Origin of the sequence: Pantoea sp. ME81 (genome assembly GCF_903970985.1) — a bacterium.
GTDB classification, from domain to species: Bacteria; Pseudomonadota; Gammaproteobacteria; order Enterobacterales; family Enterobacteriaceae; genus Pantoea; species Pantoea communis.
On sequence record NZ_CAJCKS010000001.1, the window covers coordinates 1 to 93176 of the forward strand.

Annotated in this window: 84 protein-coding genes, 8 tRNA genes and 1 other annotated feature; of the genes, 24 read left to right on the forward strand and 68 right to left on the reverse strand. The window is 54.1% G+C overall.

What is annotated here, in order from left to right:
• Positions 1-151: 151 nt before the first annotated feature.
• The 3 genes from clpB to rluD form a co-directional block, all read right to left on the reverse strand.
• Complete coding sequence (clpB, locus tag H7A81_RS00005; protein WP_034822252.1) at positions 152-2725, reverse strand: ATP-dependent chaperone ClpB; 2574 nt, start codon at positions 2723-2725, stop codon at positions 152-154.
• A 124-nt stretch (positions 2726-2849) separates the two neighbouring features.
• Entirely contained in the window at positions 2850-3575 is a 726-nt protein-coding gene (gene yfiH, locus H7A81_RS00010) for a purine nucleoside phosphorylase YfiH (protein WP_182056315.1), read from the reverse strand.
• Positions 3572-4552: a 23S rRNA pseudouridine(1911/1915/1917) synthase RluD gene (gene rluD, locus H7A81_RS00015; protein WP_034822248.1), complete on the reverse strand. Its 981-nt coding sequence runs from the start codon at positions 4550-4552 to the stop codon at positions 3572-3574. Before rluD ends, yfiH begins: the two co-directional genes overlap by 4 nt.
• Before the next feature lie 130 nt (positions 4553-4682).
• Here rluD and bamD point away from each other — a divergent pair, with 130 nt between their 5' ends.
• The 4 genes from bamD to pheA all read left to right on the forward strand — a co-directional run bounded on the left by bamD (position 4683) and on the right by pheA (position 7425).
• Positions 4683-5423, forward strand: coding sequence for an outer membrane protein assembly factor BamD (gene bamD / locus H7A81_RS00020; protein ID WP_034822246.1), 741 nt, complete (start codon positions 4683-4685; stop codon positions 5421-5423).
• A 267-nt stretch (positions 5424-5690) separates the two neighbouring features.
• Positions 5691-6017, forward strand: a complete 327-nt coding sequence (gene raiA / locus H7A81_RS00025) for a ribosome-associated translation inhibitor RaiA (RefSeq protein ID WP_034822244.1) — start codon at positions 5691-5693, stop codon at positions 6015-6017.
• A gap of 97 nt (positions 6018-6114) precedes the next feature.
• Positions 6115-6239: a sequence feature (Phe leader region), on the forward strand.
• Complete coding sequence (pheL, locus tag H7A81_RS00030; protein WP_100703679.1) at positions 6116-6163, forward strand: pheA operon leader peptide PheL; 48 nt, start codon at positions 6116-6118, stop codon at positions 6161-6163. Its footprint overlaps the feature before it by 48 nt.
• Before the next feature lie 22 nt (positions 6240-6261).
• On the forward strand, positions 6262-7425 hold the full coding sequence (gene pheA, locus H7A81_RS00035) for a bifunctional chorismate mutase/prephenate dehydratase (protein ID WP_166932972.1): 1164 nt from the start codon (positions 6262-6264) through the stop codon (positions 7423-7425).
• A gap of 33 nt (positions 7426-7458) precedes the next feature.
• On the opposite strand, the gene tyrA is transcribed toward pheA, so the two are convergent.
• Both tyrA and H7A81_RS00045 read right to left on the reverse strand, forming a co-directional pair.
• Complete coding sequence (gene tyrA, locus H7A81_RS00040) at positions 7459-8580, reverse strand: bifunctional chorismate mutase/prephenate dehydrogenase (RefSeq protein WP_058962335.1); 1122 nt, start codon at positions 8578-8580, stop codon at positions 7459-7461.
• A 6-nt stretch (positions 8581-8586) separates the two neighbouring features.
• Positions 8587-9666, reverse strand: a complete 1080-nt coding sequence (locus H7A81_RS00045) for a 3-deoxy-7-phosphoheptulonate synthase (RefSeq protein WP_034822238.1) — start codon at positions 9664-9666, stop codon at positions 8587-8589.
• Between the two features lie 298 nt (positions 9667-9964).
• Between H7A81_RS00045 and H7A81_RS00050 the strand changes: the two genes are divergently transcribed.
• On the forward strand, positions 9965-10486 hold the full coding sequence (locus tag H7A81_RS00050; RefSeq protein WP_182056317.1) for a GNAT family N-acetyltransferase: 522 nt from the start codon (positions 9965-9967) through the stop codon (positions 10484-10486).
• A 57-nt stretch (positions 10487-10543) separates the two neighbouring features.
• Here H7A81_RS00050 and rplS read toward each other — a convergent pair whose 3' ends face one another.
• The 5 genes from rplS to ffh form a co-directional block, all read right to left on the reverse strand.
• Complete coding sequence (gene rplS, locus H7A81_RS00055) at positions 10544-10894, reverse strand: 50S ribosomal protein L19 (RefSeq protein WP_034822234.1); 351 nt, start codon at positions 10892-10894, stop codon at positions 10544-10546.
• Between the two features lie 43 nt (positions 10895-10937).
• Positions 10938-11702, reverse strand: coding sequence for a tRNA (guanosine(37)-N1)-methyltransferase TrmD (gene trmD / locus H7A81_RS00060; RefSeq protein ID WP_045816445.1), 765 nt, complete (start codon positions 11700-11702; stop codon positions 10938-10940).
• Between the two features lie 35 nt (positions 11703-11737).
• Entirely contained in the window at positions 11738-12286 is a 549-nt protein-coding gene (gene rimM / locus H7A81_RS00065) for a ribosome maturation factor RimM (protein ID WP_182056319.1), read from the reverse strand.
• Positions 12287-12304: 18 nt separating this feature from the next.
• Positions 12305-12553, reverse strand: coding sequence for a 30S ribosomal protein S16 (gene rpsP, locus H7A81_RS00070; RefSeq protein WP_007893313.1), 249 nt, complete (start codon positions 12551-12553; stop codon positions 12305-12307).
• Positions 12554-12695: 142 nt separating this feature from the next.
• Positions 12696-14057 (reverse strand): signal recognition particle protein, encoded by a 1362-nt coding sequence (ffh, locus tag H7A81_RS00075; protein ID WP_034822223.1) that lies wholly within the window; start codon positions 14055-14057, stop codon positions 12696-12698.
• Between the two features lie 166 nt (positions 14058-14223).
• Here ffh and H7A81_RS00080 point away from each other — a divergent pair, with 166 nt between their 5' ends.
• Both H7A81_RS00080 and H7A81_RS00085 read left to right on the forward strand, forming a co-directional pair.
• Positions 14224-15018 (forward strand): inner membrane protein YpjD, encoded by a 795-nt coding sequence (locus H7A81_RS00080; RefSeq protein WP_182056321.1) that lies wholly within the window; start codon positions 14224-14226, stop codon positions 15016-15018.
• A 13-nt stretch (positions 15019-15031) separates the two neighbouring features.
• On the forward strand, positions 15032-16318 hold the full coding sequence (locus tag H7A81_RS00085; RefSeq protein WP_045816444.1) for an HlyC/CorC family transporter: 1287 nt from the start codon (positions 15032-15034) through the stop codon (positions 16316-16318).
• Positions 16319-16373: 55 nt separating this feature from the next.
• Here the strand turns inward: H7A81_RS00085 and luxS are convergent, their stop codons facing one another.
• The 15 genes from luxS to tam form a co-directional block, all read right to left on the reverse strand.
• Entirely contained in the window at positions 16374-16889 is a 516-nt protein-coding gene (gene luxS / locus H7A81_RS00090) for an S-ribosylhomocysteine lyase (RefSeq protein ID WP_182056323.1), read from the reverse strand.
• 150 nt (positions 16890-17039) lie between these two features.
• Entirely contained in the window at positions 17040-18644 is a 1605-nt protein-coding gene (gene gshA / locus H7A81_RS00095) for a glutamate--cysteine ligase (RefSeq protein ID WP_034822215.1), read from the reverse strand.
• 31 nt (positions 18645-18675) lie between these two features.
• Complete coding sequence (locus tag H7A81_RS00100; RefSeq protein ID WP_034822213.1) at positions 18676-19104, reverse strand: YqaA family protein; 429 nt, start codon at positions 19102-19104, stop codon at positions 18676-18678.
• A complete protein-coding gene (gene yqaB, locus H7A81_RS00105; protein WP_182056325.1) occupies positions 19101-19667 on the reverse strand; it encodes a fructose-1-phosphate/6-phosphogluconate phosphatase in 567 nt (188 codons plus the stop codon). The genes H7A81_RS00100 and yqaB overlap by 4 nt, the downstream gene beginning before the upstream one ends.
• Before the next feature lie 233 nt (positions 19668-19900).
• A tRNA-Arg gene (locus H7A81_RS00110) sits at positions 19901-19977 on the reverse strand.
• Positions 19978-20037: 60 nt separating this feature from the next.
• Positions 20038-20114 (reverse strand) — tRNA-Arg (locus H7A81_RS00115).
• 58 nt (positions 20115-20172) lie between these two features.
• A tRNA-Arg gene (locus H7A81_RS00120) sits at positions 20173-20249 on the reverse strand.
• A gap of 85 nt (positions 20250-20334) precedes the next feature.
• Positions 20335-20411, reverse strand: a tRNA-Arg gene (locus H7A81_RS00125).
• 8 nt (positions 20412-20419) lie between these two features.
• A tRNA-Ser gene (locus H7A81_RS00130) sits at positions 20420-20512 on the reverse strand.
• Positions 20513-20815: 303 nt separating this feature from the next.
• A complete protein-coding gene (gene csrA, locus H7A81_RS00135) occupies positions 20816-21001 on the reverse strand; it encodes a carbon storage regulator CsrA (RefSeq protein ID WP_004155916.1) in 186 nt (61 codons plus the stop codon).
• Between the two features lie 249 nt (positions 21002-21250).
• The gene (alaS, locus tag H7A81_RS00140) at positions 21251-23878 is read right to left on the reverse strand and encodes an alanine--tRNA ligase (protein WP_182056327.1); all 2628 of its coding nucleotides are present in this window, start codon (positions 23876-23878) and stop codon (positions 21251-21253) included.
• Between the two features lie 134 nt (positions 23879-24012).
• On the reverse strand, positions 24013-24528 hold the full coding sequence (locus H7A81_RS00145) for a regulatory protein RecX (protein ID WP_255478854.1): 516 nt from the start codon (positions 24526-24528) through the stop codon (positions 24013-24015).
• A gap of 109 nt (positions 24529-24637) precedes the next feature.
• The gene (recA, locus tag H7A81_RS00150) at positions 24638-25708 is read right to left on the reverse strand and encodes a recombinase RecA (RefSeq protein WP_034822205.1); all 1071 of its coding nucleotides are present in this window, start codon (positions 25706-25708) and stop codon (positions 24638-24640) included.
• 94 nt (positions 25709-25802) lie between these two features.
• Complete coding sequence (pncC, locus tag H7A81_RS00155; RefSeq protein WP_058961482.1) at positions 25803-26297, reverse strand: nicotinamide-nucleotide amidase; 495 nt, start codon at positions 26295-26297, stop codon at positions 25803-25805.
• A gap of 102 nt (positions 26298-26399) precedes the next feature.
• Complete coding sequence (gene tam, locus H7A81_RS00160) at positions 26400-27176, reverse strand: trans-aconitate 2-methyltransferase (RefSeq protein ID WP_166932960.1); 777 nt, start codon at positions 27174-27176, stop codon at positions 26400-26402.
• A gap of 167 nt (positions 27177-27343) precedes the next feature.
• Here tam and H7A81_RS00165 point away from each other — a divergent pair, with 167 nt between their 5' ends.
• Positions 27344-28231, forward strand: coding sequence for a dihydrodipicolinate synthase family protein (locus tag H7A81_RS00165; RefSeq protein ID WP_182056328.1), 888 nt, complete (start codon positions 27344-27346; stop codon positions 28229-28231).
• A gap of 35 nt (positions 28232-28266) precedes the next feature.
• Here the strand turns inward: H7A81_RS00165 and H7A81_RS00170 are convergent, their stop codons facing one another.
• Both H7A81_RS00170 and mltB read right to left on the reverse strand, forming a co-directional pair.
• Positions 28267-28602 (reverse strand): zinc ribbon domain-containing protein YjdM, encoded by a 336-nt coding sequence (locus H7A81_RS00170; protein ID WP_034822198.1) that lies wholly within the window; start codon positions 28600-28602, stop codon positions 28267-28269.
• An 86-nt stretch (positions 28603-28688) separates the two neighbouring features.
• Positions 28689-29771 (reverse strand): lytic murein transglycosylase B, encoded by a 1083-nt coding sequence (mltB, locus tag H7A81_RS00175; RefSeq protein WP_034822196.1) that lies wholly within the window; start codon positions 29769-29771, stop codon positions 28689-28691.
• Between the two features lie 348 nt (positions 29772-30119).
• On the opposite strand from mltB, the gene mutS reads away from it, so the two are divergent.
• A complete protein-coding gene (gene mutS, locus H7A81_RS00180; protein ID WP_370529928.1) occupies positions 30120-32681 on the forward strand; it encodes a DNA mismatch repair protein MutS in 2562 nt (853 codons plus the stop codon).
• 112 nt (positions 32682-32793) lie between these two features.
• Here the strand turns inward: mutS and rpoS are convergent, their stop codons facing one another.
• From rpoS to cysG, 13 genes are all read right to left on the reverse strand, one after another.
• Positions 32794-33786: an RNA polymerase sigma factor RpoS gene (gene rpoS / locus H7A81_RS00185; protein ID WP_034822992.1), complete on the reverse strand. Its 993-nt coding sequence runs from the start codon at positions 33784-33786 to the stop codon at positions 32794-32796.
• Between the two features lie 51 nt (positions 33787-33837).
• On the reverse strand, positions 33838-34977 hold the full coding sequence (gene nlpD / locus H7A81_RS00190) for a murein hydrolase activator NlpD (protein WP_034822994.1): 1140 nt from the start codon (positions 34975-34977) through the stop codon (positions 33838-33840).
• 166 nt (positions 34978-35143) lie between these two features.
• Positions 35144-35770 carry a protein-L-isoaspartate(D-aspartate) O-methyltransferase gene (locus H7A81_RS00195; RefSeq protein ID WP_058961492.1) on the reverse strand — a complete coding sequence of 209 codons (627 nt, stop codon included), beginning with the start codon at positions 35768-35770 and terminating at the stop codon, positions 35144-35146.
• Complete coding sequence (gene surE / locus H7A81_RS00200; protein ID WP_097118184.1) at positions 35764-36525, reverse strand: 5'/3'-nucleotidase SurE; 762 nt, start codon at positions 36523-36525, stop codon at positions 35764-35766. The genes H7A81_RS00195 and surE overlap by 7 nt, the downstream gene beginning before the upstream one ends.
• Positions 36526-36742: 217 nt before the next feature.
• Positions 36743-37786, reverse strand: a complete 1044-nt coding sequence (gene truD / locus H7A81_RS00205) for a tRNA pseudouridine(13) synthase TruD (protein WP_182056332.1) — start codon at positions 37784-37786, stop codon at positions 36743-36745.
• Between the two features lie 2 nt (positions 37787-37788).
• A complete protein-coding gene (gene ispF, locus H7A81_RS00210) occupies positions 37789-38265 on the reverse strand; it encodes a 2-C-methyl-D-erythritol 2,4-cyclodiphosphate synthase (protein ID WP_166932984.1) in 477 nt (158 codons plus the stop codon).
• The gene (gene ispD, locus H7A81_RS00215; RefSeq protein WP_058961494.1) at positions 38265-38981 is read right to left on the reverse strand and encodes a 2-C-methyl-D-erythritol 4-phosphate cytidylyltransferase; all 717 of its coding nucleotides are present in this window, start codon (positions 38979-38981) and stop codon (positions 38265-38267) included. The genes ispF and ispD overlap by 1 nt, the downstream gene beginning before the upstream one ends.
• 3 nt (positions 38982-38984) lie before the next feature.
• Entirely contained in the window at positions 38985-39302 is a 318-nt protein-coding gene (gene ftsB, locus H7A81_RS00220) for a cell division protein FtsB (RefSeq protein ID WP_007893240.1), read from the reverse strand.
• Positions 39303-39473: 171 nt separating this feature from the next.
• Positions 39474-39794, reverse strand: a complete 321-nt coding sequence (locus tag H7A81_RS00225; RefSeq protein WP_058961495.1) for a DUF3561 family protein — start codon at positions 39792-39794, stop codon at positions 39474-39476.
• 56 nt (positions 39795-39850) lie between these two features.
• Entirely contained in the window at positions 39851-40456 is a 606-nt protein-coding gene (gene cysC, locus H7A81_RS00230; RefSeq protein ID WP_182056335.1) for an adenylyl-sulfate kinase, read from the reverse strand.
• On the reverse strand, positions 40456-41883 hold the full coding sequence (gene cysN / locus H7A81_RS00235) for a sulfate adenylyltransferase subunit CysN (protein WP_166932946.1): 1428 nt from the start codon (positions 41881-41883) through the stop codon (positions 40456-40458). Before cysN ends, cysC begins: the two co-directional genes overlap by 1 nt.
• Positions 41884-41893: 10 nt before the next feature.
• Positions 41894-42802 carry a sulfate adenylyltransferase subunit CysD gene (gene cysD / locus H7A81_RS00240; protein WP_034823008.1) on the reverse strand — a complete coding sequence of 303 codons (909 nt, stop codon included), beginning with the start codon at positions 42800-42802 and terminating at the stop codon, positions 41894-41896.
• 9 nt (positions 42803-42811) lie between these two features.
• Entirely contained in the window at positions 42812-44227 is a 1416-nt protein-coding gene (gene cysG / locus H7A81_RS00245) for a siroheme synthase CysG (RefSeq protein ID WP_182056337.1), read from the reverse strand.
• Between the two features lie 248 nt (positions 44228-44475).
• On the opposite strand from cysG, the gene H7A81_RS00250 reads away from it, so the two are divergent.
• On the forward strand, positions 44476-45495 hold the full coding sequence (locus H7A81_RS00250; protein ID WP_182056339.1) for an aminopeptidase: 1020 nt from the start codon (positions 44476-44478) through the stop codon (positions 45493-45495).
• A 9-nt stretch (positions 45496-45504) separates the two neighbouring features.
• Complete coding sequence (locus H7A81_RS00255; RefSeq protein WP_182056341.1) at positions 45505-45789, forward strand: YciI family protein; 285 nt, start codon at positions 45505-45507, stop codon at positions 45787-45789.
• Between the two features lie 100 nt (positions 45790-45889).
• Here H7A81_RS00255 and H7A81_RS00260 read toward each other — a convergent pair whose 3' ends face one another.
• Genes H7A81_RS00260 through cysJ form a run of 3 tightly spaced genes read right to left on the reverse strand, consistent with a single transcriptional unit; the run spans position 45890 to position 50150 of the window.
• Entirely contained in the window at positions 45890-46624 is a 735-nt protein-coding gene (locus H7A81_RS00260) for a phosphoadenylyl-sulfate reductase (protein ID WP_182056342.1), read from the reverse strand.
• The gene (cysI, locus tag H7A81_RS00265) at positions 46621-48345 is read right to left on the reverse strand and encodes an assimilatory sulfite reductase (NADPH) hemoprotein subunit (RefSeq protein WP_182056344.1); all 1725 of its coding nucleotides are present in this window, start codon (positions 48343-48345) and stop codon (positions 46621-46623) included. The genes H7A81_RS00260 and cysI overlap by 4 nt, the downstream gene beginning before the upstream one ends.
• A complete protein-coding gene (gene cysJ / locus H7A81_RS00270) occupies positions 48345-50150 on the reverse strand; it encodes an NADPH-dependent assimilatory sulfite reductase flavoprotein subunit (RefSeq protein WP_182056346.1) in 1806 nt (601 codons plus the stop codon). The genes cysI and cysJ overlap by 1 nt, the downstream gene beginning before the upstream one ends.
• 294 nt (positions 50151-50444) lie before the next feature.
• On the opposite strand from cysJ, the gene queD reads away from it, so the two are divergent.
• Positions 50445-50807, forward strand: a complete 363-nt coding sequence (gene queD / locus H7A81_RS00275; protein WP_176505758.1) for a 6-carboxytetrahydropterin synthase QueD — start codon at positions 50445-50447, stop codon at positions 50805-50807.
• A 129-nt stretch (positions 50808-50936) separates the two neighbouring features.
• Positions 50937-51536 carry an inorganic diphosphatase gene (locus H7A81_RS00280; RefSeq protein ID WP_182056348.1) on the forward strand — a complete coding sequence of 200 codons (600 nt, stop codon included), beginning with the start codon at positions 50937-50939 and terminating at the stop codon, positions 51534-51536.
• 142 nt (positions 51537-51678) lie between these two features.
• On the opposite strand, the gene queE is transcribed toward H7A81_RS00280, so the two are convergent.
• The 6 genes from queE to rlmD form a co-directional block, all read right to left on the reverse strand.
• Positions 51679-52350: a 7-carboxy-7-deazaguanine synthase QueE gene (gene queE, locus H7A81_RS00285; RefSeq protein WP_182056350.1), complete on the reverse strand. Its 672-nt coding sequence runs from the start codon at positions 52348-52350 to the stop codon at positions 51679-51681.
• A gap of 149 nt (positions 52351-52499) precedes the next feature.
• On the reverse strand, positions 52500-53795 hold the full coding sequence (gene eno / locus H7A81_RS00290) for a phosphopyruvate hydratase (RefSeq protein WP_034823037.1): 1296 nt from the start codon (positions 53793-53795) through the stop codon (positions 52500-52502).
• 77 nt (positions 53796-53872) lie between these two features.
• The gene (pyrG, locus tag H7A81_RS00295) at positions 53873-55510 is read right to left on the reverse strand and encodes a glutamine hydrolyzing CTP synthase (RefSeq protein WP_034823046.1); all 1638 of its coding nucleotides are present in this window, start codon (positions 55508-55510) and stop codon (positions 53873-53875) included.
• Positions 55511-55759: 249 nt separating this feature from the next.
• Positions 55760-56551 (reverse strand): nucleoside triphosphate pyrophosphohydrolase, encoded by a 792-nt coding sequence (gene mazG, locus H7A81_RS00300; protein WP_182056351.1) that lies wholly within the window; start codon positions 56549-56551, stop codon positions 55760-55762.
• 151 nt (positions 56552-56702) lie between these two features.
• Positions 56703-58937 carry a GTP diphosphokinase gene (relA, locus tag H7A81_RS00305; RefSeq protein WP_034823050.1) on the reverse strand — a complete coding sequence of 745 codons (2235 nt, stop codon included), beginning with the start codon at positions 58935-58937 and terminating at the stop codon, positions 56703-56705.
• A 32-nt stretch (positions 58938-58969) separates the two neighbouring features.
• Positions 58970-60286, reverse strand: coding sequence for a 23S rRNA (uracil(1939)-C(5))-methyltransferase RlmD (gene rlmD / locus H7A81_RS00310; RefSeq protein WP_182056353.1), 1317 nt, complete (start codon positions 60284-60286; stop codon positions 58970-58972).
• A 91-nt stretch (positions 60287-60377) separates the two neighbouring features.
• Between rlmD and barA the strand changes: the two genes are divergently transcribed.
• Positions 60378-63107: a two-component sensor histidine kinase BarA gene (gene barA / locus H7A81_RS00315; protein WP_182056355.1), complete on the forward strand. Its 2730-nt coding sequence runs from the start codon at positions 60378-60380 to the stop codon at positions 63105-63107.
• A 195-nt stretch (positions 63108-63302) separates the two neighbouring features.
• Here the strand turns inward: barA and H7A81_RS00320 are convergent, their stop codons facing one another.
• The 6 genes from H7A81_RS00320 to H7A81_RS00345 form a co-directional block, all read right to left on the reverse strand.
• A complete protein-coding gene (locus H7A81_RS00320; RefSeq protein WP_034823056.1) occupies positions 63303-64442 on the reverse strand; it encodes a glycerate kinase in 1140 nt (379 codons plus the stop codon).
• Positions 64443-64527: 85 nt separating this feature from the next.
• Positions 64528-65412, reverse strand: coding sequence for a 2-hydroxy-3-oxopropionate reductase (garR, locus tag H7A81_RS00325; RefSeq protein WP_034823058.1), 885 nt, complete (start codon positions 65410-65412; stop codon positions 64528-64530).
• A 19-nt stretch (positions 65413-65431) separates the two neighbouring features.
• On the reverse strand, positions 65432-66199 hold the full coding sequence (gene garL, locus H7A81_RS00330) for a 2-dehydro-3-deoxyglucarate aldolase (RefSeq protein WP_097117971.1): 768 nt from the start codon (positions 66197-66199) through the stop codon (positions 65432-65434).
• A gap of 52 nt (positions 66200-66251) precedes the next feature.
• On the reverse strand, positions 66252-67583 hold the full coding sequence (gudD, locus tag H7A81_RS00335; protein ID WP_034823062.1) for a glucarate dehydratase: 1332 nt from the start codon (positions 67581-67583) through the stop codon (positions 66252-66254).
• A gap of 10 nt (positions 67584-67593) precedes the next feature.
• The gene (locus H7A81_RS00340; RefSeq protein ID WP_182056357.1) at positions 67594-68940 is read right to left on the reverse strand and encodes an enolase C-terminal domain-like protein; all 1347 of its coding nucleotides are present in this window, start codon (positions 68938-68940) and stop codon (positions 67594-67596) included.
• A gap of 9 nt (positions 68941-68949) precedes the next feature.
• Positions 68950-70296, reverse strand: a complete 1347-nt coding sequence (locus tag H7A81_RS00345; protein ID WP_058961512.1) for an MFS transporter — start codon at positions 70294-70296, stop codon at positions 68950-68952.
• Positions 70297-70802: 506 nt separating this feature from the next.
• On the opposite strand from H7A81_RS00345, the gene garD reads away from it, so the two are divergent.
• Positions 70803-72362 carry a galactarate dehydratase gene (gene garD / locus H7A81_RS00350; protein WP_182056358.1) on the forward strand — a complete coding sequence of 520 codons (1560 nt, stop codon included), beginning with the start codon at positions 70803-70805 and terminating at the stop codon, positions 72360-72362.
• 118 nt (positions 72363-72480) lie between these two features.
• On the opposite strand, the gene H7A81_RS00355 is transcribed toward garD, so the two are convergent.
• The 4 genes from H7A81_RS00355 to syd all read right to left on the reverse strand — a co-directional run bounded on the left by H7A81_RS00355 (position 72481) and on the right by syd (position 75183).
• Positions 72481-72927 carry a flavodoxin gene (locus H7A81_RS00355; RefSeq protein WP_034823070.1) on the reverse strand — a complete coding sequence of 149 codons (447 nt, stop codon included), beginning with the start codon at positions 72925-72927 and terminating at the stop codon, positions 72481-72483.
• A gap of 12 nt (positions 72928-72939) precedes the next feature.
• Entirely contained in the window at positions 72940-73719 is a 780-nt protein-coding gene (truC, locus tag H7A81_RS00360; protein WP_166932924.1) for a tRNA pseudouridine(65) synthase TruC, read from the reverse strand.
• The gene (locus tag H7A81_RS00365; protein WP_182056360.1) at positions 73719-74045 is read right to left on the reverse strand and encodes a YqcC family protein; all 327 of its coding nucleotides are present in this window, start codon (positions 74043-74045) and stop codon (positions 73719-73721) included. The genes truC and H7A81_RS00365 overlap by 1 nt, the downstream gene beginning before the upstream one ends.
• A gap of 589 nt (positions 74046-74634) precedes the next feature.
• Entirely contained in the window at positions 74635-75183 is a 549-nt protein-coding gene (gene syd / locus H7A81_RS00370) for a SecY-interacting protein (protein WP_058961517.1), read from the reverse strand.
• 62 nt (positions 75184-75245) lie between these two features.
• Here syd and queF point away from each other — a divergent pair, with 62 nt between their 5' ends.
• The 3 genes from queF to xni all read left to right on the forward strand — a co-directional run bounded on the left by queF (position 75246) and on the right by xni (position 78427).
• Complete coding sequence (gene queF, locus H7A81_RS00375) at positions 75246-76091, forward strand: NADPH-dependent 7-cyano-7-deazaguanine reductase QueF (protein WP_097117979.1); 846 nt, start codon at positions 75246-75248, stop codon at positions 76089-76091.
• A 186-nt stretch (positions 76092-76277) separates the two neighbouring features.
• The gene (gene ppnN / locus H7A81_RS00380) at positions 76278-77633 is read left to right on the forward strand and encodes a nucleotide 5'-monophosphate nucleosidase PpnN (RefSeq protein WP_166932922.1); all 1356 of its coding nucleotides are present in this window, start codon (positions 76278-76280) and stop codon (positions 77631-77633) included.
• Positions 77634-77671: 38 nt separating this feature from the next.
• Entirely contained in the window at positions 77672-78427 is a 756-nt protein-coding gene (xni, locus tag H7A81_RS00385; protein WP_182056362.1) for a flap endonuclease Xni, read from the forward strand.
• Between the two features lie 242 nt (positions 78428-78669).
• Here the strand turns inward: xni and rlmM are convergent, their stop codons facing one another.
• From rlmM to H7A81_RS00405, 4 genes are all read right to left on the reverse strand, one after another.
• Positions 78670-79770: a 23S rRNA (cytidine(2498)-2'-O)-methyltransferase RlmM gene (gene rlmM, locus H7A81_RS00390; RefSeq protein ID WP_045816413.1), complete on the reverse strand. Its 1101-nt coding sequence runs from the start codon at positions 79768-79770 to the stop codon at positions 78670-78672.
• Entirely contained in the window at positions 79763-80158 is a 396-nt protein-coding gene (locus H7A81_RS00395) for a DUF423 domain-containing protein (protein ID WP_034823080.1), read from the reverse strand. The genes rlmM and H7A81_RS00395 overlap by 8 nt, the downstream gene beginning before the upstream one ends.
• A gap of 50 nt (positions 80159-80208) precedes the next feature.
• Positions 80209-81126, reverse strand: coding sequence for a transcriptional regulator GcvA (locus H7A81_RS00400; RefSeq protein ID WP_182056363.1), 918 nt, complete (start codon positions 81124-81126; stop codon positions 80209-80211).
• 409 nt (positions 81127-81535) lie between these two features.
• Positions 81536-81760, reverse strand: coding sequence for a YgdI/YgdR family lipoprotein (locus H7A81_RS00405; protein WP_034823084.1), 225 nt, complete (start codon positions 81758-81760; stop codon positions 81536-81538).
• Positions 81761-81968: 208 nt separating this feature from the next.
• On the opposite strand from H7A81_RS00405, the gene csdA reads away from it, so the two are divergent.
• Complete coding sequence (gene csdA, locus H7A81_RS00410) at positions 81969-83174, forward strand: cysteine desulfurase CsdA (RefSeq protein WP_182056365.1); 1206 nt, start codon at positions 81969-81971, stop codon at positions 83172-83174.
• A 4-nt stretch (positions 83175-83178) separates the two neighbouring features.
• The gene (csdE, locus tag H7A81_RS00415) at positions 83179-83628 is read left to right on the forward strand and encodes a cysteine desulfurase sulfur acceptor subunit CsdE (protein ID WP_097117983.1); all 450 of its coding nucleotides are present in this window, start codon (positions 83179-83181) and stop codon (positions 83626-83628) included.
• Here csdE and tcdA read toward each other — a convergent pair.
• Positions 83616-84422 carry a tRNA cyclic N6-threonylcarbamoyladenosine(37) synthase TcdA gene (gene tcdA, locus H7A81_RS00420; RefSeq protein ID WP_160868328.1) on the reverse strand — a complete coding sequence of 269 codons (807 nt, stop codon included), beginning with the start codon at positions 84420-84422 and terminating at the stop codon, positions 83616-83618. The genes csdE and tcdA overlap by 13 nt on opposite strands.
• Before the next feature lie 132 nt (positions 84423-84554).
• Positions 84555-85703 carry a murein transglycosylase A gene (gene mltA / locus H7A81_RS00425; protein ID WP_034823090.1) on the reverse strand — a complete coding sequence of 383 codons (1149 nt, stop codon included), beginning with the start codon at positions 85701-85703 and terminating at the stop codon, positions 84555-84557.
• 204 nt (positions 85704-85907) lie between these two features.
• Here mltA and H7A81_RS00430 point away from each other — a divergent pair.
• The 3 genes from H7A81_RS00430 to H7A81_RS00440 all read left to right on the forward strand — a co-directional run bounded on the left by H7A81_RS00430 (position 85908) and on the right by H7A81_RS00440 (position 86241).
• A tRNA-Met gene (locus H7A81_RS00430) sits at positions 85908-85984 on the forward strand.
• A gap of 52 nt (positions 85985-86036) precedes the next feature.
• Positions 86037-86113 (forward strand) — tRNA-Met (locus H7A81_RS00435).
• Positions 86114-86164: 51 nt separating this feature from the next.
• Positions 86165-86241 (forward strand) — tRNA-Met (locus H7A81_RS00440).
• Positions 86242-86320: 79 nt separating this feature from the next.
• On the opposite strand, the gene amiC is transcribed toward H7A81_RS00440, so the two are convergent.
• Positions 86321-87556, reverse strand: coding sequence for an N-acetylmuramoyl-L-alanine amidase AmiC (gene amiC, locus H7A81_RS00445; protein WP_160868327.1), 1236 nt, complete (start codon positions 87554-87556; stop codon positions 86321-86323).
• A 232-nt stretch (positions 87557-87788) separates the two neighbouring features.
• On the opposite strand from amiC, the gene argA reads away from it, so the two are divergent.
• Positions 87789-89117: an amino-acid N-acetyltransferase gene (gene argA, locus H7A81_RS00450; protein ID WP_034823094.1), complete on the forward strand. Its 1329-nt coding sequence runs from the start codon at positions 87789-87791 to the stop codon at positions 89115-89117.
• Positions 89118-89292: 175 nt separating this feature from the next.
• On the opposite strand, the gene recD is transcribed toward argA, so the two are convergent.
• Together recD and recB are read right to left on the reverse strand one after the other, a co-directional pair.
• A complete protein-coding gene (recD, locus tag H7A81_RS00455) occupies positions 89293-91212 on the reverse strand; it encodes an exodeoxyribonuclease V subunit alpha (protein WP_182056366.1) in 1920 nt (639 codons plus the stop codon).
• On the reverse strand, positions 91209-93176 hold a 1968-nt coding region (gene recB, locus H7A81_RS00460), incomplete at its 5' end, for an exodeoxyribonuclease V subunit beta (protein ID WP_182056368.1). The genes recD and recB, both read right to left, overlap by 4 nt.

Genomic DNA, 93176 nt, shown 5'->3' on the forward strand with positions numbered 1-93176 from the left:
CGTAACGAGAGACGATATCAAGGGCCTGACTGAGCTGCATAAAAAAATCCGGAAACGAAGCGTTTCCGGATTCTTACACAGCCACTGGATCGTTCAACTGATCCTTAACTGATCGGCATTAGGCCCAAAGGCCCGTTTACGTCAAATCTCATCACTGATGTGCGACGATGACATCGTCTTTAACATCCATTTCAATGGTTTTACCCGGAACAAAAGCACCAGAAAGAATCTTCTGCGCCAGTGGGTTTTCAATTTGCTGCTGAATAGCACGTTTCAATGGACGTGCACCGTATACCGGATCATATCCATTTTCACCCAACAGCTTCAGCGCTGCATCCGTGATATGCAATTGGTAGCCACGTTCATCCAGACGTTTGTACAACCGCTGCAGCTGAATCTGCGCGATAGAAGCAATATGCTGCTCGCCAAGCGGATGGAACACCACCACCTCATCAATACGGTTAATGAACTCTGGGCGGAAATGCGAACCTACCACCGTCATCACCATATCTTTCATTTCCGGATAGTCCAACGCACCGAAACGTTCCTGGATCAGGTCAGACCCAAGGTTAGAGGTCATAATGACCACGGTATTACGGAAATCGACCGTACGTCCCTGGCCATCGGTCAAGCGCCCATCATCCAGTACCTGCAACAAGATGTTGAAGACATCCGGGTGAGCCTTTTCGACTTCATCCAGCAGAATCACGGAATAAGGGCGACGACGAACAGCTTCTGTCAGGTAACCGCCCTCTTCATAACCGACATAGCCCGGAGGTGCACCCACTAAACGCGATACCGAGTGTTTTTCCATAAACTCGGACATATCAATACGCACCATGGCATCGTCGCTGTCGAACAAGAAGTTAGCCAGCGCTTTACTCAGCTCGGTTTTACCCACACCGGTTGGTCCAAGGAACAGGAACGAGCCAATTGGGCGATTAGGATCGGACAGACCTGCACGACTACGGCGAATCGCATTCGATACCGCATCAACCGCCTCGTTCTGGCCAATCACGCGCGCATGCAGCTCTTGCTCCATCCGCAACAGTTTCTCGCGCTCACCTTCCATCATTCGTGCTACTGGAATGCCGGTCCAGCGAGCCAGCACATCAGCAATTTCCACATCTGTTACGCGGTTACGTAACAGCTTCATGGTTTTACCTTCAGACTGCGTCGCAATAGTGAGCTGTTTTTCCAGCTCCGGAATTTTACCGTACTGCAGTTCGGACATTTGGCCCAAATCACCAACACGTCGCGCCTGTTCCATCGCCAGACGAGCCTGCTCCAGTTCCGCCTTGATGTTCTGCGTACCTGTTAAAGAGGCCTTTTCGGCTTTCCACTCTTCTTCCAGCTCAGCGTATTCACGCTCTTTCTGATCGAGTTCCGTTTCCAGCATCTCCAGACGTTTAATACTGGCATCGTCCGACTCTTTCTTCAGTGCCTGTTGTTCCAGCTTTAACTGGATGATGCGGCGTTCCAGACGATCAAGCGACTCCGGTTTCGAGTCCATCTGCAAACGAATGCTCGATGCAGCCTCGTCAATCAAGTCAATTGCCTTATCTGGCAGCTGGCGATCGGAGATATAGCGGTGCGACAACGTGGCCGCTGCCACAATCGCCGGGTCAGTAATCTGCACATGGTGGTGTAACTCATAGCGCTCTTTCAGGCCACGCAGAATAGCAATGGTGTCTTCCACGCTCGGTTCAGCCACAAAGACTTTCTGGAAACGACGCTCCAGCGCCGCATCTTTCTCAATGAACTGGCGATACTCATTCAGCGTGGTAGCACCCACGCAGTGCAACTCACCACGCGCTAATGCAGGTTTCAGCATGTTACCGGCATCCATGGCGCCATCGGCTTTACCCGCGCCAACCATGGTATGCAACTCGTCGATAAACAGAATGACGTTGCCTTCCTGTTTTGCCAGATCGCTCAGCACACCTTTCAGGCGCTCTTCGAACTCACCACGATATTTAGCACCCGCCACCAGCGAACCCATGTCCAGGGCCAACACGCGGCGACCTTTCAATCCTTCTGGCACTTCACCATTGATAATGCGCTGCGCTAACCCTTCGGCAATCGCAGTTTTACCTACGCCGGGTTCCCCAATTAATACCGGGTTGTTTTTGGTACGGCGCTGCAATACCTGAATGGTACGACGAATCTCTTCATCACGACCAATCACCGGATCTAACTTGCCAAGCTCGGCGCGCTCGGTCAGATCGATGGTGTATTTTTTTAAAGCCTGGCGCTGATCTTCAGCCCCTTGATCGTTCACGTTCTCTCCTCCCCGCAATTGCTCGATGGCCTTAGTGAGTTTTTCGGTGGTTGCACCAGCGGACTTCAATAGGTCCGCCAGCGAACCACGAGAGTCGAGGGCCGCCAGAACAAATAATTCAGATGATATAAAGTTGTCGCCGCGCTTTTGCGCGAGTTTGTCGCACAGGTTCAGGACCCGAATGAGATCGGCTGAAGGCTGTACATCGCCATCCGTACCTTCTACCTGCGGCAGTCGGTTGATAGCTTGTTCGATGCTGGTACGCAGACCAGCCACATCGGCACCTGCTGCGCTAAGCAACGGACGCACCGATCCGCCTTCCTGATTGAGCAAAGCGCTCATCAAGTGCAGGGGTTCGATAAATTGATTGTCGTGTCCCAGAGCAAGGGACTGAGCATCGGCAAGGGCCAACTGGAATTTATTAGTAAGACGATCCAGACGCATGATTCCTCCAATACAGGTCAAAATGCTACTGGAGATTAAATGAGGTCATCCCTCAAATATTTCAAGGTTAATGACCTGTGTTGCGAACAAAAAATACGCTACTGGATCGTCTTGCGGCGTAAGATTATCTCAGCCAAATCAAAGTTGCCATACGCCCGGTGATTCCATCTCGTCGGTAGGAGAAAAAATCATTGGCTTCGGTGAAAGTGCAACGCTGTGAACCACTGATAGAATGCACTCCAGCGGCCTGAAGTCGCTGACGCGCTAGCTGCCAGATATTCGCAAAAAATTTGTCACCAACCGGGCGAAAAGCCGCATCGGCTTGTACATCGTGCGCCAAAAAGGCTTCACGCACCTCAGCACCGACTTCAAATGCCTGCGGGCCAATAGCGGGTCCAAGCCAGGCGTGGATCTCACGGGCTGGTGAGCGAAACTGTTGCAGCGTCTGTTCCAGCACGCCGTTACACAGACCACGCCAGCCAGCGTGAGCAGCGGCCACTTCACTGCCATCATCACTGCAGAATAATACCGGCAAGCAATCCGCTGTCATGACAGCGCAAACCACGCCGGATTCACGGGTGATGGCCGCATCTGCATTTGGTATCACATTGTCCGCAGGCAAACGCACAACATCTTGCCCATGCACCTGATTAAGCCACTGCGGCATGGCGGGCAGCAGTTTATCTTTCAAATGCTGACGATTTTGCAAGACATGCGTTTCAGCATCGCCAACGTGCGCCCCAAGATTCAGCGAATCCCAGGGCGCAGTGCTAACACCGCCATGTCGCAAGGTGGAACATGCCTGAACGCGCTGCGGTGCAGGCCAGTCAGGAATGATCCACTCACTCATAGCCAATCCATTTGATCGCGGAACTCATGGGTATCGGCTTTCAGCGCGTCAATCAGATCGACCATGTCTTGCGGCAACGGCGCATGCCATTCCATCTCAATGCCGGTGATGGGATGGTAGAGACGCAGCATGGTGGCATGCAGCGCCTGACGGTCAAAACCGCGCAGCGCGGCAATGAACGCATCTGATGCACCTTTAGGCGGACGCGGACGACCGCCGTACAGCGGATCACCCACTAATGGATGGTTGATATGCGCCATGTGCACACGAATCTGGTGAGTACGACCCGTTTCCAGACGCAGACGCAGACGCGTATGAGCACGGAAATGCTCCATGATGCGATAATGCGTGGTCGCGGGTTTACCCATAGGGTGTACCGCCATGTGGGTGCGTTTGGTGGAGTGGCGCGCCATCGGCTCATTAACCGTGCCGCCTGCCGTCATGGTGCCAATCGCAACCGCTTCATATTCACGGGTAATCTCGCGCAGTTGCAGCGTTTCTACCAGATGCGTCTGAGCGGGAACGGTCTTCGCCACCACCATCAAACCGGTTGTGTCTTTATCAAGACGATGGACGATCCCAGCACGCGGGACGTCGGCAATTGGTGGGTAATGATAAAGCAGCGCATTCAGGACCGTACCATCCGGATTACCTGCCCCAGGATGCACCACCAGGCCACGCGGTTTGTTGATGACCAGAATATCATCGTCTTCATAAACGATGTTCAGGGGAATGTTTTGCGCTTCCCAGCGCTGCGCTTCTTCGATTTCAGCATCGATAGACACCTGCTCACCGCCGAAAACTTTCTCTTTCGGTTTATCGATGATGGTGCCGTTGACGCTGACGCGACGCTCAAGGATCCATTCTTTTATGCGGGAACGTGAATAATCAGGGAACAATTCCGCCAAAGTCTGATCTAAGCGTTGTCCAAGCTGTGCTTCGGACACCGTTGCGGTGAGTTGAACTTGTTGTGCCATATACAGCTTCTTCGTTAACGTTGGGTTTTCACGGCGATGCCGTTTAATATAATGTGCTATCGTACCAGGTCATAACCGGGAGCTATACGGACAGCTTCCGCTACAACACTTTGAGGATAATCATTTCGTCATGACGCGTATGAAACATCTGGTGGCTGCTGCCACATTGAGCCTGAGCCTGGCTCTGGTGGGTTGTTCCGGCTCATCGGATCCCGTTCCGGACAGCCCGCCATCTGAAATTTACGCTACAGCCCAGCAAAAGCTGCAGGACGGTAACTTTAAAGCGGCGATTAAGCAACTGGAAGCACTGGATAACCGCTACCCGTTTGGCCCTTATTCGCAGCAAGTACAGCTGGATTTAATCTACGCGTATTACAAAAATGCCGATCTGCCACTGGCGCAAGCCGCTATCGCTCGCTTTATGCGCCTGAATCCGACTCATCCAAACATCGATTACGTCATCTACATGAAAGGCCTGACGGATATGGCGTTGGATGACTCTGCACTGCAGGGCTTCTTCGGTATCGATCGTTCAGATCGTGATCCGACGCACGCTCGTGATGCTTTCCGTGACTTCTCACAGTTGCTGCGCAGCTATCCGAACAGCCAGTATGCTGAGGATGCGCAGAAACGTTTAGCCTACCTGAAAGAGCGTCTGGCGAAGTATGAACTCTCGGTGGCGCAATTCTATACCAAGCGTGGGGCCTATGTCGCCGTTGTTAACCGTGTTGAAGGGATGATGAAAGATTTCCCGGATACCGAAGCAACGCACAAAGCGCTGCCGCTGATGGAAAATGCCTACCGCCAGCTGCAGTTAACCGCAGAAGCGGACAAGGTAGCGAAGATCATCGCGACAAATAATCAGTCCTGATTTTACTACCAATAAAAAAGCAGCCTTGATGGCTGCTTTTTTTTGCCGAAAATTCAGCCAGATTGCTGATTATTCGCTGCGGTTAACTCATCAATCTTGCTCTTTTCATCCCTGCCCTTCAAGCATTTTCCGCGATTTTATGAGCCTTTCTCACAATTCACTGGCATTGACAAAAAGTGACATTTCAATGTGATCTATATCACACTTTTTCCTGATTTACGCGGTATGCTGGTCCTACCCAGACGGAAATGACAGAGAGGTTTAACTATGATTCTGAACATTACCAGCAAACAAATGGAAATCACTGCGGCTATCCGCAACCATGTCGAAGACCGTCTCGCCAAGCTGGAAAAGTGGCAAACTCACCTGATAAATCCGCACATCGTGTTATCGAAAGAGCCGAAAGAATTCGTGGCTGATGCCACCATTAACACACCGAACGGCACGCTGGTTGCCAGCGCGAAACACGAAGATATGTACACGGCTATCAACGATCTGATTGCCAAGCTGGAGCGACAACTGAATAAGGCGCAGCACAAACCTGAAGCGCGCCGCGCAACCAGCAGTATGAAAGATTTCACCCCTGCGGGATAAATAGACCTTTTCCAGTAACGCGCCTGCGGGCGCGTTTTTTATTGACAGCTTTAAATCACTGCGGTTACTCTCAATCCACTTTATTGCTGGAATCACACATGAAACATCTACCGTTCTTCTTCGCATTCTTTTTTACCTTCCCCTGATTGGGAGGCGATTCGTCATGTGAAAATGAATGCGAAGACGAACAACAAAGCCTCCCAAACGGGAGGCTTTTTTATTGGACATTTTACAGGTGAGCCCTATGAATCCCGAAAATCCACTGCTGGCATTACGCGATAAGATCAGCGCCGTTGATGAAAAGCTGTTAACGCTGTTATCTGAACGCCGTTCGCTGGCGGTTGAGGTGGCGCAAGCAAAGCTCGCGACCCATCGCCCGATTCGCGATGTTGAGCGTGAACGCGCACTGCTGGAAAACCTGATCTCACTCGGCAAAAAGCACCAGCTTGATGCGCACTACATTACTCGTCTGTTCCAACTGGTGATTGAAGATTCGGTACTGACTCAGCAAGCGCTGCTGCAGAAAAACTTAAACCACCCGCACGCACACGCGCCGCGCATCGCATTTCTGGGTCCTAAGGGTTCGTACTCTCACCTCGCGGCGCGTAAATACGCCACACGTCATTTTGATTCCATGGTTGAGATGGGCTGCCTAAAATTCCATGACATCATTCATCAGGTGGAGAGTGGCCAGGCCGATTACGCCGTGATGCCAATCGAAAATACCAGCTCAGGCTCGATTAACGACGTCTATGACCTGCTGCAGCAAACCACGCTCTCCATCGTTGGCGAGCTGACCATCCCAATAGAACACTGTGTGCTGGTCAACGGCAATACCGACTTACAGCAAATTGAAACGGTTTATAGCCATCCTCAGCCATTCCAGCAGTGCAGCCAGTTCATCAATCGTTTCCCACAATGGAAAATCGAATATACCGAGAGCACCGCAGCGGCAATGGAAAAGGTCGCGGCGATGAGTTCACCAAAAGTGGCGGCTCTGGGCAGTGAAGCGGGCGGTGAGCTGTATGGTCTGCAGGTGTTAGAACGGAATTTAGCTAACCAGCAACAAAACCATACCCGCTTCATTGTGCTGGCACGTAAGCCGATTGAAGTTTCTGGCCAGGTACCAGCCAAAACCACATTGATTATGGCTACCGGTCAGCAAGCTGGTGCACTGGTTGAGGCTCTGCTGGTGCTGCGTAATCACAATCTGATCATGAGCAAACTAGAAAACCGCCCAATTAACGGCAACCCATGGGAAGAGATGTTTTACATTGATGTGCAGGGCAATCTGCAATCGGAGAACATGCAGCTGGCGTTGAAAGAGCTGCGTGATTTGACGCGATCTCTGAAAGTACTCGGCTGCTATCCGGGTGAAAATGTTGTTCCGGTGGAACCGCGACTGTAAATGAAAAAGGCATCCTTGCGGATGCCTTCTCTTTTATTGCCGGCTATCGTTAGCCGAACGCAACATGCTTCGGCTCTCTACCAGGAAGCGTTGAGCGTAATCGCCAAACCAGTGCGCGACACCTTCAAAACTCTTGATAAACGCCTGTTTATCGCCCTGCTCCAGCAATTTAATCGCATCACCAAAACGCTGGTAATAACGCTTAATCAGCGCCAGATTACTCTCCGAAGACATGATGATGTCTGCGTAAAGCTGCGGGTCCTGAGCAAACAGTCGACCAACCATCGCCAGTTCCAGGCGATAAATCGGTGAGGACAGCGCCAACAGTTGATCAAGGTTGACGTTCTCTTCCGCTAAATGCAAACCATAGGCAAAAGTGGCAAAGTGACGCAGCGCCTGGATAAAGGCCATGTTCTGGTCATGCTCGACCGCGCTGATGCGATGTAAGCGCGCGCCCCAAACCTGAATCTGCTCCAGGAACCACTGATAGGCTTCTGGCTGACGGCCATCACACCACACCACCACCTGCTTCGCCAGGCTACCGCTATCCGGGCCAAACATGGGATGCAAACCGAGAACAGGGCCGGTATGCGCCGCCAGCATCGCCTGCAATGGACGATTCTTCACCGATGCAAGATCAACCAGAATGCAGTCTTCCGGCAGTGTTGGTAATTCGGCGATGATCTGCTCGGTCAGATGAATGGGCACACTGATGATGACCATGCCCGCATCTTTGAGCAGCTCTTCAGAACGATCCCAATCGCCCTTGTCCAGAATACGGACCTGGTAACCTGACAGATTGAGCATCTTTTCAAACAAACGCCCCATCTGGCCACGCCCACCAACAATCACCACCGGGCGCAGCGTTGGGCAGAGCGTTTTGAAGCCTTTGTCGTTTTCATGCGCATAAGATTCACGCATCAGGCGACGTAAGACATCCTCAATCAGATCTGGCGAAACGCCGAGCGCTTCAGCTTCCTGACGACGTGAAGCCAACATGCTGGCTTCACGTTCTGGCACATAAATCGGCAAACCATAACGGCTTTTGACCTCACCTACTTCAGCTACCAGCTCAAGGCGTTTGGCTAATAGCCCAAGCAGGGCTTTATCGACTTCATCAATTTGATCGCGTAGCGCGGTCAGTTCAGCCACCATGACTCTTTATTCCTCGTGTGACAGACGTGCCGACAGCACTCCCTGCAGATCCTGATGGATTTCACGCAGCAAGGTTTCCGTGGTTTCCCAGTTGATGCAGGCATCCGTGACGGAAACACCGTATTTCATTTCGCTACGTGGCTGCTCAGAAGACTGATTGCCTTCGTGAATATTGCTTTCCAGCATCAGGCCAATAATGGAACGATTTCCATCTTTAATCTGCGCAATAGCCGATTCGGCTACACCAGGCTGGCGGCGGTAGTCTTTATTAGAATTACCATGGCTGCAATCTATCATTAAGGCTGGACGCAGTCCCGCTTTCAGCATCTCTTTTTCACACTGCGCAACATCTTCAGGGCCATAGTTAGGCGCTTTCCCACCACGCAGGATCACGTGGCCATCCGGGTTGCCTTGAGTTTGTAACAGGCAAACCTGTCCCGCCTGATTGATGCCGACAAAACGGTGCGGCATCGCGGCGGCGCGCATGGCGTTGATCGCCGTGCCCAGGCTGCCATCAGTGCCATTTTTGAAGCCGACAGGCATTGATAAACCAGAAGCCATCTCGCGGTGTGTTTGTGACTCGGTAGTACGAGCACCGATCGCAGACCAGCTAAACAGATCGCCCAAGTATTGTGGGCTGTTAGGATCCAGTGCTTCAGTTGCCAGCGGCAGTCCCATCTCCACCAGGTTCACCAGCAGCTGACGCGCAATGTGCAGCCCGGCTTCCATATCAAATGAGTTGTTCATGTAAGGATCGTTGATCAGCCCCTTCCAGCCAACGGTGGTACGGGGTTTTTCAAAATAAACGCGCATAACGATATACAGCTGATCCTTCAACTGTGCAGAGAGAGTTTGCAGCTGACGAGCATATTCCAGTGCGGCTTCGGTATCGTGAATTGAACAAGGACCACAGACCACCAGCAGGCGCGGATCGCGGCCAGCAATAATATCGGCAATGGTCTGGCGAGAAGCAGCAATCTGCGCTTCCTGCGCCGCAGTGAGCGGGAACTTCGCTTTCAGCTCTTGCGGGGTGATTAAAATTTGTTCGTCGGCGATATGCACATTGTTCAGCGCGTCTTTCTGCATGATGGCGATCCTTTTTAACTCGTGTATGCGGTTTGGGATCCTCACTGAGGATGGCGCTTACTGTACCACAACATGTACATCTTGCAATCCGTGAATGTACAGTTTTATTACCACCACTGATAACCATAACAAAAGTAAAACTAAAAACACATTAAATACATAAAGTTAACGTAATTTAGGCCACCCAACACAAAGTGATTTATGTAAATTTTATTTTACACTCTACTTTTATTTAAAAGTGCCAACACCCTCTTTTCCCATTAACATTTTGTTATTCATCGTTTTCCAGGATCTTAGGATGTCAACCTCTGTCATCACCTTACGCTCTTTCGTTCTACAGGATGCTGGCGCTTTTACTGCGGCGGTCAATCAGTCTCTCAACAGCCTGCTGCCATGGATGGTATGGGCGCATCACGATTATCGGGCAGAGGAAGCCACTAACTGGATTAATTTCACCCATATGCAGCGGAGTAACGGTGAAGCGGAAGAGTTCGCTATTGTCGATAGCAATGATCGGTTACTCGGCGGCGCAGGCATCAGATTCGCACAGCGGCTTGGGGAATTTAGTGCATTAGGCTATTGGGTTCGCAGCGATGCACAAAGGCAAGGTGTCGCAACACGTGCAGTGGCTCAATTGGTGGACTTTGGCTTCAAGCACGCGCAGATCCCCTTACTGGAGATTATCGCTGCTGAGGAGAATCATGCCAGCCGTGCCGTGGCATTGCGCAGTGGTTTTGAGTTTATCGATTGCCGCTATGGTTTAATCATTCTTGATAGCGGCCCAGTGAATAGCGCGATTTACCATCTCAAGCGACCATAAAAAAAGGGGCTGGCCCTTAGGCCAACCCCTTGTTTGCTATTAACTTTGGGATGTCGCTTACGCGCCCAGACGCTCTTTGATACGAGCTGACTTACCGGTACGCTCACGCAGGTAGTACAGTTTGGCTTTACGTACAGCACCACGACGTTTGACAGAAATGCTGTCAATTACCGGAGAGTGAGTCTGGAAGACACGCTCAACGCCTTCGCCGTTTGAAATCTTACGAACAGTGAATGCAGAGTGCAGACCGCGGTTACGAATAGCGATAACCACGCCCTCGAATGCCTGCAGACGTTTCTTAGAACCTTCAACGACCCATACTTTCACTTCCACGGAATCACCCGGACGGAATGAAGGTACGTCCTGCTTCATCTGCTCTTGTTCAAGTTGCTTGATAATGTTGCTCATAATTAAATCTCTATATCCTGGGTAAACTGATAGTCAGGGAAGATTACTCTTCCACCTGATGGTTTTGTTGCTGCTGATGTTCCCGTTGGAACTCATTTAGCAACCGTGCTTGCTCTTCAGTCAGAGCCAGGTTTTCCAGAAGTTCAGGTCTTCTTAGCCAGGTACGGCCTAGCGACTGTTTCAGGCGCCAGCGGCGAATATCGGCATGGTTGCCCGACAGTAAGACTGGCGGAACCTCCATCCCTTCTAACACTTCAGGTCGGGTGTAGTGCGGGCAATCCAGTAAACCATCCGAGAACGAATCCTCATCGGCTGACGCCTGCTTGCCCAATACGCCGGGGATAAACCGGGCGACTGAATCAATCAACGTCATGGCTGGTAGCTCACCACCACTGAGCACGTAATCACCGATTGACCATTCTTCATCAATCTCAGTATGAATCACGCGCTCATCAATCCCTTCATAACGACCACACACCAGAATCAACTTCTGGTTGGTCGCCAGTTCGCAAACGCCCTGTTGGTCCAGTTTGCGACCCTGAGGTGAAAGATAAATCACCCTGGCACCTTCTCCCGCCGCCGCTTTCGCTGCGTGGATAGCATCCCGTAAGGGTTGCACCATCATCAACATTCCCGGTCCGCCGCCGTAAGGACGTTCATCCACGGTACGGTGCCGGTCGTGCGCGAAGTCACGAGGACTCCAGCTTTGAATGTTGAGCAGGCCATTTTTTACTGCCCGGCCAGTTACCCCGTACTCGGTAATAGCGCGAAACATCTCTGGAAACAGGCTAATAACACCAATCCACATCGCGTTCGCCGTTACGTTACCGGATTGTCCGGAGATCAAAAACCAGGATCCCAATCTACTTCAATCGTGCCAGTAGAGAGATCGACTTTCTTGATAACCTGTTCATCAAGAAACGGGATTAACCGCTCTTGCGCACCGAATGCATCTTTCAGGTTTGCCTTAACAACGAGAACGTCGTTCGAACCGGTTTCCATCAAATCAATGACTTTGCCCATTTCGTAACCGTCGAGGTTTACCACTTTGCAACCCATAAGGTCTTTCCAGTAGTAATCACCCTCTTCCAGCGCTGGCAGCTGAGCAGAATCAACCGTAATTTCGCAATTGGTTAACTGTGCCGCAGCGTCCCGATCGTCAATGCCTTTGACTTTGATGATCAGGTCCTGATTGTGGTGCTTCCAACCTTCCAGTTCGACCTGCTGCCATTTACCGGCACGCTGGATGAACCAGGGTTGGTAGTCGAAGATGCTTTCAGCGTCTTCAGTGGAGGAAAACACTTTGAGCCAACCTCGAATGCCGTAAGCGGCCCCCATTTTCCCCAATACAATTGGGTTAACGAGAGACTGTGCGGCAGGTTTAATGCTCATGCTAACCACCGTGACAGATTAAGCTGCTTTTTTTGCTTCTTTGATCAGCGCGTTAACGCGATCAGAAAGCGTTGCGCCCTGGCCAACCCAGTGCTCAATACGGTCCAGATCCAGACGCAGACCTTCAGCCTGACCAGAAGCGATCGGGTTGAAGAAACCTACGCGCTCGATGAAACGACCATTACGCGCATTGCGGCTGTCAGTAACGACGACCTGATAGAACGGACGCTTTTTCGCGCCGTGACGTGCCAAACGAATTGTAACCATAACATCCTCATTAGTTAATAAAGCGCTCGGGCTCCATCGAGGGATGGAACCCGAGCGCAATATAAAAAGCCCGAAAATTTTACTCATTTTGGCGAAAAAAGCAACCTGAGCGTGTTAATTTTCTGGCTGTGTGCCGCTCGCCTTAGCGACCGGGGAATCCGGGCGGCATCATACCTTTCATGCCACGCATCATTTTGGCCATGCCACCCTTCTTCATTTTCTTCATCATGCGCTGCATGTCGTCGAACTGTTTCAATAAACGGTTAACGTCCTGCACCTGCATACCTGAACCGGTGGCAATACGGCGCTTGCGTGAGCCCTTGATGATTTCCGGTTTCTGACGCTCTTTGGTGGTCATCGAATTGATGATCGCCTCCATACGCACCAGCACTTTGTCATCCATCTGCGATTTCACGTTGTCTGGCAACTGCCCCATGCCCGGCAGCTTACCCATCAGGCTGGCCATGCCGCCCATGTTGCGCATCTGCTTCAGCTGATCGAGGAAGTCGTTGAGATCGAAGCCATCACCGGTTTTGAGCTTCTTCGCCAGCTTCTCCGCCTGTTCGCGGTCAACTTTGCTCTCGATATCTTCGATCAGCGACAGTACGTCGCCCATGCCGAGGATGCGTGAGGCGATACGGTCTGGATAGAACGCTTCCAGTGCTTCCGTCTTCTCACCCATACCCATGAATTTAATCGGCTTGCCGGTAATATGACGAATAGACAGCGCTGCACCACCGCGCGCATCACCATCCACTTTCGTCAGAATCACGCCCGTCAGTGGCAGCGCTTCATTGAAGGCTTTTGCCGTGTTTGCCGCATCCTGACCGGTCATGGCATCGACCACAAACAAGGTTTCCACCGGATTGATCGCGGCGTGTACCTGTTTGATCTCGTCCATCATCGCTTCATCAACGTGCAGACGACCGGCGGTATCCACCAGCAGCACGTCGTAGAATTGCAGCTTCGCTTCTTTCAGGGCGTTCTTAACGATGTCGACAGGCTTTTGGCTCAGATCGGAAGGACAGAAGTCCACGCCAACCTGCTGCGCCAGTGTTTCCAGCTGTTTAATCGCCGCCGGGCGATAAACGTCGGCAGAAACCACCAGCACTTTCTTCTTATGCTTCTCGCGCAGGAACTTACCCAGCTTCGCCACGCTCGTGGTTTTACCCGCACCCTGCAGGCCCGCCATCAACACCACAGCCGGCGGCTGTGCGTTCAGATTGAGCGCATTATTTTCTGCACCCATTGCCGCAACCAGCTCGTTGCGAACAATTTTGATAAATTCCTGGCCAGGCGTCAGGCTTTTGTTTACATCCTGCCCTACCGCCGCTTCTTTCACGCGGTTGATGAACTCACGCACGACCGGCAGCGCAACGTCCGCTTCCAGCAATGCCATGCGCACTTCACGCAAGGTGTCTTTAATGTTGTCTTCGGTCAGCCTTCCGCGGCCGCTGATGTTGCGCAGGGATTGCGACAAACGATCGGTTAAATTATCAAACATGCTCTCTCACTTAGGACCGTAGCGAGGCCGCCTGGGCGGCACAATGCGGCGGATTATAACACGAAGCCACAGCGATCTCTGCAATTGACCTTCAGATCGTTTGGAGCCTGATGCAGCTGGCGCTATACTGGTTTTTTCCTTATCTGACCGACACCTGAAAGGATCTATGTTCGTTTTCGCGATCGTGGCGCTGTTCGCCTACTCCCTCAGTCTTGCATTGATCATCCCCAGCCTGCTGAAACGCAACGGTGGCTGGCGTCGTTTTGCCGTACTTTCTGCTTGCGTCGCGTTGATCGCCCATGCGGTTGCACTGCAACAACGCATTTTTGCCGTCGATAACGGACAAAACCTCAGCCTGCTAAATATCGGTTCGCTGGTGAGTTTGCTGATCTGCGCGATCATGACCATCGTTGCATCGCGCAATCGCGGTTGGTTACTGTTGCCGATTGTCTACAGCTTTGCCTTGATTAACCTCGCCTTCGCCACCTTTGTGCCGAATGCCTTTATTACCCATCTCGAAACCACGCCGGGCATGATGATCCATATCGGCCTGTCGCTGTTTGCCTACGCCACGCTGATTATCGCGGCACTGTATGCGCTGCAGCTGGCATGGATTGATTACCAGTTAAAAAATAAGAAACTGGCTTTCACCCAGGATATGCCGCCGCTGCTGAGTATTGAGCGTAAGATGTTTCATATCACGCAAATTGGTGTAGTGCTGTTGACGCTGGTGCTGTGTACCGGTCTGTTCTTCATGCACAACCTGTTTAGCGCGGAGAATGTCGATAAAGCGGTGCTGTCCATTCTTGCCTGGTTTGTTTATATCGTTCTGCTCTGGGGACACTATCATGAGGGCTGGCGCGGACGTCGCGTCGTCTGGTTTAACTGCGGTGGTGCACTGCTGCTGACCATGGCCTACTTCGGCAGTCGCGTGCTTCAGCACCTGCTCACTTCTCACTAAAGGAATTTTTGCGTTGGAACATGTTTCAACCACCACGCTGATCGTTACGCTGGTCATCATGGTGCTGGTCTCTGCGTACTTCTCCGGTTCAGAGACCGGCATGATGACGCTCAATCGTTATAAATTGCGCCACAAAGCCAAAAGCGGTAATCGCGCGGCTCGTCGTGTCGAAAAACTTTTACGCCGTCCTGATCGCTTAATCAGCCTGGTGCTGATAGGCAACAACCTCGTGAATATCCTGGCTTCCGCATTGGGTACCATTGTCGGTATGCGTCTTTACGGCGATGCGGGTGTGGCAATTGCCACCGGGATCCTGACTTTTGTGGTGCTGGTGTTTGCTGAAGTGCTGCCGAAAACCATTGCAGCGCTTTACCCCGAAAAAGTCGCCTATCCCAGCAGCGTGCTGCTGGCGCCGCTGCAGTATGTGATGCTGCCCTTGGTCTGGCTGCTCAACACCATTACCCGCATTCTGATGCGCATGGTTGGTATCAAAACGGAAGGCTCCATCAGTTCAGCCCTAAGTAAGGAAGAGTTGCGTACCATTGTCTATGAGTCCCGCTCACTGATGTCACGTCGTAATCAGGACATGCTGCTGTCAGTGCTGGACCTGGAAAAGGTCAGCGTTGATGACATCATGGTGCCACGCAATGAAATTGTCGGCATTAACGTCAACGACGACTGGAAATCGATTGTTCGCCAACTGAGTAACTCCCCGCATGGCCGGATCGTGCTGTTCCGCGATTCGCTGGATGATTCGGTTGGCATGCTGCGCGTGCGTGAAGCCTGGCGCATGATGACCGAGAAGAAAGAGTTCAACAAAGATCGCCTGCTGCGCGCCGCTGATGAAATTTACTATGTGCCGGAAGGTACACCGCTGAATGTCCAGCTGGTGAAATTCCAGCGTAATAAGAAGAAAGTCGGCTTAGTGGTTGATGAATATGGTGACATCAAAGGGCTGGTGACCATTGAAGACATTCTGGAAGAGATTGTTGGCGATTTTACGACGTCCATGTCTCCTTCGCTGGCGGAAGAAGTGATGCCGCAGAATGATGGCTCAGTGCTGATTGAAGGCAGCGCCAACGTGCGTGAAATCAATAAAGCCTTTAACTGGACGTTACCCGAAGACGAAGCACGCACCATCAATGGCATGCTGCTGGAAGCGCTGGAAGAGATTCCGCTGGTCGATACACGCGTGAAAATCGGGAAGTACGATGTGGATATCCTCGACGTGCAAGACAACATGGTGAAGCAGGTGCGCATTACCCCGCACCATCCGCTGAAATCCTCCATCGGTTCCTGAAGCCAAAAAAAACGCCGCGAACATCGCGGCGTTTTCATTTCTGCTCAGACAGGCACTAGATGTGCAGCTCTTTCAGCTTCTCAGCCGGCAGTTTCAGATCTTCGTTACGGTTCACGCCAATCTCATGCGCCAACACGCTACGCGCAATCTGCTGCGCTTCGTCGAGTGAGTGTAGCTTGTAGCTACCACACTGGTATTCATTCAGTTCCGGGATCTGGCTCTGTTCTTTCACTTTCAGAACATCTTCCATCGCCCCTTTCCACGCTTTCGCTACGCGCTGCTCGTCTGGTTCACCAATCAAGCTCATGTAGAAGCCGGTGCGGCAGCCCATTGGCGAGATATCAACGATTTCCACGCCATCACCATTGAGGTGATTACGCATAAAGCCAGCGAACAGGTGCTCCAGCGTATGGATGCCGCGCTCAGTCAGAATATCGATATTCGGACGGCAGAAACGCAGGTCAAAAACGGTGATGGTATCGCCATGCGGAGTATTCATGGTTTTTGCAACGCGCACAGCGGGTGCGCCCATGATGGTGTGATCAACAGTAAAACTATCCAGTAGTGGCATACGTCACCTCCTGTTTTGAGATTTTTTTTAAAACGATGAAACTTTTCCGTTCGCCCAACGTCTGAATATATGAAAGACGCGCATTTGTTATCATCATCCCTGACAACAGAGATGTTAATTTTGGCCACAATGATGTGGCCATTTTCTTTTTTAGCCTTCGCGACCTGCCAGATAACTTTCGAAATCCAGCGTATCACTCTGTTCCAGCTTTTCCTGCGCCTGTACCGATTCCAACGCCTGACGACTGAAGTCATCTTCGGTCAAAATCTCTAACGGCTCTTCACACAGCAGATGGCGATACTGTTCAGCCAGTGCCACACCTGCGCCGGTTAAGCCATTTTCTTTGATGGCATGCAGAATACGCGCTGAATAGGTTAGCTCAGGATCATCAAACGATGCCACCAGTTGATCGCAAACCTGTTGATATTGCGTGCTCCCATAATTGCTGTCGAGCACCTCGGCAACACGACGCAGATCGGCAAACAGGGCTTTACCTACATCAACCAGCGGATGTTCTGTATCGCTACAACCTACACCAATCACCTGGCCCGGCTTACGTCCTTCCATGACCACGCGGTTCCAGTTTTTACGGCTGCATAACAGCTCGTCAGAACTCATCTCAGGCGCATCCGCCAGGGTACACCAGATCAGGAACAGGTCGAGGAAACGCGCCTGGTTAGCATCCACGCCAATGGCAGAGAACGGGTTGATATCCAGAGAACGCACTTCAATGTACTCGATACCGCCGCGTAACAACGCATCCGAAGGCGCTTCACCCGAACGTGTCACACGTTTTGGACGAATAGGTGCGTACAGTTCGTTCTCAATCTGTAACACGTTGGTGTTCAGCTGCAGCCAGTTGCCGTCGGCATCTTTGGTGCCCATGGCCGCATACTCTTCTGACGGCGTTTTAATCGCTGCTTTCAGCGCAGCAACGTAACCGTCGAGCGAGTTGAAGGTGATGCCCAAACCGCTCTGCGACTTGTTGGTGTAGCCCAAATCACTGAGGCGCAGCGAGGTGGCATACGGCAGCCACAACGTCCCCTTGCCGTCCGTTTCAAAGGGTAATTTGCTTTCACGTCCCTGCAGGAACGATGAACAGATCGCTGGAGATGCACCGAACAGATAAGGGATCACCCAACCAAAACGATAATAGTTGCGGATCAGACGCAGATATCCAGCAGAAATGGTCTCTTTTCCGCTTTCCGCATCTTTTACATCCGCCCACTCCTGCCAGAACGACAGTGGCAGCGAGAAGTTATAATGCACACCTGAGATAATCTGCATCAGTGCGCTGTAGCGATTTTTCAGTCCCTGCCGATAGAGGGTTTTCATCTTGCCGATATTAGAGCTGCCATATTGCGCCAGCTCAATGCTATCAACATCTTCAACATAACCCGGCATACTGAACGGCCACATGCGTTCCTGACCTAACTCTCGCGCAGTGTGGCGATGTATATCACGCAGGAAGGCCAGTGACCGATCAATGCTTTGATCGACAGGTGTAATGAACTCCAGCAGCGTTTCGGCAAAATCGGTGGTAATCCAACTGTGCTTGAGCGCCGAACCCAGGGATTCAGGATGTCCGGTCGTAGCCAGGTGACCATTCGGATTGACGCGCAACGTCTCGCGTTCAATGCCACGGCCGATACCCTTTAACGCGTCGGGATGCGCTTCCAACCAGGAAAGCGCTTTTGATACGTCCGGGATCACATTAACCTCCCGCTGTGCGAATAATTTATTTTTGTTCAGCATAATGTTAACCGTAGCCTCGAATCTGTGCGAATCAATGCCACCATTGCATTGTTTGTAATGTGGCGGTCGCGATAACGATATAACGCAGCGTTTTACCGATGGCGAGGAACAGCACCGAGGGCAGCCAGGCAAAGCGCAACCAGCCTGCAAGCACGCAAAGCAGGTCGCCCACTACCGGCAGCCAGCTTAAAAGCAGCGCTGCAGGACCCAATCGATGTAACCACGTCATTGCTGTGTCATGCCATCGCCCCTGCCCTTTTGGCGGCATGAGGCGACCGAGAATAATGTTGGTCAGGCCACCCAGTGTGTTTCCCACTGATGCGGCCAATAACAATCCATAGATCGAACCCTTTTGGGCGATCAGCAAAGCAATCAGCACAGCCTCTGAACTTCCTGGAAGCAAGGTGGCACTCAGAAAACTACTGCCGAATAACGATCCATAGGTCAGAATTTCATTCACAGTAAACGGACATCAACCACATCCATGCCCGCGGCTCGCGCCGCCTGAACACCAAAGTCAGCATCTTCAAATACCACACAGCGTTCAGGTGCCACGCCCATTAACTCGGCGCAGCGTAAAAAGGTATCGGGTTGGGGTTTATGGCGCTGCACATCATCCGCGCCGACAACGGCATCAAACAGATGATAGACACCCAAGGCTTCAAGCAGGGCCTTTGCCAGGCTGTGTTCACTGCCAGTACCCACCGCCATGGGACGACGACCGTGATACGCTTTTACCACGTCCATTAACGGTAAAGGGCGTACATCATCCAGCAACATCGCCTTGAGCGCTTCGGTTTTCTCTGCGGCCAGCAAATGAGAGTCATGCTCAGCGTTGTTCTGCTCAAGAATGTACTGCGCCAGCTGCCAGGTGGGCGCGCCATTAAAACTCACCATTTTTTTCTCATCCATGGTGAAACCGTAACGGCTCAGCACCTGCTGCCAGGCTTTTCGATGTGTCGGCTCAGTATCCAGGATTGTGCCGTCCATATCGAAAATCAGGGCGTCATATTGGTCGTACATTGTCACTCCATCGAGCACCACAAAATGAGCCATTACTTTAGCGTAATGCGCTTAGGTTGTCGCCAGGTGTGCTTAACAGCAAATGCTTTGAAAGCATTAGCTATTTTTGTTTTCGGAAAAAGGTCAGGTAGCGATACCGGGGATAAATGGCGGTTATATAAGTGATTTTTGCGTGATGAAGAAAAATGGGAAGTAAATTCAGAAAGCGGGCGTTGATTGTTTCGAACAGGAGATGGTGCATCCAGGAGGATTCGAACCTCCGACCGCTCGGTTCGTAGCCGAGTACTCTATCCAGCTGAGCTATGGATGCATTGGGGTCTAACTGATGTTACGGATGAAACAGTTTGAGAATAGCATGAAGAAAACAGAATGGTGCATCCAGGAGGATTCGAACCTCCGACCGCTCGGTTCGTAGCCGAGTACTCTATCCAGCTGAGCTATGGATGCATTGAGAGATTTTCTTACGATGGACTTACTGCAATCAACCTGGGAATGATACGAAGAATGGTGCATCCAGGAGGATTCGAACCTCCGACCGCTCGGTTCGTAGCCGAGTACTCTATCCAGCTGAGCTATGGATGCATCGAGTTAATTCTTGTACAACGCAGGGTGCTGACAACTCACCATGAAAGGAACTGCTCGTTCACTCTTACTTCAGTTTTCCGAATGGTGCATCCAGGAGGATTCGAACCTCCGACCGCTCGGTTCGTAGCCGAGTACTCTATCCAGCTGAGCTATGGATGCATCGGAAATGGCGGTGAGGCGGGGATTCGAACCCCGGATGCAGCTTTTGACCGCATACTCCCTTAGCAGGGGAGCGCCTTCAGCCTCTCGGCCACCTCACCTTACGCGTTCTTCCGAACCGTGCTTCTGAACTTGTTTCTGCTCATCGGCACTGCGTGGCGCACATATTACTTTCCCGCACTTATAAGTCAAACAATTTTTCCCGACTTTTTCTGGATATCGTTCCGTTTGCACAAATGACGCGCAATTAGGATGTTTTGCCGACAAAAAGAGTGATTAATCAACAGCGAAAGCACGTTGCAGTTAACAAAATGGGAAGAAAGAAAATGAGGTTAAGGGCGGAAAAAATGAAGATGGGAGGATAAAAGCGGTAGCGCCTCGCAGGATGCGAGGCGCTGAATCCGTTAGTAACTCGTTTGCTGAGTTTTTTCGGCCTGGATACGCTGATAGATTTCTTCGCGATGCACCGAAACTTCTTTAGGCGCATTGACGCCAATACGGACCTGGTTACCTTTAACACCCAGCACCGTTACAGTCACCTCATCGCCAATCATGAGGGTTTCACCAACTCGACGAGTTAGAATAAGCATTCTTTGCTCCTTGAAAGATTAAAAGAGTCGGGCCTGTTCGGTCTCCCGGCCATATCCATCATATAACGCTGAACAATGTCTATGACAAATACACCATTGTGCATCGCCACGCCAATACATTCTGCTGATAGTTAGTTTAGCCGAAATACACTACATCAACCGGACTTTGTCATTATCGGGTGCACACCGCGTTAAAAAGCGCCAGAACACGGGGTTCTGGCGCTATTCACGATGCTGAATTTTAATTCGTTACAGTCGGTTACTCACCCACTCCGACACGCCAGCCAGTGCGCCAGCCAGTGCCTCAGGGTTTGTACCACCCGCCTGAGCCATATCAGGACGACCGCCACCTTTTCCGCCAACCTGAGCGGCCAGTTCGCCGACCAGCTCACCCGCTTTGACGCGGTCAGTCAGGTCTTTAGTCACCCCAGCAATCAGTGAAACCTTACCTTCAGCAACCGTTGCCAGCACAATGATGGCCGAGCCGAGCTGATTCTTCAGGTCATCCATCATGGTGCGAAGCATCTTCGGCTCAACGTTGTTAAGCTCGCTGACCAGCAGTTTGGTCCCCTTCACGTCCATCGCTTTACTGCTCAGCGAGGCACTCTCTTGCGCCGCTTGCTGATCGCGTAGCTGCTGCAGTTCTTTTTCCAGCGCGCGGACATGATCAACCAGGCCGCGCACTTTCTCATTCAGATTACTGCTGTTGGCTTTAACCACCTGAGCAATCTCAGATATCTGATCGCTCTGCGCATGCAGCTGAGCAATCGCGCCTTCACCCGTCAGCGCTTCAATACGACGCACACCTGCCGCCGTGCCGGATTCAGACTGAATGCGAAACAGGCCAATGTCGCCAGTGCGCGCTGCGTGCGTACCGCCGCACAGCTCAACGGAATATTCACCCATGCTCACCACGCGCACACGCTGTTCATACTTCTCACCGAACAACGCCGTTGCGCCGCGCGCTTTCGCTTCATCCAGATCCATTACTTCAGTCTGGATGAGTAAATTGCGACGAATCTGGGTATTAACGATATCTTCAACGGTGCGAATCTGCTCTGGCTTCATCGCTTCGGTATGAGAGAAGTCGAAGCGCAGGTATTTATCGTTGTTGAGTGAGCCTTTCTGACCGACATGATCGCCCAATACTTCACGTAACGCTTCATGCATCAGATGCGTTGCGGAGTGGTTGAGAATAATACGAGCACGGCGCTCTTCATCCACTTGTGCATTGAGGCGGTCACCCACACGTAGCTCACCGCTGTTGAGCTTACCGATATGACCAAAGGCTTTGCCATACTTCTGTGTATCCTGAACACTGAATTCAGCATTCTGCCCAGTCAGCACACCGGTATCGCCCACCTGGCCACCTGACTCGCCATAGAATGGTGTTTGATCCAGAATCACTACCGCTTCCTGGCCAGCCGCGATCTGCTCAACCTGCTGACCGCCAACGAACAGCGCCTGCACGGTGCCTTCAGCCTGCAGTTGGTCATAGCCTTTGAAGTCAGTGGCGGCATCAAAGCGAATCACACTGTTGTAGTCCGCGCCAAAACCACTGGCCTCACGCGCACGCTGGCGCTGCTGTTCCATGGCTGTTTCGAAGCCCGCTTCATCAATCTTCAGATTGCGCTCGCGGCAGACGTCAGCGGTCAAATCCGCCGGGAAACCGAAGGTGTCATACAGGCGGAAGACCGTTTCGCCATGCAGCGTATCACCTTGCAGATTGGCTAACTCTTCATCCAGTAAAGCCAGGCCGCGTTCCAGCGTTTTAGCGAACTGCTCTTCTTCATTTTTCAGGGCATTTTCAACATGCTTCTGCTGACGTTTCAGGTCTTCACCGGCATCACCCATGACATCGATCAATGGCGCAACCAGTTTGTAGAAGAAGGCTTCTTTAGCTCCCAACATATTGCCATGACGCACTGCACGACGAATGATACGGCGCAGCACGTAGCCACGGTTTTCATTCGACGGGATGACGCCATCAGCGATCAAGAATGCACAGGAACGGATGTGGTCAGCGATGACGCGCAACGATTTATTGTTGAGGTCAGTCGCACCGGTTACCTGAGCAACAGCCTTGATCAGCTTGGCAAACAGATCGATTTCATAGTTGGAGTTAACGTGCTGCAGCACCGCGGCGATGCGCTCCAGGCCCATACCGGTATCAACAGAAGGCTTCGGCAGAGGTTCCATGGTGCCGTCGGCCTGACGGTTGAACTGCATGAAGACGATGTTCCAGATCTCAATATAGCGATCGCCATCTTCTTCCGGGCTGCCCGGTGGGCCACCCCAGATATGGTCGCCATGATCGTAGAAAATTTCGGTGCACGGACCACAAGGGCCGGTATCACCCATCTGCCAGAAGTTATCAGACGCGTAGGCGCTGCCCTTGTTATCGCCGATGCGAATAATACGTTCGCGCGGCACACCGACATCGTTAGCCCAGATTTCGAAGGCTTCATCATCGGTTTCATAAACGGTGACCCACAGACGTTCTTTCGGCAGCTTGAACCACTGTTCACCCGTCAGCAGTTCCCAGGCATAAGCAATCGCTTCTTTCTTGAAGTAGTCGCCAAAGCTGAAGTTACCCAGCATTTCAAAGAAGGTGTGGTGACGAGCGGTGTAACCAACGTTCTCAAGATCGTTGTGCTTACCACCGGCGCGTACACAACGTTGAGACGTGGTTGCGCGTGCATAATCGCGTTTATCCTGACCGAGGAAAACGTCTTTAAACTGCACCATTCCCGCATTGGTAAACAGCAACGTTGGGTCGTTGTTCGGTACGAGGGAGCTGCTGGCTACAACCTGATGTCCCTTGCTATGAAAAAAGTCGAGAAACGCTTGACGGATCTCAGCAGTGCTCTTGCTCATATAATTCCTGGAATCACGCTAACGAACGTTCCCTTTCGCGGGCAAACCACATCTGCAGGTTTACCGCTGATTGAGGAACAAAAAGTGGGAATAAGATAAATTTTCTTCAGTGGGAAGTAAAATCCCATCGCCTTTCAGTCGTCAATATTTCTGAAAACTGCCTGAATATCTTCCATCATAAAGCCTTTAGACATTAAAAAGCGCTGTACTTTGCTTTTCTCAGCCCAGGTTTGCGGCAGAGGATCACCAAACTTACGCTTAGCCAAATCGGCCGCGCATTGGCTCCAGTCCACTTCAGTCTCCATCATCGCCTGATTGATCTCATCGCGGCTGATGCCCTTCTGCTGCAATTCCATACGCACGCACTGTGAGCCGTAACCTTTCCGTGCGCGACTTTGGATAAAGCGTTCGGTGAAGCGCTGATCGTTGAGCCAGCCACTCTCCTGGCACCAGTCGAGCACCTTTTCCAGCAGCTCATCCGGTATCGGCACATTTTCTTCTTGCTTCAGATAAGCCGCACGCTGAGAAGAGAGTTGCAGCTTACGCTTCAATTCGTCACGGCTGTGGTCACGCTGCGATAGCACACGCATGGCACGATCCAGCAAACGGGAAAATGTCGGCACCGAAGCCGTTGAAGGTGATGATGACATGAATTTGACCTTGTTCTGACTGTTGCGCAGGGTAAAGCAAGAAGACGATCTGGGGAAGTGTTGACGGGGAAAAGCAAACGGGAGCATCGCTGCTCCCGTGGTGGGTATCTTAGAAATCTTCGTTGGTTTCGCTAGCTTCTTCGTAGTCATCAGCAGAGATTTCTGCTGCACCCGCTCCAGCCGTTGCACCCGTCAGCAGCAGATCGCGTAACTTCTTATCGATCTCGTTAGCAATCGCTGGGTTCTCTTTCAGGAAGTTGGTCGAGTTCGCTTTACCTTGACCAATCTTTTCGCCGTTGTAGCTGTACCACGCACCGGCTTTCTCAACCAGTTTGTGTTTCACGCCGAGATCCACCAGCTCGCCAAAGGTGTTGATGCCTTCACCGTACATAATCTGGAATTCAGCCTGCTTAAATGGCGCAGCAATTTTGTTCTTCACCACTTTTACGCGGGTTTCGCTACCGACCACTTCATCGCCCTCTTTAATCGCACCGATACGGCGGATATCAAGACGAACAGAGGCATAGAATTTCAGCGCGTTACCACCGGTGGTGGTTTCTGGGTTACCAAACATCACACCAATTTTCATACGAATCTGGTTGATGAAGATCAGCAGCGTGTTGGACTGCTTCAGGTTACCCGCTAACTTACGCATCGCCTGGCTCATCATACGTGCGGCCAGACCCATGTGCGAATCACCGATTTCACCTTCGATTTCCGCTTTCGGCGTCAGTGCCGCAACGGAGTCCACGATGATCACATCAACGGCACCGGAGCGTGCTAACGCATCACAAATCTCCAGCGCTTGTTCACCGGTGTCCGGCTGCGAACACAGCAGATTGTCGATATCAACGCCGAGTTTTTTGGCATACACCGGATCAAGCGCATGTTCAGCATCGATAAAGGCACAGGTTTTACCTTTACGCTGTGCAGCGGCAATCACCTGCAGCGTCAGCGTAGTTTTACCGGAAGATTCTGGTCCGTAGATCTCAACGATACGCCCCATCGGCAAGCCACCAGCACCCAACGCGATATCCAGTGACAGTGAACCGGTTGAGATGGTTTCTACGTCCATTGAGCGGTCTTCACCCAGGCGCATGATCGAGCCTTTGCCAAATTGTTTCTCAATCTGGCCCAGCGCGGCAGCTAAAGCTTTCTGTTTGTTCTCGTCAATCGCCATTTCCACTCCTAATCATGCTGGGTAAGCCGACATCATTGTGTGCCTGCTCGTTCTGTTGCCGGTAATTATACTGTATGACCATACAGTATCAAGTTTAATTTGTCAGAAATTCATCAAGCAGTGTTTGCAGCGCCCAGCTGACGGATTGCCGACGCACCGCGTCACGGTCTCCGGCAAAGATCTGCCGCTGCGCCAGAACACGATCGCCAGGTCCGGCAATGGCAAACCACACTGTACCCACTGGCTTTTCTGCCGAACCACCATCTGGCCCCGCAATCCCGCTCACAGCAATGCCAAACTCGGCGCCGGCGGCATTGCAGGCACCTTGAGCCATCTCACGCACAGTTTGCTCACTGACCGCGCCATACTGCGCCAGAGTCGCTGCCTGCACGCCCACCATCTGCTGTTTGGCTTCGTTGCTGTAGGTCACGAAACCCCGCTCAAACCAGGCAGAGCTGCCACTGATATCGGTAAACACTTTGGCGATCCAGCCACCGGTGCAAGATTCCGCCGCGGTCACCGTTGCCTTGCGTTTCTTGAGCTGTTCACCAATACGCTGGCTGAGCTGCTGCAACTGTTGGTCGTTCATCGCCCTCTCCTGTTTTGGCGCTGCGCGTTAGCCATAAATGGTGCAACAGAGCGCCCTTTTCAACCTCTGTCGCACCAATTTGCGCAGCCGCTTCCAGCAATTTTAACGCGTTCTCACTGCCACCATAAATAAACGCGGGAAAGCCAGCAAAACCTGACCATTGCTGCGTGGGGGATAAGCCGGCATTAATGCCTGATGATAGTCATGCAGAAAATCCGCTTGTTGCTGTTCGGTCAATCCAGCGAGGAAAGGACGCAAGCCCGTGGCACGGAGCCAGGTAATGATGGCCTGCGCATCGGCCATCGGGTGATAGTACGTGGTACGCCAGATATCCACCTGACAGCCTGCATCACTCAGCAAGTCATAATACTGTTCCGTGCTCAGCAGGCGTTTGCGATCCGCGGCCTGTGGCGAGATATGTGCCTGCCAGCGTTCACTGGCCGCCACTTTACGCATCAAGCTGTGAGAGGCTTCTTCAAGATTGTCCGGCATCTGTATCGCCAGAGCGCCACCGATATCCAGCTGTTCAACCAAATGCGGCAGCAGCGTGTAGTGATCGGTTAACCACTGCAGCGAAGCATTCGCATAGATGACCTGCTGTGGCTGGCTCGCCTGCCAGGTACGAATATCCGCCTGCAGAAAAGTGCAGGCTGGTAACCGCTCTTGCGCTTGTTCCAGCATGGCTGCAGAGCTATCGATGCCTGTAATCACCGCGCCTGGCCACGCTTGCGCCAGCAGCTCAGTGCTGTTGCCGGGACCGCATCCGAGGTCAGTCGCGAAATGCACGTCGGTTAGTGGAATACGTTCTAAGAGTTCACGCGCAGGGCGCGTGCGTTCCGATTCAAATTGACGATACAGCTGTGGATTCCAGTCTTGCATGGCAACGCTCCTGTCTGGCTGAAGAGCATCACACTACCTGTTTTCTCAATCGCTAAGCGAAGAGAAAAGTGCGATATCTCACCTTTTTACCCTTTGTCACTGGTTAATGTCAGTCACGAGCACTAAGTTAAAACAATGTTTCATTTTTAAAAAACGAGGATCGCGTTATGGCTTCACAACCTGAATTAACCGGCGTCTGGTGTCCTTCAGTTACCCCTTTCGATCAAGATAATAAGCTCGACATTGATGCGCTGGGCCGCCACTTTGCGCGCCTGAACGCCTCGGGGATTGATACGCTGTTGCTGATGGGCAGTATCGGGGAGTTTGCTTCGCTGACCCAACAGGAACGGCTGATGCTGATTCGCGAAGCTCGTCAGCTTTCGCCACTGACCATGGTCGCGAATATCTCAAGTACCTGCGTTCCCGACATGTTGCAGCTCGCTGAAGCCGCCTGGCAAAACGGTTATGACGCCGTGATGGTTTTGCCGCCCTACTACTATGGGCAAACGCAGAAACAGCTGTTGAGTTACTTTAAAGCGCTGGATAAACAGCTAGGTGGAAAGTGGTTTGCCTACAACTTTCCGGCGCGCACCGGTTGCGATTTAACGCCGGCATTGGTAGCAGAATTAGCCGCTGAACTGCCGCAGTTTATCGGCATTAAAGACACCATGGATTGTCTTTCACATAATCGGGCCCTGATTGAAGAAACCAAAAAGGTTCGCCCTGATTTCACCGTGCTTTCAGGGTATGACGAATATCTTCTGCCTAATTTGCTGGCAGGCGGTGCCGGGGTGATTTCCGGCTTAAACAACATAGTGCCGGAGTTGTTTGCCGAGGCGATGCACGCATGGCGAGCGGGAGAGTTAGCGCAGTTGGCACAGATTCAACAGCGTATTGGTAAGCTGATGGCGATTTACACCATCGGCGATGACTTTGTCACGACCATCAAAACCGCAGTGGCGCGCAAATATGATTCTATGAGCAGTCATTCACGTAATTATGGCGGTGAACTCACGGTTGAGCAGTGCGCAGAGCTGGATCGTTTGCTGATGTGATCACAATAAGGGGCGGCCGGGCAGCCGTCCCGTTCTCAGTTCTTTTTAACAAACTCAGATTTGAGTTTCATCGGGCCAAAACCATCGATTTTGCAATCAATGTTGTGGTCGCCTTCAACCAGACGAATGCTTTTCACTTTAGTGCCAATCTTCAGGGTTGAAGAACTGCCTTTCACCTTGAGATCCTTAACCACGGTAACGCTGTCCCCATCAGCCAGCAGATTGCCATTGGCATCCCGCACCACCAAACCATCCGATGCTGCATCAGCACTCGGTGACCAGATATGGCCACAAGATGGGCAGTTCAGGTTCTCACCATCCTGCCAGGTATAATCAGCCTGACACACAGGGCAAGCAGGTAATGTTGTCATGAGCATTCCTCAGAAGTCGAAAGGCGGTGAAGATGGCACCGCAAAAGGGGCGCCATCTTATACCCTCACTCTTTATAAGGACAGCATTAAAGCATGTTGCCCTGACGCGCTTTCGCCACTGCCTGACCCAACTGCCATACCGCCATGGCATAGTGTGTGCTGTGGTTATAACGCGTGATGACATAGAAGTTAGGCAGGCCATACCAATATTGATAACTGGTGCCAAGATCAAGGCGCAGCAGACTCGCCTGGTTATTACCATCCAGCGATCCTTGCGGCGTCAGGCCGCTCGCCATCAGCGTATTCACCGGATAAAGCGTTTTAAACCCATTTTCCAGCGCAGGAGCCTGCCCGCTTGCCGGTACGGCAACATTCTGCCCTGCCCGCCAGCCGTGCTCTTTAAAGTAATTTGCTACGCTACCAATCGCATCCACAGGATCCCACAGGTTAATGTGGCCATCACCATTGAAGTCGACCGCATACTCTTTATAGGAAGACGGCATAAACTGACCGTACCCCATTGCACCCGCAAAGGAACCGCGCAGATCCAGCGGATCATCCTGTTCAGTGCGCGCCATTAGCAGGAAGGTTTCCAGTTCGCCGCTGAAGTAGGCCGCGCGACGAGGATAGCTAAAGGATAAGGTGGCCAGCGCATCCAGCAGACGTGTTTTGCCCATCACCCGACCCCAGCGTGTTTCCACGCCAATGATTCCGACAATGATCTCCGGCGGCACACCATAAACCTGCTGAGCGCGTTGCAGCGCGTCCTGATATTGATCCCAGAACGCCACACCATTTTGCACATTATCTGGCGTGATGAATTTATTACGGTAGCGGATCCAGGCGCCGTTTGGCCCCGTCGGAGGCGTGTAGCTTGGTGCTTGTTGATCCATCAGGCGCAGCACGTAATCAAGACGCTTCGCCTGGCCAATCACGGCGTGCAGTTGATCACGGTTAAAACCGTGTTTTGCCACCATTTGATCAATAAACTGCTCAGCCGCTGGATTCCCTGCGAAATCACCAAACATCGGCTGAACGGCGTGTGAAGGTTCCAGTAAAAAACCACCTTTTGGTGCAGGCACAACGGCGGTTTGCTGCTGGGTTGCAGGCTTACTGCTGCAGGCAGCAAGCAAGGCGATAAGTGGAAGAAAAGCAACCTTAAAACGCATTAGATATCCATAAGCCAGATGAAACCGGAAGCCAACATGGTAATCGTTCATCAAAGCGGGATACAGAGCAATATCTTAAATTTACGCCGCTATTCCCTGGTTTCAGTGGGTTGCAGCGAAAATTTGCGGAACAGCTCCACACTTTATCTTTATCGCCCAATTTTACTTTTTACTGCTTATCGCAATTTGTTAAGGTCGGCAGCCAGAATCCATTGCAGCCAGATGATGCGCGCAGGGCAAAATGTTAATATCTGCGCCTTGGTTATCCGTCTGTGAGATAACGCACCACACTGGCCTGCTCATATCGGGCAACCATGATTGAACGAGTGAATTTTGAGCGAAAACGAGATGAAAGGAGCAGCGCAAATGGACTTTACTGGCCACACGCCCATGATGCAGCAATACCTGCGCCTGAAGGCTGACCATCCCGAAATCCTGCTGTTTTATCGCATGGGCGATTTTTACGAGCTGTTCTACGACGACGCCAGGCGAGCCTCACAACTGCTGGAGATTTCACTCACGAAACGCGGCGCGTCAGCGGGTGAACCCATCCCGATGGCGGGCGTGCCCTATCATGCTGTTGAAGGTTATCTGGCAAAACTGGTCCAGCTCGGTGAATCCGTGGCGATCTGCGAACAGATTGGCGACCCGGCACTGAGCAAAGGACCGGTTGAGCGTAAAGTCGTGCGCATTGTGACGCCAGGCACCATCAGTGATGAAGCGCTGCTGCAGGAGCGTCAGGACAACTTACTGGCGGCCATCTTCCAGAGCCAGCGCGGGTTTGGTTATGCCACCCTCGATATCAGCTCGGGGCGTTTTCGCCTGAGCGAACCTGTCGACCAGGAGACCATGGCGGCAGAACTCCAGCGCACTAATCCTGCTGAACTGCTCTATCCCGAAGATTTCCAGGCCATGGCGCTGATCGATCAGCGTCGTGGTCTGCGCCGTCGTCCGCTATGGGAATATGAAATCGACACCGCACGCCAGCAATTAAACCTGCAATTCGGCACGCGTGATCTTAGCGGCTTTGGTGTTGAACAGGCTCATCTGGCGCTACGCGCTGCGGGTTGTCTGCTTCAATATGTTAAGGATACCCAACGCACCTCCCTGCCACATATTCGCTCGTTAAGTATGGAGCGCCAGCAGGACAGCGTAATCATGGATGCAGCCACTCGCCGCAACCTGGAAATCACGCAAAACCTGGCCGGGGGCACCGAAAATACCCTGGCGGCAGTGTTGGATAAAACCGTTACCCCGATGGGCAGCCGTATGCTGAAGCGCTGGCTGCATATGCCGCTGCGCGATGTCACCACCATCAGTCGTCGCCAGGAATCGATTGCCGAACTGCAATCTCTGAGTGAAGCATTACAGCCGGTACTGCGCCAGGTGGGCGATTTGGAACGCATCCTGGCGCGTCTGGCACTGCGCACCGCGCGCCCGCGTGATTTAGCTCGCATGCGGCATGCATTCCAGCAGCTGCCGGAGTTGAACCAGCAGCTGGAAGGTGTCGAGGCGACTCAGCTTGTCAATCTGCGTTCGCAGATGGGTGAATTTACTGAATTGCGCGAGCTGCTGGAACTAGCCGTCATTGAATCCCCTCCCGTGCTGGTGCGTGACGGGGGTGTGATTGCGCCCGGCTATAACGCTGAATTAGATGAATGGCGTGCGCTGGCCGACGGTGCCACTGATTATCTCGACCGCCTGGAAATTCGCGAACGAGAGAAGCTAGGGCTGGATACTTTAAAGGTGGGTTTTAACGCAATTCATGGTTACTACATTCAGGTCAGCCGCGGCCAAAGCCACCTGGTGCCGATTCACTATGTCCGCCGCCAGACCCTGAAGAACGCCGAGCGCTACATCATTCCTGAATTGAAAGAGTATGAAGACAAAGTACTGACCTCAAAAGGCAAAGCGCTGGCGCTGGAAAAAGGCCTGTACGAAGCGTTACTCGATCAGTTGCTGCCACATCTTGAAGCACTGCAGATCAGTGCCGCGGCGCTGGCTGAACTGGATGTGTTGGCTAACCTGGCAGAACGCGCCTGGACACTGAATTACTGCCGCCCGGTACTGCAGGAAAAAGCCGGTATCCGCATCACCGCGGGTCGCCACCCTGTCGTGGAGCAGGTTCTGAAAGAGCCGTTTATTGCTAACCCGCTATCGCTGTCAAATCAACGCCGCATGTTGATCATCACCGGTCCGAATATGGGCGGTAAGAGTACTTACATGCGTCAGACTGCATTGATCGCGCTGATGGCGTGGATTGGCAGCTATGTGCCAGCCGAAGAAACCATAATGGGCCCTATCGATCGTATCTTTACTCGTGTCGGTGCGGCTGATGACCTGGCTTCTGGGCGTTCAACTTTTATGGTTGAGATGACGGAAACGGCCAATATCCTGCATAACGCCACGGAGAACAGCCTGGTGTTGATGGATGAAATCGGTCGCGGCACATCGACCTACGATGGGCTGTCGCTGGCATGGGCTTGTGCGGAGAGCCTGGCAAACCGCATCAAAGCGATGACACTGTTTGCCACCCACTACTTCGAACTTACGACCCTGCCGGAAAAAATGGAAGGCGTAGTGAATGTGCATCTTGATGCCATGGAGCATGGCGATACCATTGCATTTATGCACAGCGTACAAGATGGTGCAGCCAGCAAAAGCTATGGTTTAGCAGTTGCTGCATTAGCGGGTGTGCCGAAAGACGTGATCAAACGTGCGCGCAACAAGTTGAAAGAGCTGGAAGCGCTCTCCGGCAGTTCTGCGGCATCCACTGTAGAAGGTTCGCAAATGCAGCTGCTGGTGGCAGAAACATCGCCAGCCGTAGACGCACTGGAAGCGTTGGACCCTGATAGTCTTACGCCAAAACAGGCGCTGGAGTGGATTTACCGCCTTAAAACATTGGTCTAGTTCAATTTTAATGAGCGGCGGGTAATGACGCCGCTCATTAGCGTAACGGCCTGATAACGCACATAAAAAAACGGTGACCCAAGGGTCACCGTTTTTTATTGCCGGTTACGGCTTATTCGCGAAACAGTGCTTCAATGTTGAGGCCCTGAGTCTGCAGGATTTCACGCAGACGGCGCAGACCTTCAACCTGAATCTGACGGACGCGCTCACGGGTCAACCCGATCTCACGGCCCACATCTTCCAGCGTTGCCGCTTCATAGCCTAACAGGCCGAAACGACGCGCCAGCACTTCACGCTGCTTGGCATTCAATTCAAACAACCACTTAACGATGCTTTGTTTCATATCATCGTCCTGCGTGGTGTCTTCCGGGCCGTTGTCTTTTTCATCGGCCAGGATATCCAGCAGCGCTTTTTCGGAATCTCCACCCAGCGGTGTGTCAACCGAGGTAATACGCTCGTTGAGACGCAGCATACGGCTTACATCATCAACCGGCTTGTCTAACTGCTCGGCAATCTCTTCAGCACTCGGCTCATGGTCAAGCTTATGCGAAAGTTCGCGCGCGGTACGCAGATAAACATTCAACTCTTTAACGATGTGGATCGGCAGACGAATAGTACGGGTTTGATTCATGATCGCCCGTTCAATAGTCTGACGAATCCACCAGGTGGCATAGGTTGAGAAACGGAACCCACGTTCTGGGTCAAACTTCTCCACGGCACGAATCAGGCCGAGATTACCCTCTTCAATCAGATCCAGCAGTGCCAGACCACGATTGCTATAACGACGGGCAATTTTCACCACCAGGCGTAAATTACTTTCAATCATGCGGCGGCGAGAAGGAATGTCACCACGTAGTGCACGACGAGCGAAGAACACTTCTTCTTCTGCTGTCAGTAGTGGAGAGTAACCGATCTCACCAAGGTAAAGCTGCGTCGCATCCAAAACGCGTTGCGTCGCACCCTGTGACAACAGCTCTTCTTCAGCTACTTCGTTATCACCAGGTTCGTTCTCAACGAGAGCCTTCTCATCAAAAACCTCAGCTCCGTTCTCCTCGAATTCCGCATCTTCATGTAACTCGTTAACTTTCAGCGTATTCTGGTTCATAAGCGGCTCCTACCCGTGATCCAAGGGCAGAACACCTAAGGTTCTGCCGGATTATCGCTGCGGTAAATAACGCAACGGGTTTACGGATTTCCCCTTGTAACGAATTTCAAAATGTAATCTTACCGAACTGGTTCCGGTACTACCCATGGTAGCGATTTTTTGCCCCGCCTTAACTTCCTGTTGTTCCCGGACCAGCATGGAATCGTTATGGGCGTAAGCACTCAGATAATCATCATTGTGTTTGATGATGATTAAATTACCGTACCCACGGAGCGCGTTGCCTGCGTATACCACCCTTCCTGAAGCAGTGGCGACAACAGGTTGTCCACGCGAACCGGCGATATCGATCCCTTTGTTTCCGCCTTCCGCAGCGGAGAAGTTATCGATGATCTTCCCATCAGTCGGCCAACGCCAGCTTCCCACTGGGGTTGTGCTGTTAGTCGTGCTGCTGACTGTAGGTGGTGCGGTAACCGGAGCTGTGGTCGTTGCCACATTATTTGCCCCTTTCGACGGCAGCATTTTACCGCCTGTCGAACCCGAATCATCAGAATACGTAATAACAGGTTGCTGTGCAACAGGGGCCGATTTAATTTGCGTTTGGTTGGATGCCACCGGCACGCCGCCCTGTGTCGCATCCGCTGCGGTTATCGCATTGCCACCGGTGATGGTCTGGCCATTACCGTTGCCAACCTGCAGGACTTGCCCCGCTTCCAGGCCATACGGGGCCGGGACGTTATTGCGTTGCGCCAGATCGCGGAAGTCATTGCCGGTAATCCAGGCAATGTAGAACAGGGTATCTCCACGTTTAACGGTGTAAGTCTCACCACCGTAACTACCTTTAGGAATATTCCCATAATTACGGTTGTACACGATACGACCATTTTGCGTGACAACATTATTATTGCCACTAACCATTCCCCCGGAGGGTGCAGCTGATGGTGTACCGCCGCTTAACATTCCGCCGTGTGGCATAGCTGGTACGGTACTGTTCTGCGATGAGAGCATGCCACCGCTGCTCGGTGAGGAGGTCATGCCGCCGCCAGAGGACATCATACCGCTGTCGCCACCGCCGCCAATCTGGCTAATCGGAGCCTGCGTGTTGTCGCCTGAGCTACAACCCGCCAGCCAAAAACCTACCAGTGAAAGTGCCGCCAAACGGCGTAATTGAAATACTGTGCTTCCCGTGCTCATTGATCCCCCGTTATGGCAATCCTGGATGTAACTGTGTCGTGGTTGTGACCGCATTATTCACTGCGCAACAGGCGGAATACGGTCTTTCACATTGATTAACAAGGATAGTAACAATATCAACTGCGCCATGCCATGTAACAGTTGTGAAGATTTACGTAGCAATGGCTCAGGCCAGATCGCCCTGAACTAACGGCACAAAGCGGACGGGTTCGATGATTTCTTCAATTAATTCACCACCCTGACGACGCAAACGCTTTAAAACCTGCTGATCTTCGCCGACTGGCAGCACCATTTTGCCACCCTCACCTAATTGCGCTATCAGCGCAGTCGGAATTTCAGGGGGTGCAGCGGTGACAATGATGGCATCAAACGGGCCACGTGCGGCCCAACCTTGCCAACCGTCACCATGACGAGTCGAAATATTGTGCAGGTCGAGTTGCTTAAGGCGACGCTTAGCCTGCCATTGCAACCCTTTAATGCGTTCAACGGAATAAACGTGATTGACCAGATGGGCCAGAATAGCGGTCTGATAGCCTGAACCGGTGCCGATTTCCAGCACGCGCGATTCCGGGTTCAGTTCAAGTAACGCGGTCATCCGCGCTACCATGTAGGGCTGTGAAATCGTCTGCCCACTGCCAATCGGCAGCGCAACGTTTTCCCAGGCTTTATGCTCAAACGCCTCATCGATAAAGCGTTCACGCGGGACATCAGCGATGGCTTTTAACAGGTGCTCATCGTGAATGCCCTGCGCACGCAGTTGCTCTAACAGCGTTTCGATGCGCCGGTTCACCATGCGAGATTTACCTCAGCCTCGATCAACCAGTCGCTTAATACTTCCTGCGCCGCATGTGCCGTAAGATCGACATGCAATGCCGTCAGCGACACGTAACCTGCATCTACCGCAGCGAAATCGGTGTCGGGGCCCGCATCCAGTTTGTCCCCCGGCGGGCCAATCCAGTACAGGGTATGGCCGCGCGGATCTTCCGTGCAAATCACCTGATCGGCCGGATGGCGGCTGCCACAACGCGTCACACGGAAACCTTTGATTTCCGCTAGCGGTAGATCAGGCACATTGATGTTCAGGATACGCCCGGTGCGCAGCGGTGCGCGGGACAACGCACGCAGCAGCGTGCAGGTCACCGCCGCCGCGGTGGCATAGTGTTGATGACCGTTGAGTGAAACCGCCAGCGCAGGCAGTCCAAGATGACGCCCTTCCATCGCAGCGGCCACGGTGCCAGAGTAAATCACGTCATCACCCAGATTCGGGCCAGCGTTGATGCCTGAAACCACAATGTCCGGACGCGGTTGCATCAGTTTGTTAACCCCAAGAAACACGCAATCCGTTGGCGTGCCCATCTGTACAGCGATGTCACCATTCTCATGGGTAAAAGTCCGCAGCGGGGTTTCTAACGTCAGAGAATTTGATGCGCCACTTCGATTGCGATCGGGCGCGACAACCTGCACCTCCGCAAACTCACGCAGTGCGCGAGCCAGCGTCTGAATGCCGGGGGCATGAATTCCATCGTCGTTGCTGAGCAATATCCGCATCTGTTCCTGACCTTTGTTCATTCAACGGGCCCTCAACTCGCCAGGCATCCGCTGTTGGGGTGCCGCACAAACAAGATTTGGCGAGACGAAGATGTTTGCATTCTAGCGGTGAGGCGCGGGAAGTGGTAGGCGTAAATCACGGAACTTCCGGCGTTTGCCGCAACATTAGGCAGCCGGAGCAGATATTTACCCGGCGTTGAGGCCGGGTAAAGTGGGGTTATTCATCGCTGATAGGCGCAGCGGCACCGTTACTCAGCAGTTCGCGCACCACGCTGGTGGCGAAACTCCCGGCTGGCAGCCAGAACTGCATCTCCAGCGTGACGTCATCCCACCAGTTCCAGCGCAGATCTTTTGGCACCACCAGCATGGCGCGGCGTGCCGCATCAACGCGCTCACGCTCCAGCAGCGCCAGCAAATCCGCAGCCGGTGCCAGATTAGCCTGCTCAAAGGCCAGCGCGTCACCCTGGGTGCCCAGATCACCTCGCCCGGCAAGCGGCGCGGTGATGCGCAGTTCATGATGATTCACACGCTGCTGCAATTCCGCCAGCTCTTCCGCCTGCGCCACAAACCAACTGCCGCGACCGGCCAGCTGCAGTGCATCACCCGCTTGTACCTGATCCAACACGCCATCACGCTGCAAACGCGCACTGGTGACCTGATTAAACAGTTGGCTGCGCGCAGCAGACAGCAAAATACCTTTCATGCTGCGATCGCGCGGGCGGAACTTATCTTCTGCCCACAATTTTGCCTGCGTCAGGTTATTGCCGCCGCGGCCAAAGCGTTGTTCACCAAAGTAGTTAGGCACGCCGTTTTGCTGGATTTGCTGCAAGCGCGCTTCCACTTCTGCGCGATCCGAAATCTGACGCACAACCAAACGGAACGCATTACCTGCTAGCGCGCCAGTGCGCAATTTGCGCTTATGGCGGATCACCTGCAGAATTTCCACGCCTTCCAGCTGGAAACCGGCCAAATTCGGCATCGCGTTACCCGGCACGCGGAAACACAGCGTCTGCTCAGTCACCGCATGGCGGTCTTTCATCCCGGCATAGCTCATATCACGTTGATGCACGCCGAGGAATTTCGCGATAGCTTCGGCGACAAAGCGTGTATTGCAGCCTATCTTGCGGATGCGCACCAGCACCTGCTCGCCTTCGCCATCATAGGGATAGCCGAGGTCTTCAATTACCACGAAATCTTCGGGATTGGCCTTGATCACGCCGGTGGCGCTCGGAACGCCGTGCAGGTAAAGCAGTTCACTCATACTTAATCGGCCTTCACCAGCAGCGCCACGGCTTCACAGGCAATGCCTTCGCCACGGCCGGTAAAGCCAAGCTTCTCAGTCGTGGTCGCTTTGACGTTGACATCATCCATATGGCAACCGAGATCTTCAGCGATGTTGACGCGCATCTGCGGCACATGCGGCAGCATTTTCGGCGCTTGCGCGATGATGGTCACGTCGACATTACCAATGCGATAACCTTTCTGCTGAATACGACGCCAGGCTTCACGCAGCAAGCCACGGCTGTCCGCCCCTTTGAAGGCGGGATCGGTGTCCGGGAATAGCTTGCCGATATCGCCCATCGCCATCGCGCCGAGCAGCGCATCCGTTAATGCATGCAGTGCCACATCGCCATCTGAATGGGCAATAAAACCGTGTTCGAAGGGAATACGCACCCCGCCAATCACTAACGGACCTTCGCCGCCAAAAGCGTGAACGTCAAAACCGTGACCGATACGCATCATGCGCTCTCCTTTAACTGAATCTGGGTGAGATAGAAGGCCGCCAGCGCCAGGTCTTCTGGCCGCGTCACCTTAATGTTGTCGCTGCGTCCGCTGACGAGCTCTGGATGATAGCCGCAGTATTCCAGCGCCGACGCTTCATCGGTAATGGTAGCGCCTTCATGGAGTGCACGCGTTAAACACGCCGTCAGCAGTTGATGCGGGAAAAATTGTGGCGTGAGTGCGTGCCAGAGATCTTCGCGTTCAACGGTATGCGCAATCGCCGTTTTGCGAGGTTCAGCACGCTTCATGGTGTCACGCACCGGTGCCGCCAGAATCGCACCCACTTTGCTGTGCTCACGAACTGCCAGCAGGCGTGCCAGATCATCCGGGTGCAAGCATGGCCGCGCGGCATCGTGCACCAGTACCCATTCGCTATGCTTAATCGCCTGCAAACCTGCCAGCACCGACTCAGCACGCGTGTCGCCACCTGTCACGCGCAGTACGCGTGAATCCTGCGCCAGTGGCAGCGAATCAAACCAGCCATCATCAGGACTGATGGGCACGATCACTTGTTTAACGGCTGGATGAGCCAGCAAGCGCGCAACGCTGTGTTCAAGAAGGGTAAATTGACCAATGGTCAGATACTGTTTTGGGCAGGCAGCCTGCATACGGCTGCCCACGCCTGCGGCAGGCACCACGGCAATCACATCCGCAAGGGAAGAGAGGTTGTTCATGGTTTATCGTTGTTGATTTTGCGCAGCTTGTTGCGCGTTACGTTTATTCTGGTCTGGCACCAGACGATAGAAAGTCTCACCGGGCTTAATCATACCCAGTTCATTACGTGCACGTTCCTCAATTGCTTCTGAACCGCCATTGAGGTCATCAATTTCGGCAAACAACTGATCGTTACGTGCTTTGAGTTTGGCGTTATTCGCCTGTTGCGACGCGACGTCTTCATTGACGCGCGTATAGTCATGAATACCGTTCTTACCCAGCCACAAGGAATATTGGAGCCATCCCAGCAGCACGAGCAACAGTAACGTCAGTTTTCCCATCCCCGCCCCCTGAAAAACGGCCTAATCATCCCATAACTTCGCACAGGACTCCACAGCGACAGCGAAAATGCCAGCAGCAGACGATTGTCTGTACAAAAAACGGCAAGGCTAAAAGCGGGACGGCAGGTAAAGTTTTGTAACCTGCCGATGCGTTTGCACATCAGGATCGGACTACCAACCCGAGAGAAATGAGAACAGCAACCAGAACAGGCACACCACCACGATGGCGGTGATCACCCCACTCCAGAACAGGCGTCCGCGAATCATTAAGCTCAGTACGATACCAATCAGCACCGATACCGGTAGCAGCGCCAAAAAGAACGGCCAGGTGTAGAGGAAGAAGAATAGCGTGTTGGAACCGTAGAGCATGAACGGAATCGCCAGCGCGCACCAGTACGAGAGAAAGCCAATCACGCCGCCCGGCAGTGATGAGCGGGACTCATCCGGGGTGCGTTCATCTTTGCGTGCCAGCATGGGGGTAACGTTCTGCATAGAGATCCTGTTGACGCTAAAAAGCGGCAAACCAATCGAGATTTGCCGCTGTCGGTTCAGGATCTGATGATATCGCGGTGACGCAGGAGGTCTAACAATTGGGCGGTCAAGTTTGTAACTAATTGTTCGCCATCAAGATGGATTTCAGGCGCGTCTGGCGCCTCATAAACGCTGTCGATACCGGTAAAATTACGCAGCTCACCGGCGCGCGCTTTTTTATACAAACCTTTGGGGTCACGCGCTTCACACACGGCCAGCGGCGTATCGACAAACACTTCGACAAATTGCCCGGCGCCGAGCAAATCACGCACCATCTGACGCTCCGTGCGATGCGGCGAAATAAAGGCAGTTAATACCACTAAACCGGCATCCACCATCAGTTTCGCCACTTCTCCCACGCGCCGGATGTTCTCTTTGCGATCGTCATCGCTGAAGCCGAGGTCACGGCACAGGCCGTGACGCACGTTATCGCCATCCAGCAGATAGGTGCTGACGCCCGCGCGATGCAGCGCCTGCTCCAGCGCACCGGCCACCGTGGATTTACCCGAGCCTGATAGCCCGGTAAACCACAGCACCACGCCCTGATGGCCGTGCTGCTGTTCCCGCTCTTCACGCGTTACCGGATGATCGTGCCACACCACGTTTTCGTCGTGTTGGGCCATTACTTGCCACCCAGCAGATCGCGTGCATTCCAGTGTGGGAAGTGACGACGCACCAGCGCATTCAACTCCAGCTCGAATTCACTGAACTGGCCAGCCTGCCCACGCACATCACTCAGCGGCTGATTGATCATCCCCGCACCGACCGTGACATTGCTCAGGCGATCGATAAAGATCATGCCGCCTGTGACCGGGTTCTGGCGATAGGCATCCAGTACCATCGGCTCATCAAACGTGATCTCGACTAAGCCGATGCCGTTCAGCGGCAGACTTTCCACCGCACGTTTCTCCAGCGTGTTGATCTCCACCTGATGAATGATCTTTTCCACGCGGCCACGCGCTTTCTTACCGGCGATCTTCACTTCATAGCTCTGACCCGGCTGCAGCGGCTGTTCTGCCATCCACACCACGTCAACAGTGGCAGACTGCACCGCCTGCAACTCTGCAGCCGCATCCACCAGCAGATCGCCACGGCTGATGTCGATCTCATCTTTCAGCACTAGCGTAATCGCTTCACCCGCTGCTGCTTCCTGCAGATCGCCATCGAAAGTGACGATACGTGAAACCGAAGACTCGACGCCTGAAGGCAACACTTTCACGCGCTGTCCGACCTGCACCGTACCGGAGGCCAGCGTACCAGCATAACCACGGAAATCGAGATTTGGACGGTTCACATACTGCACCGGGAAACGCATTGGCTGATGATCCACCACGCGGTTCAGCTCCACGGTCTCCAGCACGTCAAGCAGGGTTGGGCCGCTGTACCATGGCATGGTCACACTTGGCGTCGCCACGTTATCGCCTTCCAGCGCAGACATAGGCACAAAGCGAATATCCAGATCTTCAGGGAGCTGGCCAGCAAAATCGAGGTAAGACTGTTTGATCTGTTCAAACGTCTCCTGTTTATACTCCACCAAATCCATCTTGTTGATGGCGACCACCAGGTGTTTGATACCCAGCAGCGTAGAGATAAAGCTGTGACGACGCGTCTGATCCAGCACGCCTTTACGCGCATCGATCAGCAGAATCGCCAGATCACAAGTGGATGCGCCGGTCGCCATGTTGCGGGTGTACTGCTCGTGTCCCGGCGTGTCGGCGATGATAAATTTGCGCTTCTCGGTGGAGAAGTAGCGATATGCCACGTCGATGGTGATGCCCTGCTCACGCTCGGCCTGCAAGCCATCCACCAGCAGCGCCAGATCGAGTTTCTCGCCCTGGGTGCCATGACGCTTGCTGTCGTTGTGCAGCGAAGAGAGCTGATCTTCATAAATCTGACGGGTATCGTGCAGCAGGCGACCAATCAGCGTACTTTTGCCGTCGTCGACGCTACCGCAGGTCAGGAAACGCAGCAGGCTTTTGTGTTGTTGCGCGGTCAGCCAGGCTTCTACGCCGCCCTGATCGGCAATCTGTTGTGCAATTACGGTATTCATCTGCGTCTCCTTAGAAATAACCCTGACGTTTCTTCATTTCCATCGAACCGGCCTGGTCGCGGTCAATCACACGGCCCTGGCGTTCACTGGTGGTGGAGACCAGCATCTCTTCAATAATTTCCGGCAGCGTTTGCGCTTCGGATTCCACCGCACCGGTCAGCGGCCAGCAGCCGAGGGTACGGAAACGCACCATGCGCTGTTTGATCACTTCGCCAGGCTGCAGATCAATGCGATCGTCATCAATCATCATCAGCATGCCATCACGCTCCAGCACCGGACGCGGTGCCGCAAGGTATAGCGGAACGATCTCGATGTTTTCCAGGAAGATGTACTGCCAGATATCCAGCTCGGTCCAGTTGGAGAGCGGGAACACGCGGATGCTTTCGCCTTTGTTGATCTGGCCGTTGTAGTTATGCCAAAGCTCTGGACGCTGATTTTTCGGATCCCAACGATGGAAACGGTCACGGAACGAGTAAATACGCTCTTTGGCGCGTGACTTCTCTTCGTCACGACGCGCACCACCGAAAGCGGCATCAAACCCGTACTTATTCAGCGCCTGCTTCAGGCCCTCGGTTTTCATGATGTCGGTGTGTTTGGCGCTACCGTGGACAAACGGATTGATGCCCATCGCCACGCCTTCCGGGTTGCGGTGAACCAGCAGTTCCGCGCCCATGTTTTTCACGGTGCGATCGCGAAACTCATACATCTCACGGAATTTCCAGCCGGTATCAACGTGCAGCAGCGGAAATGGCAGCGTGCCAGGATAGAAGGCCTTACGCGCCAGATGCAGCATTACCGAGGAGTCTTTACCGATGGAGTACATCATCACCGGATTGCTGAACTCGGCCGCCACCTCGCGGATGATATGGATACTCTCTGCCTCCAGCTGGCGCAGATGAGTAAGACGATTTTGGTCCATAATTTTTCCTCAAGCCAAATTGACAACGGCGGACTCACGAGCCCCCTGCTGTGCCGAATGTTGGAACCAGGCTAATTGCCCGTGCAAATTCACCACTTCCCCCACCACAATCAGGGCCGGTGTGGGCGCGGCAACCGCCAGCGCCTCAAGCTGATCTAAGGTACCGGTCAGCACTTGTTGATTCTGACGCGTGCCGCAGCCAATGACGGCTACCGGCGTTGATGCCGCGCGTCCATGTTTGATAAGGCCCGCCGCAATTTCTGCCGCTTTCAACGTGCCCATATAAATCGCTAAGGTCTGACGCGCACGCGCCAGCGTCGGCCAGTCAATGCCCTCGCTATCACTGCGTAAGTGGCCGGTGACAAACAGCACGCTCTGCGCGTGATCGCGATGGGTTAACGGAATCCCGGCATAAGCAGTGGCTCCCGCTGCCGCAGTAATGCCCGGCACCACCTGGAAAGGAATGCCCGCCGCTTTCGCCGCCTGCAGCTCTTCGCCGCCGCGACCAAAGATGAACGGATCGCCGCCTTTCAAACGCACCACGCGCTTGCCCTGCTGCGCCAGCTCAACCAGCATCGCATTGGTCTCTTCCTGGGATACGGAGTGTGCTCCAGCACGCTTGCCGACGCAGATGCGGTCAGCATCACGGCGCACCAGCTCCAGCACTTCGTCACTCACCAGATGGTCATACAGCACCACATCCGCCAGCTGCATCACCTGCAGGCCGCGCAGCGTCAGTAAACCGCTGTCACCCGGACCGGCACCCACCAGCGTGATTTCACCCTGATTGTCGCTGTCATTCTCTAACTCGCGATCCAGTGTGCGTTCTGCTTCGTTGACGTTACCGGCCGACATCTGGCTGGCGAACAAACCGTTAAATGCCCGCTCCCAAAAACGACGACGTTCCGACATGCTGTGATAGCGCTGTTTAACTTTGTCACGCCACTGTCCTGCCACTTCAGCCATCTGACCGAGATTAGCAGGTAACAGCGACTCAATTTTTTCACGTAGTAAGCGGGCCAGCACTGGCGCCGTACCACTAGAGGAGATCGCCACCACCAACGGGGAGCGATCGACAATAGAGGGGAAGATAAAACTGCACTTGGGCTGATCGTCGACAACGTTGACCAGCTTGTGGCGGGCATTGGCGGCGTCAAAGACTTGCGCATTGAGCGCGTTATCGTCAGTGGCAGCGATGACTAAAAAGACGCCATCCAGCTGAACCGGATCGAAGTGATGTGCAATCCACTCGATGGCGTCGATTTCCAGCAGCGCCTGCAACTCATGGCCAAGGTCGCGCGCCGCTACCCGCACGCGCGCACCGGCACGTCGCAGCAGTTCGATTTTACGCGCCGCGATTTCACCACCGCCAACAACCAGCACTGGACGGTTTTTGAGATCGGCAAAGAGAGGCAGATAATCCACGTTAACCTTGTTAGTTTTACAATAAGTTAACGCGACTATACTTTCCCACCTTCTGGCAGATGAAATTACGAATTGGCATTAGTAGTTACCGAATGGAATAACGCCCCAGGATTGCTGATAACAATTTGTGCTTAACAGATGATATTGCTGGTGTTTCGGAGCAATTCAAATTGTGCAATCGCGGTCACAGTTTCATACTAATCCAGAATTTTTTTAGCCTGACGGGATGTCACAAAAGGACCTTAACTATGTTTGCCACCCTCCGCCGCACCGTGCTGGCTGCACTGATCGCGGGCGGTTTGCCTCTCTTTGCCCAAGCCGCAACCTATGCGCCGGGGCATTTTGCCGAACAGCAGCTGCGCCATATCGCCACCTATTTCCCTGGCCGTATGAGCGGCAGCCCTGCTGAGCTGATGACGGCCGATTATCTGCAACAGCAATTCACCGAGCTGGGTTACAAGAGTAATACCCGCCAGTTCAATACCAGCTACAACTGGTTAGAGCGCAAGGGTGAAACCCGCGCACGTAAAGTCTCCGCCACGTCGGTGATCGCCGCGCGCAGCGGTGCGGTGCCGCAAGAGATCCTGATCGTCACGCATCTCGACACCTGGACGCCACTCAGCCGTCATGAAGCGGATAACAATCTGTGCGGCCTGCGTTTACAAGGTGTGGACGACAATGCGTCCGGTCTGGGTGTGATGCTGGAACTGGCGCAACAGCTGAGTAAAACCCCACTGCATTATGGCGTGCGCTTTGTCGCGCTTAGCGCTGGTGAAGCCGGGCTGCACGGGATGGATGACTACCTGTCGCGGATGAGTGCGCAGGAGAAAAAGAACACGCTGCTGGTGATTGATCTCAACAGTCTGATCGTCGGCGATCACCTCTATTTTAACAGTGGCGCCAATACGCCCTCAGCGGTACGCAAGCAGACCAGCGCGCGCGCCGTGCAGCTCGCGCATCGCTACGGTATTTCCGCCGCCAGCCACACGCTGACAGCCCGTGACTATCCGGGCGTGAATCCGTTTGATAAAGCCGGCATGCCGCTGCTGGATGTCACCGCCGCCAACTGGGCGCTGGGTAATAAAGATGGACAGCAGCAACGGGCGCACAGCAGCCACTTCCCGGAGGGCAACGTACGCCACCAGACGGACCGCGATAACCTCAATTATCTGGATCGCTGGCTACCGGGCCGGATTACGCAACGCACGCGTGATAGCGTGAAGATCTTACTGCCGCTGGTCACTGAGCTGGCTAACCCAACAACTTGAGGATTTGCGATGTACGTGGTGTATCTCAACTATTTCCGTCCGGCAGAAGAAGCCGACGCGCTGCTGGCGCCACACATGGAGTGGCTGGATCGTTACTTTGACAGTGGTGACTTCATTGCCGCAGGCCGTAAAGATCCGCGCACCGGCGGCATGGTGCTGGTGAAAGAGATGGATCGCGCCCGTTTGGATACTATCCTCGCGGAAGATCCTTTTGTCGCGGTGGCGCATTATGACGTGACCAAAGTGAACGTGACGCGTGCAGCGGAGGCGTTTGAAGGGTTAAAAGGGATTTAAAGGACAATTGGGTCGCGGCACGATTTATCGTGCACCTGCCAGCGTTAGAGGCGCTGCAGGGAGGCGCGATAGATCACGCCGCAACCCTTTTATTGATGCATCAACCTTCGTGCAATCCACACTCGCGCTTCAGGCCAAAGAAGCGTGTCTCTTCTTCTGCCATGCCCGGTTCCCACTTTTGGGTGGTGTGCGTATCGCCCACTGACAAATAGCCTTCATCCCACAGCGGATGATACTTGAGGCCATGTTGTTTCAGGTACTGGTGCACCTGACGGTTATCCCAGTCAATGATCGGCAGAATCTTGAACACACCGCGCTGTACCGCCAGCACAGGCAAACTGGCGCGGCTGCCTGACTGATCACGGCGTAGACCCGCAAACCAGGTCTGCGCACCCAGGGTTTGCAGCGCGCGATTCATCGGTTCGACCTTGTTGATTTGGTTGTACTGCTCAATCCCCTCGACGCCCTGCTCCCACAGTTTGCCGTAGCGCGCTTCCTGCCATGCTGGAGAAGTCTCAGCACGGAAGATTTGCAGATTGAGATTGAGCTTCTCAGTCAACTCATCAATAAAGCGGTAAGTTTCCGGGAACAGATAGCCGGTATCGGTCAGGATCACCGGCGTATCCGGTTTCTGCTGCGTCACCATATGCAGCAGAACCGCCGCCTGAATACCAAAGCTGGAGGACAGCACGAACGCGCCCGGCATATTCTCCAGCGCCCAGCTCACGCGTTGCTCAGCGGAGAGTTTCTCCAGCAGCACGTTGCTTTCGGCCAGTGCCATGATGCGATCGACTTTGCTGCCACTATTCAGTGCTGCGAGATCAAGTACCGTCATACTGCCTCCGAGTCCCAAAAATCACGGGCGGGATCCACCACGGCTTTAATGATGCCAGCGCGAATCACGAAGTCACCGAAGCCTTCATCGGCCTGACGCTCGGTTGCCCAGCGCGCCACCAGCTCATCGATGCTGGCCAGAATTTCGCCTTCGTTGATGTTCTCGCGGTACATACGCGGAATGCGTGTCCCAATACGGTTGCCGCCAATGTGTAAGTTGTAGCGACCTGGTGCTTTACCCACCAGACCCAACTCTGCCAGCAAAGCACGGCCACAGCCGTTCGGGCAACCGGTAACGCGTAGCACGATGTGCTCTTCACCGACGCCGTGCTTATGCATGATCTCTTCAACCTTGGTGACAAACGAAGGCAGGAAGCGTTCGGCTTCGGCCATCGCTAATGGGCAGGTTGGGAAGGCCACGCAGGCCATGGAGTTTTCACGCTGTGGCGTGACCGCTTCCATCAAACCGTGTTCACGGGCGATGGCTTCGATCTGTGCTTTTTGCTTCTCTGGCACACCGGCTACGATCAGGTTTTGGTTGGCGGTTAAACGGAAATCACCCTGATGGATTTTCGCGATTTCAGCGATGCCGCGCTTCAACGGACGTCCCGGATAATCCAGCAGACGACCATTTTCGATGAACAGCGTCAGATGCCATTTTTTATCGATACCTTTCACCCAACCCACGCGATCGCCACGGGTCGTGAACGCATAAGGCCGAATCGGTTCAAACGTCAGGCCTGCACGCTTTTCCACTTCCGCTTTGAAGGTTTCGACGCCAACACGCTCCAGCGTGTATTTGGTTTTGGCGTTTTTACGATCGGTACGGTTACCCCAGTCGCGCTGGGTGGTCACTACCGCAGCCGCCACATCAAGGATCTTCTCTACCGGCAGGAAGCCAAACTCACTCGCAGTACGCGCATAAGTCGCTTTATTACCGTGGTCAATCGACAACCCACCGCCAACCAACAGGTTAAAGCCAATCAGCTTGCCGTTCTCAGCAATGGCGATAAAGTTCAGGTCATTCGCATGCAGGTCGACATCGTTATGCGGTGGCACCACCACGGTAGTTTTGAACTTACGCGGCAGATAGGTTTCGCCCAGAATCGGTTCTTTATCCGTGGTAGCAACCTTCTCTTTATCCCACCAAATCTCAGCGTATGCGCGGGTTTGCGGCAGCAGGTGCTCGGAGAGCTTTTTCGCCCACTCGTAGGCTTCCTGATGCAGTTCCGACTCGACTGGATTCGAAGTGCACAGCACGTTTCGGTTCACGTCGTTGGCGGTCGCCAGCGCGTCGAGACCCACTTCATGCAGCATTTGGTGCGTCGGCTTCACGTTCTTTTTCAGAATGCCGTGGAACTGGAAGGTCTGACGGTTAGTCAGACGGATGCTGCCATAAATGGTTTTATCGGTCGCAAACTTATCAATCGCCAGCCATTGCGTTGGCGTGATAATCCCGCCCGGCAGACGGCAACGCAGCATCATCGCGTGGCGCGGCTCAAGTTTCTGCGCCGCACGCTCCGCACGAATATCGCGGTCGTCCTGCTGGTACATGCCGTGGAAACGGATCAGCAGGAAATTATCGCCACTGAAGCCGCCGGTCAGGCCATCATCGAGATCCTCGAGAATGGTGCCGCGCAGGTAGTTACTCTGTTTTTTCAAACGCTCGGCGTCGGTCAGCTTGCCTTCAACGACCAGCGGTCCAGGATGTTTTTCGCTCATTAGTAAACGTCTCGCTGATAACGGCGCTCAATGCGCAGCTCACTTAAAAATTCGTCAGCCGTTTCACGATCCATGCCGCCGTGTTCGACCACCACATCCAGTAATGCCTGCTCAACGTCTTTCGCCATGCGATTAGCGTCGCCGCAGACGTAAAGGTGCGCGCCTTCTTCAATCCAGCGCCACACTTCCGCCCCTTTGGCGCGGATTTTATCTTGTACGTATATTTTCTCAGCCTGGTCACGTGACCACGCTAAATCAATGTTGGTCAGCAAGCCGTCTTTGACGTATTTCTGCCATTCCACCTGATAGAGGAAATCATCGGTGAAGTGTGGGTTACCAAAGAACAGCCAGTTTTTGCCGCCTGCGCCATCGTTATCACGCTGCTGCATAAAGGAGCGGAACGGCGCGATACCGGTGCCTGGGCCGACCATGATCACTGGCGTTTCCGGATTTGCCGGCAAGCGGAAGTTGTCGTTGTGTTCGATAAACACGCGGATGTCGCCGTCTTCTTCGATGCGATCCGCCAGCCAGGTTGACGCACCGCCGCCGCGCTGACGACCATCAATCTCATAACGCACCGCACCGACAGTAATATGTACTTCGGTATCCGTTTCCGCTTGCGATGAAGCAATCGAATAGAGGCGCGGTGTTAAAGGACGCAACAGGCCAGTGAGCTGTTCTGCATTGAGTTCAGTCGGTGCCTGACGCACCATATCGACAATCGGGAAGCTCTGCGCATAGCTCTGTAATTTCGGCTTATCACCCGACAGCGCCAGCAGCGCATCATTGCGTGACAGCGCAGCATACTGTTCAACGATCTGCGGCGTGTTCACCGTCAACTCATAATGCTTTTGCAAGGCTTCTGCGAGCGGCAGGTTTTCACCGTTAACATCAACCGGCTCATCGCCCTTCAGCCACACCAGTTGCAGCAGTTCCTGTACCAGTTCCGCGTCGTTTTCAAACCATACGCCCAGCGCATCGCCGGGCTGATAGCGCAATCCAGAATCGCCCAGATCGATTTCGATATGGCGAACATCTTTATCCGAATCGCGACCGGTGATTTTTTGATTAGCGGCAAAGCTGGCGGTCAGTGGCGCTTCTTTGGTGTATGGGCTGCTGTGGATGTCGTTCACCACGCCGGATGCCGTCACGGCGGCAACCACCGAGGATTCACTCGGCACGCGTGCTTTTAGAATCTCGGTCAGCTGTTGACGCCAGGCCGTAGCCTGCTCTTTGTACTCCACGTCAGCATCAACACGATCCAGCAGACGTTCTGCGCCCAGTTCCGCCAGACGCTCATCAAAGTCTTTACCGGCTTTGCTGAAGAATTCGTATGAGGTGTCACCAAGACCAAACACCGCAAACGCGGAGCCAGCCGCAAATTTCGGCGCCTTCTTCGACAGCAGGAATTTGTGCAGCGCTACGGCTTCTTCCGGTGGCTCACCTTCACCTTGCGTCGAAGTGACCACGACCAGCAATTTCTCCTGGCCGATCTGCTTAAACTTGTAGTCACCGGCGTTGACCAGATTAACGCTTAATTTGGCGGCCAGCAGATCATCGCGCAGCTGTTCTGCCAGGCGACGAGCATTACCGGTTTGTGACGCGGAAATCAGCGTGATGGTTGGCACTTCTGCCTGAACCGGTGCAGGTGCAGCAACGGCGCCCGGCGTCTGATTGACCATGCCCCAGAAGTAGCCGGAAAGCCAGGCCATCTGCGTGGTGTTGAAATCCGTGGTCGCTGCCTGTAAGCGCGCGAGTTGCTCCGGATTAAGCGGGAGCATTGAACCTGGTGCCTGAGTCGTCATCGCGTTAAAAATTCCAGTGTCTGAAGTCCGGACCGATAAATGGCGGAAGAGTGGGTAGGTTACCGGGCTGTATATTAACGATTAAATACGCCTTCGACATAATTAATAACCAAAATGACTAAGTGGTTTTTCGGGTAATGTTAATCGGCAAAAGTGGTAAATAAAGTCGCCTTTATTCAATACGTTAATCAACATGTTGCGGTATAGGCGTGCGCAAAATGCCCTTTTCATCGTAAGCGGGTGCGAAAAATCTGTGATTCAGGTAGAATTCGGCGGTTTTTAAGTCTGAGAGCCATTATGTCTACCACGCTGTTTAAAGAGTTCCAGTTCGAATCTGCCCACCGTCTGCCGCATGTGCCTGAAGGGCATAAATGCGGTCGTCTGCATGGCCATTCGTTCCTGGTGCGATTAGAAATTACCGGTGAAGTGGATGCGCATACCGGTTGGGTCATGGATTTTGCCGAACTGAAGGCGGCGTTTATGCCGATTTATGATCGTCTCGATCATCACTATCTGAATGATATTCCAGGCCTGGAAAATCCAACCAGCGAAGTGCTGGCAAAATGGATTTGGGATCAGATGAAACCGATCCTGCCAGAACTGAGTGCAGTGATGATCAAGGAAACCTGTACCGCAGGTTGTACTTATAAAGGTTAATCACTGTTGACGGGCTGCCGCTGTGCAGCCTGACTTTCAGCTATACGCTTCTTTACGTTCACTTCATCTCCTTGTCATCCGCCCCCTCTACGTTGTTGTCTCCTTCATTAAAGATCAAGAGAATCAACAATGAACTTCGTTAAACGCCTTTCTGTTATTGCTTTGCTGGTTTCCGCCTCTGCCGCCGTTCAGGCGCAAAACGTCCTCGATTTTCCGCAGCCTGAAAAAGTACCGGATGAGTTCTATGCCGTGACTGAAATTCCGGCGGGCGGGATGATTAAATATGAAACCGACGCGAAAACCGGTTTTATCGTGGCCGACCGTTTCCAGTCGATGCCGGTTGCCTATCCGGCAAACTACGGCTCACTGACCCAATCACTGGGCGGTGATGGCGATCCGCTGGATGTGATCTTCTACACCCGCGCGCCACTGCAACCGGGCACACTGATCAAACTGCGCCCGATTGGCGTGCTGAAAATGATTGATGGTGGCGAAGTGGACGACAAGATTGTTGCGGTACCAACCAGCAAAATCGACCCAACCTATGACGGCATCAAAGAGATGAAAGACCTGCCGAAAATGGAGCAGGAGCGTCTGGAAGCCTTCTTCCGCGTGTATAAGCAGTTGCCAGATGGCCGTAAGAAAGTTGAGCTGAATGGTTTTGAAGATGCGGCGAAAGCTAAGGCTGAGATCAAACAGGCCTTCGACGCGTATAAAGCAAAGCAATAAAACCTAAGCATGCGTCGGCGGGGTAATGGAAAAAGTCGCTATCCATATCGTTTAGCCGGTGCGGTAATGAACAGGGTCGCCATCAATGGCGACCCTTCAAACAGGTTTGAGTCAGGTGCCGCAGGGATGCACACCTGATGAATCAGGCGATATTCAGATACTTATGTGTCTGCATCGAAAGGCGCCAGTTACGCGCAATGCAGGTCTCAATGCACAGTTTGGTGGCGGCATCGCCACGACTGATCGGTTGCAGCGCCACAATGCGCTTCTTGTCATCATGCAGACCCGCCAGCAGCACATCTAACGCTTCGACATCACGCTCACGCGCCACCGGATGTTTAATCTCATCGGCACGCTGCAACGCTTGAGGCAGCACATCGTAACCACCGCGCATATTGACCTTCGGTGAGACCGTCACCCAGGTGCTGTCAGAACAGTGCACTTCATGTGTACCGCTGGTCTCAATCTGGCACTCAAATCCGGCCGCTTCCAACGCCTCGGTCAACGGGCGCAAATCAAAAATAGCCGGTTCACCGCCAGTGATCACCACATGGCGCGCGGTCCAGCCCTGACGTTGAATGGTCTCGATCAGCATTGCCGCATCGGCACTGCCCCAGGCGTCACTTTCTACGGTCTTTATCAGAATGTCGCCCAGCGATGTCTCCCGATTGGCCAGCTTTTCCCAGGTATGTTTGGTATCACACCAGCTACAGCCCACCGGACATCCCTGTAAGCGGATGAACAGCGCCGGAACACCGGTGTAAAAACCTTCACCCTGCAGGGTCTGGAACATTTCGTTAATCGGGTAGAACATTTTTCACTCACGTCTAAAATTCGAGGCGGGGATTATGGCAGATTTTCGCCGTGTGTTCACAGCTGCTTCGTGTCAAAAAAACAAAAGCCCCGCACGAGGCGGGGCTTTATCAGCGATGATGCGGCCCATCAGGCCACATCAACAGACCCTTACTGGCCTTTAACTTCTTTCAGACCGTTGAACGGAGCTTTGTCGCCCAGCGCTTCTTCGATACGAATCAGCTGGTTGTACTTAGCAACACGGTCAGAACGGCTCATAGAACCGGTTTTGATCTGGCCTGCTGCAGTACCGACCGCCAGGTCAGCGATGGTCGCATCTTCAGTTTCACCTGAACGGTGTGAAATCACCGCGGTGTAACCTGCATCTTTTGCCATCTTGATTGCAGCCAGAGTTTCGGTCAGAGAACCGATCTGGTTGAATTTGATCAGGATGGAGTTAGCGATACCTTTATCGATACCTTCTTTCAGGATCTTGGTGTTGGTCACGAACAGGTCGTCACCTACCAGCTGAATTTTGTCGCCCAGCACTTTGGTCTGGTAAGCGAAGCCCGCCCAGTCAGACTCGTCCAGACCGTCTTCGATAGAGACGATTGGGTACTGTTTGGTCAGGTCTTCCAGGAAGTGCGTGAACTCTTCAGAGGTGAAAGCTTTGTTGCCTTCGCCAGCCAGCACATATTTGCCGTCTTTGTAGAATTCAGACGCTGCACAGTCCATCGCCAGGGTGATGTCTTTGCCCAGCTCATAGCCTGCTGCTTTTACCGCTTCAGCGATAACAGCCAGCGCTTCGGCGTTAGAACCCAGGTTTGGCGCATAGCCACCTTCGTCACCGACCGCAGTGCTCATGCCTTTGGCTTTCAGCACTTTTGCCAGGTTGTGGAAAACTTCAGAACCCATGCGAATGGCTTCTTTCACGTTTTTCGCGCCAACAGGCTGGATCATGAATTCCTGGATATCAACGTTGTTATCCGCGTGCTCACCACCGTTGATGATGTTCATCATCGGCAGTGGCATAGAGAATTTGCCTGGGGTGCCGTTCAGTTCAGCGATGTGCGCGTACAGTGGCAGGCCTTTAGAAGCCGCAGCCGCTTTTGCCGCAGCCAGCGAAACCGCCAGAATGGCGTTAGCGCCGAAGTTGGATTTGTTCTCAGTACCGTCCAGCTCGATCATGATCTTATCGATGTTCGCCTGGTCTTTGGCATCTTTACCGGTTACCGCTGCAGCGATAGGACCGTTAACAGCGGCAACCGCTTTGGTCACGCCTTTGCCCAGGAAACGAGATTTGTCACCGTCACGCAGCTCCAGTGCTTCGCGAGAACCGGTTGAAGCACCTGATGGCGCTGCAGCCAGACCAACGAAACCGCCTTCCAGATGCACTTCTGCTTCTACAGTCGGGTTGCCACGGGAGTCGATGATTTCGCGACCGATGACTTTTACGATTTTGGACATTCGATTTTCCTCAGTACAAGTTAGTCAATCCTAAGACAAACAACGCGCGAAAAGTTCGCGCGCTGTTCGTTAAACTCTTACTTCGCTAACCGCTTCTGGTGCTCCTGCGCGGCTTTAACAAAGCCAGCGAACAGCGGATGACCATCACGCGGGGTCGACGTGAATTCCGGGTGGAACTGACAAGCTACAAACCACGGATGGTTCGGGAGTTCGATGATCTCCACCAGCTGGTCGTCGCCGGAACGGCCCGCAATATGCAGACCCGCCGCTTCAATCGGCTTCAACAGCAGATTGTTCACTTCATAACGATGACGGTGACGTTCAGTAATCACGTCAGAACCGTATAGCTGGCGCACTTTACTTTCCGGCGTCAGCTGGCACTGCTGGCTACCCAGACGCATGGTGCCGCCCAGATCGCTCTGCTCAGTACGTTGCTCAACGTTGCCTTCTTCATCACGCCATTCAGTGATCAGCGCGACCACTGGGTACTTACAGTCTGGCACAAATTCCGTTGAGTTGGCGTCTGCCATCCCGGCCACGTTGCGTGCGAATTCCATCAGCGCAACCTGCATACCCAGGCAGATACCGAGGTAAGGGATGTTGTTCTCACGCGCGTATTGCGCCGTGAGCATTTTGCCTTCCACACCACGGTAGCCGAAACCGCCCGGGATCAGGATAGCATCCAGATCTTTCAGAATTTCGACACCGCGAGATTCCACATCCTGCGAATCGATCAGCTTGATGTTCACGGTTACACGATTTTTCAGGCCACCGTGCTTCAGTGCTTCAATCACTGACTTGTACGCATCTGGCAGTTCGACATATTTGCCGACCATACCGATGGTCACTTCGCCGCCCGGATTGGCTTCTTCATAGATAACCTGTTCCCATTCGGCCAGGTTCGCTTCCGGTGCGCTCAGATTGAAACGCTTACAGATATAGTCATCCAGACCCTGTGATTTCAACAGGCCAGGAATCTTGTAGATGGAATCCACATCTTTCAGGGAAATAACCGCTTTCTCTGGCACGTTACAGAACAGGGCGATCTTCGCACGTTCATTGGCCGGCACAGCGCGGTCAGAACGGCAGATCAGCACATCAGGCTGGATACCGATCGACAGCAGCTCTTTCACTGAATGCTGGGTTGGCTTGGTTTTCACTTCGCCTGCAGCGGCCATATACGGCACCAAAGTCAGGTGCATATACATGGTGTGTTCACGGCCCACATCAACCGCCATCTGGCGAATCGCTTCGAGGAACGGCAGGGATTCAATATCACCTACGGTACCGCCGATTTCCACCAGTACGACATCATGACCTTCGCCGCCTTCGATAATACGTTCTTTAATGGCGTTGGTGATGTGTGGGATAACCTGAATCGTGGCACCCAGATAGTCACCGCGACGCTCTTTGCGCAGCACTTCTGAGTAGATACGACCGGTCGTAAAGTTGTTGCGGCGCGACATTTTGGTACGGATGAAGCGCTCGTAGTGACCCAAGTCCAGATCGGTTTCGGCCCCATCATCGGTAACAAACACTTCACCGTGCTGCGTTGGGCTCATGGTACCCGGATCGACGTTAATGTACGGATCGAGTTTCATGATGGTCACATTCAGACCACGTGCTTCAAGGATGGCTGCGAGGGAGGCTGCGGCAATGCCTTTGCCCAGAGAGGATACGACCCCGCCGGTCACAAAAATATAATTCGTTGTCATGCTGAACCTGAGAGTTTAGGTTTAAAGACGGTGGAATAACCAAGACGGGAAAATAGTCTACCCGAAGTCGTCCTCAGCCACAATTGATGAATCACATCACCCCCCCGCATTGCAGCCGATAACATAGCGAATAGACGAGGGTGAAATGTTGACGTGCGTCACAAAGTTGCCGCTTGGCTGAATCGAGTAAGCTCAAGCGGACAATTTATGCGCAATGCAGGAATAATCTACAATTTGAAGAATAACCGCTTAGTCTTTGTTCTCACTGCATTTCACCTGCTGCCAGGCGGCTTCCATTTGATCCAGGGTCGCATCCTGCATCGCCAGTCCCTGCCCGCTGATGATGGATTCAACCTGACGGAAGCGACGCTCAAATTTATCATTGGCTTTTTGTAAGGCGATTTCGGCTTTGCTGCCCAGATGGCGCGAAAGGTTGACGGTGGCAAACAGCAAATCGCCAATCTCCTCTTCCAGCTTGTCATTGTCGACCACCGCCTGCTGCGCTTCGTGCATCACTTCATCGATCTCTTCATGCACTTTATCCAGCACTGGCCCCAGGTTGTTCCAGTCGAATCCCACCGTGCTACAGCGCTTCTGGATTTTGTAAGCACGCATCAGTGCAGGCAAGGCTTTAGGAATGTCATCCAGCACCGAATGCTGTGACTTCTCTGCGCGCTCGCTGTGTTTGATCGCTTCCCAGTTTTTCAGTACTTCCTGCGTGGTCTCAGCCTGCACATCTCCGAAGATATGCGGATGACGGCGCTCCAGCTTGTCGCTAATCGCATTGCAGATGTCATCGAAGTTGAAACGCTGCTGTTCATCCGCCATTTGCGCGTAAAACACCACCTGAAACAGCAGATCGCCGAGTTCACCACGCAAATCGTCAAAGTCTTCGCGCTGAATCGCATCGATCACTTCGTAGGTCTCTTCCAGCGTGTAAGGGGCGATGGAGGCGAAGGTCTGCTGACGATCCCACGGGCAGCCACGTTCCGGGTCGCGCAAGGTTTGCATGATGGTGAGCAGACGATTCAGGGCTGTCATGGGGAAATCCTTAGGGGTTAAAATGGAAAAGGTCGCCAAAATGGCGACCCTGAGGCGCACCGAAATCTGGTCGACGCGCAGAACAACCTGGACGTGCCATTTCGGGCGTACAGTAAATGCCAGGCTGCCCTTTCATGGCGGCCAGGCCACATCAGTTCAGACGGCGTGCGTCGATGATATCCGGCACCTGATTAAGACGCGCCAGCACGCGACCCAGCACCTGCTGGTTGTAGATTTCGATATCCATATCAATGGTTGCCAGCTGCTTTTTGGTGTCGCTGCGGCTGGAAACGCCCAGCACGTTAACCTTCTCATTCGCCAGAATGGTAGTGATATCGCGCAGTAACCCGCTGCGATCGTTGGCGGTGACGCGTACCACCAGCGAATAGCCGCTCGAATAATCTTCGCCCCACACCGCATCGACAATACGTTCCGGCGCATGGGAGATCAGTTCGCTTAACTGGTCACAGTCGGCTCGGTGAATGGAAATACCGCGCCCCTGGGTGATAAAGCCCACGATATCGTCACCCGGGATCGGCTGGCAGCAGCGCGCAATGTGGTGCAGCAGATTGCCCACGCCTTCCACCACCACGCGTCCACTTTCTCTGCGCGCAGATGAAGGCTGATGTGATTTTTGCGTCAGCTGGCGCAGCGCTTCACGATCTTCCTCTTCCGCACTCGGCTTATTGAGCTTAGCCTGCAGGAAGTTGACCATCTGATTGAGGCGAATATCGCCGCCGCCAATCATCGCCAACAGCTCATCCTGCGAGCTGACGTTATAACGCGGCAGCAGAATTTTTTCTGCATCGCGGAAACTGATATCCAGCTGGCTCAACTCGCTTTCAAGAATCTGGCGGCCAGCCAGAATGTTCTTGTCGCGATCTTGTTTGCGGAACCAGGCGTGAATTTTTGAACGGCCACGGCTGGTGGTGATATAGCCGAGGTTCGGGTTCAGCCAGTCGCGGCTCGGGTTCGGCTGCTTCTGGGTAATCACCTCAATCTGATCGCCCATCTGCAATTGATAGGTGAACGGCACAATGCGACCGCTGATTTTGGCACCAATGCAGCGATGGCCGATATCACTGTGAATGTGATAAGCGAAGTCCAGCGGTGTTGAGCCAGATGGCAGATCGACCACGTCGCCTTTCGGGGTAAACACGTACACCCGATCGTCAAATACCTGACTGCGCACCTCTTCCAGCATCTCGCCGGAATCCGCCATCTCTTCCTGCCAGGTAATCAGCTTACGCAGCCACGCAATGCGTTCTTCGTGCCCTGCCGCACCGCGCGCGTTACTGGAAGTCGGGCCTTCTTTGTACTTCCAGTGCGCGGCCACGCCCAACTCCGCATCTTCATGCATCTGGCGAGTACGAATCTGGATCTCTACCGTCTTGCCCTGCGGACCGAGCACCACCGTGTGAATGGATTGATAACCGTTGGGTTTTGGATTGGCAACGTAGTCGTCGAACTCGCTGGGAAGATGGCGATACAGTGTGTGCACGGTGCCTAACGCGCCGTAGCAATCCTGCAAACGTTCTGCCACGATGCGCACCGCGCGCACATCGAACAGCTCATCAAACGCCAGCGACTTTTTCTGCATCTTGCGCCAGATGCTGTAGATATGTTTCGGGCGGCCATACACTTCAGCACGCACGCCCTCCTTCTGCATCTCTGCACGTAAGTTACTCACGAAATTATCAATGTAACCTTCGCGGTCAATACGGCGTTCATGCAGCAGTTTGGCGATGCGTTTGTACTCATCGGGGTGCAGATAGCGGAAGCAGTAATCTTCTAGCTCCCATTTGAGCTGACCGATACCCAGACGATTGGCTAACGGCGCATAGATATTGGTGCTCTCTTTGGCGGCGAGAACACGTTCGTCTTCTGGTGCATCCTTCATTTCACGCAGGTGGGCAATACGCTCTGCCAGCTTGATAACCACGCAGCGGAAATCTTCCACCATCGCCAGCAGCATGCGGCGCACGTTATCCACCTGCTCGGAGGCCATAGAATCATTGTGGATGGCTTTCAGCTGGCGGATCGCGTCCATATCGCGCACACCGTGTACCAGCGAGACAATGCCTTTGCCGAACGACTTTTCCAGCTCTTCTTCACTGACCACATCCGCGTTGGCCAGCGGGAACAGTAAGGCCGCGCGCAGGCTATCATTGTCCATACTGAGCATGGTGAGTATTTCCACCATCTCAATACCGCGCCACAGCAGCAGAGCCTGATCTGGATGGTTGTGCGTTTCGGTTTCACAGTAGCGCCAGGTATCCGCCAATCGCTGACAGGATTGCGGATTATTGATATTTAAACTGGCGATCCACTGGTCAAGGGCAAATTCCCCTTCCGTATTCAAATGCGCACTTCTAACCGCAACCATATCCTCTCCTGCCATAACGACGAAAACGCCGCTTATGCTTTGCTAAACAGCACCATGGACTCGAGATGACTGGTATGTGGGAACATATCCAGCATCGCGACCCTTTCCAAATGGTAGCCCGCCGACAGTAATGCCTGACTGTCGCGCGCAAGTGTTGTTGGGTTACAGGAAACATAGACCACGCGTTGCGGCGCAAGTTTAACGATATGCGACATCACACCCGCGGCCCCAGCACGTGCTGGATCCAGTAACACCTTGTTAAATCCCTGCGCTGCCCAAGGCTGGTGGGCAACGTCTTCCTCCAGGTTGTGCTGGAAAAAGCGGACATTTTTAAGATTATTCAGCTCAGCATTATACGCTGCCTGGTGGACTAATGCTGCAACACCCTCCACACCCACAGCATTTTGTACGAACTTTCCTACAGGCAAAGTGAAATTACCCATACCGCAAAACAGATCCAGCACCCGATCTTCGGGCTGTAAATCGAGCCATTCAATGGCTTTTGTCACCATCTGCTGATTCACGCCATCATTCACCTGGATGAAATCCTGTGGGCTGAAAGTCAGTTTCAAATCAAACGATTGGTAGAAAGGTGCGTAATCCCCCAGCGGCTGCAAATGCTCGCTGCCGTCCGCCAGATACAACATCAGCTGATGCTCATGCGAAAAGCGTTCCAGTTTTACACGATCGCCTGCGGACAATGCATCAAGATGACGCAGCACCATCACCGGGCCATTATCTGCCAGCACTAACTCGACATGCCCCAGTCGCCGTGCGGCCTGTAAGCTGCTAAGACACTGGTGCAACGGCTGCAGTAACGCTTCAAGCTCGGGCACCAAAATGGGGCATTGAGTTAACTCAACCAAATCGTTGCTGGCCGCCTGGCGGAACCCCATTTGTAAACGCTGCTGTTTAGGCTGCCATTGCAGTCCCAGACGGGCGCGACGGCGATAGCCCCAGGTGTTGCCGCTGATGATCTCATTCACCTGCACCGGCAAAGGCGCATCCCGGCTCAACATTCGGCTCAGCGCACGTGCTTTACTGTCCTCCTGTAACGCGATCGCGGCATGCTGTTGCTGGCAGCCACCACACACGCCAAAGTGCACGCAGCGCGGTGTTTCCCGCTGTGCGCTTGGCTGCATAATCTTTTTGGCCTTGGCCCGCGAGAACTGACGTTTATCTTCCACGACCATAACTTCGGCCTGTTCACCCGGCAGTGCGCCGCTGACAAACATCGCTTTGCCATTATGGCGCGCAACACCTTGTCCAAAGGGGTCAAGGTCTTCGATAGTGACGGTAATACGCTGCTTTGTCGCCACACGCTGTTTTGCGGAGTAAAATTGCGCCATAGTGTTGTGAATTCTCTAAATTAATGGGGTGTGCCATCGCAAGCGGATTGTGCACAGGGATATCAATGCCAGGAGTTGCCAGGCCACAATTATGACCAAATATAGCCTGCGGGCGCGAATGATGATTTTGATACTGGCGCCAACGTTAATGATTGGTCTGCTGCTCAGTACCTTCTTCGTGGTGCACCGTTATAACGAATTACAACATCAGGTGCGCGATGCCGGATCGAACATTATCGAACCGCTGGCAGTCTCCAGCGAATACGGCATGACCTGGCACAATCGTGATGCGATTCGCGAGCTGGTCAGCCTGCTGCATCGTCGTCATTCCGATATTGTCCGTGCCATTACCGTTTTCGACAACAACAATCACATCTACGTCACTTCGAACAACAACCAAAATCTGGCGTTATTGCAGAAAGAAGACATCTCGACGCTGGAAGATGGTGTCTCCGTCGAGCGCCACGGCAATTTGATGGTGCTGCGAACCCCGATTATCTCCGAACGCTATTCCGTAGACGAACTGCCCGGAGAAGATGCCAAACCGGCGGGTAATCCGTTGGGGTATGTGGCTATTGAACTCGATCTGCAATCGGTGCGGCTGGAGCAGTACAAAGAGGTGTTTGTGGCCACTTTGCTTTTACTGTTTTGTTTGTGCATCGCCATGCTGTTTGCCTATCGTCTGATGCGCGACGTCACCGGGCCGATTCGTAACATGGTTTCCACCGTGGACCGCATTCGTCGCGGCCAACTCGACAGCCGCGTTGATGGCTACATGCTGGGCGAACTGAGCATCCTGAAAAACGGCATCAATGCCATGGCGATGTCGCTCACCGCTTATCACGAAGAGATGCAGCAGAATATCGATCAGGCCACCTACGATCTGCGTGAAACCCTGGAGCAGCTGGAGATTCAAAACGTCGAGCTGGATTTGGCGAAAAAGCGCGCGCAGGAAGCGGCGCGTATTAAATCAGAATTCCTCGCCAATATGTCGCATGAGTTACGAACACCGCTCAACGGAGTGATTGGCTTTACCCGTCAGATGCTGAAAACCGGACTGAGCACCAACCAGCGCGATTATATGAGCACCATTGAACGCTCGGCCAATAACCTGCTGAGCATCATCAACGATGTGCTGGATTTCTCAAAGCTCGAAGCCGGTAAACTGGTGCTGGAATCTATCCCCTTCCCGCTGCGCGCCACGCTGGATGAAACGCTGGTGCTGCTGGCACCTTCAGCACATGAAAAAGGACTCGAGATCACCGTTTGTCTGGAAAAACAGGTACCGGATAATGTGATTGGCGACCCGCTACGTTTACAGCAGATCATGATTAACCTGATTGGTAATGCCATTAAGTTTACTGAGCAGGGGCACATCGATTTGCGTGTTGAGCTGCGTAGCCTGAGCACCACGCGCGTTGAACTGGAAATTCAGGTACACGACACCGGCATTGGCATTTCTGAGCAGCAACAGTCACAGCTGTTCCAGGCGTTTCGTCAGGCCGATGCGAGTATTTCCCGCCGCCACGGCGGCACTGGTTTGGGTCTGGTGATCACGCAAAAACTGGTGTCGGAGATGGGCGGAGAGATCGCGTTCCACAGCCGTCAGAATCAGGGATCCACTTTCTGGGTGCATGTTCATCTCGATCTCAATCCCAACGCACCGCCCATTCCGCGTATGCTGGAAGATCTGCGCGCCATCCCGTTAGCCTATATCGAACCCCATGCGGCGGTGGCGAAAGCAGTGCAGGAGATGCTCAGCATCACGCCGCTGCAGGTTCAGCATTTCACTTCACTGGAAGCGCTGCCGGATACCCGCTTCCCGCTGTTGTTGATGGGATTGCCGGTGAACGATCCTCACCCCGCCACGCTGCCGGATGCTTTAATTCAACGGCTGCGCGCCCATGCCGATTCGGTACTGCTGGCGCTGCCCAGCGAGATGATGCTGTTCGCCGACGATTTGCGCGCACGAGGCATCGCCGGCTGTATCGCCAAACCCGTCTCACTGACGCGCTTGTTGCCGATGCTGCTGGATTTGCACAGTTTGCATAACGATGCCTTACCGCACAGTACCCGCCAGCCACTGACGGTGATGGCGGTGGATGACAATCCTGCCAATCTGAAGTTAATCGGTGCGCTGCTGGAGGAGCAGGTTCAACACATCATTCTGTGCGACAACGCGGAACAGGCCATCCGCCAGGCGCGTTTACACAAGCTGGATGTGATTTTGATGGATATCCAGATGCCGGATATCGACGGCATTCGCGCCAGTGAAATCATTCGCAGCCTGCCGCTGCATGCCAATACCCCGATTGTCGCGGTGACCGCGCATGCGCTGGATGGCGAGCGCCAGCAGCTGATTGGTGCCGGGATGAATGATTATCTGGCGAAGCCGATAGACGAAGGCAAACTGAGCCAGCTGTTGCAGCGCTATGCCCCGAACCCCACGGCGGCACCCACACTACTGCCGGATGTTGCGCCGTCGCTCGACTGGACGCTGGCACTGCGTCAGGCCGCCAACAAACCGGAGTTGGCACGCGATCTGCTGCAGATGCTGCTGGATTTCCTGCCGGAGGTGGAAGCGCGCGTGGAGGGTTCCATGGCCAGTAATGATGTTAATGGCCTACGCGAGATTATCCATAAGCTGCACGGCAGTGCCAGCTACAGCGGCGTGCCGCGACTCAAACAACTGTGCCAGCAGCTGGAAAAGAGCCTGCATCAGGAGAGTGATATCGAAGCGCTGGAGCCGGAATTACTGGAGTTGAGTGATGAGATGGCGAACGTGGCGCGTGAGGCCAGGAAAGTGTTGGGCGTGGGATAACGGAACGTTTCATGCTCTCTCTTAAGCACAAGAGAGCGCTAATCGAGCATGGTTAAAGAATGACTCGTCGTCTCAATCATCGCCACCAACGGTCCCCTCGCCCGATAACGGGAGAGGGTTAGGATGAGAGAGGCGCGCCTGTAAGGCCTGCCCCACATTGCTCGCTGCCACGACATTGCGCGCGATCAGCCGCATCTATAAGGCCTGCCCCACCTTGATTGTTGCCGCCACATTGCGCGCGGTCAGTCGCACATTCTGCGCCGCATTGGCTAACGCATCCTCCAGTGAGCCAATGCTAAACAGCACGCTGAATACCGCATCCAGCCCGTGCTGATGCACCACGCCAACATCTGCGGTTAAACTGCCCGCAATGCCAATCACCGGCTTGTTAAACTGCTTTGCCACCTTCGCCACACCAATCGGCACTTTACCGTTAATGGTCTGGCTATCAATACGCCCTTCGCCGGTAATCACCAGATCGGCATCCTGCACCTGATCCGCTAACCCAAGGGCTTCCGTGACGATCTCAATACCGCGACGTAGCTCGGCCTGGCAAAACGCATGCAGTGCCGCGCCCATGCCCCCCGCCGCACCGCCGCCCGCAATGTGCAGCACATCAATGTCTAAATCGCGATGGATAATCTCAGCATAATGCGCCAGCGCTTTATCCAGCTGCTGCACCAGTTCCGGCGTGGCCCCTTTTTGTGGGCCAAAAATCGCAGAGGCGCCCTCTTCACCGGTCAGGGGATTGGTGACATCGCAGGCCACTTCGATGCGGCACTGCTGAATACGTTTATCCAGCTGATCGATTTCAATCCGCGCCAGCTGCGGCAGTGCGCCGCCACCAAAGGCAATCTCATTGCCCTGCTGGTCCAGCAAGCGAGCGCCCAGCGCCTGCATCATACCGGATCCCCCATCGTTGGTGGCGCTGCCGCCAATGCCAATAATGATGTGGTCAACACCGCGATCGAGCGCGTTTTTAATCAGCTCGCCAGTGCCATAAGAGTTGGTGATCAACGGGTCACGCTGCGCGGCCGGCACCAATTCCAGGCCGCTGGCTGCCGCCATTTCAATAAAGGCGCTGCGCTCATCACCCGATAATCCATAAAAAGCCTCAACCGGCGCGCCGAGCGGTCCGGTCACGGTCAATCTGACAATACTTCCCTGCGTCGCCGCCACCATGGCTTCTACCGTGCCTTCGCCACCGTCGGCGACCGGTATTTTCACGTATTCGGCGTCGGGAAAAATTTCGCTAAATCCCGCTTCAATCGCCGCAGCCACTTCCAGGGCGGACAAACTCTCTTTATATGAATCCGGTGCGATGACAATTTTCATAGGCAATCCGAGCGCGATGGATGACGGAGTTCCGTCCTGCTAATGCAGTAAGCTGTCCGGCATCCGCAGACACCGGACAGGCAAACTACCGGGTGATCTCGACCTGAGCTAATTTTTCATAATAGCAAGCCAGCGCACTATGGTCAGATGTGCCCTTGCCGTCGACTTTCAGCGCTTGCATCATTTCCATCACCGCAGCCGTCAGCGGCAGATGCGCGCCAATGCCGTGTGAAGTGTCCAGCGCATTCGCCAAATCCTTGATGTGCAAGTCGATGCGGAAGCCTGGCTTGAAGTTACGATCCAGCACCATCGGCGCTTTGGCATCGAGTACCGTGCTGCCTGCCAGCCCACCACGAATCGCCTGATAGACCAGTTCTGGGTTCACACCGGCTTTGGTTGCCAGCGACAGCGCTTCGGACATCGCCGCGATGTTCAGCGCCACAATCACCTGGTTCGCCAACTTAGTGACGTTACCTGCACCGATATCGCCGGTGTGCACCACCGAACCGGCCATGGCTTTCATGATGTCATAGCACTGGTCGAATACCGCTTTATCGCCACCAACCATCACAGACAGCGTGCCCTCAATCGCTTTTGGCTCGCCGCCGCTGACCGGCGCATCCAGCATCTTGATGCCTTTTTCTGCCAGCGCATCGTGCACTTCACGACTGGCCAGCGGCGCAATCGAACTCATGTCGATCACAATCAGTCCTGGCTTCGCACCTTCGATAATCCCGTTGGCGCCGAGGCAAACCTCTTTCACCTGCGGTGAGTTCGGCACCATGGTGATCACCACATCAACCTGTTCGGCGACCTCTTTTGGCGTTTTCGCCACGGTAGCGCCCAGCTCCACCAGCTCGGCTTCATTGCTGACGTTGTGGTCACGTACCACCAGTGAATAACCGGCTTTCACCAGGTTTTTACTCATCGGTTTGCCCATAATACCGAGGCCGATAAATCCAATTTTCATTGCCTTTCCTCTTCGTCAGTTATTTCTTGAATTTGTCACACAGCGCCTGCGTGGCGTTGCGGAAAACACCGAGATCGCTGCCCACGGCAACGAATGTGGCGCCCCATTCGAGATAACGGCGTGCGTCGGCTTCCACCGGCGCCAGAATCCCGCTCGGCTTGCCCGCCGCTTTGGCACGTTCAAAGATATGTTTGATTACTTTCAGCACTTCAGGATGTGCAGGCTGACCGAGATAGCCCATCGCCGCCGAGAGATCGCCCGGTCCGACAAAAATGCCATCCACGCCGTCAACGGCAGCAATCGCATCAATGTTATCCACCGCCTGCTGCGTTTCGATCTGCACCAGCACCGTGATGTTGTCATTGATGGTGGCGTTGTAATCCGGCAGCGTGCCGTACATGTTACTGCGATGCGAAACCGACACGCCGCGAATGCCCGCTGGCGGATAGCGCGTTGATGCCACGGCGCGAATCGCCTCTTCCTCGGTCTCCACAAACGGCACCAGGAAGTTATAGAAGCCAATATCCAGCAGGCGTTTGATGATGATCGGCTCATTGCACGGCGGACGCACCACCGGCGCACTGTGGCTGCCCTTCAGCGCCATCAGCTGCGGGATAAAGGTGGTGATGTCGTTCGGCGCGTGTTCGCCATCCAGCACCAGCCAGTCAAAACCCGCCAGACCCAGAACTTCGGTGGAAATCGGGCTGGCAAGCGCGCACCAGCTACCAATCAGGGTTTCCCCTGCCTGCAAACGACGACGAAAATGGTTCGGCCAGGCATTGCTCATTGTCTTTACTCCTGTCTGTTACAACAGGCGCCCGCACGGGGCGCCGGAAACGTTAGCGCACCAGGCACGGACGCTTGTTATCGAATGTCCAGTTCGGCACGAGGAACTGCATCGCCTGCGCGTCGTCGCGCGCGCCCAAACCGTGTTTCTGATACAGCGCATTGGCCTGCATCACCTGATCCATATCCAGCTCGACACCCAGACCCGGTTTTTGCGGCACCTGTACCATGCCGCCCTTGATCTGGAACGGCTCTTTGGTCAGGCGCTGATTGCCCTCCTGCCAGATCCAGTGAGTATCGATGGCGGTAATCGCGCCCGGCGCGGCAGCGGCCACGTGGGTGAACATCGCCAGCGAAATATCGAAGTGGTTGTTAGAGTGCGAACCCCAGGTCAGGCCGAAGTCATGACACATCTGCGCCACGCGCACTGAACCTTGCATGGTCCAGAAGTGTGGATCCGCCAGCGGGATATCCACCGATTGCAGCGACAGCGTGTGGCCCATTTGGCGCCAGTCGGTGGCGATCATGTTGGTGGCGGTCGGCAAGCCGGTTGCGCGACGGAATTCCGCCATCACTTCGCGGCCAGAGTAGCCCTGCTCGGCCCCGCATGGATCTTCTGCGTAGGCCAGCACGCCTTTGAGTTGTTTACCGAGCAGAATCGCCTCGTTCAACGACCAGGCACCGTTGGGATCGAGAGTGACGCGCGCCTGCGGGAAGCGTTTCGCCAGTGCCGTGACCGCTTCGGCCTCTTCGCCACCGCGCAGCACGCCGCCTTTCAGTTTGAAATCGTTGAAGCCATATTTTTCATAGGCAGCTTCCGCCAGACGCACCACGGTATCCGGCGTCAGTGCCTCTTCATGACGCAGGCGATACCAGTCGCACTTGTCTGTTTCCTGGCTCTGATAAGGCAGCGAGGTTTTCTTGCGGTCACCGACGTAGAACAGGTAACCCAGCATCTCCACGCGGTCACGCTGTTGGCCATCGCCGAGCAGCGAGGCAACGTTGACGCCCAGGTGTTGACCGAGTAGATCCAGCAGCGCCGCTTCAATGCCAGTCACCACATGGATGGTGGTACGCAGGTCGAAGGTCTGATTGCCGCGTCCGCTGGAATCGCGGTCGGCAAAAGTACTGCGAACCAGGTTAAGGATGTTTTTGTACTCACCCACGGTCTTCTGCACCACCAGCGCCGCCGCATCTTCCAGCGTCTGACGAATTTTCTCACCGCCGGGAATTTCACCCACGCCGGTGTGGCCCGCGTTATCCTTGATGATGACGATGTTACGGGTGAAGAACGGTGAATGGGCGCCGCTCAGATTCAGCAACATGCTGTCGTGACCGGCCACCGGAATGACCTGCAGCGATGTAATTTTTGGTGTCTGACTCATTTCCTGCTCCTTATGCATGACGGCGACCGAAGGCCGGGCGCTTGCGGTCGAATGACCAACCGGGAACCAGATACTGCATCGCCGTGGCGTCGTTACGCGCACCTGCCGGCAGAGATTTGTACAGGGCATTGGCTTGATGCAGACGATCCCAATCCAGCTCGACGCCGAGGCCGGGCTTATCCGGTACGGCAATCTTGCCGTTGCGGATTTGCAGCGGCTCTTTGGTGAGGCGCTGATCGCCTTCCTGCCAAATCCAGTGGGTATCGATAGCCGTCGGTTTGCCCGGTGCGGCTGCGCCAACGTGGGTAAACATCGCCAGCGAAATATCGAAGTGGTTGTTAGAGTGGCAACCCCAGGTTAAGCCCCAGTCGTCGCACAGTTGCGCCACGCGCACCGCACCGCTCAATGTCCAGAAGTGCGGATCGGCCAGCGGGATATCGACTGAGTTGAGCATCACCGCGTGATTCATCTCGCGCCAGTTGGTGGCAATCATATTGGTGGCGACCGGCAACCCGGTGGCACGGCGGAACTCCGCCATCACTTCGCGGCCGGAATAGCCCTGTTCGGCCCCGCACGGATCTTCGGCGTAGGTCAGCACCTCGCCCATGCCTTTGCACAAGCCAATCGCTTCATCCAGCGTCCAGGCACCATTGGGATCGACGGTGATGCGTGCATCCGGGAAGCGTTTTTTCAGTGCGGCCGCGGACTCCATCTCCTGCTCGCCCGGCAATACGCCGCCTTTCAATTTGAAATCTTTGAAACCGTATTTGTCCTGGGCCGCTTCCGCCAGGCGCACCACCGCATCTGGCGTCAGTGCTTCCTGATGACGCAGGTGATACCAGTCATGGCTGGCACCTTCGCCCGTCAGATACGGTAAATCAGTTTTGCGACGATCGCCGAGATAGAACAGGTAACCGAGCACGGTGACTTCATCGCGCTGCTGCCCCGGCCCGAGCAGTTCTGCCACCGGCACGCCCAGACATTGGCCCAGTAAATCCAGCAGTGCGGCTTCCAGCGCCGCCACCGCGTTGACGCGCAGTTCGAAGGTCCAGGCACCTTTACCAAAGGTATCGAAATCCGCCGACTGATTGCCTTTGTGCACCTGCTGCACCAGGCGGTTCATGCGCGCCACCTGCTGGCCTTTGACCTGTGGAATCGCCTCCACCAGCGTTTGGTAGATCGTTTCGCCATCCGGCGCTTCACCGACGCCGGTATGACCATCACTGTCGGTCAGTACCACAATGTTGCGGGTGAAGCAGGCGCTGTGCGCTCCACCAATGTTCAGCAACATGCTGTCGTAACCGGCAACCGGAATCACCTGCATATCGGTGATCACCGGGCTACTTTGCGTATTCATAGTTCGTCCTTATGCTCGGTGTTTCAGTTCAATACGTTTGATATCACCCGTGATGAACAGGAAGCTAAACGCAGCGACGAAGGCGTGGATCCCGACATAAATCAGCGCACCTTCGAAAGAGCCAGAAGCGGCGATGATGTAACCGATAGCAATCGGCGTCACGATGCCGGAGAAGTTGCCGAACATGTTGAACAAGCCACCGCTCAATCCACTGATCTCTTTCGGTGCGGTATCCGCCATCACTGCCCAGCCCAGCGCACCAATACCTTTGCCGAAGAACGCCAGCGCCATAAACAGCACCACTACCCACTCAGTTTCGGTGTAGTTACACATCACCATGCTGATAGAGAGCAGCATGCCAACCACGATGGGGGTCTTACGTGCAACGTTCAGCGAGCCAGTTTTGCGCATCAGGTAATCGGAAATCACGCCACCTAACACACCACCGAGGAAGCCACAGATGGCCGGAATCGAGGCGATCATCCCCGCTTTAAGAATCGACATGCCGCGCGCCTGCACCAGATACACCGGGAACCAGGTAATAAAGAAGTAGGTCAGCGCGTTAACGCAATATTGTCCGAGATAGATACCCCACATCATGCGGGTCGAAAGCAGCTGTTTGATTTGATACCACTTCTCATCCCAGCTCACTTTGCGGTCGGCCTTTTTGGCATCCATATTGATCAGCGCGCCGCCCTGCTCCATGTACTCCAGCTCAGCCTTATTCACGCCTGGATGATTGTTCGGATCGTGCATGAACTTCAGCCAGACGAAGCTGAGGATGATGCCCAGCCCACCCATAAACCAGAACACGTGCGCCCAGCCCACTTCGGCCACCAGCCAGCCCATAATCGGGGCAAAAATCACCGTGGCGAAATACTGCGCCGAGTTGAAAATGGCCACGGCGGTGCCACGCTCCTGTGCCGGGAACCAGGCCGCAACAATACGGCTGTTACCCGGGAACGACGGGGCTTCAGCCAGACCGACCATAAAGCGCAGCAGGAACAGTGAAACGACGATGCCGAAGCCGCTGAACAGATCAACAAAGCCTTGCAGCAAGGTAAACAGCGACCAGAGGAAAATGCTCCAGAAGTAAACGCGTTTTGAGCCAAAGCGGTCGAGCAGCCAGCCGCCAGGTATTTGTCCAATAACGTAAGCCCATGAGAAGGCGGAGAAGATATAGCCCAGACCGACCGAATCGAGGCCGATATCTTTAGACATCGCGGAACCGGCGATCGAAATGGTTGCACGGTCACCGTAGTTGAATGACGTGACGATAAATAACATCACCACAATCCAGTAACGGGCGTTGGTGCGTTTTTGCACCGCTTCCGCTGTCTGGCTGAAACTATTCATGATGCACTCCTGAATTATAGCGAACGCTACATTCACTCTGACTGCATACACATCGCGTTGGGTATCAGAATGATGTCGGGTTAAACACGGCGATTGTTGTTATGGCAAAACGATGATGCGTCGTGACGAATAACCAAACGTTGAAGAACGAGAATCAGTATAGGAACAGCACAACTACGAGGCATTGGAAGAACGCATGATGATGAGCGTTGATTTATGCTGATTTTATGGCAATTGCACATATCCCTGCGGCGTAGCTCACGGAACCTGATTTTTCACCCATAGATTGATTAAGAAGCAGCCAGCCAACGTGCGCTTTGTGAGTCTGTTCACTTGTATTTGGATAAACGAACCAAACTCAGGTAATAAAACCCCAAAAAGCCAGTCAGTTGCACAATGCGCAGGCCAATACCCCTGCATATACTGAGGCTGGCAAAAAATGATGACGTGACGGAAGCATTTACAACGCGCTGCCATGTACAGCGCGACGAACTGGAAGGTGAGCAATGAACCGACCGCTAACAGAGAAACCGCTTTATATAAAAGTACACGACGCCGACAACGTGGCGATCGTGGTGAATAATCAGGGTTTGCCTGCGGGTACCCGCTTTGAGGATGGCCTGCAGCTCACCGAACACGTGCCGCAAGGACATAAAGTGGCGCTGGTGGACATTCCTCAAAACGGCGTCATCCTGCGCTACGGCGAAGTGATTGGCACCGCCTTGCGCCCGATTGCGCAAGGGAGCTGGATTGAAGAATCTCTGGTGGCGCTACCCGAAGCGCCTCCGCTCAACAGTTTGCCACTGGCGAACAATGTGCCCCCCGCTCTGCCACCGCTCGAAGGATACACCTTTGAGGGTTATCGCAACGCCGATGGCAGCGTAGGAACACGCAATCTGCTCGGTATCACCACTAGCGTGCACTGTGTGGCTGGCGTCGTGGATTACGTGGTGCAAATGATCGAGCGCGATCTGCTGCCACGCTATCCCAACGTTGATGGCGTAGTGGCACTGAATCATCTTTATGGCTGTGGTGTGGCGATCAATGCGCCCGCTGCGGTGGTGCCGATCCGCACTATCCATAACCTCGCGCTGAACCCCAATTTTGGGGGCGAAGTGATGATCGTCAGTCTCGGCTGCGAGAAGTTACAGCCGGAGCGTCTGCTGACCGGCACGCCGGATGTGCAGTCCATCTCGCTGGATGATCATGACATTGTGCGTTTGCAGGATGAACGGCATGTTGGTTTCGGCGCGATGGTCGATGAAATTCTCCAGGTGGCTGAGCGCCATCTGAAAAAACTGAACCTGCGCCAGCGCGAGACCTGCCCGGCATCAAAACTGGTGATTGGCACGCAATGCGGCGGCAGCGATGCGTTTTCCGGCGTGACGGCCAATCCGGCAGTCGGCTTTGCTTCTGATTTGCTGGTGCGCTGCGGCGCCACCGTGATGTTCTCCGAGGTCACCGAAGTACGCGATGCAATACATCTGCTGACGCCGCGCGTGGTCGATGAAAATGTGGGTAAACGTCTGCTGGAAGAGATGGCGTGGTATGACGATTACCTCAGCCAGGGACAAACCGACCGCAGCGCCAACCCTTCGCCAGGCAATAAAAAAGGTGGTCTGGCGAATGTGGTGGAGAAAGCGCTGGGATCGATTGCCAAATCAGGCCGCAGCCCGATTGTGGAAGTGCTGTCACCAGGGCAGCGCCCAACAAAGCGCGGTTTAATCTACGCGGCGACACCGGCCAGTGATTTTGTCTGCGGCACCCAGCAGATGGCGTCAGGTATTACCTTGCAGGTGTTTACTACTGGGCGCGGCACACCCTACGGTTTGGCTGCGATTCCGGTGATTAAAATGGCGACGCGCAATGCCCTGGCTGAACGCTGGCACGATTTGATGGATATTAATGCAGGCACCATTGCGACGGGTGAAGAGAGTATCGAGCAGGTGGGCTGGCGGTTGTTTGAGTTGATACTGGAGATTGCCAGTGGTCGCAAACAAACCTGGTCTGATCGCTGGGGCATTCGCAATCAGCTGGCGGTGTTTAATCCGGCTCCGGTGACCTGAGTGCGATCTCACCCTCTCCCAACAAGGGAGAGGATGCAATCTGGCGCGCCTGAAACATCATCATCTTATTTTCAGGCCGTTCAGATTGCCGCTTGCCAAAGACGAAGCGAAGGCAGAATTACAGCAGCTTACCCCAGCTCTCAACCCACGGCGTGGTCACTGACTCAGGCTCAGGATCTTCAGTGGCATCCACCAGCAGCACATCACCGATGCGTTTGGCACTTTGCTCCTGCAAGGTGGCATCAAAAGTTTTACCCGCGCCGCAGAAGTTCTCATAGCTGCTATCACCCAGTGCAATCACGCCGTAGCGAAGCTCTGGTTGATAACCCACTTCATCGCGTATCTGCACATACAAGCGGGCAATATTGTCCGGGAAGTCGCCCTGGCCGGTGGTGGAGGTGACAATCAGAATGACCTCCTTGCTGTAAGCCTGCCAATCCGCCAGTGACGCATCCTCAAAAACTTTCACTTCGTGGCCCTGCGCTTCCAGTACCGGCTGCGCTTCTTCCGCCACCAGCAATGCATTGCCGTAAACCGTACCTGTAAAAATGCCAATCTTTGCCATCTTGCCGCTCCTTTATTCTGTTGGCTTATCCTGGACTGCCTCGTCGGCAAACTCAACCCTGGGAACCTCAGGGATCTGATCCTGCCAGCCAAACTGTTGCAGCATGCCTTGCCAGACGCGATCGAGCCCGGCGCGAATCACCAGAGGTTCTCCGGTGACCGGATGCGTCAGACTCAGCGCACTGGCATGCAGCATCAATCGATTCATACCAAAGTGCTCTGCTGCCCCCCGATTCTGCCGCAAATCACCATGGGCGCTATCGCCAATAATCGGGTGGCGCAGATGCACCATATGGCGGCGAAGCTGATGTTTGCGGCCGGTATGCGGCGACATCTCCACCAGGGTGTAGCGCGCGCTGTTGTAGCGACTGATCGCCACGGGCATCTCTACCTGCGCCAGTGAGCGATAGTCGGTGACGGCTTCCTGTGCAGTACGTTCCTGAGTGGCGAACTTATCGGCAATCTTATCCAGCTCTTCGACCAGCGGATAATCGAGCGTCGCGCTGCCATCCAGCCAACCGCGCACCACTGCGTGATAGGTCTTCTGCATTTTATGCTGCTCGAACTGCTGTGACAGCAAATGCGCCACTTCGCTGGAGAGCGCCATTAACAGTACGCCGGAGGTGGGGCGATCGAGGCGATGCACGGTAAATACGTGCTGACCAATTTGATCGCGTACCGTTTGCATCACCACCACTTTTTCATCGCGATCGAGCCAGCTACGATGCACCAGCCAACCAGACGGTTTATTGACGGCGACCAGCCATTCATCTTGATAAAGGATTTCCAGCATTAAGGGGTCGGGTCCTGAAAAAGCGCATCAAACTGGCCCAATGTCAGCAACAGGACCGCATGGCCGGGTGTGGTGGCAGGTAACGCCACTTCATAGTAAGGCGTGACAGAGAAATTTTGCGGAAGCGGCACTCCGGCTTCGATTAACGCATGGAAACGTGGGATGAGTACCCACTGCAGCCACTCCAGCGGCTCCATGGTATTGAGGCAAAAAGGCTCGGTGCTGGCGAAGGCTGCCGGCTCAGGGGATTGCGTCTGCCAGTGGCCGTGTTCGCGCATCACCGCTTCGATCTGCTGCAGCTGTTGAATAATCATTTGCGACGACATACGCCACCTCCAGAGAAAAATTGGGCGGCAAGCATACCATTAGTCGTTCAACGTGCAAAAAAGGCATAAAAAAAGGGAGCACTGTGATTACAGTGCTCCCGGTTTCGTTCGCAGCATTCCCGCCACCGCTGTGCTCCCTGCTCATCCATGACAACTTGTCCTCTGCTTTCCATTGCCTGTCATCGTGACAGTTATCCTTAGCATCCTGGCCCACCACCATCCACGTGGCTCTCATTCTCCGTCCTGGAGGTGTCCCTGACTCAATCCTGAGTGTCCTGCTTCATCCTGAAGCCTTCCATGTGCCGTAAACTCCGTTACGTTCCTGCCTCCTGGCTGACATTCTCCTGAACGTCTCTCTATCCCCAGCATCCTGCCAGTGGTGACTATTCTGTCAGAAACCATCGTAATAACAAGTTAGTAAGACGCGTTAATAGATTTCTCACACTACTAATTTTAGGAGTGATGCCATAAGCTTATGATTCACAATATTTTTACATCTTTGTTTTCCGGATAGCTGCAAGATGATCTAGCGATCTCTCACACCTGATGTGAGAGATCTCTTACAAACTTAACCTGTGAAATCTGCTAATCAGGCTTTAACCGGTTGTAAATCATTAAGAAATGTCTGAATGCTTGCCGCCAGCACCTGACGCTTTTTACTACCAGGCTGTTCCAGAATCACTTCACCGGAAAGATTACACAGAGCAATCACATCTTGCTCCGATTCAGTAGTCGCAATAAATAATGTTGGACTCTGTTTTAAGCGGCGCTTCATGACCAGATGGCCAATCAGATTCTCCTGCAAGCGGGTAAAGTCTGATTCGCTCCACACCTGTAACAACGTTATCGGCTGCTGTTGAAAGGTTGCGGTCATATCGCCGGCAAACTGCGAGGTGTAAAAAGCACTGATTTCCGATTGCAACTGAATATCCAGTGCCCGCTCAACGGCTTCCAGCGTGGCTGGCAAGGTGAAGGGCTGTGGTTGCCATAGCACACAATCATCCAGCGTGCTGACAATACAAGGGGATGGCACACCCAGCAGATCCGAACTGGCGGGCAGATGTCCAGCCTGCTGCTGCCAATGTTGCACATAACGGGCGGTAAACTCACGCAGGGCGTCTGCGGTTTGCTGCATCATTCTTCTTCTCGCTTGTGATCGGTTACACTTAGCCACTTTGATGGAATTTAGTGGTAACCGATATGTCTTCTGAAAACCGCGATCAGGCGTTAAGCGGCCTGACGTTAGGTAAGCCCACGGCTTATGTTGATCGCTACGATAACACGCTGCTGCAATCGGTGCCGCGCAGCCTGAATCGCGAACCGCTGGGGCTCTACCCGGATAATCTGCCGTTCCAGGGCGCAGATATCTGGACGCTGTACGAACTCTCCTGGCTCAACAGCAAAGGCGTGCCGCAGGTGGCGGTAGGCGAAGTGGTACTGCGCGCGGACAGCGAAAACCTGATCGAGTCCAAGAGCTTTAAGCTCTATCTTAACAGTTTTAACCAGACGCGTTTCGCGGACTGGGGCGAAGTGCGCCAGACACTCGAGCGCGATTTGCGTGCCTGCGCCAATGGCGAGGTCAGCGTGGCGCTGTTCCGTCTGGGCGAAGTGGAAGGACAGCCGATCGGCCATTTCAATGGCGATGTCATTGACGAGCAGGATATCGAGATTCACGACTATGCTTTTAACGCCGATTATTTAGTGCAGGCTGCGGGCAGTGAAGTGGTGGAAGAAACGCTGGTGAGCCATTTGCTGAAATCCAACTGTCTGATCACCCATCAGCCCGATTGGGGCTCTGTGATGATTCGCTACAAAGGCCCACGTATCGATCGTGAAGCCCTGCTGCGTTACCTGATCTCATTCCGTCAGCACAATGAATTCCATGAACAGTGCGTTGAGCGCATTTTCAACGACATTCAACGCTTTTGCCAACCAGAAGCCCTGACTGTTTATGCACGTTATACGCGCCGTGGTGGACTGGATATTAATCCGTGGCGCAGCAACGTCCCCTTCTCTCCCGGGTTTTCCCGCCTGGTCCGTCAGTAACAGATTGCGAGACGCCTCGCAGGCCGCAGCACGGATGCGCGGTTCCACTTGAGCATTCACTGCGGACAACGTTACTCTGTCAAAGGCGCTAAGGTTTAGACCTGCGTCCCGAAGGATTTTCGTCACTGCGTTCAGCAAGTTAAGCGCAGCGTCACCCGCCACGCATTTGCGTGTAAAGGAGTTCTCTTGATTACACATATCAGCCCGCTTGGCTCAATGGATCTGCTCTCCCAGTTGGAAGTCGACATGCTGAAGCAAACGGCCAGCAGCGACCTTTACCAGCTTTTTCGCAACTGCTCACTCGCGGTGCTCAACTCCGGCAGCCAGACCGACAGTAGTCAGGAACTGCTCTCCCGTTTTGAAAATTTCGACATCAACGTGCTGCGCCGTGAGCGCGGCGTCAAACTCGAACTGATTAATCCTCCGGAAGAAGCCTTTGTTGATGGCCGTATTATTCGCTCATTGCAGGCCAACCTGTTTGCCGTGTTGCGCGATATTCTGTTTGTGAATGGCCAGCTTGAGCGCAACGATCAGCAAAACGCTGATGATTCCGCTCACATCACGAATCAGGTGTTTTCGATTCTGCGTAACGCGCGTGCGCTGCACATTGGCGAATATCCCAACACCGTGGTGTGCTGGGGTGGTCACTCGATTAACGCGGTGGAGTATCAGTATTGCCGCAATGTCGGTACGCAAATGGGCCTGCGTGAACTCAACATCTGCACCGGCTGTGGGCCTGGCGTGATGGAAGCGCCGATGAAAGGTGCCGCGGTGGGTCATGCCCAGCAGCGCTATCATGACAGCCGTTTCATTGGCCTGACCGAACCGTCAATTATCGCGGCTGAGCCACCAAATCCGCTGGTGAATGAACTGATCATCATGCCAGATATCGAAAAGCGTCTTGAGGCGTTTGTGCGTATTGCGCATGGCATCGTGATTTTCCCAGGCGGCGTCGGTACGGCAGAAGAGCTGCTGTATCTGCTGGGCATTCTGATGAATCCCCACAACAGCGATCAGGTGTTGCCGCTGATTCTGACCGGCCCGAAAGAGAGCGCCGATTACTTCCGCGTTCTGGATGATTTCATCGTTAATACGCTGGGTGAAACCGCGCGTAAGCACTACAAGATCATCATTGATGATGCTGCTGAAGTGGCGCGTCTGATGAAGAAAGCCATGCCGCAGGTGAAAGAGTATCGCCGCGAAACTGGCGATGCCTACAGCTTTAACTGGTCGATTCGCATCGCGCCAGAGTTGCAGGTACCGTTTGTACCGACGCACGAAAACATGGCTAACTTGAAGCTGTTCCCGAACCAGCCAGCGGAAAAACTGGCTGCTGATTTGCGTCGCGCTTTCTCTGGTATTGTTGCCGGCAACGTTAAGGAGGTCGGTATTCGCGAAATCCGCGAGAAGGGGCCTTACAAACTGCACGGCGACGCCGACATTATGCATCGCATGGATGAACTGCTGCAGGGCTTCGTCGCCCAGCAGCGTATGAAGTTGCCAGGCAGCGCCTACATCCCCTGCTACGAAATCATTAAATAACCCATCAGGAAGGCAGCCTGCGGGCTGCCATTATCACTATGTCGTTTCATCTTCTGATTATTGATGCGCTGAACCTGATCCGCCGTTTGCATGCCGTGCAAGGCACGCCCTGCCGCGAAGCCTGCGTTGCCGCGCTGCATCAGCTTTTAGGCCACACGCAACCGACGCACGTCGTGGCGGTATTCGATAGCCACGATCGCCACCCTGGCTGGCGGCATCAACTGCTGCCCGATTACAAAGCGGGCCGCCCACCGATGCCGGATGATTTGCAGATGGAGATGCCCGTTATCCAGCAGGCCTTTGAGGCTGTCGGCGTGCGTTGCTGGGTCGCCGATCTCGATGAAGCTGACGATCTCGCTGCCACGCTGGCGGTGAAAATGGCCGATGCCGGACATCAGGCAACTATCGTCTCCACCGACAAAGGTTATTGCCAGCTTTTAGCGCCGAATATCCGCATCCGTGATTATTTCCAGAAACGCTGGCTGGACGTGCCTTTCATCGATCACGAGTTTGGCGTCGTGCCCGCACAATTACCCGATTACTGGGGACTGTGCGGCATTAGCAGCAGCAAAATCCCCGGCGTTACCGGCATCGGCCCCAAAAGCGCCCGCGATTTGCTCACGCAGTTTGGCACCCTGGAAGCCCTGTATCAGCAGTTCGATCAGGTTCCGGAAAAGTGGCAAAAGAAATTGCGCGATCACCAGCAGATAGCAGAAATTTGCCGCCAGGTCTCAACGTTAAAGCGCGATTTGGTTCTGAAGGGGAACTTAAATACGTTGCGGTATAAGGCTTGAATAGCGGTTGCAGCACCCTCTGCCACATAAACACGCGAATCTATTGATAGGTGATAGGTGATAGGTGATAGGTGATAGGTGCAAAAAATTGCACTGCGACGAACTTAACCCGAGAGATCCTGCGAAATAATTTGTGCTACAGCAAGGCGGCAAGTGCGTGAGTCCCCGGGAGCATACGCCAGTATGTGACCGGGGCGAACAAGCGCAGCCAACGCCGCTGTAGTGCAAAGTATGAAGCAGGATTAGCGTTCGTCGCGACGGCCGCCTACAGCCGCCCAAAGCCGGCGCACATGTACAGTAATCTCTTCCCGATCGTGATACAGCTGGCGCGCCTGAATCTGGGCATTCACGCCCTTCTCTTTCAATGCCGCATCCATCATGGCCAGATTTTGCGTCACTTCTTCATAACGCTTTTTCATCGGCAGCTTGAGGTTGAAAATCGCCTCACGGCACCAGCCGTTGACCAGCCACTCCGTCATCAAACTGGCGACGCGAACGGGTTTTTCCACCATGTCACACACCAGCCAACTAATGTTATTGCGCGATGGGCGGTATTTGAAACCGTCTTCACGGCAGTGCGTGACTTGCCCGGTATCCATGAGGCTGGGCGCCATCGGGCCGTTATCTACGGCGTACACCCACATGCTGCGTTTAACCAGCTGATAGGTCCAGCCGCCAGGACACGCGCCAAGATCCACGGCATACATGCCGCTGCCCAGGCGCTCATCCCACTCATCGGCCGGGATGAAGACGTGAAACGCCTCTTCCAGCTTCAGCGTTGAACGGCTTGGCGCATCTGACGGGAACTTGAGGCGCGGGATACCCATATAGAACGGGGAGTTGTTCTCTGGCAGCGAATAACCGACATAGCAGGTACCCGGAGCAATAAAGAACACATGAATCACTGGACGTTTCGGCGATTCGTAGTTGAGCAGGATTTTGCTCTCACGCAGGCTGGCGCGCAGCGGTACGGTTAACTTACGACAGAACTTGGTCAGTTCTTTCGCTTCATTGGTATCCGGCACTTCGACACGCAGCTCGCCGCCCTTCTCCACCACACCGGTTAGCATGCCGACAATCGGGGTAATACGATCTTCTGGCGGCAAATCGCGCAGCAGTTCACCCACCACCAGCATCTGACGGGCAAAAATCAGCTCGGCAAACGGCAGCGTTTGAATCAGCTTTTCGGCATCTTCCTGCTGATAGCACTCATAGAGCACGTAACCAGAATCATCTTTGACACGGGCAAAACCGTAAACTTCACGTTCAGCGGCTTTGGCGCTGATCTCTGCCGCACACTCTTTCTCAAAGCCAGGACGGCAATAGAGTAAAACTTTATTCATGGCGATCCGCCTTTCGTTTAAGACGCAATGCGCCAATCAACATCAAGAACCAGCCAATCAGGAAGAACAACCCTCCCACTGGCGTAACAAAAACCCAAAACTTCAAGTGCGACAACGCTAAACAATACAGGCTGCCACTGAACAACACGGTGCCAAGCGCCAGCGCAGCGCTGCTCCAGTAAAACCAGATATTGGCGCGACGCAGCATTGCCGCACCCAAACCAATCACCGCCAATGTGTGATAGGCCTGATATTCAAGGCCGGTATGGATCCACGCCATTTCGGCCGGGCCGAGCGATTTGCTCAGCACGTGTGCCCCAAAAGCACCAAAGGCCACCAGCAGAAATCCGCTGATGGCGGCAAACACAAACATGGCACGACTGGACATTCATTGTTCCTCAGGATGAAACTGCACATCACTGTGCAGCACTCAACGCGTTAGTGATCGTAGCGAAAGCGGAATTTTTCTTGTTCAGCTGCGGCTTTTTCCAGGATCCACTGACGAAAGGCGGCTATTTTACCCAGTTCTGCCTGACTGTCATGACAAACCAGATAAAAAGCATTTTTACTGACTAACACGTCATTAAATGGACAGACCAGCCGTCCAGCTTCAATTTCACTCTGCGCCATCACATTATTAGCCAGCGCCACGCCCTGGCCGTGAATCGCCGCCTGCAGCACCATCGCGCTATGGCTGAAGATCGGCCCCTGCTGCACATTAATGTGCTGCAATCCTAGCTGACGGATATAGGATTGCCAGTCGCGGCGCGAAGCATCATGCAGCAGCGTAAAGTGTGCCAGATCGGCGGGCGTTTTAAGCGGATGGTCGCCAGTCAGAAACATGGGCGAGCAGACCGGCAGCAAATATTCGGCATACAGTTTCTCAACGCGCAGACCCGGCCAGTTACCGCGCCCATAGAAAATCGCCACATCAACATCATCGGCCAGTTTCTCTTCATCACGGTCCACCGCCTGAATACGCACATCGATGCCCGGATAAGTCATATTAAAGCTGGAAAGACGGGGCACCAGCCATTGAATGGCAAAGCTGGGCAACAGACTGACGGTTAAGGCACCCTTCGCGCTACGCGCCTGAAGTTTACGCGTCGCATCGTTGATAGCCGAGAAGATCTCTTTAATATCCAGATAGTAGCTTTGACCTTCTTCTGTCAGTAAAAGCGAACGATTCCTCCGTCGAAATAGCTTAAGACCGAGGAAATCTTCCAGAGATTTAATCTGGTGGCTAACTGCTGCCTGGGTGACAAACAGCTCTTCAGCGGCTTTTGTAAAGCTTAAATGGCGGGCTGCAGCATCGAAGACGCGTAAAGCATTAAGCGGTGGAAGGCGTTTAGACATGGTTTTCCATCAGCGGATTCACAAGGTAACAGTCCGACTTATACAAGGTCGTTACGTATTAGTTATTTTAATCCGAGACATTATAATTTGTCCGTTGAGGAAGCTCCAGCAAATACCTATAGTTGCCGCACTTCCTGAGCCGGAACGAAAAGATTTCTGGAAACGTGCGAGAGATCGCAGACTTTTGGAGAGCTTTTGGCTTGTGGTCGTGATGTTGTGTTTGCATTTTGATCTGACGATTGCAGATCAAACTTTTAATTCCTGTAGATTTACCCTGTCTGTCCAAGTGATTTTATGCAGCACCGCAAATTGCGGTGCTTTTTTTTGTCCTACACATCCCTGTGTACCCCTTTCGGGCCGTCACTGAAGCGACGTAAAAATTTCTCCGGGAAATTTTTTGGCTTGCTGCTTACTGACCCATCTCAACCATCTCTTTCACATCTGTACGATTGATCTGCTGCTCGTTGCCATTGGCATCTTTATAACTGATCATACCGGTTTCATCGTCAACTTTCGGTTTCCCGTCCGCTACAATGGTGCGACCATCATTGGTATGCATGACATAATTGCTGGAACAAGCAGCCAGGGTAAAGGCCATGGTACACACGGCCAGCACTGCGGCGAGTTTTTTCATCTTCTATCTCCTTGCAGATTGATTGCATTAAACCACCCGCAAGCGCTGACCAGAGGCAGCAAAAAGTGAAATCGACTGGTAAAGGTCGATTCGTTATGCGGGTTGCGGTTCAAACCTTGCAATAAATAGCATAACGCGCTTTTCCAGCTTTGCCAGCGAATCGGCCGGGTTTCAGCCTGGTCCTAAAATTGAATACAGTGGGTTTCGTATGACCATCTTCTCCCCAACCGCCTTCCGTGCGCAGTTTCCGGCATTAAGCGATGCGGGCGTTTATCTTGATAGCGCAGCCACTGCCCTGAAGCCTCAGGCTGTGATCGACGCCACATCGCAGTTCTATAGCTTGAGCGCAGGCACCGTGCATCGCAGCCAGTTCAAATCAGCACGCGACCTGACAGAGAAGTATGAACAGGCGCGCGGCCGGGTGGCCAAATGGCTGCACGCGGGCGATGACCGTCAGATTGTCTGGACGCGTGGCACCACGGAGGCCATCAATCTGGTGGCGCACAGCTGGCTGGCACCGCGCTTACAACCTGGCGATGAAATCGTAGTCAGCGAAGCCGAGCATCACGCCAATCTGGTGCCGTGGCTAATGGTGGCAAAAGCCGCAGGCGCGAAAGTGGTGAAATGGCCGATTGGCGCGGATCGTCTGCCCGATATTCGTCTACTGCCTGATTTGCTAAACGCACGCACTAAGCTGCTGGCGATTGGGCAGATGTCGAATGTCACCGGTGGCTGTCCGGATCTGGCACAGGCGATTACCCTGGCACATTATGTTGGCGCCAAAGTGATGGTAGATGGCGCACAGGGCGTGGTGCACGCGCCCCCCAACGTTCAGGCGCTGGACATCGACTTTTACGCCTTCTCCGCGCACAAGCTGTATGGCCCAATGGGGATTGGTGCGCTGTACGGCAAAGCCGAGCTGCTGGAAGAGATGGATGCGTGGCAAGGCGGCGGCAAGATGTTAACGCACGTCGACTTTAATGGCTTCACGCAGCAGGCGGTACCGTGGCGATTTGAAGCCGGCACGCCCAATGTCGCGGGCGTGGTGGGCCTGAGCGCGGCGCTGGAATGGCTGTCGCATCACCACGCTGAAAAAGCAGAGATGTGGTGCCAGCAACTGGCCAGCCTCGCCGAAGAGCAATTAGGCGAGATTCCCGGCTTTCGCAGTTTCCGTTGTGGTAATGCCAGTCTGCTGGCGTTTGATATCGCGGACATTCATCACAGCGATATTGTCACGCTGCTGGCAGAGCAGGATATTGCGCTGCGCGCCGGACAGCACTGTGCACAGCCATTAATGGCGGCACTGGGTGTTAGCGGCACCCTGCGCGTATCATTCGCCCCCTATAATAATTTGCAGGACGTGGATGCGCTGGTGCGCGCCATGCATCATGCCGTAGACCTGTTGAGTGAATAACGTTATGACCACCCTGATCGGCCCACATCCGTTTGGCGATGTGATTACTGAAGCCAGCCTGACCGAAAAATTTTCCCATTTTCATCAGTGGGAAGATCGCTATCGCCAGCTGATCCAGCTCAGCCGCCAGTTACCCGCTCTGGAAGATGACGTGAAGACGGCAGAGATTGAGCTGAGCGGTTGCGAAAATCGTGTCTGGCTGAGCAGCCAACGGCTACCCAACGGCAAACTGCACTTTTACGGCGACAGTGAAGGCCGCATCGTGCGCGGTTTGCTGGCGGTGCTGTTGACGGCGGTGGAAGGCAAAACGCCAGCCGATCTGTTAGCACAGGATCCGCTGGCGTTGTTTGATACTTTAGGCCTGCGTGCGCAGCTTAGCGCCTCACGCAGCAGTGGCTTAAAAGCGTTGGCGGATGCAGTGCAGCGCCACGCACGCGCGCATCAAGCAGCCTGACGCGCCGCACGCGCGAGGAATTTCTTCAACGCGTGCGACACCGCGATAAACCCGAAAGTGGCGGTCACCATGGTGGCCGCACCGAAGCCCGCCGCACAATCCATACGTTTCGGGCCTTCAGCGGTGCTTTTGGAAGTGCAGACACTGCCATCCAGCTGCGGATACACCAGCGCTTCCGTCGAAAACACACAATCAATGCCCAGCTTACCTTTGCTGTTTTTGATCACGCCAAAATCACTCTTCAGGCGCTCACGCAGTTTTGCCGCCAGCGGATCCTGAATGGTTTTGGCTAAATCACTGACCTGAATCTGCGTCGGATCGATCTGCCCGCCCGCACCGCCAGTGGTGATCAATGGAATCTTGTTACGACGACACCAGGCAATCAGCGCGGCTTTCGGGCGCACACTGTCAATCGCATCAATCACGTAATCAAAACCGGCTGACAGCATTTCAGCGGTGTTATCCGGCGTGATGAAATCATCAATGCAGATCACTTCGCACTCAGGATTTATGGCGCGAATACGCTCCGCCATCACCTCGGTTTTCGCTTGTCCTACTTTTCCTTGCAGGGCGTGGATCTGGCGATTGGTGTTGGTAATGCAGACGTCGTCCATATCGATCAGCGTGATTTTACCAATCCCGGTGCGTGCTAACGCTTCGGCAGACCACGAACCGACACCGCCGATACCAATCACACAAAAATGGGCGTCGGCAAAACGCTGCAGCGCCTCTTCCCCATACAGACGTGCCGTACCGCCAAAACGTTGCCGCCAGGCATCGCTGACTACTTTCATATCAAACCTTTTGATGCGGTGCGCATAAATGCGCACCCTACAGAAACAGTGATGGACGCATTGGATCGCGAAGACTGGCGACCCATGGCAAATCAGCTGAATACTCCCGCTGATTTGCCGCAGGGAAGAATATCAATTCGCCCCGATAATCAGTGAACCATTATTGCCATTTTGCGGATTGCTGAACAGCGGCTGTCCTGCACCTGGCGCGGCTTTCAGCACCCAAACGCGGCCATAGTGATTATAAAATCCGGCAAGATGCGCAGCGTCTGGACCCACACCCTGATAGATGTCGAAGTGCTGACCTTTGATCGCCCCACCCACATCCAGTGCCACCATCAGGCGCATCTCATACTTGCCGTTAAATTTGCCCTTCTCGTTCAACTGCGGCACTTCGGCTAACAGCGCCGTGCCTGCGGGAATCAATGAACGATCGGATGCGACAGACGCTTTGGCAATCAAAGGCACTGCGCTGGCACCGCGCACCGGCACATACTCTTCTGGCTTAAAGAACACGAAGGATTGATTGGTCTCCAGCACGTCACGCACCTGCTCCGGCGTATGTTCCTGTGCCCACTGGCGAATCGCCTGCATCGACATATCTTCTCGCTTCACTTCACCACGATCGATCAGTTCTTTGCCGATACTGTGATAGGCCCAGCCATTTTTACCGCCGTAGCCGAAGAAGCGCAGTGGACGGCCGTCACCGAAATCAACGTAGCCGCTGCCCTGCACGTCCATCATAAAGTTGTCGATCAGCGAGTTGCTCCAGGCAATCACGTAACGATCGTCAAGTCCGCCACTATATATAGAAGCACGGCTCGGCAGCTTCTGACCGCGCGTGCGCGGTGGCATGCGATAAATGGGATACTGGAACTCACCCTGACGCGTGTAGCGTGCTTCCACCACAGGGGTGTAGTAGCCGGTAAACTGCACGTTACCGTAATTATCGGTGCCTTCCATCTGATAAGCGTTAAGTCCAAACTGGCTCAACTGACGGGTATCGGCACCGGAGAGCAGCCAGTTCTGAATAGCGCTGTAAGTGCCGGTGTTGCGGCTGTATAAGCCGCTGGAGGCACTCTGAATCTGCTGAATCTGCACACCAAAATCTCTGCCATTCACCGGACGCCCTTTGGCATTCGGTTCATTGACCAGCCCAAGCGGTTGCTCCAGCTTGCCATCAATATATTGCTGACCACGGTCAGTCGGTTTAGAACTACAACCTGCTAACAGCGCGAGAAACGCGCCAGTAAGTGCATACTTCGCCCAATGTCCTTTCATCACTTTCTCTTTTTCTCGGTTGTTTGCACCGCGACGATAGCAAAGGGGCAGAGAGAATGAAATCCGCCGCGAGTTACCGCGCTCACATCTGTACAATTAATCGCCCAATGGCACTATTAATCACCAACTGGCTGTAAATTTAAGGCTTTAACACAAAAAGGGGTTGCATCGCCGCGCGTCGAGAGTATAGTGCGCATCCACGGACGCGGGGTGGAGCAGCCTGGTAGCTCGTCGGGCTCATAACCCGAAGGTCGTCGGTTCGAATCCGGCCCCCGCAACCAATTCTTCTTAAGTGAAGAGACAATTTGAAAGTCGTGTAACGCGTCAGACGGACGCGGGGTGGAGCAGCCTGGTAGCTCGTCGGGCTCATAACCCGAAGGTCGTCGGTTCGAATCCGGCCCCCGCAACCAATTGTCTTAAGAAGAATACAATGTGAAAAGTCGCTTAATGCGGCAGACGGACGCGGGGTGGAGCAGCCTGGTAGCTCGTCGGGCTCATAACCCGAAGGTCGTCGGTTCGAATCCGGCCCCCGCAACCAATTACAGATAAGCACCTTAACGGGTGTTTTTTTGTTTTTGGCTTCCGGTAAAAAAAGCGGCGCAGTGGCCGCCCTCCTCTCAGCGACGCGCCAGCACCGCACCTTTATCGAAATACGCCTTAATGCCATGCAGAATCGCCTCAGCCACCTGATGCTGATAACGGGGCGTGCGCAGCTTACGCTCCTCCTCCACATTACTGATAAACGCGGTCTCCACCAGAATCGACGGAATATCCGGGGCTTTAAGCACCGCAAACCCTGCCTGATCCACCGTGCGTTTATGCAGGTGATTAATGTGGCCCATGCGTGATAACACCTCTTTGCCGAACTTAAGGCTGTCGCTGATGGTCTGCCGCTGCACCATATCGAACATGGTGTGATCCAGATAGCGGTCACCGCTCATGCTCACCCCACCAATCAGATCCGATTCGTTCTGGGTTTGTGCCAGGAAGCGCGCTGCGGTTGAGGTTGCGCCGCTGGTCGAAAGGGCGAACACCGACGAACCGCGCGCCGCACGGCTGGTAAAAGCATCGGCGTGAATCGAGACAAACAGATCAGCGCGCTGTTTACGTGCTTTCGCTACCCGCACGCGCAGCGGGATAAACACATCCTCGTTGCGCGTCATATACGCCTTCATGTTGCGCTCTTTGTCGATCAGCGCCTTCAGATAGCGACCAATCTTCAACACAATGTCTTTTTCGCGCGTTTTGTATTTGCCATGTGCACCGGGATCTTCGCCACCGTGACCGGGATCGATCATGATGATGATCGGACGATCGCGCCCCGCTTTGCCCGGCAAAGGTGCTTGCGCTGGTTGATCACGCTCAAGATCGCCCTGGTTGTAATCGTTCAGTAACGCCAGTAGCGGATCCTCTTCCGGCGAGGGCTGGCTCGGATAGAGATCGACCACTAAGCGATGTTTGATTCCCGCAACCGGTGCCAGCGTGAAGATCTTCGGCGCAACGTTGCGTTTCAGCTCCAGCACCACCCGCACCGTGTTGGCATCAAACTGGCCAACTCGCGCATGTTTGATATAGGGATCGTCAACGCGCACCTGCTTATCCACCCCTCTCAGGACCGGATTGATATGCAGGTTATCGATGTCGATCACCAGACGATCGGGATTGCTCAACGTGAACTGTTTGTACTTGAGGGGGACGTTCGACTCCAGCGTCACGCGGGAGTAGGTTGACGAAGGCCAGATGCGCACCGCCACAATGTGCTGACTGGCCGCCAGCCCGGTTCGCGTTACGCTTAATAGCATGAGCGCGCCCGCACCCTGTAATAATCGTCGTCGTGTAAAAGCTTCGGACATGCCGCTCCAACTGCTGTGTAATGTCTAAAATATCGTCAATCGACGAGTGAAAGGCGAAAACTTTGCTTAGCAAGCCGTGTCATGTTTTGCCAGAAAAACCAGATAATGCAGGCTGTTAGCATAGGTTGCATCAGGAAAATCGTAAAGTAACGTCAGGCCCGGCGCTTGCATTAGCTGGCAAAAGAGCATAAAAATACACAAATTACGAATAAACATTCACAGAGGGTTTGCCGTGAAGGAACGTAGTACTGAACTGGTTCAGGGGTTTCGCCATACCGTTCCCTATATAAATGCCCACCGTGACAAGACCTTTGTCATTATGCTTGGCGGCGAAGCTATCGAGCATGAGAACTTTTCCAACATCGTTAACGACATTGGCTTGTTGCATAGTCTCGGCATTCGCCTGGTGGTTGTCTATGGTGCCAGACCGCAAATTGATGCCAGCATGGCGCAACAGCAGCTGGAACCGATTTACCACAAACACACGCGCGTAACCGATGCCCAATCACTGGAACTGGTGAAGCAGGCCGCCGGACGTTTGCAGTTGGATATCACCGCGCGGCTGTCGATGAGCCTGAATAACACCCCGCTGCAGGGCGCGCACATCAACGTGGTAAGCGGTAACTTTATTATTGCCCAGCCGCTGGGCGTCGATGATGGCGTGGACTACTGCCACAGCGGCCGTATTCGTCGTATCGATGAAGAAGCCATCCATCGTCAGCTGGATAATGATGCCATTGTGCTGCTCGGCCCAGTCGCGGTGTCGGTGACCGGTGAAAGCTTTAACCTGACATCAGAAGAAGTGGCCACGCAGTTGGCGATTAAGCTAAAAGCCGAGAAAATGATTGGCTTCTGCTCTGAACAAGGCGTCACCAACCGCGAAGGTACCATTATCTCTGAGCTGTTCCCCAACGAAGCGCAGGCGCGTATCGATGAGATGGAGAACGACGGTGATTTCCTGTCGGGCACCGTGCGTTTCCTGCGCGGCGCGGTGAAAGCCTGCCGCAGCGGCGTGCGTCGTAGCCACCTGATCAGCTATCAGGAAGATGGCGCATTGATTCAGGAACTGTTCTCGCGTGACGGTATTGGTACGCAGATTGTGATGGAGTCCGCTGAGCAGATTCGTCGCGCCACCATCAACGATATTGGCGGCATCCTCGAATTGATTCGCCCGCTGGAGCAGCAAGGCATTCTGGTGCGTCGCTCACGCGAGCAGTTGGAAATGGAGATCGACAAATTCACCATTATTCAGCGCGACAATCTGACCATCGCTTGTGCCGCGCTCTATCCTTTCCCGGATGAGCAGATTGGTGAAATGGCCTGCGTGGCGGTGCATCCCGATTACCGCAGTTCTTCACGCGGTGAGCTGTTGCTGGAGCGTGTGGCGCTACAGGCACGCCAGATGGGATTGAAGAAGCTGTTTGTACTGACCACCCGCAGTATTCACTGGTTCCAGGAACGCGGCTTTACGCCGGTGGATATTGAATCACTGCCGGAGAGTAAGAAGCAGATGTATAACTATCAGCGCCGTTCGAAAGTGTTGATGGCGGATTTGCGCTAACGGCGGGGAATGCCAGCTAGCGCGGTTAAAGGCAGCGTAGGGTAGGTTTCGCTAAACGGTCTGGAATTGCCCAACGTCTTAAACTGATAACGTTGTCAGGATGCGCATCCACGCGCATCCAATTAAACATCTGCATTGACCTGCGGTCGGTTTCTTTACCGACCTCAACTCTCGCTCAGAATGACTCTCCGCTTAACCGGTCCAACAATCCGCTGCGACGCTGAGTGCGTAATTGCACCGCACGACGAAATACGCCTTCATCGCTGTAAAGGGTTAACTGTTTGCGCGCACGCGTAATGGCGGTGTAAATCAGTTCGCGGGTGAGTACCGGTAAAAACTGTGCCGGCATCACCAGCGCGGTATGGTCGAACTCCGATCCTTGCGATTTATGCACCGTCATCGACCAGGCCGTATCATGCGCCGGTAACCGGCTTGGCTGTACGGCTTTGATGCTGCCATCCGGCAACGGGAAGAAAACTTTCAGCAGCCCTTCATCATCAAACAGCGTAATGCCAATATCGCCGTTAAACAGCCCAAGCGCGCTGTCATTGCGAGTCACCATCACCGGACGGCCCTGATACCAGCGGCTCCCCCCCAGCGGACGACGAATCAGCTGCATCTGCATCAGTTTTTGCTCAATACGCTGATTTAATCCCTGCACGCCAAACGGCCCTTCGCGCAATGCGCACAGCAGCTGATAACGCCCAAATGCGTGCAGAATCTCTGCGGGCTGTGCTCGCTGGCTCACCAGCCGCAGGAATGGACGGTAGCCTTCCGCGATATCATTCAGCATTGCCTGATAGGCCTCGCCATCATTGAGTGGCTGGCGTGATATATCGCTGAAGCCCGCGTTAAATGCGGCCTCAACCGCCTTTGGCTCACCGGCATTGACCGCAGCCGCCAGCTTGCTGATGCCCGAGTTAGCATCAAAGCGATAGCTCTTGCGTAGTAGGCAGATGGCGTCGCGCACGGCTGGCGCGCTGTCATCATCGTGGCCTTCAACCTGGCAACCGGTTAACGCACTCAGCTGGGCTGCACGCGCGACGCTGTATCCCGCTTCCGCACAGCGGCAAATATCGCCCAGTACCGCACCGGCTTCTACTGACGCCAGCTGATCGCGGTCACCAAGAAAAATCACGCGCGCCTGGGGTGGCAGTGCGGCGATGAGATTAGCCATCATGCCCAAATCAACCATTGAGGCTTCATCCACCACCAGCACATCCAGATGCAGCAGGTTACCGGCGTGATAGCGCAAGCGCTGGGTTTCGGGCTGGGCACCGAGCAAACGGTGCAGCGTGGTAGCTTCCGCTGGGAAGCGTTGGCGCTCGGTGTCGCTGACCGGCAGTTTTTGCAGCGCTTTACCGAGTGATTCGGTTAAACGCGCCGCCGCTTTGCCGGTCGGGGCTGCCAGTTGAATGCGCAGTGCACCCTGGCTCAGGCGAATCAATGCCGCCAGCAGTTTTGCCACGGTGGTGGTTTTCCCGGTGCCTGGGCCGCCGGAAATGACTGCAGTTTTCTGCGTTAGCGCCACCGCTGCCGCGATTTTTTGCCAGTCATCGGGTTCAGTACCAAACAGGTTATCCAGCACGTCGCGCACGGTTTCACTGGCAAACTGCTGGGTTGCAGACTGCGCCTGAAAGAAGTGTGCCACCTGCCCTTCGTTATGCCAGAGACGATGCAGATAAAGACGCCCATCGCTGAGAACTATCGGCGCTGCCTGCTCGCTGCTGTTGCTGTTGCTGTTGCTATTGCTATTGCTGTTGCTGTTGCTGTTGCTGTTGCTGTTGCTGTTGCTGTTGCTGTTAATCAGAGCAGGCCAGCCAGCCATCACTTGCGTCCAGTCCTGCGGTTCACCCGCCGCCAGCCAGATAGCCTGCGCCAGTTCAGGATGGCGGCCATTGAATAACCCTTCACGGCTCAGCTGTGACAGCGGTAAGCAGACGTGCCCCTCACCCGCTTCCGCGCTGAGACAGGCAGCCGCCAGGAGGCGTGCTGGCTGCGTGTCATCCGCCAGCAACAGGGCGAACTGAACATCCAGTGAGCGCAGCAAACGCAGCTCAACCGCCTGTTGAAGTAGCGCTGTAATGCCACTCATGCCGAGGCTCCCTGCCCGCGAAACAGGCTATCCAGTTGTGAAACAAAATCCAGAGTTGGCCGTGTGTGGAATACGCCGTTGGCCGGTGAAGTGCCATCCATGCCACGCAGGAACAGATAAAACACGCCGCCAAAGTGCTGCTCGTAGTCATAATCTGCCACGCGATGTTGAAGATAGCGATGTAGCGCCAGCGTGTAGAGCTGATATTGCAAATCATAGCGGTGGTCGATCATCGCCTGTCTCATCGCTGCTGGCGTATAAGCTTCGTGGCTGTCGCCCAGCCAGTTGGATTTGTAATCCAGCAGGTAATATTTGCCTTGCCAGCGGAACACCAGGTCAATGAAGCCTTTCAACATGCCCTGTACCTCACGAAAATCGAGCGGCGGCGCATCGGACGATAAAGCATCCTGACGGATCAGCGCATCCAGATCATTCGCGGTCAGCAAACCGTCAATCGGCAAGTAGAAGCCCATCTCCACGAGTCGATCGCTGGTCTGTACCTGACCGAGCTGTATCCCCTGATCGTTGAGCGGCGTACTCACCACTCGCGCAATCCAATCCGTCAGTATCGGTTGCCAGTACAATGGATACCCATTCTGCTGCAGATGTTGCTCCAGCAATGCGGCCGTGGGGGGATATGGGAAATCGAGAGATTCGAACAGTTCATGCAGGAAAGTCCCCGGCGCGGCGCCGCGCGGGAAATGGTGCGGTGTCAGTGCAGCTTCAGCGATCTCTTCCTGCTGTTCTTCGCCTGCGGCTTCCAGATCGAAGCGTGGCATCACATCAAGTAGTCGCTGGCTACCGTGTTGCTGCAAGCCTGAGTAGCTGGTGACGCGCCAGGGTTCCACCAGCGTGCGGCTAACGGTGCGGGCAGCCAATGTGTCATGAGCGGGATCAGGCGCGTGCCAGCGTTCGGCTACCTGTTCCTGCACGTGCATCACCTCGGTACCCGCGACATTGTGCTGATTGAGTAAAGTTTCCAGCTGTGCCGCTGTCGCCGCTTCACCACGCTGCAAAAGATGGCCCAGTGCGCTTTTATGCAGATCGCTCTCGCCTTCTTTTTTGCGCGTGCCGCGAAACAGCGGTGCCACACCTACGCTACAGTGATACACCGAACGGGTAAGTGCCACGTACAGCAAGCGCAGGTCTTCGGCCAAACGCTCCTGCTCGGCCATCGCCAGGCTTGCGTCATCGGCCTGCAGATCCAGCACCGCTTCAAAGTTGTCGCGATCGTGATACAGCGCGGTATCCGCCTCGCGGAATCCGGCGGCGAACGGGAGCCACACAAGCGGATATTGCAGTCCTTTAGATTTATGGATAGTGACGATCTGCACCAAATGGCGATCGCTTTCCAGACGCAATTGCTGGCTGGACGACTGGCTGTCCGGGCTGGCTATCTGCTGCGCCAGATAACGCACCAGCGCGTGCGGGCTGTCGAGCTGCGCCGCCGCTTCCTGCATCAGTTCACCCAGATGCAGCAAATCGGTCAGGCGGCGTTCGCCATTTTCTGAGGCGAGCAGGTTTTCCGCAAGCTGGCGTTCCTGTATCAGCTGGCGCAGCATCGGCAGTACGCCGCGCTGCTGCCACAGCAGTTGCCAGCGGGCAAAAGTCTCTACCAGCTCATCCCAGCCGCGCGCATCCTGATCCAATGCATCCAACTGTGCCGCATCAAAGGCAAACAGCGAGGTAGCGAGCGCCGTGCGCAGCATTCGCTCCTGTTCGGGTGCCAGCACCGCCTGCAGTAACCACAGCAACTCACGCGCTTCGGGCGTGGTGTAGACGCTGTCGCGGTTCGATAAATAGACCGAGGGAATGCCAAGCTGGTTAAGTGCTTCGCGGATCAGATTGGCTTCGTTGCGGCTGCGCACCAGCACCGTGATATCCGATGCCTGCACCGGGCGTTGCGCGGCCGCTTTACCCAGCAGCGCACGCTGTTGCTGCCCCGCCTGTAACCAGTGGCTGAT

What these genes read in the sequence shown, in the direction of transcription:
- clpB (WP_034822252.1), bottom strand. Translation starts at nt 2,725, where the DNA reads ATGCGTCTGGATCGTCTTACTAATAAATTCCAGTTGGCCCTTGCCGAT.
- yfiH (WP_182056315.1), bottom strand. Translation starts at nt 3,575, where the DNA reads ATGAGTGAGTGGATCATTCCTGACTGGCCTGCACCGCAGCGCGTTCAG.
- rluD (WP_034822248.1), bottom strand. Translation starts at nt 4,552, where the DNA reads ATGGCACAACAAGTTCAACTCACCGCAACGGTGTCCGAAGCACAGCTT.
- bamD (WP_034822246.1), top strand. Translation starts at nt 4,683, where the DNA reads ATGACGCGTATGAAACATCTGGTGGCTGCTGCCACATTGAGCCTGAGC.
- raiA (WP_034822244.1), top strand. Translation starts at nt 5,691, where the DNA reads ATGATTCTGAACATTACCAGCAAACAAATGGAAATCACTGCGGCTATC.
- pheA (WP_166932972.1), top strand. Translation starts at nt 6,262, where the DNA reads ATGAATCCCGAAAATCCACTGCTGGCATTACGCGATAAGATCAGCGCC.
- tyrA (WP_058962335.1), bottom strand. Translation starts at nt 8,580, where the DNA reads ATGGTGGCTGAACTGACCGCGCTACGCGATCAAATTGATGAAGTCGAT.
- H7A81_RS00045 (WP_034822238.1), bottom strand. Translation starts at nt 9,666, where the DNA reads ATGCAGAAAGACGCGCTGAACAATGTGCATATCGCCGACGAACAAATT.
- H7A81_RS00050 (WP_182056317.1), top strand. Translation starts at nt 9,965, where the DNA reads ATGTCAACCTCTGTCATCACCTTACGCTCTTTCGTTCTACAGGATGCT.
- rplS (WP_034822234.1), bottom strand. Translation starts at nt 10,894, where the DNA reads ATGAGCAACATTATCAAGCAACTTGAACAAGAGCAGATGAAGCAGGAC.
- trmD (WP_045816445.1), bottom strand. Translation starts at nt 11,702, where the DNA reads ATGTGGATTGGTGTTATTAGCCTGTTTCCAGAGATGTTTCGCGCTATT.
- rimM (WP_182056319.1), bottom strand. Translation starts at nt 12,286, where the DNA reads ATGAGCATTAAACCTGCCGCACAGTCTCTCGTTAACCCAATTGTATTG.
- rpsP (WP_007893313.1), bottom strand. Translation starts at nt 12,553, where the DNA reads ATGGTTACAATTCGTTTGGCACGTCACGGCGCGAAAAAGCGTCCGTTC.
- ffh (WP_034822223.1), bottom strand. Translation starts at nt 14,057, where the DNA reads ATGTTTGATAATTTAACCGATCGTTTGTCGCAATCCCTGCGCAACATC.
- H7A81_RS00080 (WP_182056321.1), top strand. Translation starts at nt 14,224, where the DNA reads ATGTTCGTTTTCGCGATCGTGGCGCTGTTCGCCTACTCCCTCAGTCTT.
- luxS (WP_182056323.1), bottom strand. Translation starts at nt 16,889, where the DNA reads ATGCCACTACTGGATAGTTTTACTGTTGATCACACCATCATGGGCGCA.
- gshA (WP_034822215.1), bottom strand. Translation starts at nt 18,644, where the DNA reads ATGCTGAACAAAAATAAATTATTCGCACAGCGGGAGGTTAATGTGATC.
- yqaB (WP_182056325.1), bottom strand. Translation starts at nt 19,667, where the DNA reads ATGTACGACCAATATGACGCCCTGATTTTCGATATGGACGGCACAATC.
- csrA (WP_004155916.1), bottom strand. Translation starts at nt 21,001, where the DNA reads ATGCTTATTCTAACTCGTCGAGTTGGTGAAACCCTCATGATTGGCGAT.
- alaS (WP_182056327.1), bottom strand. Translation starts at nt 23,878, where the DNA reads ATGAGCAAGAGCACTGCTGAGATCCGTCAAGCGTTTCTCGACTTTTTT.
- H7A81_RS00145 (WP_255478854.1), bottom strand. Translation starts at nt 24,528, where the DNA reads ATGTCATCATCACCTTCAACGGCTTCGGTGCCGACATTTTCCCGTTTG.
- recA (WP_034822205.1), bottom strand. Translation starts at nt 25,708, where the DNA reads ATGGCGATTGACGAGAACAAACAGAAAGCTTTAGCTGCCGCGCTGGGC.
- pncC (WP_058961482.1), bottom strand. Translation starts at nt 26,297, where the DNA reads ATGAACGACCAACAGTTGCAGCAGCTCAGCCAGCGTATTGGTGAACAG.
- tam (WP_166932960.1), bottom strand. Translation starts at nt 27,176, where the DNA reads ATGCAAGACTGGAATCCACAGCTGTATCGTCAATTTGAATCGGAACGC.
- H7A81_RS00165 (WP_182056328.1), top strand. Translation starts at nt 27,344, where the DNA reads ATGGCTTCACAACCTGAATTAACCGGCGTCTGGTGTCCTTCAGTTACC.
- H7A81_RS00170 (WP_034822198.1), bottom strand. Translation starts at nt 28,602, where the DNA reads ATGACAACATTACCTGCTTGCCCTGTGTGTCAGGCTGATTATACCTGG.
- mltB (WP_034822196.1), bottom strand. Translation starts at nt 29,771, where the DNA reads ATGCGTTTTAAGGTTGCTTTTCTTCCACTTATCGCCTTGCTTGCTGCC.
- mutS (WP_370529928.1), top strand. Translation starts at nt 30,120, where the DNA reads ATGAAAGGAGCAGCGCAAATGGACTTTACTGGCCACACGCCCATGATG.
- rpoS (WP_034822992.1), bottom strand. Translation starts at nt 33,786, where the DNA reads ATGAACCAGAATACGCTGAAAGTTAACGAGTTACATGAAGATGCGGAA.
- nlpD (WP_034822994.1), bottom strand. Translation starts at nt 34,977, where the DNA reads ATGAGCACGGGAAGCACAGTATTTCAATTACGCCGTTTGGCGGCACTT.
- H7A81_RS00195 (WP_058961492.1), bottom strand. Translation starts at nt 35,770, where the DNA reads ATGGTGAACCGGCGCATCGAAACGCTGTTAGAGCAACTGCGTGCGCAG.
- surE (WP_097118184.1), bottom strand. Translation starts at nt 36,525, where the DNA reads ATGCGGATATTGCTCAGCAACGACGATGGAATTCATGCCCCCGGCATT.
- truD (WP_182056332.1), bottom strand. Translation starts at nt 37,786, where the DNA reads ATGAGTGAACTGCTTTACCTGCACGGCGTTCCGAGCGCCACCGGCGTG.
- ispF (WP_166932984.1), bottom strand. Translation starts at nt 38,265, where the DNA reads ATGCGTATCGGTCACGGTTTTGACGTTCACGCTTTTGGCGGCGAAGGT.
- ispD (WP_058961494.1), bottom strand. Translation starts at nt 38,981, where the DNA reads ATGAACAACCTCTCTTCCCTTGCGGATGTGATTGCCGTGGTGCCTGCC.
- ftsB (WP_007893240.1), bottom strand. Translation starts at nt 39,302, where the DNA reads ATGGGAAAACTGACGTTACTGTTGCTCGTGCTGCTGGGATGGCTCCAA.
- H7A81_RS00225 (WP_058961495.1), bottom strand. Translation starts at nt 39,794, where the DNA reads ATGCAGAACGTTACCCCCATGCTGGCACGCAAAGATGAACGCACCCCG.
- cysC (WP_182056335.1), bottom strand. Translation starts at nt 40,456, where the DNA reads ATGGCCCAACACGACGAAAACGTGGTGTGGCACGATCATCCGGTAACG.
- cysN (WP_166932946.1), bottom strand. Translation starts at nt 41,883, where the DNA reads ATGAATACCGTAATTGCACAACAGATTGCCGATCAGGGCGGCGTAGAA.
- cysD (WP_034823008.1), bottom strand. Translation starts at nt 42,802, where the DNA reads ATGGACCAAAATCGTCTTACTCATCTGCGCCAGCTGGAGGCAGAGAGT.
- H7A81_RS00250 (WP_182056339.1), top strand. Translation starts at nt 44,476, where the DNA reads ATGTTTGCCACCCTCCGCCGCACCGTGCTGGCTGCACTGATCGCGGGC.
- H7A81_RS00255 (WP_182056341.1), top strand. Translation starts at nt 45,505, where the DNA reads ATGTACGTGGTGTATCTCAACTATTTCCGTCCGGCAGAAGAAGCCGAC.
- H7A81_RS00260 (WP_182056342.1), bottom strand. Translation starts at nt 46,624, where the DNA reads ATGACGGTACTTGATCTCGCAGCACTGAATAGTGGCAGCAAAGTCGAT.
- cysI (WP_182056344.1), bottom strand. Translation starts at nt 48,345, where the DNA reads ATGAGCGAAAAACATCCTGGACCGCTGGTCGTTGAAGGCAAGCTGACC.
- cysJ (WP_182056346.1), bottom strand. Translation starts at nt 50,150, where the DNA reads ATGACGACTCAGGCACCAGGTTCAATGCTCCCGCTTAATCCGGAGCAA.
- H7A81_RS00280 (WP_182056348.1), top strand. Translation starts at nt 50,937, where the DNA reads ATGAACTTCGTTAAACGCCTTTCTGTTATTGCTTTGCTGGTTTCCGCC.
- queE (WP_182056350.1), bottom strand. Translation starts at nt 52,350, where the DNA reads ATGTTCTACCCGATTAACGAAATGTTCCAGACCCTGCAGGGTGAAGGT.
- eno (WP_034823037.1), bottom strand. Translation starts at nt 53,795, where the DNA reads ATGTCCAAAATCGTAAAAGTCATCGGTCGCGAAATCATCGACTCCCGT.
- pyrG (WP_034823046.1), bottom strand. Translation starts at nt 55,510, where the DNA reads ATGACAACGAATTATATTTTTGTGACCGGCGGGGTCGTATCCTCTCTG.
- mazG (WP_182056351.1), bottom strand. Translation starts at nt 56,551, where the DNA reads ATGACAGCCCTGAATCGTCTGCTCACCATCATGCAAACCTTGCGCGAC.
- relA (WP_034823050.1), bottom strand. Translation starts at nt 58,937, where the DNA reads ATGGTTGCGGTTAGAAGTGCGCATTTGAATACGGAAGGGGAATTTGCC.
- rlmD (WP_182056353.1), bottom strand. Translation starts at nt 60,286, where the DNA reads ATGGCGCAATTTTACTCCGCAAAACAGCGTGTGGCGACAAAGCAGCGT.
- barA (WP_182056355.1), top strand. Translation starts at nt 60,378, where the DNA reads ATGACCAAATATAGCCTGCGGGCGCGAATGATGATTTTGATACTGGCG.
- H7A81_RS00320 (WP_034823056.1), bottom strand. Translation starts at nt 64,442, where the DNA reads ATGAAAATTGTCATCGCACCGGATTCATATAAAGAGAGTTTGTCCGCC.
- garR (WP_034823058.1), bottom strand. Translation starts at nt 65,412, where the DNA reads ATGAAAATTGGATTTATCGGCCTCGGTATTATGGGCAAACCGATGAGT.
- garL (WP_097117971.1), bottom strand. Translation starts at nt 66,199, where the DNA reads ATGAGCAATGCCTGGCCGAACCATTTTCGTCGTCGTTTGCAGGCAGGG.
- gudD (WP_034823062.1), bottom strand. Translation starts at nt 67,583, where the DNA reads ATGAGTCAGACACCAAAAATTACATCGCTGCAGGTCATTCCGGTGGCC.
- H7A81_RS00340 (WP_182056357.1), bottom strand. Translation starts at nt 68,940, where the DNA reads ATGAATACGCAAAGTAGCCCGGTGATCACCGATATGCAGGTGATTCCG.
- H7A81_RS00345 (WP_058961512.1), bottom strand. Translation starts at nt 70,296, where the DNA reads ATGAATAGTTTCAGCCAGACAGCGGAAGCGGTGCAAAAACGCACCAAC.
- garD (WP_182056358.1), top strand. Translation starts at nt 70,803, where the DNA reads ATGAACCGACCGCTAACAGAGAAACCGCTTTATATAAAAGTACACGAC.
- H7A81_RS00355 (WP_034823070.1), bottom strand. Translation starts at nt 72,927, where the DNA reads ATGGCAAAGATTGGCATTTTTACAGGTACGGTTTACGGCAATGCATTG.
- truC (WP_166932924.1), bottom strand. Translation starts at nt 73,719, where the DNA reads ATGCTGGAAATCCTTTATCAAGATGAATGGCTGGTCGCCGTCAATAAA.
- H7A81_RS00365 (WP_182056360.1), bottom strand. Translation starts at nt 74,045, where the DNA reads ATGTCGTCGCAAATGATTATTCAACAGCTGCAGCAGATCGAAGCGGTG.
- syd (WP_058961517.1), bottom strand. Translation starts at nt 75,183, where the DNA reads ATGATGCAGCAAACCGCAGACGCCCTGCGTGAGTTTACCGCCCGTTAT.
- queF (WP_097117979.1), top strand. Translation starts at nt 75,246, where the DNA reads ATGTCTTCTGAAAACCGCGATCAGGCGTTAAGCGGCCTGACGTTAGGT.
- xni (WP_182056362.1), top strand. Translation starts at nt 77,672, where the DNA reads ATGTCGTTTCATCTTCTGATTATTGATGCGCTGAACCTGATCCGCCGT.
- rlmM (WP_045816413.1), bottom strand. Translation starts at nt 79,770, where the DNA reads ATGAATAAAGTTTTACTCTATTGCCGTCCTGGCTTTGAGAAAGAGTGT.
- H7A81_RS00395 (WP_034823080.1), bottom strand. Translation starts at nt 80,158, where the DNA reads ATGTCCAGTCGTGCCATGTTTGTGTTTGCCGCCATCAGCGGATTTCTG.
- H7A81_RS00400 (WP_182056363.1), bottom strand. Translation starts at nt 81,126, where the DNA reads ATGTCTAAACGCCTTCCACCGCTTAATGCTTTACGCGTCTTCGATGCT.
- H7A81_RS00405 (WP_034823084.1), bottom strand. Translation starts at nt 81,760, where the DNA reads ATGAAAAAACTCGCCGCAGTGCTGGCCGTGTGTACCATGGCCTTTACC.
- csdA (WP_182056365.1), top strand. Translation starts at nt 81,969, where the DNA reads ATGACCATCTTCTCCCCAACCGCCTTCCGTGCGCAGTTTCCGGCATTA.
- csdE (WP_097117983.1), top strand. Translation starts at nt 83,179, where the DNA reads ATGACCACCCTGATCGGCCCACATCCGTTTGGCGATGTGATTACTGAA.
- tcdA (WP_160868328.1), bottom strand. Translation starts at nt 84,422, where the DNA reads ATGAAAGTAGTCAGCGATGCCTGGCGGCAACGTTTTGGCGGTACGGCA.
- mltA (WP_034823090.1), bottom strand. Translation starts at nt 85,703, where the DNA reads ATGAAAGGACATTGGGCGAAGTATGCACTTACTGGCGCGTTTCTCGCG.
- amiC (WP_160868327.1), bottom strand. Translation starts at nt 87,556, where the DNA reads ATGTCCGAAGCTTTTACACGACGACGATTATTACAGGGTGCGGGCGCG.
- recD (WP_182056366.1), bottom strand. Translation starts at nt 91,212, where the DNA reads ATGAGTGGCATTACAGCGCTACTTCAACAGGCGGTTGAGCTGCGTTTG.